Annotated in this window: 83 protein-coding genes and 3 pseudogenes (1 of these 86 only partly in view); 60 read left to right on the top strand and 26 right to left on the bottom strand. The window is 36.4% G+C overall.

All coding sequences use genetic code 11. The features are described from left to right. From ACLBWW_RS09650 to ACLBWW_RS09635, 4 genes are all read left to right on the top strand, one after another. Window positions 1-243, top strand: a 243-nt coding sequence (locus tag ACLBWW_RS09650) for a zinc ribbon domain-containing protein (RefSeq protein WP_447614013.1), incomplete at its 5' end; no start/stop codon positions are given. A 157-nt stretch (window positions 244-400) separates the two neighbouring features. Next, complete coding sequence (locus ACLBWW_RS09645) at window positions 401-697, top strand: hypothetical protein (protein WP_048545358.1); 297 nt, start codon at window positions 401-403, stop codon at window positions 695-697. 74 nt (window positions 698-771) lie between these two features. Further along, a complete protein-coding gene (locus ACLBWW_RS09640; protein ID WP_001182711.1) occupies window positions 772-1,248 on the top strand; it encodes a PH domain-containing protein in 477 nt (158 codons plus the stop codon). After that, on the top strand, window positions 1,241-2,659 hold the full coding sequence (locus tag ACLBWW_RS09635) for a PH domain-containing protein (RefSeq protein WP_098221527.1): 1,419 nt from the start codon (window positions 1,241-1,243) through the stop codon (window positions 2,657-2,659). Before ACLBWW_RS09640 ends, ACLBWW_RS09635 begins: the two co-directional genes overlap by 8 nt. 189 nt (window positions 2,660-2,848) lie before the next feature. On the opposite strand, the gene hmoB is transcribed toward ACLBWW_RS09635, so the two are convergent. Beyond that, window positions 2,849-3,352, bottom strand: a complete 504-nt coding sequence (hmoB, locus tag ACLBWW_RS09630; protein WP_048545330.1) for a heme-degrading monooxygenase HmoB — start codon at window positions 3,350-3,352, stop codon at window positions 2,849-2,851. Between the two features lie 127 nt (window positions 3,353-3,479). On the opposite strand from hmoB, the gene ACLBWW_RS09625 reads away from it, so the two are divergent. From ACLBWW_RS09625 to hemY, 4 genes are all read left to right on the top strand, one after another. Continuing rightward, window positions 3,480-5,597: a transglycosylase domain-containing protein gene (locus ACLBWW_RS09625; protein WP_098132597.1), complete on the top strand. Its 2,118-nt coding sequence runs from the start codon at window positions 3,480-3,482 to the stop codon at window positions 5,595-5,597. 189 nt (window positions 5,598-5,786) lie between these two features. Next, window positions 5,787-6,833, top strand: a complete 1,047-nt coding sequence (hemE, locus tag ACLBWW_RS09620) for a uroporphyrinogen decarboxylase (protein ID WP_048545327.1) — start codon at window positions 5,787-5,789, stop codon at window positions 6,831-6,833. A 14-nt stretch (window positions 6,834-6,847) separates the two neighbouring features. Next, on the top strand, window positions 6,848-7,783 hold the full coding sequence (gene hemH / locus ACLBWW_RS09615; protein ID WP_048545324.1) for a ferrochelatase: 936 nt from the start codon (window positions 6,848-6,850) through the stop codon (window positions 7,781-7,783). A gap of 19 nt (window positions 7,784-7,802) precedes the next feature. After that, entirely contained in the window at window positions 7,803-9,224 is a 1,422-nt protein-coding gene (gene hemY / locus ACLBWW_RS09610; RefSeq protein ID WP_048545322.1) for a protoporphyrinogen oxidase, read from the top strand. Window positions 9,225-9,280: 56 nt separating this feature from the next. On the opposite strand, the gene ACLBWW_RS09605 is transcribed toward hemY, so the two are convergent. Then, window positions 9,281-10,633 carry a DUF4026 domain-containing protein gene (locus ACLBWW_RS09605; protein ID WP_098080674.1) on the bottom strand — a complete coding sequence of 451 codons (1,353 nt, stop codon included), beginning with the start codon at window positions 10,631-10,633 and terminating at the stop codon, window positions 9,281-9,283. A gap of 241 nt (window positions 10,634-10,874) precedes the next feature. On the opposite strand from ACLBWW_RS09605, the gene ACLBWW_RS09600 reads away from it, so the two are divergent. Both ACLBWW_RS09600 and ACLBWW_RS09595 read left to right on the top strand, forming a co-directional pair. Beyond that, window positions 10,875-13,241 carry a DUF6359 domain-containing protein gene (locus ACLBWW_RS09600; protein ID WP_098080675.1) on the top strand — a complete coding sequence of 789 codons (2,367 nt, stop codon included), beginning with the start codon at window positions 10,875-10,877 and terminating at the stop codon, window positions 13,239-13,241. 104 nt (window positions 13,242-13,345) lie between these two features. Continuing rightward, the gene (locus ACLBWW_RS09595; RefSeq protein WP_048545317.1) at window positions 13,346-13,645 is read left to right on the top strand and encodes a hypothetical protein; all 300 of its coding nucleotides are present in this window, start codon (window positions 13,346-13,348) and stop codon (window positions 13,643-13,645) included. 96 nt (window positions 13,646-13,741) lie between these two features. Here the strand turns inward: ACLBWW_RS09595 and ACLBWW_RS09590 are convergent, their stop codons facing one another. After that, on the bottom strand, window positions 13,742-14,596 hold the full coding sequence (locus ACLBWW_RS09590; RefSeq protein ID WP_048545315.1) for a hypothetical protein: 855 nt from the start codon (window positions 14,594-14,596) through the stop codon (window positions 13,742-13,744). A gap of 326 nt (window positions 14,597-14,922) precedes the next feature. Here ACLBWW_RS09590 and ACLBWW_RS09585 point away from each other — a divergent pair, with 326 nt between their 5' ends. From ACLBWW_RS09585 to ACLBWW_RS09570, 4 genes are all read left to right on the top strand, one after another. Then, on the top strand, window positions 14,923-15,495 hold the full coding sequence (locus ACLBWW_RS09585) for a TetR/AcrR family transcriptional regulator (RefSeq protein WP_000963378.1): 573 nt from the start codon (window positions 14,923-14,925) through the stop codon (window positions 15,493-15,495). Window positions 15,496-15,711: 216 nt separating this feature from the next. Further along, window positions 15,712-18,525, top strand: coding sequence for a YhgE/Pip domain-containing protein (locus tag ACLBWW_RS09580; RefSeq protein ID WP_098642190.1), 2,814 nt, complete (start codon window positions 15,712-15,714; stop codon window positions 18,523-18,525). 101 nt (window positions 18,526-18,626) lie between these two features. Beyond that, window positions 18,627-18,842, top strand: a complete 216-nt coding sequence (locus ACLBWW_RS09575) for a hypothetical protein (RefSeq protein ID WP_048545311.1) — start codon at window positions 18,627-18,629, stop codon at window positions 18,840-18,842. A gap of 39 nt (window positions 18,843-18,881) precedes the next feature. Beyond that, complete coding sequence (locus ACLBWW_RS09570; protein ID WP_048545309.1) at window positions 18,882-19,187, top strand: DUF2087 domain-containing protein; 306 nt, start codon at window positions 18,882-18,884, stop codon at window positions 19,185-19,187. A 34-nt stretch (window positions 19,188-19,221) separates the two neighbouring features. On the opposite strand, the gene ACLBWW_RS09565 is transcribed toward ACLBWW_RS09570, so the two are convergent. Further along, window positions 19,222-19,575 (bottom strand): PH domain-containing protein, encoded by a 354-nt coding sequence (locus ACLBWW_RS09565; RefSeq protein WP_116442971.1) that lies wholly within the window; start codon window positions 19,573-19,575, stop codon window positions 19,222-19,224. A 124-nt stretch (window positions 19,576-19,699) separates the two neighbouring features. Here ACLBWW_RS09565 and ACLBWW_RS09560 point away from each other — a divergent pair, with 124 nt between their 5' ends. Beyond that, window positions 19,700-20,209 (top strand): GNAT family N-acetyltransferase, encoded by a 510-nt coding sequence (locus ACLBWW_RS09560; RefSeq protein WP_098642189.1) that lies wholly within the window; start codon window positions 19,700-19,702, stop codon window positions 20,207-20,209. Window positions 20,210-20,322: 113 nt separating this feature from the next. Here the strand turns inward: ACLBWW_RS09560 and ACLBWW_RS09555 are convergent, their stop codons facing one another. Further along, window positions 20,323-20,829 carry a DinB family protein gene (locus ACLBWW_RS09555; RefSeq protein WP_048545300.1) on the bottom strand — a complete coding sequence of 169 codons (507 nt, stop codon included), beginning with the start codon at window positions 20,827-20,829 and terminating at the stop codon, window positions 20,323-20,325. Between the two features lie 92 nt (window positions 20,830-20,921). Beyond that, on the bottom strand, window positions 20,922-21,863 hold the full coding sequence (locus ACLBWW_RS09550; RefSeq protein ID WP_048545298.1) for a helix-turn-helix transcriptional regulator: 942 nt from the start codon (window positions 21,861-21,863) through the stop codon (window positions 20,922-20,924). A gap of 197 nt (window positions 21,864-22,060) precedes the next feature. Between ACLBWW_RS09550 and ACLBWW_RS09545 the strand changes: the two genes are divergently transcribed. Continuing rightward, complete coding sequence (locus ACLBWW_RS09545) at window positions 22,061-23,077, top strand: LacI family DNA-binding transcriptional regulator (protein ID WP_447614011.1); 1,017 nt, start codon at window positions 22,061-22,063, stop codon at window positions 23,075-23,077. 39 nt (window positions 23,078-23,116) lie between these two features. Here ACLBWW_RS09545 and yhfH read toward each other — a convergent pair whose 3' ends face one another. Beyond that, the gene (gene yhfH / locus ACLBWW_RS09540) at window positions 23,117-23,245 is read right to left on the bottom strand and encodes a protein YhfH (RefSeq protein ID WP_000567010.1); all 129 of its coding nucleotides are present in this window, start codon (window positions 23,243-23,245) and stop codon (window positions 23,117-23,119) included. A 179-nt stretch (window positions 23,246-23,424) separates the two neighbouring features. Here yhfH and ACLBWW_RS09535 point away from each other — a divergent pair, with 179 nt between their 5' ends. From ACLBWW_RS09535 to ACLBWW_RS09465, 15 genes are all read left to right on the top strand, one after another. Further along, a complete protein-coding gene (locus tag ACLBWW_RS09535; protein ID WP_048545296.1) occupies window positions 23,425-24,159 on the top strand; it encodes an MBL fold metallo-hydrolase in 735 nt (244 codons plus the stop codon). Between the two features lie 9 nt (window positions 24,160-24,168). After that, entirely contained in the window at window positions 24,169-25,158 is a 990-nt protein-coding gene (locus tag ACLBWW_RS09530) for a lipoate--protein ligase (protein ID WP_048545294.1), read from the top strand. A gap of 296 nt (window positions 25,159-25,454) precedes the next feature. Beyond that, entirely contained in the window at window positions 25,455-25,883 is a 429-nt protein-coding gene (locus tag ACLBWW_RS09525; protein WP_098068671.1) for a hypothetical protein, read from the top strand. Window positions 25,884-26,044: 161 nt separating this feature from the next. Continuing rightward, window positions 26,045-27,577, top strand: a complete 1,533-nt coding sequence (locus ACLBWW_RS09520) for a fatty acid--CoA ligase family protein (protein WP_048545287.1) — start codon at window positions 26,045-26,047, stop codon at window positions 27,575-27,577. 110 nt (window positions 27,578-27,687) lie between these two features. Then, on the top strand, window positions 27,688-27,939 hold the full coding sequence (locus tag ACLBWW_RS09515; RefSeq protein ID WP_098049046.1) for a hypothetical protein: 252 nt from the start codon (window positions 27,688-27,690) through the stop codon (window positions 27,937-27,939). Window positions 27,940-28,257: 318 nt separating this feature from the next. Continuing rightward, on the top strand, window positions 28,258-29,313 hold the full coding sequence (locus tag ACLBWW_RS09510) for a sulfate ABC transporter substrate-binding protein (protein ID WP_098049048.1): 1,056 nt from the start codon (window positions 28,258-28,260) through the stop codon (window positions 29,311-29,313). Window positions 29,314-29,334: 21 nt separating this feature from the next. Next, complete coding sequence (gene cysT, locus ACLBWW_RS09505; RefSeq protein WP_098124290.1) at window positions 29,335-30,162, top strand: sulfate ABC transporter permease subunit CysT; 828 nt, start codon at window positions 29,335-29,337, stop codon at window positions 30,160-30,162. An 11-nt stretch (window positions 30,163-30,173) separates the two neighbouring features. Further along, a complete protein-coding gene (gene cysW / locus ACLBWW_RS09500) occupies window positions 30,174-31,031 on the top strand; it encodes a sulfate ABC transporter permease subunit CysW (protein ID WP_098068673.1) in 858 nt (285 codons plus the stop codon). A gap of 12 nt (window positions 31,032-31,043) precedes the next feature. Continuing rightward, window positions 31,044-32,117, top strand: coding sequence for a sulfate/molybdate ABC transporter ATP-binding protein (locus ACLBWW_RS09495; RefSeq protein ID WP_098049054.1), 1,074 nt, complete (start codon window positions 31,044-31,046; stop codon window positions 32,115-32,117). A gap of 485 nt (window positions 32,118-32,602) precedes the next feature. Further along, window positions 32,603-39,196, top strand: coding sequence for a DNRLRE domain-containing protein (locus ACLBWW_RS09490; RefSeq protein ID WP_447614010.1), 6,594 nt, complete (start codon window positions 32,603-32,605; stop codon window positions 39,194-39,196). 4 nt (window positions 39,197-39,200) lie between these two features. Further along, the gene (locus ACLBWW_RS09485) at window positions 39,201-39,668 is read left to right on the top strand and encodes a hypothetical protein (protein WP_098633784.1); all 468 of its coding nucleotides are present in this window, start codon (window positions 39,201-39,203) and stop codon (window positions 39,666-39,668) included. 370 nt (window positions 39,669-40,038) lie between these two features. Next, window positions 40,039-40,650: an Imm26 family immunity protein gene (locus ACLBWW_RS09480; RefSeq protein ID WP_223265739.1), complete on the top strand. Its 612-nt coding sequence runs from the start codon at window positions 40,039-40,041 to the stop codon at window positions 40,648-40,650. Window positions 40,651-40,776: 126 nt separating this feature from the next. After that, complete coding sequence (locus ACLBWW_RS09475) at window positions 40,777-41,301, top strand: hypothetical protein (RefSeq protein ID WP_098068676.1); 525 nt, start codon at window positions 40,777-40,779, stop codon at window positions 41,299-41,301. A 106-nt stretch (window positions 41,302-41,407) separates the two neighbouring features. Next, window positions 41,408-42,010, top strand: a complete 603-nt coding sequence (locus ACLBWW_RS09470; RefSeq protein WP_098068677.1) for a hypothetical protein — start codon at window positions 41,408-41,410, stop codon at window positions 42,008-42,010. Between the two features lie 108 nt (window positions 42,011-42,118). Next, window positions 42,119-42,967: a hypothetical protein gene (locus tag ACLBWW_RS09465; protein ID WP_447614009.1), complete on the top strand. Its 849-nt coding sequence runs from the start codon at window positions 42,119-42,121 to the stop codon at window positions 42,965-42,967. Between the two features lie 54 nt (window positions 42,968-43,021). Here ACLBWW_RS09465 and ACLBWW_RS09460 read toward each other — a convergent pair whose 3' ends face one another. Further along, on the bottom strand, window positions 43,022-43,567 hold the full coding sequence (locus ACLBWW_RS09460) for a TetR/AcrR family transcriptional regulator (RefSeq protein WP_098136734.1): 546 nt from the start codon (window positions 43,565-43,567) through the stop codon (window positions 43,022-43,024). Window positions 43,568-43,735: 168 nt separating this feature from the next. Here ACLBWW_RS09460 and ACLBWW_RS09455 point away from each other — a divergent pair, with 168 nt between their 5' ends. Further along, complete coding sequence (locus ACLBWW_RS09455; RefSeq protein WP_447614008.1) at window positions 43,736-44,653, top strand: alpha/beta hydrolase; 918 nt, start codon at window positions 43,736-43,738, stop codon at window positions 44,651-44,653. Window positions 44,654-44,799: 146 nt separating this feature from the next. Continuing rightward, window positions 44,800-45,906, top strand: coding sequence for a metallophosphoesterase (locus tag ACLBWW_RS09450; RefSeq protein ID WP_447614007.1), 1,107 nt, complete (start codon window positions 44,800-44,802; stop codon window positions 45,904-45,906). Window positions 45,907-45,939: 33 nt separating this feature from the next. Here the strand turns inward: ACLBWW_RS09450 and ACLBWW_RS09445 are convergent, their stop codons facing one another. Beyond that, window positions 45,940-46,308: a DUF5412 family protein gene (locus ACLBWW_RS09445; RefSeq protein ID WP_098124495.1), complete on the bottom strand. Its 369-nt coding sequence runs from the start codon at window positions 46,306-46,308 to the stop codon at window positions 45,940-45,942. Between the two features lie 325 nt (window positions 46,309-46,633). On the opposite strand from ACLBWW_RS09445, the gene ACLBWW_RS09440 reads away from it, so the two are divergent. Next, a complete protein-coding gene (locus ACLBWW_RS09440; RefSeq protein ID WP_098068682.1) occupies window positions 46,634-47,611 on the top strand; it encodes an HD domain-containing protein in 978 nt (325 codons plus the stop codon). Window positions 47,612-47,645: 34 nt separating this feature from the next. Here ACLBWW_RS09440 and ACLBWW_RS09435 read toward each other — a convergent pair whose 3' ends face one another. Both ACLBWW_RS09435 and ACLBWW_RS09430 read right to left on the bottom strand, forming a co-directional pair. Continuing rightward, the gene (locus tag ACLBWW_RS09435) at window positions 47,646-48,770 is read right to left on the bottom strand and encodes an anti-sigma factor (protein ID WP_098068683.1); all 1,125 of its coding nucleotides are present in this window, start codon (window positions 48,768-48,770) and stop codon (window positions 47,646-47,648) included. 5 nt (window positions 48,771-48,775) lie between these two features. Next, a pseudogene (locus ACLBWW_RS09430) lies at window positions 48,776-49,210 on the bottom strand (RNA polymerase sigma factor); the annotation flags it as partial. Between the two features lie 340 nt (window positions 49,211-49,550). Here ACLBWW_RS09430 and ACLBWW_RS09425 point away from each other — a divergent pair. Continuing rightward, window positions 49,551-50,453 (top strand): AraC family transcriptional regulator, encoded by a 903-nt coding sequence (locus tag ACLBWW_RS09425; RefSeq protein WP_048545262.1) that lies wholly within the window; start codon window positions 49,551-49,553, stop codon window positions 50,451-50,453. Window positions 50,454-50,655: 202 nt separating this feature from the next. On the opposite strand, the gene ACLBWW_RS09420 is transcribed toward ACLBWW_RS09425, so the two are convergent. Both ACLBWW_RS09420 and ACLBWW_RS09415 read right to left on the bottom strand, forming a co-directional pair. After that, entirely contained in the window at window positions 50,656-52,398 is a 1,743-nt protein-coding gene (locus tag ACLBWW_RS09420) for a sensor histidine kinase (RefSeq protein WP_447614006.1), read from the bottom strand. A 9-nt stretch (window positions 52,399-52,407) separates the two neighbouring features. Then, window positions 52,408-53,112: a response regulator transcription factor gene (locus ACLBWW_RS09415; protein WP_447614005.1), complete on the bottom strand. Its 705-nt coding sequence runs from the start codon at window positions 53,110-53,112 to the stop codon at window positions 52,408-52,410. A gap of 134 nt (window positions 53,113-53,246) precedes the next feature. Here ACLBWW_RS09415 and ACLBWW_RS09410 point away from each other — a divergent pair, with 134 nt between their 5' ends. The 11 genes and pseudogenes from ACLBWW_RS09410 (at window position 53,247) to aceA (ending at window position 63,481) form a co-directional block, all read left to right on the top strand. Then, window positions 53,247-54,101: a CPBP family intramembrane glutamic endopeptidase gene (locus ACLBWW_RS09410; RefSeq protein WP_098049084.1), complete on the top strand. Its 855-nt coding sequence runs from the start codon at window positions 53,247-53,249 to the stop codon at window positions 54,099-54,101. A 1-nt stretch (window position 54,102) separates the two neighbouring features. Then, complete coding sequence (locus ACLBWW_RS09405) at window positions 54,103-54,465, top strand: hypothetical protein (protein ID WP_141497524.1); 363 nt, start codon at window positions 54,103-54,105, stop codon at window positions 54,463-54,465. Between the two features lie 25 nt (window positions 54,466-54,490). Further along, on the top strand, window positions 54,491-54,790 hold the full coding sequence (locus ACLBWW_RS09400; RefSeq protein ID WP_048545250.1) for a DUF2101 family protein: 300 nt from the start codon (window positions 54,491-54,493) through the stop codon (window positions 54,788-54,790). A gap of 11 nt (window positions 54,791-54,801) precedes the next feature. Further along, a complete protein-coding gene (locus tag ACLBWW_RS09395) occupies window positions 54,802-54,990 on the top strand; it encodes a hypothetical protein (protein ID WP_000949418.1) in 189 nt (62 codons plus the stop codon). Between the two features lie 134 nt (window positions 54,991-55,124). After that, window positions 55,125-56,393: a M48 family metallopeptidase gene (locus ACLBWW_RS09390; RefSeq protein WP_447614004.1), complete on the top strand. Its 1,269-nt coding sequence runs from the start codon at window positions 55,125-55,127 to the stop codon at window positions 56,391-56,393. Between the two features lie 136 nt (window positions 56,394-56,529). After that, a pseudogene (locus ACLBWW_RS09385) lies at window positions 56,530-57,309 on the top strand (MCP four helix bundle domain-containing protein); the annotation flags it as partial. Continuing rightward, window positions 57,304-58,257: a methyl-accepting chemotaxis protein gene (locus ACLBWW_RS09380; protein WP_420913095.1), complete on the top strand. Its 954-nt coding sequence runs from the start codon at window positions 57,304-57,306 to the stop codon at window positions 58,255-58,257. The pseudogene ACLBWW_RS09385 and the gene ACLBWW_RS09380, both read left to right, overlap by 6 nt. A gap of 212 nt (window positions 58,258-58,469) precedes the next feature. Next, window positions 58,470-59,372, top strand: a complete 903-nt coding sequence (locus tag ACLBWW_RS09375) for a DMT family transporter (protein ID WP_074651410.1) — start codon at window positions 58,470-58,472, stop codon at window positions 59,370-59,372. Window positions 59,373-59,754: 382 nt separating this feature from the next. Further along, a pseudogene (locus tag ACLBWW_RS09370) lies at window positions 59,755-60,373 on the top strand (S-layer homology domain-containing protein). Between the two features lie 217 nt (window positions 60,374-60,590). Continuing rightward, window positions 60,591-62,180 (top strand): malate synthase A, encoded by a 1,590-nt coding sequence (gene aceB / locus ACLBWW_RS09365; RefSeq protein WP_098068685.1) that lies wholly within the window; start codon window positions 60,591-60,593, stop codon window positions 62,178-62,180. 23 nt (window positions 62,181-62,203) lie between these two features. Further along, window positions 62,204-63,481, top strand: coding sequence for an isocitrate lyase (aceA, locus tag ACLBWW_RS09360; protein WP_088110165.1), 1,278 nt, complete (start codon window positions 62,204-62,206; stop codon window positions 63,479-63,481). Between the two features lie 119 nt (window positions 63,482-63,600). Here aceA and ACLBWW_RS09355 read toward each other — a convergent pair whose 3' ends face one another. Then, window positions 63,601-64,392, bottom strand: a complete 792-nt coding sequence (locus ACLBWW_RS09355; RefSeq protein ID WP_098721288.1) for a phosphotransferase — start codon at window positions 64,390-64,392, stop codon at window positions 63,601-63,603. A gap of 373 nt (window positions 64,393-64,765) precedes the next feature. Between ACLBWW_RS09355 and cspA the strand changes: the two genes are divergently transcribed. Then, on the top strand, window positions 64,766-64,969 hold the full coding sequence (cspA, locus tag ACLBWW_RS09350; protein ID WP_000301521.1) for an RNA chaperone/antiterminator CspA: 204 nt from the start codon (window positions 64,766-64,768) through the stop codon (window positions 64,967-64,969). A 250-nt stretch (window positions 64,970-65,219) separates the two neighbouring features. Here cspA and ACLBWW_RS09345 read toward each other — a convergent pair whose 3' ends face one another. Continuing rightward, window positions 65,220-65,405 carry a hypothetical protein gene (locus tag ACLBWW_RS09345; protein ID WP_000391437.1) on the bottom strand — a complete coding sequence of 62 codons (186 nt, stop codon included), beginning with the start codon at window positions 65,403-65,405 and terminating at the stop codon, window positions 65,220-65,222. A gap of 284 nt (window positions 65,406-65,689) precedes the next feature. Between ACLBWW_RS09345 and ACLBWW_RS09340 the strand changes: the two genes are divergently transcribed. The 6 genes from ACLBWW_RS09340 (at window position 65,690) to ACLBWW_RS09315 (ending at window position 76,085) form a co-directional block, all read left to right on the top strand. Next, window positions 65,690-66,271: a competence protein ComK gene (locus ACLBWW_RS09340; RefSeq protein WP_048545237.1), complete on the top strand. Its 582-nt coding sequence runs from the start codon at window positions 65,690-65,692 to the stop codon at window positions 66,269-66,271. 946 nt (window positions 66,272-67,217) lie between these two features. Then, the gene (locus ACLBWW_RS09335) at window positions 67,218-67,811 is read left to right on the top strand and encodes a TVP38/TMEM64 family protein (protein ID WP_000347517.1); all 594 of its coding nucleotides are present in this window, start codon (window positions 67,218-67,220) and stop codon (window positions 67,809-67,811) included. A 56-nt stretch (window positions 67,812-67,867) separates the two neighbouring features. Next, window positions 67,868-68,431, top strand: coding sequence for a signal peptidase I (gene lepB, locus ACLBWW_RS09330; protein WP_048545235.1), 564 nt, complete (start codon window positions 67,868-67,870; stop codon window positions 68,429-68,431). Between the two features lie 116 nt (window positions 68,432-68,547). Beyond that, window positions 68,548-72,063: a helicase-exonuclease AddAB subunit AddB gene (addB, locus tag ACLBWW_RS09325; RefSeq protein ID WP_447614003.1), complete on the top strand. Its 3,516-nt coding sequence runs from the start codon at window positions 68,548-68,550 to the stop codon at window positions 72,061-72,063. Then, the gene (gene addA / locus ACLBWW_RS09320) at window positions 72,060-75,785 is read left to right on the top strand and encodes a helicase-exonuclease AddAB subunit AddA (RefSeq protein WP_098221533.1); all 3,726 of its coding nucleotides are present in this window, start codon (window positions 72,060-72,062) and stop codon (window positions 75,783-75,785) included. The genes addB and addA overlap by 4 nt, the downstream gene beginning before the upstream one ends. Window positions 75,786-75,797: 12 nt before the next feature. After that, a complete protein-coding gene (locus ACLBWW_RS09315) occupies window positions 75,798-76,085 on the top strand; it encodes an RNA polymerase alpha subunit C-terminal domain-containing protein (RefSeq protein WP_048545229.1) in 288 nt (95 codons plus the stop codon). 80 nt (window positions 76,086-76,165) lie between these two features. On the opposite strand, the gene gerPF is transcribed toward ACLBWW_RS09315, so the two are convergent. From gerPF to ACLBWW_RS09280, 7 genes are all read right to left on the bottom strand, one after another. Beyond that, entirely contained in the window at window positions 76,166-76,381 is a 216-nt protein-coding gene (gerPF, locus tag ACLBWW_RS09310) for a spore germination protein GerPF (RefSeq protein WP_001141566.1), read from the bottom strand. Between the two features lie 42 nt (window positions 76,382-76,423). Beyond that, the gene (locus ACLBWW_RS09305) at window positions 76,424-76,810 is read right to left on the bottom strand and encodes a spore germination protein GerPE (protein WP_048545228.1); all 387 of its coding nucleotides are present in this window, start codon (window positions 76,808-76,810) and stop codon (window positions 76,424-76,426) included. A gap of 15 nt (window positions 76,811-76,825) precedes the next feature. Then, complete coding sequence (gene gerPD, locus ACLBWW_RS09300; RefSeq protein ID WP_001052804.1) at window positions 76,826-77,020, bottom strand: spore germination protein GerPD; 195 nt, start codon at window positions 77,018-77,020, stop codon at window positions 76,826-76,828. Between the two features lie 6 nt (window positions 77,021-77,026). Next, window positions 77,027-77,641 carry a spore germination protein GerPC gene (gene gerPC / locus ACLBWW_RS09295; protein ID WP_001070746.1) on the bottom strand — a complete coding sequence of 205 codons (615 nt, stop codon included), beginning with the start codon at window positions 77,639-77,641 and terminating at the stop codon, window positions 77,027-77,029. 68 nt (window positions 77,642-77,709) lie between these two features. Next, window positions 77,710-77,916, bottom strand: a complete 207-nt coding sequence (gerPB, locus tag ACLBWW_RS09290; RefSeq protein ID WP_001012513.1) for a spore germination protein GerPB — start codon at window positions 77,914-77,916, stop codon at window positions 77,710-77,712. Window positions 77,917-77,930: 14 nt separating this feature from the next. After that, window positions 77,931-78,152 (bottom strand): spore germination protein GerPA, encoded by a 222-nt coding sequence (gerPA, locus tag ACLBWW_RS09285; protein WP_001111187.1) that lies wholly within the window; start codon window positions 78,150-78,152, stop codon window positions 77,931-77,933. Between the two features lie 94 nt (window positions 78,153-78,246). Further along, a complete protein-coding gene (locus tag ACLBWW_RS09280; protein ID WP_000462847.1) occupies window positions 78,247-78,426 on the bottom strand; it encodes an aspartyl-phosphate phosphatase Spo0E family protein in 180 nt (59 codons plus the stop codon). A 246-nt stretch (window positions 78,427-78,672) separates the two neighbouring features. Between ACLBWW_RS09280 and ACLBWW_RS09275 the strand changes: the two genes are divergently transcribed. Beyond that, window positions 78,673-79,572 (top strand): fumarylacetoacetate hydrolase family protein, encoded by a 900-nt coding sequence (locus ACLBWW_RS09275; RefSeq protein ID WP_048545226.1) that lies wholly within the window; start codon window positions 78,673-78,675, stop codon window positions 79,570-79,572. Between the two features lie 35 nt (window positions 79,573-79,607). Here ACLBWW_RS09275 and ACLBWW_RS09270 read toward each other — a convergent pair whose 3' ends face one another. Beyond that, complete coding sequence (locus ACLBWW_RS09270; RefSeq protein ID WP_447614002.1) at window positions 79,608-79,892, bottom strand: hypothetical protein; 285 nt, start codon at window positions 79,890-79,892, stop codon at window positions 79,608-79,610. Between the two features lie 104 nt (window positions 79,893-79,996). Further along, the gene (rocD, locus tag ACLBWW_RS09265) at window positions 79,997-81,187 is read right to left on the bottom strand and encodes an ornithine aminotransferase (RefSeq protein WP_000616651.1); all 1,191 of its coding nucleotides are present in this window, start codon (window positions 81,185-81,187) and stop codon (window positions 79,997-79,999) included. A gap of 150 nt (window positions 81,188-81,337) precedes the next feature. Here rocD and ACLBWW_RS09260 point away from each other — a divergent pair, with 150 nt between their 5' ends. Next, window positions 81,338-81,703 (top strand): YisL family protein, encoded by a 366-nt coding sequence (locus ACLBWW_RS09260; protein ID WP_048545222.1) that lies wholly within the window; start codon window positions 81,338-81,340, stop codon window positions 81,701-81,703. 59 nt (window positions 81,704-81,762) lie between these two features. Here the strand turns inward: ACLBWW_RS09260 and ACLBWW_RS09255 are convergent, their stop codons facing one another. Further along, the gene (locus tag ACLBWW_RS09255) at window positions 81,763-82,317 is read right to left on the bottom strand and encodes a DUF2777 domain-containing protein (protein ID WP_016088917.1); all 555 of its coding nucleotides are present in this window, start codon (window positions 82,315-82,317) and stop codon (window positions 81,763-81,765) included. 239 nt (window positions 82,318-82,556) lie between these two features. Between ACLBWW_RS09255 and asnB the strand changes: the two genes are divergently transcribed. The 4 genes from asnB (at window position 82,557) to ACLBWW_RS09235 (ending at window position 87,502) form a co-directional block, all read left to right on the top strand. Then, window positions 82,557-84,404, top strand: a complete 1,848-nt coding sequence (gene asnB / locus ACLBWW_RS09250; RefSeq protein ID WP_447614001.1) for an asparagine synthase (glutamine-hydrolyzing) — start codon at window positions 82,557-82,559, stop codon at window positions 84,402-84,404. Window positions 84,405-84,592: 188 nt separating this feature from the next. Further along, entirely contained in the window at window positions 84,593-85,552 is a 960-nt protein-coding gene (gene hemH, locus ACLBWW_RS09245) for a ferrochelatase (RefSeq protein WP_048545217.1), read from the top strand. A 58-nt stretch (window positions 85,553-85,610) separates the two neighbouring features. Next, complete coding sequence (katB, locus tag ACLBWW_RS09240; RefSeq protein ID WP_048545215.1) at window positions 85,611-87,077, top strand: catalase KatB; 1,467 nt, start codon at window positions 85,611-85,613, stop codon at window positions 87,075-87,077. A gap of 119 nt (window positions 87,078-87,196) precedes the next feature. Then, window positions 87,197-87,502: a hypothetical protein gene (locus tag ACLBWW_RS09235; protein WP_000382767.1), complete on the top strand. Its 306-nt coding sequence runs from the start codon at window positions 87,197-87,199 to the stop codon at window positions 87,500-87,502. A gap of 226 nt (window positions 87,503-87,728) precedes the next feature. Here the strand turns inward: ACLBWW_RS09235 and ACLBWW_RS09230 are convergent, their stop codons facing one another. Beyond that, on the bottom strand, window positions 87,729-88,961 hold the full coding sequence (locus ACLBWW_RS09230) for an ammonium transporter (RefSeq protein ID WP_048545213.1): 1,233 nt from the start codon (window positions 88,959-88,961) through the stop codon (window positions 87,729-87,731). A 212-nt stretch (window positions 88,962-89,173) separates the two neighbouring features. On the opposite strand from ACLBWW_RS09230, the gene ACLBWW_RS09225 reads away from it, so the two are divergent. Beyond that, window positions 89,174-90,071, top strand: partial view of an alpha-amylase family glycosyl hydrolase gene (locus ACLBWW_RS09225; RefSeq protein WP_447614000.1) — the 5' portion only. The gene runs 404 nt beyond the window's last position; the window shows 898 of its 1,302 coding nt (coding positions 1-898); it begins with the start codon at window positions 89,174-89,176; the stop codon falls past the right edge of the window.

Below are 90,071 nucleotides of genomic sequence, written 5' to 3'. Positions count from 1 at the left end.
AAGCAGTCTTTTTTTGCTTTTAAAACGTGGCTTTTGACGAAATGTGAGGAATATGGAATTGAATTACGTCAAGTAGACCGGTTTTATCCATCGTCAAAGCTATGCTCATGTTGCAGTCAAAAGAAAGCGGATTTAAAACTATCTGACCGAGTATATACATGTGAATGTGGCAATGTAATGGATAGAGATTTGAACGCAGCGATCAACCTTTTACAAGCAAAAAAATATACAATACTAACGTAAATAGATTGTATATATGTACGGTGGGCTACATCGGAATTTACGCCTGTGGAGTGTCATAGCAAACTGTAGTAGCAAGTGATTAGCGAGGCAGGGCACGTAGAAGCAGGAATACTCTAAGAATATACATTTGTCTATATTTTTAGTAGCAGCTGCGTATATGATTAATTTTAAACCAGAAAATTTAAACCAACTATTCAAGGTGATGTTAATTAGTGCGAATAAGTCTTATGATGCGATTAAAGATTATGAATTTACGGGAGAAGTGGTAGTATTCCGTGTAGACTTCGAATATATTGACGTTTCTCTAATGATTGTAGATATGTTAGGAAGATCTGCTTCTAAATTTAACATTTTGCCATATGCCTGTCCGAATACAAATGAAATAGATTACATTCAGTTTCAAGTGTATTCGATTAATGAAGGGAATTTTAAGGAAATGATTGATACGATGTAGAAAACTATAATTTTACAAATATGTATATACCAACTAATATATAATTAATACATTTATATAATTGGAGTGATGAGATGCAGCCGTTAGAAAGGGAGATTCATTCTAATATGCTGAAAGTGTGGCGAATCCACGCTTTAATTGGGGCGGCAGTTATACTAGCAGTCGTAATTGCGTATTTCTTTTTTATGATCAATTTTAACTGGTGGGGCTGGTTGTTTGGCTTATTAGTAACAGGCGCTATTACATTTATCCCGCTTGATTATTTCGTGTTTCCAAATTTACGTCAACGTTATTATAGTTACAGATTAAATGAAGAAGAGATTGAGATACAAAAGGGAATGTTCGTTGTAAAACGCGTACTTATTCCGATGATTCGTGTGCAGCACGTAACGATTGAACAAGGCCCGATTATGAGAAAGTATAATTTAGCAGAATTACATATTTCCACAGCAGCAACTTCTCATAGTATTCCAGGTTTAACGAAGGAAGAAGCAGAGCAGCTGAAAAGACAAATTGGAGAACTTGCGAAAGTGAGTGATGAGGATGTATAAGAGGCAACATCCGATCACGATATTATTAGGTATTCGAATTGCGGGTTTATTGCCTTTTATTTTTCTTGTTTTATTTCGATCAGATGGTCAAGTAGAACCCTGGTATTTCTTTCATCTTGTTCTTTTGGCCATATTATTTATTATGGCAATTTTCTCAGCTATAAAATGGTATTTCAAAGTGTACTGGATTGAGAATAATATTTTACATATTAAGCACGGTGTGTTCGTTAAGAAAGAAAGTTACTTAAATAAAGAACGTGTGCAAAATATTAGTACGTCTTCTAACATCATCTATCAAGTGCTTGGATTGACGAAATTAAATATTGAAGTAGCCGGCGGGGGTAGTGAGCCAGAAGTGATGTTAGCTGGCATTAGAGAAGAGGAAGCGAAGGAACTGATTGCTTTATTAAATAAAAAAAGAAGCGCTGCGAGTGAAGAAGTACCCATGGCAGAAGAAAGTAAGACGATTTATCAGTTAACGATGAAAGAGATTTTAGCAGCTTCCATTACGTCTGGTAGATTCGGATTAGTGTTTTCAGGATTACTTCTTATTTACACAGAGTTTAATCAATTTCTTCCAGAATGGCTCATAAATAAAGTGGAAGCGTATGTGATGGATAACGGTGTATATGAATTAATCGTTATGGCCGCGATTTTAATGGCAGTTTCGTGGGTCATTTCAACAGCTGGTTATGCGTTAAAATATGCGAACTTTAAAATAGAGCGAAACGGAAATGAAATTCGCATCGTACAAGGGTTATTTGATAAGAAAGAGTTTGTTTTAAAACTACACCGCATTCAAGCGATTACTGTGAAAGAAGGAATTCTCCGCCAGCCTTTCGGTTATTGCTCTGTCGAAGTGGAAGTCATTCAAAGTATAGAAGCAGCTGGAAATGAAGTTATGTTACATCCTTTTATGAAAAAGAAAGATGTCCAGCAGTTACTTACATATTTGCAGTTACCGTATGAAATGGAAGAGGAAATCGTTCATTTACCGAAGGCTGCATTACGTCGTTACGTAATAATGGGCTGGATTACAAGTGCTGTGCTCGCACTGCCGATCATCGGTACGAGTATATATTTCAAACAAAATATTGCGTTGTTCACTTTAATACCACTATTTATCATATTTACGTTGCTTGCATACGCTCGGTATAAAAGTGGCGGATATATGATACGAGACAATCAGTTAGTCATGGTATACCGTGGTCTTGCGAAATATACGGGGATCATGCGAAGAAGGCACGTTCAAGCGGTAGGATACAATCAGTCGCATTTTCAAAAGAATGACGAGTTATGTACAGCTGCCGTATCAGTAGCGGGACATAGGTATAATGTGAAGCATATGCGAAAAGAGGACGCGCTTCTCATATATAATTGGTATAAAGAAAAAGGAAACACCGGTGCGTAACGGTGTTTCCTTTTTTATGTCGTGATTTGTCGATAAGTCGATATATTTCAAAAATCGCTGATATATCTGAAAAATCGCTGATATATCTGAAAAATCGCTGATATATTTCGAGTTGCGCCGATATATTCGAAAAATCGCTCATATAATTTCATGTACCGTAGCCTTGGAGAAACCACAGTACAACAGTCCTTAAACTAACACATCAAAAGTAGTCACAAATGACGGACGAGAGAAAATACTTTTCTGCTGCTCTGCATGTGGATGCACCTGAGCCTGAGCTTGTCCTTCCGCTTGTGCAGGGCGTTTTTTATGAGCGTTTTCGAATGAACGTGATTCTGTCCAATCTTTAAAGTTTTGCTCTGTTTCCCACATCGTTAAGATGACATATGTATCGTTACTTAATGGGCGTAGAACGCGGATTGCTTGGAAACCGGGTTCGTTTTCAATAAGGCCTGCGCGGTTTTTAAAACGGTTTTCAAATACTGGGCGACCTTCGTCTGTTACAGAAATGTTGTTACAAACGATATAGCCAGGTTGTCCTTTAAATTCTCCAACAGCGTCTAGTACGTCATATTGAAGCGCTGATTCTACTGATTCTTCTGTATTTTCTTTATAAAACATATTTTTTTCATTATTTTTTGCAGTGAAATGTGCTTGTTCTAGAGGTGTTTCGTATGAAATAATAGCCTTCATTTTAATGCCCCCTTAATGGTTTGTTTCTATTATATCAACTCTCTTAAAAAACTTCGAAGATTATATACATAAAGATACTTCTTTTTCAAATAATAAATGTACCATCATTTGGAAAGAAGGCCGATGTATGAAGAAAGTAAAGTGGACTTTATTAGGTGGATTCGCAACGCTAGTATTAGCGATTGTACTTTATAAACTTATTGTGTTAGCTGGTGGCTATATGATGGATGAAAAGCAGCTCGTTTTCCACTCTTCATCACGTATCGTTGACCAGAAAGGGAAAGAGATTACGAAATTATATGTAGAAAATAGAGATCTCGTACCAGTCGAGCAAATTCCAAAGCATGTCCAGCAGGCGTTTATTGCGGTGGAAGATTCTCGTTTTTATGAGCATCAAGGAATTGATTATCCGTCTATATTCCGTGCTCTTTATAAAGATACATTAGCTGGAGAGAAGGTCGAAGGCGGTAGTACGATTACGCAGCAACTCGCTAAAAACGTTTTTTTAACTCGTGAAAAAACAGTTACGCGTAAATTGAAGGAAGTCGCAATTTCCCTTCAATTAGAGCAAAAATATACGAAGCAACAAATTCTTGAAATGTATATGAATCATATTTATTTTGGGCATGGGGCTTACGGTATTCAAGCAGCAGCAAAGTTGTATTTTAATAAAAATGTAGAAGATTTAACAGTAGAAGAAGGAGCGATGCTTGCAGGTCTTCCGAAGTCACCAAATGGATATTCACCGTATTTCTCTCCAGAGAAGAGTAAGGAGCGCCGTGATCTCGTATTGTCACTTATGCATAAACAAGGCTATTTGACTGCCGAAGATAGCGTACGTTATCAAGGAAAGACCATTGCTCTTTATAAAAACTTAGATGAGAATGAACTCGCATATATGCCGTATATTGATATGGTTATAGATGAAGCAGCTCGTTTATACGGATTGTCTCATCAAGAAGTACTGCGCGGAGGATATACGTTTGTCGTACCGATGGATGAAAAGATTCAAAAGGTAGCGTATAACCAGTTTCAAGATGCAAGGAATTTCCCTGGGAAAGAAGAGGGGACGCAAGGTGCTTTTTTATTAATGGATAATCGTACGGGCGGAATTAAAGCGGCGATTGGCGGAAGAAAGTACGTCCCGAGAGGCTTTAATCGTATTTTCGCAAAAAGACAGCCCGGTTCTGTGCTAAAACCACTTATCGTCTATGCACCAGCACTCGAAACGAAAAAGTATAATCCGTATTCTTTATTGACGAATGAAAGAAATTCATTTGAAGGCTATGAACCTCGAAATTATAACCATTCATATTCGAAAGAAATGACGATGTACGATGCGATTTTAGAGTCAGCAAATGTGCCGGCAGTTTCTTTATTAAATGAGTTAGGGGTAGAAGAAGGAAAGCAATATTTAGAGAAAGGAAATGTTCATATTGCAGACGCAGGGTTAAGTACAGCGCTTGGCGGATTGAAAAATGGTGTTTCACCATTTGATCTTGTAAAAATGTATCGTGCGTTTTTAGCAAATGGTGCTATTATTGAGCCGCACGTTATTGATAAAGTGTTAAATAGACACGGTGCAGTTATTGGAGAATCGCCAAAAGTAGAAACGAAAATATTCTCGAAACAAACGGCGTGGTATATGACGAAAATGTTAGAAGGAGTTGTAAAGGAAGGGACAGCGAAAGCCGGTGTATATAGCGGGGCGTTAGCTGGGAAAACAGGTACAACTTCCTTGCCAAATGACGAAAATGGAGCTAGAGATATGTGGTTCGTCGGCTATACACCAAATTTAGTAGGTGCTGTTTGGATTGGTTATGACCGCATAGATAAAGAGCATCAGTTGCAAGGAGAAAGTGCGTCAGCAACGAAATTGTTTAAGAAAATTTTAACGAAGGCAAATGTAGAACAGAAAGAGCAGTTTATGAAACCAGAAGGTGTGGAAACAATCGGTGCTCCGATTCGTTTGCGCAAGATTGAAGATGTGAAAATGAAATTAGCGTTTAGCCCTTTCGGTTTATTTAAAGCAAAATTAAGCTGGACACCACTTCCAGATGAAAGAATTATGTATCGTATTTATAGAGTGGAAAACGGAGTTCATACGCATGTAGGCACTGTAAATGGTGCCGGAGAATATGAGGAAAAGTTCGTTAACATCTTTTCAAAACCGAGTTTTTACGTTGTACCATATAACACACAAACGAAACGTGAAGGAGAAAAGTCAAAAGTAGCTAAACCATAGTTTTTCTCTGTGCTATAATAAGAATGTTGTGAAAATAGTAAGCGGTTTTACGAATGTTTGTGTCAATTTCATGAACAACGTACATAATGTTATGCATTTTGTTTTTACAAGCTGTATAGTAAAAAAAGATAAATATCGGAATAGAACGTATTTAGAGAAAAAGCATGGGCAAGGAAGGGAGCAAGGGTCTTGGTAAGAACTATAAATGAGACATTTTTAAAAGCATGTAGGGGGGAACGTACTGATTATGTACCAGCATGGTATATGCGTCAAGCAGGTCGTTCGCAGCCGGAATATAGAAAGATAAAAGAAAAGTATTCTTTATTTGAAATTACACACAATCCAGAGTTATGTGCTTACGTTACAAAGTTACCAGTGGATCAATATAACGTAGACGCAGCAATTCTGTATAAAGATATTATGTCACCACTACCTGCAATTGGTGTGGATGTAGAAATTAAATCAGGTATTGGCCCAGTTATTGATAATCCAATTCGTTCTTTACAAGACGTAGAAAAACTAGGGGAAATCAATCCAGAAGATGACGTACCGTACATATTAGATACGATTCGTTTATTAACGACAGAAATGTTAGACGTACCGTTAATCGGTTTTTCAGGAGCTCCATTTACATTAGCGAGCTATATGATTGAAGGCGGTCCATCTCGTAATTATCATAATACGAAAGCGTTCATGTATGCAGAGCCGAAAGCTTGGTTCGCTTTAATGGATAAGCTAGCAGATATGGTTATTACATATTTAAAAGCGCAAATTAACGCAGGAGCAAAAGCTGTTCAAATTTTCGATTCTTGGGTTGGAACAGTAAATGTAGCAGATTACCGCATATTTATTAAACCAGCAATGGAGCGTATTTTTGCAGAAGTTCGTACGATGGGTGTACCGATGATTATGCACGGCGTAGGAGCTGCGCATTTAGTAAATGAATGGCACGACTTACCGCTTGATGTAGTAGGTTTAGATTGGCGCTTACCGATCGAAGAGGCGCGTGCACGCGGCGTTCATAAGGCGGTACAAGGTAATATGGACCCTTCATTCTTACTTGCACCATGGTCTGTTATTGAAGAACATGTAAAAGGTATTTTAGATCAAGGGATGAAACAGCCTGGTTATATCTTTAACTTAGGACACGGTGTATTCCCAGAAGTAAATCCAGATACATTAAAACGTTTAACTACATTTATTCATGAATACTCTAAAGGGCAGTTAGCGAAGTAAAGGAGCATTGCTGTATGAAAAAGAAAATTGGTTTGCTTGTAATGGCATACGGAACGCCATATAAAGAAGAAGATATTGAACGTTACTATACACATATTCGTAGAGGAAGAAAGCCAAGTCCTGAAATGCTAGAGGATCTAACAGAGCGTTACCGTGCAATTGGTGGTATTTCTCCTTTAGCTACTATTACATTAGAGCAAGCTAAAAAGTTAGAACAGCGTTTAAATGAAGTACAAGATGAAGTAGAGTACCATATGTATCTTGGCTTAAAACATATCGAACCGTTCATTGAAGATGCAGTGAAAGATATGCATAACGACGGTATACAAGATGCAATCGCACTTGTTCTTGCGCCACACTATTCTACATTTAGCGTGAAATCGTATGTAGGACGAGCACAAGAAGAAGCTGAGAAACTTGGAAACTTAACAATTCACGGCATTGATAGCTGGTATAAAGAACCGAAATTCATCCAGTACTGGGTTGATGCAGTGAAAGGTATATATAACGGTATGTCAGAAGCAGAGCGTGAAAAAGCAGTATTAATCGTATCTGCACATAGCTTACCAGAAAAAATTATCGCGCTTGGCGATCCATATCCAGATCAATTAAATGAAACGGCGGATTATATCGCGCGCGGAGCGGAAGTAGCAAACTATGCAGTAGGTTGGCAAAGTGCAGGAAACACACCAGATCCTTGGATTGGTCCAGATGTACAAGATTTAACGAGAGAATTAAATGAAAAGTACAGTTATACTTCATTCGTATATGCACCAGTTGGATTTGTTGCGGAACATTTAGAAGTTTTATATGACAATGACTTTGAGTGTAAAGTTGTAACAGATGAAATTGGCGCAAAATATTATCGTCCAGAAATGCCAAATGCATCGGACGCATTTATTGATTGCTTAACAGATGTTGTATTAAAGAAAAAAGAATCTGTATTGTAAAAAGAAAGGGGGAGCATGCTTGAGGAAAAAAGTTGTAATCATCGGCGGTGGCATCACAGGATTAACAACAATGTATAACTTACAAAAAGATATTCATGACAAGAACTTGCCGATCGATACATTACTTATAGAAGCATCTGGTAAACTTGGTGGGAAAATTCAAACCGTTCGAAAAGATGGATTTACAATTGAACGCGGACCGGATTCTTTCTTAGCACGAAAAGAAAGTGCCTCTATACTGGCGCGAGAATTAGGTCTTGGTGATGAACTTGTAAATAATAAGGCCGGTCAATCATTTATCCTCGTAAACAATCGGTTACATAAAATGCCGAGCGGATCGATGATGGGAATTCCAACGCAAATTACGCCGTTTCTATTTTCCAGGCTGTTCTCCCCAATTGGTAAACTAAGAGCTGGTTTTGATCTGTTAATGCCCAGGTCAAAGCCAGTATCTGACCAATCACTCGGGCATTTTTTCAGACATCGCCTCGGCAACGAAGTGGTTGAAAATTTAATAGAACCATTACTATCGGGTATTTATGCAGGGGATATCGATGAAATGAGCTTAATGTCAACATTCCCGCAAATGTATCAAATTGAGCAGAAACATCGCAGTATTTCACTCGGTATGCGTACGCTTGCTCTGAAAAAAGAGAAATCTGAACCGAAAAAGGGAATCTTCCAAACAGTGAAAACAGGTTTAGAATCTATAGTAGAATCTCTCGAAGCGAAGATACATGAAGGTACGATAATAAAGGGAACTCGCATTGAAAAAGTTGCAAAACTTGGTGATGTTTACACGATTACTCTTAGTAACGGAAAAGAAATAGAAGCGGACGCGGTCGTAGTGGCAAGCTCACATAAAGTATTGCCATCTATGTTTGCACAGTACAAGCAGTTTCGTTTCTTCCGCAATATTCCGTCTACATCAGTTGCAAATGTGGCAATGGCTTTCCCGCAATCAGCCATTCAGCGCGATATTGACGGCACAGGGTTTGTCGTATCTCGAAATAGCGACTACACAATTACAGCATGTACGTGGACACATAAAAAATGGCCACATACAACACCAGAAGGAAAAACGCTTCTTAGGTGTTACGTTGGACGAGCTGGTGATGAAGCGGTTGTAGAACAAACAGAAGAGGAACTCGTTCAGCTTGTACTAGAAGACTTACGAAAGACGATGGATATTACAGAGGATCCTGAGTTTACAGTCGTAAGTCGCTGGAAAGAAGCGATGCCCCAATATACAGTAGGCCATAACGAGCGAATGAAGAAACTCACAACATTTATGGAAAAAGAGTTGCCAGGTATATACTTGGCAGGTAGTTCCTACGCTGGTTCTGGTCTTCCGGACTGTATTGATCAAGGTGAGAAAGCCGCAAAGCGTGTACTATCTCATTTGGAAAAAGTAATGGAGACGGAATTACTCGCACAATAAAATATAAGAAACGCCTTCAATCATATTGAAGGCGTTTCGTTTGTTATATAAAATACTTATTCGCCAATAAATATATATAAATTATTTGGCTTTATAACGGCATCTCCCGCATAAATAACCCATTCTGTTAAGTTTTCAAACTCTAACTGATAACTATTTCCCTCACTCATATTTTCTATAAAATATGGTTCATTAATGAGTATTCCTTGAATGAAGTCTTCCGTAATGTTTTGCATTTCAAACCACATATGTTCACTTTTTCCCTCTTCGTAGGAGACACCAAACTTAGCGAGGAAACGAAAATCTTCATTTGATTGTTCAATGTGAAAAATGTTGCTGAAATACCCGAAAGTATTCTTTGCATTATAAGCCATACGATCGGTTTCACTATTTGTTTTATAGAACATAAGCCCTGTAGCTTCCTCATGTTCTTTGAAAAAGCTTTCGATACATTCTTCTGAAGTATTAAATTGGAATAAGAGAACGGATGGAGATTGATGGTATTCATCTCGGTCATCCATGCCGCCTAAGAATATGTTTTGTGCATCTATTGGTTGTAGTTTCACTTCTTCATCCTCGATTGAAGACAATTGATCCATACTCGTTTTATGCCCAATATAAGATAATCCCTTTTCCCACGGAACAGCTACTGTATGGATAGAACCTTGCTGACTATGCGCGATCACGATAGGCTCATTCATAGGGACTTGTCCATTCTCAACGGCATTATTAGCAAATGTTTGAAAGAGATCACCAATGCCGTAGTAGGATGAAATGCGATTTGGAATAATTAATTCTATTTCTGTTACGCCTGCTCTTAAAAGGCCATGTGTATGAAACCAATATTGCGTAGGCTCACCTTCTTTATCGTCTTCATAAACAGAATGAATAACATACAAGTCAGGAATGTCAGGTAATAATTCATTTTCAACGTGATATTCAATATAGCTTCTAGATATTACTTTCATTGCTGCACTTGAATCGATTACAAATAACAAATCTGGAGCGAGGTTCCATAAAAACTGTAACTGCTGGAAAAAGCAGTCCAGCACATCGCCTACAAATAGCGTACGAGCGAAAATTTCAGTGCCATAAGCAGCATCTTCAAAATTACGATCTACGATTGTAGAATCTTGTCTATTGTACATTTTATATTCTTCTGGATCGCTCGTTTCATCAATATGCAGTTCATACGGTATGATTGTTTCATCCATATGTAACTCAACAATAAGGCTTGTCTCATCACTGTAAATAATTTTTAATTCATCCACTTTAGTAGAGATAGTCTCTAGCCGCTGTTTTAACTGTTCAATCGTAATTCTAGTTGGTATAACGGCAATCATATCTGAAAAATGACGTTCTAATGTGCCATTCATAGCTGCGCGGTATGTTTCTGTTTGCACTTCCATCCAATCACTCCTATTCAAATGAATCCATTTTACATGCCAATGAAATTTCGATATTTTCTGTTTTCTCTCTCTAACATTATAGAGCGCATTTGTAGAAGGTGTAAAATTATTATTTTGTATTATAGTTTGAAAGCTTGTAAATTAAATAAATTTTTTGTAAAACTTGTCGAAATACCATTCTATATAACGAATCATTTGATATGATAGAAATGCTGAGAAAATATGAAATAGGGAGAGGAAAATGGCTGTGAAGAAATTGTTAAGTGTCTTTTTATCATTCATACTATTGCTTTCATTTACTGGAACTTTAGTACAAGCAGAAGAAAATACTTCTATGTCAGTAGAAAAAGCAATTCAAGTATTTAAACAGCAAGGGAAAACGAAGGGGACAGTGGAAGGATACATCGTTGGATATACGCAAAGTCCTTCTAAATACACGAAAGATCCGGCTAAGTTTGATGATACAAACGTAGCAATTGCAGATTCGCCAAATGAGACGAATCCAGACAAAATCATGCCTGTTCAGTTGCCGAAAGGTGATGTGAGAGCGGCAGTAAACGTGAAAGATCATCCTGAAAATATCGGGAAGAAAGTTAGTTTAACAGGGACGCTTGAATTATATTTTAGTAGCCCAGGTTTAAAATCGGTAACGTCTCATAAGTTTCAAGGGGAAGGACAAAACCGTGTTAGCGATGTAGTATCTTCGCCTGGTAGCGGAGAAGTTGCGAAGGGCACAGCGGTAACATTAACAACGAATACAGAAGGAGCAACAATCTACTATACGTTAGATGGCTCTAACCCTACAAATAAGAGTGTTCGTTATAACGGACAAATTGTAGTGAATGAAAATAGTGTGATTAAAGCAATCGCAGAGAAAGAAGGGCTTACTTCTTCAGCGATTTCAACATTTTCATTTATTATCGTAAATAATGAACCAGTTCGTATTCATGATATTCAAGGAAAATCACATATTTCTCCTTACAAAGGGAAGAAAGTATACAATGTGGAAGGCGTTGTAACAGCACTTGATAAAAATGGTTTTTATATAGAAGATAACCAGCCGGATAATGATCCAGCTACGTCAGAAGGTATGTATGTATACAAAAAAGATGCGAATGTAGCGGTAGGAGATCTTATTCAAATTGATGGAGAAGTAGAAGAATATGTTGGACCTGGGTATGCAGAAAGGTTTGACACAGATTTAACGACGACGGAAATTAAAGCGAGCCGCGTTGCTGTAATCGCAAAAGATCAACCTTTACCAGCACCGATTGTACTTGGAGAAAACGGTGTGAAAATCCCTGATCAAATTATCGATAATGATGCATTCGGTTTATTTGATCCAAATGAAGATGCAATCGACTTTTATGAAAGTATAGAAGGTATGCGCGTTACGATGCCAACGCCAAAAATTATTGCACCTCAGAAAAACGGAAATTTATATGTAACAGTAGAAAATGGCGGAAATAAAGTCGTAACGAAATACGGCACACCTGTATTAGATGAAAATCAATTAAACCCAGAGCGTCTTTCTGTAAAAGTCCCTCGTGATTATGTAGCGAAAGTAGGAGATACTTTCACTGGAGATATAACAGGGGTAGTCGGATATGATTACGGTGCGTTCCGCATTGCACCAATAACGGAATTACCATCTGTAGTGGACGGTGGATTTAAGCAAGTAGGGGCGAATATTCAGCCTCGTCTTGATAAGTTAACAGTTGCTACATATAACATTGAAAACTTCTCGGCGAATAAAAAAGAAACAACAGACGAAAAGGTAAAAGCGTTAGCGTATTCTATTAAATACAACTTAAAAATGCCAGATATTATCGGTGTAGAGGAAATGCAAGATAATAACGGAACGATTAATGACGGTACAACAGATGCTTCGTTAAGCGCAAAACGTATCATTGATGCGGTTTTAGAAATTCGTGGACCGAAGTATGAGTATGTAGAAATTGCTCCGAACAATAATCTAGACGGGGGAGCACCAGGAGCGAATATTCGCGTCGGTTTCTTCTACAACCCATCACGCGTGAAATTAGCAGCAGTACCGAAGTTACTTGATAAAAATGTCGTTCGTATTGGAGACGAAAGTTCATTATTTGAAAGTACACGTAAACCGCTTGCAGCAGAATTTACATTCCAAGGACAAAACGTTGTTGTCGTTGCAAATCACTTAAACTCAAAAATAGGAGATGCAACGCCATTTGGAAAAGTGCAGCCGCTCGTATTAAAGAGTGAAGAAAAACGAATTCAGTTAGCGCAAGAAGTAAATCAATTCGTACAAGGAATTCAGAAAAAGAACACGAATGCACCAGTTGTTGTGTTAGGGGATATGAACGATTTTGAGTTCGCTAAACCACTAAAAGCACTAGAAGGAACAAACTTAAAAAATATGTTAAACACAGTGCCGAAAGAGAACCGCTACACGTACATTCATGAAGGAAATGCACAAGTGTTAGATCATATTTTAGTAACAAACAACATCGCACCACACACAATTGTAGACCCAGTACACTTAAACTCAAACATTATGAAAGAACATGGACGTGTAAGTGACCACGACCCAGTACTTGCTCAAATTGACTTGAAGAAAGCTTCTTAAATAGTCATGAAAGAACGCTTAGAGATATACTGAGCGTTCTTTTTCTGTAAAAATCATGTTAAAATTAATTGAAAATTCAGCTTTTTACAATGAGGAGGTTAAAGATGCAAGCGTGGTTAAATGGAAAATTAATAAATCAGCTTGCGATTTTTTTTAGTACAATCGTCATGCTCCAATTTGTAGCGGAGGTAACAGGACTTACTCAAAATTTGGATATTACATATAACTTAATACATACAGCATCGTCCTATGTAACGTTTAGTTTGGCAGTCATTTTTACTTTAATAGGTGCAAGAAGAGAATTAAGTACATATGCAATTATTTTATTATGTTCAGTTGTAGGTATTAAAGCGATTTATTTTGCGGCGGTCGTTATTTTATGGGGATTGGCAGGTACGCCGTAAAGGGGAGATGATTATAAGATTGATAAATGTAAATGAGAATAAGAGCGTAATTCCCTAAACTAACTTAGGGAATTACGCTCTTATTCATTCAATCATTTAGTCTGAAATTGCTTGAAACGCTTTTCTACACCGATCTCTTTTTTGCAGTCTTCTTCTATATTTTTTTCTATCCCGCTTTACTCCTTGTATATACATGAATAAGCTAACGAGAAGGAAGAAAGCACATTGCATCGTTAAAATGTACGGTGACATGCCTTGCAATGGTTGTTTCGGATCATATAAATGAATAGGTGCTCCGCCTATTGAAGGAAGTATTGTATTTAGCAGGACGTACGGAATGGAGGCAACTGCGAATGGAAAGAGAATTGCCATATAGTCCTTTTGTGACCATACAGATGCAGCAAGTCCTAAAAGGGCCATTAAACCTGCAAATAAGAAATTAATTCCGATATATACAGTAATGTAAGTGAGAGGTGCATCGAAATATAGGTTTGCGAACATTCCATCAGCATTTATGATGCCTGAACCAATCGTAGGTGTTCCGTCTGGAATGGTTAATTTGCAAAATAATAACGATAAGATGAATGGAAATGTATAAAGAAATCCTCCGCAAAAAAACGTAACGATATATTTCATTACTGAATAAGGAAATAAAGAAATCCCCTTACTCACAAACGGTTTAAAACCATCTGACTTATCCGAATTGTAACTTGTACTAAAGGGGAAACTCGCAATAACTGGCATTAATAATAAATAAACATCCATTTCATTGTCGCGAAATCCGATCCATTTTATATCTGTTGAAATAGGTCCACTCGCTGCGTCTCCTAAATAACGAATTACATAGTAATAGTGATAAATACAAATAAGAACGAATCCACTAAACATAATAATTAAAGAAATACGACTACAAAAAGCTTGCTTTATATTTAAACGAAGCGCACGCATCATGACTGAAAAAGCCTCCACTATTTTGATAAACTTGTCTATTTTCTATATTACTATTAAATGTAAACATTTTCTTGTTTTTTTATTTGATTATTTGAAAAAAGGGAAATTTGTTGTTGTTAAGTAAGGTTTAATTGTATATCTTAAGAACACCTTTTCCTTTTCTCTTTTCTTCTGATACACTATGGACAGTAATATATAACTTGACTGGAATTTTTTATGCTGGAAATAATAAAAAAGAGAACTTGTATACAATGTAAGCGTGTGGTAATATCAAAGATGTACTGATTGACTATATTATCCAATTGGTCATTTTTGGAGGTGACGATGTGGCGATAGATCGAAAACGTTCTATTATTGAAGCTGCAACAAAGTCTTTTTCAGCGTTCGGTTATAAAGCAACAACGATGGATCAAGTAGCGAAGTTAGCGAATGTAGGAAAAGGAACGATTTATACTTTTTTCAAAAATAAAGAAGAGCTATTTGGCGAAATTATTTCTAATTTAATTACAGAAATGAAGCAAGTTGCAGAAAATGCAATTCGTTCAGATGTTTCATTTTTTGAAAATGTACATAGAGCATTATATAGCATATTAGAATTCAGAAAAGAACATCAGCTCATGATTAAGTTAATTCAAGAAGAGCGTGATATGGGAACGAAAGAAGTACAAGAAGTGATGCAACAAGTAGATGTGGAAATCGTTTCTGTCATTCAATCGTATTTAAAGATTGCGATTGAAAAAGGTGAGATTAGCAAATGTGATCCAGAAATTACAGCATTTATTATGCTTCGCTTATACGTATCGCTTATTTTTGATTGGGAAAAAAATCATGAACCGCTAGAAAAAGAAAAAATTGCAGAATTATTTGAACTTTATTTATTAAAAGGATTGTCAAACTAAGATAATCCTTTTATTATTATAAAAAAGTGACCACTTGAACAAAATGGTCATATATTTATTTTAGGGAGGGATAATAGAAATATTCACTTCATATGAAGAAAAAGTTGCATAGTATAAATTCGGGGATAAGGCATATGTATGAATCAGTATAGCCTTTTTGTTTGGGTAAAAATGACCAATTGAACATTTTGGTCATTTTAAAAAGGGGGAGAAATGATGAAAGGAAATCAGTTACTTCGTAAAGAGTTCACACAAATTATAAAAAGTAAAAAAATATTAATTCCAATTATCGCTGTTTTATTCGTACCGATTTTATATGCGGGTATGTTTTTATGGGCCTTTTGGGATCCGTATAAACAGTTAGATGATTTACCAGTTGCGGTAGTCAATTTAGATAAAGGTGCAGTATTTGATGGGAAACCAATTGAGGTCGGAAAAGGGCTCGTTGATAATTTAAAAGACAATAAGAGTTTTAAATGGGAATTTGTAAGTGAAAAAGAAGCGAAAAAAGGAATGGAAGGCAGAAAGTATTACATGTTAGTACGCATTCCAGATAACTTCTCAAGTAACGCTACAACGTTATTAAAAGATGATCCAAAACCATTAAACTTAGAATACATTCCGAACGAAAGCTTAAATTTCTTATCTTCACAAATTGGCGGAACAGCCATTGAAAAAATTAAAGGTGAAGTATCAAGTACGTTAACGAAAACATATGCAGAGAAAATGTTTGATTCCATTCAAGACGTCTCAAAAGGATTAGCAGATGGGGAGGAAGGAGCAAACAAACTACACGACGGATCAAGTGAGCTGCATGATGGTTCAAGTAAAGTGACAGATGGCCTTCATACACTTCAAGGGAAGTCTGGAGAGATGAAGGATGGAGTTCAGAAATTAGCAGATGGATCTAATAAATTAGTAGATGGGTCAGGCAAAGTAACAAATGGTTTAAATACGCTAAATAGCAAAACAGGTGAAATGCAGATAGGTATCGGGAAATTATTAGACGGTTCCGGAAAAGTAACGAACGGTTTAAATACGTTAAATAGTAAAACAAGTGAGATGCAAACAGGTATCGGAAAATTAGTAGATGGCTCTGGAAAAGTAACAGACGGTTTAAATACGTTAAATAGTAAAACGGGTGAAATGCAAAAAGGAATTGGTGAATTACATGATGGATCTGAGAAAGTGACCGGTGGTTTGAACCAATTAGTAAGTAAATCCGGTGAATTAAAAACAGGAACAACTGATCTATCAAATGGTATGGGAAAACTTGCTGAAGGGCAAAGTCAATTAGAAAAATGGTCTCAAGAAATTCAAAAGGGATTGCAAGATTTAAATAGTAACGTACAAAAGTCTGCTGCAGTCTTAGAGGAAATGCAGTCGAAAGGCCCTTCTATATTGAATACAGTAAATGAGAAAATAGATGGAGCTGAGGCGAATGTAAATCAGTTAAATGAATTTACGCAATCAACAGCAGGAGATGCAAAAAATGCAGCGCAAGATGTAGCGAATTTACAAAAGCAAATTGAAAGTTTACCAAAAGAATATCAAGAGCAGTTACAACCATTCATAACAAGTGCTGTAAAAAATACAGCGACAGTTCAGCAAAAAGCTGCTGGAGTAGCGGGTGGAACAAATAAATTAAATGAAGAAGTAAAACAATTAAAAGGTGAAATAGATCAAAAAACAGGTGATGGGCAAAGCAAACTACCAAATCCAGCAGAATTAAAATCTTTAACTGTTGGTATTGATCAATTATCCAGTGCACAAAAAGGGTTTGTTGAAAAATTTCAAGGGTTTGGTGCGAAGTTAAATACTGCTAAAGAAGGCGCAAATAAATTTAAAAACGAATCCGGTCAATTAATTGATGCGATAAATCAATTAGCAGATGGCTCGGGTAAAGTAACAGGCGGCTTAGACACATTATCTGCAGGAGCAAATCAAATGGCAGGTGGGATAAATCAATTAGCAGATGGCTCAAGCCAAGTGACAGGCGGTTTAGGTACATTATCCGCAGGAGCAAACCAAATGGCGGGTGGAGTAAATCAATTAGCAGATGGCTCAAGCCAAGTAACAGGCGGTTTAGGTACATTATCTGTAGGAGCAAACCAAATGACAGGTGGAGTAAATCAATTAGCAGATGGCTCCGGTCAAGTAACAACTGGCTTAGGTACTCTAAATGGTGGTCTAAATAAAATGTCAACTGGCTCAGCCCAGCTAATCGACGGCGTAAATAAACTAGCAGACGGATCAGGGAAAGTAACGGATGGCCTCGTAAAGGTAAACGACGGTTCCGGTGAACTTGCTAAGAAACTTGGCGAAGGGGCAGAGAAAACTGGTGAAGTGAAAGGGACGGATAAAACGTATGATATGTTTGCAAGTCCTGTAAAAGTGAAGACGGAGAAAATGGCGGAAGTTCCAAACTACGGAACTGGATTTACACCATATTTCTTATCACTCGGTTTATTTGTTGGGGCATTACTATTATCTATCGTATATCCATTACGTGATACAGTTGGCGTTCCGAAATCAGGATTTAGTTGGTTTATTAGTAAGTTCGGCGTATTACTATCAGTCGGTATTATTCAAGCGGTAGTAGCGGATGTTATATTACTATTCGGATTAGGTGTAGAAGTACAAAGTATTCCGTATTTCATACTCTTTAGCATCGTTACAAGCTTAGCGTTTATCGCATTAATTCAATGTTTAGTAACAGCATTTGGTGATGCAGGACGTTTCATCGCCATCATTACATTAATTATTCAGCTTACAACAAGTGCCGGAACATTCCCGCTAGAATTGATTCCGAAGTTTTTACAACCATTCAATGCTTGGTTACCGATGACATACTCTGTATCAGGATTGAAAGCAGTCGTATCAAGTGGAGACTTTAACTTCATGTGGCAAAACGTAGGAATACTCATGATTTTCATCGTGGTATTATCACTTGGAACAATCGCATCCTTAACTTGGATGCACAAACGACAATTTAGAAATATTGCGGAAAACCAATCGGTTGAAGCATAGAAAAAAGCACCTTTTCGGTGCTTTTTTATTTTAATGTAGGGCTAAATAAAAGGACAGGAATTGCAACGATTTGAACAGAAGTATATTACATAGGAGTTGATATGATGAAAGGAAATCTTACTTATTATTTTATCGTAAATCCGCTAATCATCTTTCTTGTTTACGCCCTTTCACCTATCTTGTTTCATAAAGAAAAATATATAAATATAAAAGATGCACTAGGAATACTTTTAGTTTACTATGTGCTAATTAGCGGGTATTACCTTATGGATGTTATAAGTAAAAGAATGAAGAAGAAGAATAGTAAGGACAAATAATAAAGTTTCATGGCATAAAAACCGATGGAGGATAACAAAATGACCGAAAGTGAAATGAAATACAGAGATACGACGATTCGTAACTTTTTCGATAAAGAGGACCGTCTAAAATCGATTCCAGGTCAAAAGAAGAAAAAACTAGTATTGTTAGAGCATTTAATTAGCAAATTAAATGCTGAAAATCAATATACGGAAAAAGAAATTAATACATTTATAAAACAATATCACGATGATTTCTGTACGATTAGACGTGAGTTTATTGTGCACGGATTTATGGATCGAGAGGATAATATGTACCATATAAATGGGAGAGAGGTTTGGGCGAAGTGGGAGGAGTTAAAATAATGAATCAGCGGGGAAATCCCCACTGATTACGAGTTTAAGCTAGTTGTGCATTTTTTTTTAGTAAGTCTAAGAACTCTTCAATATTTAAACTTGTAATGTATCCCAACGTTATATATTCATCTTCATAGTAAAATATTATTTTTTTATCAAAGATTCTTTTCTTCGTTTCTATAGATACAATTTTTTTATACTCGAATTCGGCAATGAATGTATTTTTAGACCTTCCATAAAAGAGAAGCCTTCTATCAGTAGCCAGTAGCATGCCTGGATGCGGAACTTTATGCGTAATCATATAGCCAGTAAGTGAACAATTTAAAGTAGATATAATAACTTCGTCTTTATGTAATAGTTGTTTTGCAGCTGTTAAGATTGGATTCATTGTATACATTCCTTTTATCTTGATATACGAATATTGTATCAAGAGTAAAAAGATTCTCAATATGTAATATTGCATATTGAGCGTTTTATAGTTGTAATATTATTTTTAAAAAGAAAAAGTACGAGGTGATTCAATGATACGGTTAGCAAAAGAGGTTGATGCAGAATCAATTATAGATATTAGAAAAGAAATTATATTATCGGAAACTACTACAAAGTTTTTCATAGTATCTCCAAAGAAATTACCAAATGATATGAATGCAGAAAGAGAAAAGATACGGAAAATTAATGAAAAAGGTAATCTTTACATAGTTTATGAAGTAGATAAAAAAGTGGTTGGCTTTTTAATTTTCAATCGATATGAACTAGAACGCTTACGACATGCAGGTACAATGGGAATGGGGATTAGGGAGGCGTACTGTAATCAAGGCATTGGTACGAAACTAATTGAATTTCTTATTAGTTGGGCTAAAGAGCAGAAAGGTTTAGAGAAAATTTGTTTAGGCGTAGTTTCTGTTAATGATAGAGCGATTAAGGTGTACAAACGTATGGGATTTGTAGAAGAAGGAAGACAAAAAAAGCAAATTAAATATGAAGATGGATCGTATGGAGATGACGTATTGATGGGGCTTTATCTTGAATAAAATAAAGGAGTTTTCTATTGATAGTAAGTGAGACTTTATGAGTCATCATATAGACGTTGCATATTTTAGTGATAAGACTGCCAATATTGGCAGTCTCTTTTTAGTAGAAGTGCTTACATACAACAAACCTTAAGTTCTAATCGCTCTTTCTGGCGCAGATGATGTGCAAAATGCATAGAAATAAGCTGGAACCATTCTGCTGCATGTAAGTAACCAAGCCCGGGATGTTCGACTTTACAATTACTTGGGATAGAAGAAAGTGTTGGCTCTATGTTTTTTACAATTGTAATTAATTCTAGAAGCTGTTTCTGTACGTCTTCTTTATTAGCTGGGTTTTCAGGCGTATATCCAGGAAGATCTGGTAATTTGATTTTTATGTCTGGGAAAGCTCCCATCATATATACCTTTTCGCCCATATCCGTTTTTTTGTTAGTTGCAGAAGGCGCTTCAGTTCTGCATTTCACGATTGCATTTAACTGCATGCGTGTAGCTGAAATTAAGTGATTATACATTTGACCGAGAGACCATTCCTCATGAGAAGGCTTCATCCTAAATTGTTCTATAGAGTACTTTTCTAATTCCTCTATGTAGTACGTTGCTAACTCTTCAAATTTTTTCATATCACTAACTCCTTTTTATGAAAATGTATTTGTTACTTCCTACTATAAAGAAGTAATGCTGACAACATTATGTCAGTAGTGAAATGCAATAATTAAAGTTGTAACATTTTTTTTGCTTCGTCACGGATTTTCTCAGAAAGAATTTTTGGCTCAAGTACTTGCACTTGGCTTCCCCAACTTAATACCCATTGAAATACTTCGTCTATGTTTCTTGATTTCAAAAAGACGTGAAAACCATTTTCTCTATGCTCGTATGAATCTATAAAGAAGTATCGTGATTCAATAATTTTATGTGCAATATGGGCTGGGAATAATAAATGAATCATCACAGTACGGTTGCTTTCAGGCTGATATTTTTGCAAAGAAAAGTCTTCGGGTTTTGTAAAGAATTCTTGTTCTTGTTGTAGTCCATCCATTCGATCTAAACGGAAATTACGTATTTGTTTTCGAAGTAAACAATGGGCAACGATGTACCAAATCCCTGAAATATTGACTAAGCCGTAAGGATGAACGGTCCGTTTTATTTTTGTAGTTTCTCTCGGTTTCAGATAAGAAAAAGAGATAGCCTGTTCTTTTTGAATAGCTTCTTGCAATAAGAAAATTTGATTTTCCAGCTTCTCTTGTTCAGATTGCTGATGTGAAAATATAGGAGAAAGGAAACGAAAAGTTCCTCGTAATTCCTGGGCTTTCTTTTGTTGATCAGTAGGTAGGATAACCTCAAGTTTCTCTTTTGCTGATCGTGCATGTACAGAAAAAGAAGAAGTGAAAGTTTTCTCGATATAATCACCGCCTAATAAAAGAGTAACAGCCTCTTCAGGCGTAAGTTGAATGGGTGGTAGGAAATAACCATCCATTAATGAGTAGCCGTGGCCGGGCATGGCGAAAAGTGGGACGCCAGATTCACTAAGTGCATCCATGTCTCGATAAATCGTTCTTATACTTGTCTCAAATTTTTCTGCTAAGCTTTGTGCTGTAACAGTTTGTCTTCTTTGTAACTCAATTAATATAGCTAATAAACGATCCGTCCGATTCATGAAATATCTCCTTTTATCTTTAATAAATATGCCTCCTGTAAACTTCTAAAACTAATATAAATTTCCCTCCCATTAACATACTTTTCCCTATGTATAATATTAATATAGTAAAATCATAACAACCGATATTGCAGTTTCCAATAATATACTATATAATCAGTTTAAGAAAACGTTTTCATGCAAAGGGGGAGAATTTCGTGTCGACTATAGAGGACGTGGCGAAATTAGCGGGGTTATCAAGGACAACGGTTTCTAGGGTAATCAATAATCATCCATATGTTTCAGATGAGAAGAAAAAAAGGGTTCAATTAGCAATGAAGCATTTAGGTTTCGTTCCTAATTCTGCGGCGAGAAGGCTTCGTAAACAAAAGACGGAAACAATTGCGGTGCTAGTTCCAAGGATTACAAATCCTTTCTTCAGTCGATTTATTGAAGCAATCGAGATTGCTGCTTCTGAACATAAATATAAACTGATTATTTGTCAAACAAGATATTTACCGGAAAAAGAGATGGAGTATTTACAATTATTATCTACGAAACAAGTAGATGGGATTATTCTATGTTCACTAGAAAATCCGTGGGAAGATGTAGAGCCATACTTACAGCACGGTCCAATCGTGTTATGTAATGAATATATTGAGGAAGCAAATGTTCCGACAGTGAAGTTTGATCATGCACAAGGAGCATACATAGCTGCTAAGCATGTGTTAGAACAAGGATATCGTAATCTTATTTTTTGCCGTGGAAACGAAACCAAAGCGGTTAGCCAACAGCGAAAAATGGGCTTTTTACGTGCCATAACGGAGAAGAGCCGCCAAGTAGAAGCGATCGATTTTCTTGAAAACGCTTTCTCTTGGGATGATGGAAAGAGAATATTTCATGAAGTATTAAAGGACAAAAAAAATCCTACCGCGATTTTGGCAGGAGGCGACGAGGTTGCAGCTGGAATCATTTCAGAGGCAAAACGCCATGACTGGAGCATTCCAGATGATCTCGCTGTTATCGGTTTTGATAATCAAATATTATCACAGATTACAGAGCCAGGTATTACGACAATTGAACAGCCAATCGATGAGATGGCCCGAAAAGTTGTCGACCTCATGATGGATAAAATCCATACGAAAAATTATCGACAAAAAGAATTATATGAGTTTGAACTGGAGCTCTTGGTGAAAGGTTCAACGATGAAGAAGAATACGATGTTATTAGCCTAGTAGACTATGTCTGCTAGGTTTTTTTATGTTCATAAACTACTATTCTTCGTGAACGCAGTCATCACATTTGTTATGGTATGCTTCGTGCTGCTCATCAATTTCTTTCCCGCAATGTGCACAAGTTTTTGTTGGTAAATTTCTGAAAAACTCCATTGGTTGATCGATCATGTCAATCCCTCCATTTCCATTTCTTACTATCATTGTATTAGTACAAAAAATAAAAGTCAACAACTGTTTTATAACAAAATGAAAATTAATGAAAAAGTTTAGGAAATGGATTATAGTTAACAATGTAGGATGTAAGTGAAACATGCATTCCTACTCGGTTTTAGAAAGGATGGATACATATGAAAATGACTGTTGTCGGCTTTTGGGGCGGCTTTCCAGAAGCGGGAGAAGCAACGTCGGGGTATTTGTTTGAACACGATGGTTTTCGTTTACTTGTCGACTGTGGTAGTGGTGTACTAGCACAGCTTCAAAAATATATAACACCATCTGATATAGATGCAGTTGTACTTTCGCATTATCATCACGATCATGTTGCAGACATTGGGGTATTGCAATATGCGAGATTAATTACGAGTGCGACAAAGGGACAACTACCGGAATTACCAATATACGGTCATACGTTTGACGAGAATGGATTCCAGTCTTTAACGCATGAACCACATACGAAAGGAATCGCGTACAACCCAGAAGAAACACTTCAAGTTGGACCGTTCTCGATTTCATTCTTAAAAACTGTTCATCCTGTTACATGCTTTGCGATGCGTATTACAGCTGGTAGTGACGCTGTAGTATATAGCGCAGATTCCAGTTATATTCCTGAATTCATTCCATTCACAAAAGATGCTGATCTTTTCATTTGTGAGTGTAATATGTATGCACATCAAGAGGCTGCAAAAGCAGGGCATATGAATAGTACAGAAGTGGCAAGTATTGCAAAAGATGCAAATGTAAAAGAACTTTTATTAACGCACTTACCGCATACAGGCAACACATCTGATTTAGTAACAGAAGCAAAACAAATTTTCAGTGGCCATATTACGCTAGCGCATAGTGGCTACGTATGGAATTCATGAGGTGATACGATGTTATTTATTGATAATAAAGGGATTACAGATCCTAGAATAAACTTAGCAATTGAAGAATATTGTGTGAAGAATTTAGATATTAACGAAACATATTTACTGTTCTACATTAACGAACCTTCTATTATCATTGGTAAAAACCAAAACACAGTAGAAGAAATTAATGCTGATTACGTAAAAGAAAAAGGTATTCATGTCGTTCGTCGTCTATCAGGCGGAGGCGCAGTATATCACGATTTAGGAAACTTAAACTTCAGCTTTATTACGAAAGATGATGGAGACAGTTTCAGCAACTTCAAAAAATTCACAGAGCCTGTAACGAAAGCGCTTGGTAAATTAGGCGTAAATGCAGAACTAAGTGGTCGTAACGACATTTTAGCTGAAGGTAGAAAAATTTCAGGTAACGCGCAGTTCTCAACGAAAGGTCGTATGTTTAGTCACGGTACGTTACTATTTGACTCTGAAATCGATCACGTCGTATCAGCGTTAAAAGTAAAAATGGATAAAATTCAATCAAAAGGCATTAAATCAATCCGTAGCCGCGTTGCGAATATTACAGAGTTCCTAAACGAAGAAATGACGACAGAAGAGTTTAGACAACTTCTTCTAGAAACAATTTTTGAAGGGGAAACAGAAATTCCGACGTACGAATTAACAGAAAATGATTGGAAAGAGATCCATAAACTTTCTGAAGAACGTTACCAAAATTGGGATTGGAACTACGGAAAATCTCCGAAGTTCAACTTACAACATTCACACCGCTTCCCAGTTGGACAAGTTGACGTTCGTCTTGAAGTGAAAAAAGGAACAGTAACAGAATGTAAAATTTACGGTGACTTCTTCGGTTCATTAGATGTGCATGACATTGAAGAGCGTCTAACAGGTGTACAATTTGATAAAGATGCATTCACTGTAGCTTTAGAAGGCGTAGATATTAAACGCTACTTCGGTAATATTACAACAGAAGATTTCTTACATTTGTTCTTCTAAAAATAAGGGAGGCTGCCGTAACGGACAGCCTCTTTTTTTTTGCGTAGATTATCGCGTTTTGTCGGTAAGTCGATATATTTCAAAAATCGCTGATATATTTCGAGTTGCGGTCGATATATATGGAAAATCGCTGATATATTTTGAGTTGCAGTCGATATATATGGAAAATCGCTGATATATTTCGAGTTGTGGTCGATATATTCGGAAAATCGTTTATATAATTTCATTCACCATAAAATCACAGGACATTTTCCCCTTATAAAGGAATATATATATTCAAAAGGAGGCGAATTGAAATGAGAAGGGTAATGTACGTTGTATTATTACTCAGCTTCGTCATCGGAATGACAGCTTGTAACGATGAAACGTCCTCAAGTCGCACACTTTTATCGATTGGAAAGCCAGCGAAAGATAATGTTATATATTTTACGCATACAGATAACAGACGAAAGATACAGGAAATACAAGACATGTTTCAAAATAAGAAGTGGAAAAGAAATGAAACATTCAGCACTGTTAATAAGACACCAGATGTCGTTTTTTCAATAGATGAAGACAATACAGGGTTACCGACATTATATGTTACGTTGTATTTTCATGAAGATGGAGCGGACGCGATTAACTTGTTTGGAGAGCACACGACGTTAAATAAAGAGGAACTTACTAAACTTAGAGAAAAGATGAGTGCATATTATCCTGAAATGATTTTTGGCCTAGTTTCATAAATTACTTGCATACAAAATCCACTTATCCTTCCAAAGTAAACTAAGAGGAGGTGATCTGTTTATATGCAGTTAATGGAATATCACTTGCCACTTTAATTTTCTTTTAATATAATTAATTTAGAATTTTTAAATATTCTAAATTTTATAAAGGTGGGGTTTGTGTGAATCTCGTTCAATCTTTGGCTGAAACGGCGAAAAAGAAGGGGGATAAACCGGCTTATATATTTATGGATCAGTCGGTCTCGTATGACCAATTAAACAAAATGGTCACAAGGTTTTCTGGCAATTTAGCAGAAATGGGCATTGGAAAAGGGGACAATGTCGCATTAGTTGTTGGAAACTCACCACATTTTTTGGTCGGTTTATACGGAACAATGAAAGCTGGAGCAACTGTCATTCCAGTTAATCCAATTTATACAGCAGACGAAATGCATTATATTTTACAAAATGGAGATGTAAAAACAATCATCGTACTCGACGTCCTTCTACCTGTTATACAATCTCTTACAACAAGACTTCCTTCACTTGAAAACATCATCATATGCGAAACCTCATCAGATTTTAACTATACAGAAACCGAAAAAATGAAAACGTTTACGAGAATGATAGGGGCTGGAGATTTAACTTTTGAAGGCCCAGAATTAGATGAAGAAGATGTAGCGGTTATTCTATACACTTCAGGTACAACTGGAAAACCGAAAGGTGCGATGTTAACACATAAAAACTTATATAGTAATGCGAGCGATGTAGCGTCGTATTTACAATATACTGCTGATGATCGCGTCGTTGCGGCTTTGCCAATGTTCCATGTATTTTGCTTAACGGTGGCGGTCAATGCACCGATTGTGAACGGAGCAACTATTTTAATGTTACCGAAATTTAGTCCGAAAGAAGTATTCCGTATTTGTCGTACGTACGAGCCAACGATTTTTGCTGGTGTACCGACGATGTACAATTATTTATATTTATTCGAAGAAGCAAGCGCAGAAGATGTGAAGACGCTTCGTCTTTGTATTTCAGGTGGTGCGTCAATGCCAGTTGCTCTTCTGCAAAACTTTGAAAAACGTTTTGACGTAATCGTTTCAGAAGGATACGGTTTATCAGAAGCATCACCAGTTACTTGTTTTAACCCGCTAGATCGTCCGCGTAAACCTGGGTCAATCGGTACAAATATTTGGCATGTAGAAAATAAAATTGTGAACGAACTTGGGGAAGAAGTACCTGTCGGTGCAGTCGGTGAATTAATTGTTCGCGGACCTAACGTTATGAAAGGATACTATAACGCGCCAGAAGATACAGCAGCGACATTGAAAGATGGCTGGTTGTATACAGGAGACTTAGCGAAAATGGATGAAGAAGGTTACTTCTATATCGTTGATCGCAAAAAGGATATCGTCTTAGTTGGTGGTTACAACGTATATCCTCGTGAAGTAGAAGAAGTATTATACACACACGAATCTGTAGCAGAAGTTGTCGTAATTGGCGTTCCTGATGAAAACTTAGGAGAAGCAGTACGAGCTTACGTCGTTCTGAAACAAGCTCAAGTAACAGAAGAAGAACTGATGCATTATTGCACGTTACATTTAGCAAAATATAAAGTGCCAATGAGTATCGAATTTTTAACAGAATTGCCGAAGAATACGACGGGTAAATTGTTAAGAAGAGCTTTAAGAGAGAAAGCGATGCAAGTGTAATAAAAGAAAGATATCCCTCTAAATAGGGGGATATCTCTTTGTTTTTTAGAATTGACTAAGTTATAACTCCATATATTTAAGTAATATAACTAATATGGAGGGATATATGCATGGAGCAAAAAGAATTACGCTTACGGAACGTACAGTATTTGATTTGTGACATTATGGATGAAATGAATGTGGAGAGTGAAGAGAAGAACTTAGAAACATTGCAACAAGTAATTGATCATCTTTCAGGGGTAATCGGGGATTTGGTAGATCCATCCAGTACGTATTCAATCGATTATTTAGAGAGAAAAGTTCATACAGCGCACTATTTATTGTTTAAAAATGACCGGAAAGCGTACTTATGTAGAAAGTAAAAATAGATAGTTTTTTTATTTTCTTATTTATTGATAACAGTTATCATTTGTAAGTATGTTAATATATTTATTCGCTGCGGTAATAGAAGTACTTTTAACATATTAATGATGAAGTGAATTGTAGTGGATATTTGTATAAATCCCTTGATGAATAAAAATAAATTCCAAGTTGACACATGCGAATTACAGAATTAAAATGAAAAGAAATCAAACAGAATACAATAGAAGCTAATCAGAGAAACTGAAGGCGCACAACGTTCACTTTTGGAAATGAATTGTGTGCCTTTTTCTATTGTACAAACTAGGGGGGCTTTATATATGAAACAGTGGGGTAAGACAGCATTAATGAAAAGTACAGGTGTTTTATTATCAGCAGTTGTCCTTTTATCGGGGTGTGGATCGGCAACCTCAACTAACGATTCTGAAGGAAGTGCAAATAAAAAGACAGTCGAACTTTTAAATGTTTCATATGATCCAACACGTGAGTTATATCAAGATTTTAATAAAGATTTTGCGAAGTACTGGAAAGAGAAACATGGTCAAACAGTGAACGTAAAGCAATCACATGGGGGATCTGGAAGCCAGGCGCGCTCTGTTATTGACGGATTAGAAGCAGATGTTGTAACGCTAGCACTCGCTTATGATATTGACGCGATCAGTAAGAAAAAGCAGTTAGCGGAAGATTGGCAGAAGCGACTTGCGGATAACTCGACTCCATACACATCAACAATTGTATTTCTTGTGCGAAAAGGCAATCCGAAAGGCATTAAAGATTGGGATGATTTAACGAAAAAAGGTGTGTCTGTCATTACACCAAATCCGAAAACATCTGGAGGAGCACGTTGGAACTATTTAGGGGCATGGGGGTATGCGCTGAAAAAGTATGACAATAGTGAAGAGAAGGCGAAAGAGTTTGTCGGCCAAATCTATAAAAACGTAGAAGTACTAGATTCAGGGGCACGCGGAGCAACGACAACTTTCGTTGAAAAAGGAATTGGTGATGTGTTAATAGCTTGGGAAAACGAAGCGTTATTATCACAAAAAGAGCTTGGGAAAGATAAATTCGAAATTGTAACACCTCCAATTAGTATACTAGCAGAACCACCGGTAGCAGTTGTAGATAAAGTCGTTGATAAGAAAGGAACGAGAAAAGTAGCAGAAGGGTATCTTGAATACTTGTATTCAGACAAAGGGCAAGAAATTGCGGCGAAAAACTTTTATCGTCCTCGTAACGAAAAAGTAGCGGAAAAGTACGCATCAAAATTTCCGAAAGTTCAATTATTTACAGTAGATGAACTATTTGGTGGCTGGAAAAAAGCGCAGGAAAAACATTTTAATGATGGCGGCGTATTCGATCAAATTTATAAAAAATAAGGGGGGATGAGGTGAAAGAAGATGAGGAAGAAACGTGTTTTACCAGGGTTTGGATTATCTCTTGGATTTACAATGTTATATATGAGTTTATTCGTACTAATACCACTTTCTATCGTATTTATTCAAACTTCACAGCTAGGTTGGAAGAAGTTTGCTCAGGTTGTAACGAGCGAACGCGTGTTACATTCCTATCAAGTGAGTTTAACGACTTCACTTGCAGCAGCAATTGTAAATGCCGTTTTCGGCTTATTAATTGCTTGGGTACTCGTTCGTTACACATTTCCGGGGAAACGATTGTTAGACGGACTAATTGATTTACCATTCGCTCTTCCGACTGCTGTAGCTGGTATTACACTGACGACGCTATATGCGGAAAATGGCTGGGTTGGAAAAATATTTAGTGTGTTTCATATTAAGGTAGCGTTTACGCCACTCGGAATTATTGTTGCACTTACGTTTATTGGTTTACCGTTTGTCGTTCGAATGGTGCAACCGGTATTGCAAAATATTGATAAAGAAGTAGAAGAAGCAGCTTCTAGTTTAGGAGCATCTCGCTTCCAAATATTTGTGAAAATCATTTTACCAGAAATATTCCCGGCTTTACTTGCTGGTTTTTCACTCGCATTTGCAAGGGCTTTAGGGGAATATGGATCTGTCGTTTTTATAGCGGGTAATATGCCAATGAAAACAGAAATTGCGCCGCTTATGATCATGACGAAACTAGAACAATATGATTACGCAGGAGCAACAGCAGTAGCAGCTGTTATGCTTATCATTTCGCTCCTTTTCCTTCTTCTTATTAACATGATTCAAACTTGGAGTAGAAGGCATGAACTGAGAAATGAATAGGAGGGGCGAGAATGGAACCGGCATTATTAGAAAAGAAAATAGTAAAAAGCGTATCAGTTAAAAAAGAATCTAAACTTGTACCGAGCATATTAATTGCGATAACAGTTTTATTTTTATCTCTTTTTCTATTACTCCCGCTCGTAACAATTTTTTTGAAAGCCTTTGAAAAAGGGTTTGATGTATATATTGCTGCTATCACAGATCAAGAAGCATTCTCAGCAATCAGGTTAACACTTCTCGTTGCGTTAATCGTTGTGCCGCTTAATACGATATTTGGAATAGCGGCCGCATGGCTTATTACAAAGTTTCAGTTTAAAGGAAAGCAATTATTGTTATCTCTTATTGAACTGCCATTTGCTGTGTCACCAGTTATTGCGGGATTAGTGTTCGTTTTACTTTTTACACCGAGAGCGGCTTTGGGCGAGTGGTTATTGGAACATGGAGTAAAACTCATTTTCTCTGTTCCAGGTATTATTATCGCAACGATATTCGTAACGTTTCCATTTGTTGCCCGTGAATTAATTCCAATTATGCAAGCGCAAGGAAAAAGTGAAGAAGAGGCAGCTTTATCACTTGGTGCAGGTGGATGGAAAATGTTTTGGCACGTTACGCTTCCGAATATAAAATGGGGTCTTTTATACGGCATGATTTTATGTAATGCCCGTGCAATTGGTGAGTTCGGAGCAGTTTCCGTTGTATCTGGTCACGTACGCGGCATTACAAATACGATGCCGCTTCATATCGAAATTTTGTACAATGAATATCAATTTTCAGCTGCGTTTGCGGTTGCAACTTTAATGTCATTCATCGCAGTTCTCACGCTCGTTATAAAAAACTGGATTGAATGGCGAATGGAAAAACGACAATAAGGGGGGATTACGGTGAGTATTCAAATTCAAGATGTATCAAAACAATATGGCACATTTCAAGCACTGACAGACATTCATTTGGATATTCCAAAAGGTGAGCTTGTTGCCTTATTAGGTCCGTCAGGTTCTGGGAAAACGACTTTATTACGAATTATTGCAGGGCTAGAAGAAGCGGATGAAGGCTCTATTTCATTTGATGGAGAAGATTTAACAGACATTCACGTGAAAAATAGGCAAGTCGGTTTCGTTTTCCAGCACTATGCACTTTTTAAACATATGAACGTGTTTGAAAATGTCGCTTTCGGTTTAAAGGTAAGAAAGAAAAGTGTAAGGCCGTCAGCAGAAGTGATAGAAGAAAAAGTAACCGAACTATTAAAACTAGTAAAAATGGATGGCTTTGCAAAACGATATCCAGCGCAACTATCTGGCGGACAACGACAGCGTATCGCACTAGCCCGGGCACTCGCGGTCGAACCGAAAATTTTATTACTTGATGAACCGTTCGGTGCACTTGATGCGAAAGTACGAAAAGAATTACGAAGATGGCTCCGGAAATTACATGACGAATTTCAAATTACGAGTGTATTCGTAACGCATGACCAAGAAGAAGCGTTAGACGTTGCGGACCGCATTGTGGTAATGAATGAAGGACGCATTGAACAAATGGGAACACCGGAAGAAGTGTATGAAAATCCAGCAAGCCCGTTCGTATATGACTTTTTAGGAAATGTAAATTTATTTCACGGCCGCGTCCATAAAGGTAAGTTAAATGTGGGATCGTTGGAACTAGAAGCACCAGAACATAAGCACGTTTCAAACGTAGACGGAGTAGCCTACGTAAGGCCGCATCACTTATCCATCTCTCGTACGAAACAAAGTGTAGATGCAATCCCGGCGAAAGTAACATATTCTCACGCAGTTGGCCCTGTCGTATATGTGGAATTACAACGAGATGGAACAGATGAATATTTAGAAGCAGAAATTAGTAAAGAGCAGTTTAGACAGCTGAACATTCAAGCGGGTGAGTCTGTATATGTACATCCGAAAGAAGTGAAAGTGTTTATTCCGGAGGATTTTGTGATTTAGGAGAGGTAAAATTAATTTGGATTAACAGTGAAAAATGGCTATATTAGCAATTTATTAATAAGAGGAGAGCGTCTCAAAAAATATTTTTTGAGACGTCTTTTTTGTTTACTGTGATGGTTTATTTTTAGGTGAAATATATTGAGGACTTGTCATAGGTATAATGAAGAAAGGACATTTCAAATAATAGTTGTTAGAAAGAAGGGGTTATAATAGCTCCTCTTTTTTATGGATTAAAACCCGTATAAATTCATTATTCAGTTGTAATAAATTAGATAAATATTACATTTGGTAAATTATAATGTTTTATATAAAAATATTATAATTTACTTTTAATAATTATGGAATAGAAAATGAAGAATCGTCATTAAATAGTTGGAATTGACATTTTTCTTTAAAATTTTACCTTTTTTTAATTGAGTTTTATTCCAAAATTCATTAAATTCGTTATTGTACAAAATTAAACGATGCGAATCAGAGGTGAATGTATGGAGAAGAAGCAAGTGAAGAAGAATTGGTATAGGTACTTAATCCAACTTATCGTAGTTGCATTAATTGTTACTTCTATACCACTGAATGGATTGGCGGAAACAGCACGACCGTTTACACCATCTCCAAATTCAGAAAAAAATCCGCAAGAGAAAAAGAATGTGGGAAGTGAATCACCAACTCCACATCTAGATCAACTAGAGCAAGATAAGTCAAAGCCGACTGAGGTAGTGGAAGAACGGACAGAACATGAGAAAGTCTTTGATAATAAGGATGGGACGTATACAAAGAAAGTGTACACAGAGCCCATACATACAGAGAAGAATGGGAAATTAGAAGACATTCAACCAGAACTTGTCGCAAAGACACAAGAAACGATTGAATCAAAAACAACAAAGTTACAGCCAACCTTTCAAAAGAAACTAGAAGAGAAAGAATATGCAACGTTTGAAGTAGATGGTCATAAAGTAACGTATCAACTAATTGGAGCGAAAGGGGAAAAAGGAGAACTTCAACCATCCCCTACTACAGCTACGTATGACAAGAACGAGATTTGGTATAAAAGTATTTTCCCGCAAATTGATTTGCGTACTATTACCTTTAATGACAAGGTAAAAGAAGATGTTGTATTACATCAATATACAGGTCATCATAGTTTTAAGTTTCAGCTTCAAACAGATTTAACACCGAAGTTAGAACAAGATGGTTCTATCGTTATGATGGACGAACAACAAAAGCAGGTGTTTATATTACCAAAACCGTTCATGACAGATTCGAATGTACATCCAGAATCAAACGAGGCACCAAAATCTGAAGAAGTTCATTATACATTAGAAAAACAAGAAAATAATTCGTATCAAGTAACGGTTACGGCAGATCCGAAATGGTTACAAGATCCTGCTAGAAAGTATCCTGTCTATATTGATCCATCCATTGCGATGGGAAGTTTTCAGGAAGCGTATGTATCTAGTGCACAACCAAAAAGTAACTATTCAAGGTGGGTACTTTGGGATGAAGGACAGAAAGCACATACGCTGAAGTTTGGCTATTTTGATAATCAAACAGGTTATAACTTTATCTATACAAAGCCAGAGATTTCTAGTTTGAAAGGTGCAGTCGTTCATGATGCTAAGTTTCGCTTATATGCATCTTGGCACTATTATGGTAATAATCCGAATGAAGTCTGGTTAGATGAAGTAAAAGGTGATTGGGATTATATTTCGATGAACTGGGAGACGAAACCTTGGTCTCAAGAAATCGGAGTAACAAAAGTTGGTCGTCAGCAATGGGCAGAGTTTAATGTTACGAATACAGTAAAAGCTTGGGCAAGTGGCGAACGACCGAACTATGGATTTAAGCTACACCCGAATGGACAAGGCCAAACGCATTGGAAAAAATTCATTGCGGCATATCAAGGTGGGTATTATGCACCACATTTAGAAATTACGTATTCGTATCCGAAACCAAATAAACCACGTGTTACATCGCATTCTAATGGTATAGGTAGTGGAACAGGACATTTGAGTATCAATTGGGATACGGTTCCTGGTGCAACTGGGTATCGCGTAGGGATTTTTGACGGGGAAGATTATAATTACTATAAAGTTGGGAACATCACGTCATGGTCTACAAAAGATAAAAAAATATGGCCAAGTCGCGATGCTTTAAATCAGGGAAGAAATGAGCTTCATTTCGATGGACAAGGAGGAGAACTTCCGACAAGTCCTTTACAAATGTATCAAAATAATGGAGACAAAGAACAGGGTAATGATAAGCATGCTTATAAAATTAAGGTAGTTGCAGAGTATCCACATGATGAACTAAGCCCGGAGTCAGATGAAGAAAAAGTATTTCTACCATTAGAAACCTCGAAGCAACCACAATCTCATACGTTTACAAATGTAATGGGAAGTAAATCGGGTTATATCGAGCTGAATTGGGATCAGATTCCTGGTGCAACAGGATATCGTGTCATTTTTTATAACGGTAAGAGCCACGAAGTATTTGATGTAGGAAATACAACAAATTGGTCAACACAAGGAAAGAAAATATATCCAACGGCCGAGGAATTAAAACAAGGACGTTATCAATTCCATACAGATGGAAAAGGAGAAGAGCTAGCGTTAAATCCATCTCCGGTCTATCAAAATGCAGGTACATTTAGCAGTGATAAATATTGGGTTCACATCCAATCCTACAGCAATATTGGTCATAGAGATAGTGGATATTCGCCAGACTACGGCATTAAAATCGCAGAGCCAACAGACATTTTTGGTCTAAAGGATTATATTGCATCAGTAGATGTAATTGCCGGAAAAGTAAATGCGACAAATGGGAACTTTGTTGTCAATGAATCTGACTTTGTTTTGTCTGGTCGTGGTCCTGATTTACGTATTGATCGTGTTTATAATAGCAATAGCACAGAAAAAGGTGTATTAGGAACAGGATGGACGAGCTCTTTTGATGAAAACATACAAGAACAATCGAATGGGGATCTTCATTTAATTCATGAAGATCGTGCAGTCGATCGTTTTGAAAAAGAAGGAGATAATAAGTATAAGGCTCCGCCAGGTGTATTCTTAGAAATAAAGAAAACGAATGATGGCTATACGATTACCGATAAAGATCAGACAGTATCTGAATACAACAAACAAGGACGATTAACAAAAGTAAAAGATGAACATGGTAATACATTAACGTATCGTTATGAAAATAATCGATTATTGGAAATTATCAATGCTTCGAATCGTAAATTGGCATTAGAGTATAATACTGAAGGTTTTTTATCAAAAATTACTGGTCCTGAGAATCGTACTGTTACGTATGAATATAAAGATGGTCAATTAATTGGTGTCACAACACCTCGAGGAAAGAAATATCGATATGGTTATGAAAATGGAAAGCTACGTTATACGTACGATCCGAAACATACGGAGCAAAAGCCATATAAGACAACGTATACGTATGAGAATAATAGATTTGTAAGTGTGACGGATCCATTAGGAAAAGCGACAAAACTTGCTTATAAGCCTGAAACAAGAGAAGTAATCGTGACAGATCCGAAACAAGTAAAAGATGTGTATCAACATAACTTTGCGGGAAATCCAGAAAAAACGATTGTAGATGCTGATGGCTTAAAATTAACGACGACCTATGAATATGAAGGGAATAAGTTAATTAAAAAAACAGATCCGAAAGATCAAGGGAAACGGGCATCAGAAAGTTACACGTATGATAGCAAAGGGAATGTCACATCAGCAACAGACGCAATTGGTACTGAGAAATATGAATATAATCAAAATAATGATGTAACAAAAGAGATTGATACAGAGAATAAAGAAATAGTTGTTACCTATAATGGAACGAATGCGGTATCTGAAACAGATACGCAAGCAAAGACGTCATCTGTAACGCAGTATGACAAGTATGGAAATTCGATTCGTGGAAGTATGGAACTGGCCACAGGAGGAAATCTAATCCGAAACCCTGGGTTTGAAGAGGGCGGAAAGCATTGGACACTACGTGGTTGGAACGATGACGGTAAAAATGAGATCGATCGTACCACGCGAGTACCACAATTAGGACAAACATCAGCTTTACGAATGGATACGAAAGCAATTAATAATGATTGGGGCGCAACAATTGCAAGTCAGAAAGTCGCAGTTGAGCCAAACAAAACGTATACACTGAGTGGATGGGTGAAAACGAATAGTCTGGTAAAATCGGGTGCGTACTTCCATGTCATTCAGAGAGATGAAAAAGGAAATCACTTGAAGGTAAACTCGAATTACCATAGTAAGGTGAATGGCACAACAGATTGGACGAAGAGGCAAATACTAATTGAGACATCTGATAAAACACGCGAGTTAGAAATCGAAGCGTTTACCGACCATGGTAATAATGAAGGAAAAGGAACCGCATGGTTTGATAATTTCCAATTAGAAGAAGGATCTGTATCTTCTACGTTCAATCCAGTACCAAATCCAAGTTTTGAGTATCATGGTGATAAATTAGAAGGATGGCATACGTGGCATAATTTCCCGAAAGATCATTTAGAAGATGGTTTTGGTGGCGATACAGCACTTGTCATTGAGAGAAAAAGTAGCATAGAACCAAACGTACACTATCGTCAAGAAATAGAGATTCAGCAAGTAATTCCGAAAGATTTAACCATCACAGCGATGTCAAAAGCACAAAATGTGGTGAGTACCACCGGGGCAGAACCAAATAACTCGTATGCGATTTGGGTACGTGCACAGTACGCAAATGGTGAGTGGCGTGAGTACCATGCGAAATTTCCTCTCGGTACAAAAGATTGGAATCGAAGTGCAGTAGTTGTTCCAACGGGACAATTAGGAGCAATCCAAAAATTACAGATTCACACTGTCTTTGATCATGTGAATGCAGGAAAAGTATGGTTTGATGATGTTCGTGTCATGGAAGGAAATCATTTAACAAAAACAGAATATGATGCGGATGGAAACTTTGTAACCGCAACATATGATGAAGAGAATCGAAAAAATACCTTTACGTATGATACGTATGGGAATCAAACAAGCGCGACAGATGAAAAAGGGAATAAGAAAACAAATGCATATAATGCGGATAATCAATTAACAAAAACAACGCTTGCAAACGGTACATCTGTTTCTTACAGCTATGATGATAACGGAAATACAACCGAGAAACTTGTCACAGCTGGTGGGAAAACACAAAAGAATATCTTTGAGTATGATGTAGATAACAAGCTTACTATATTCGAAGATGCACTACAGCGTAAAATTACACATCAATATGATGTGAATGCAAGTAAAATAAAAACGCTGTTGCCAACGAATGGCGTGTTAGAATGGGAATATGATGCAGCAAACCGTATAACAAAAGCGAAGCGCAATGGAAAAGATGCCTTTTCATTTGGATATGATGAGAATGGAAATGAAACAAAAGTAACCGATCATATCAATGGCGGAACACGTGATAAAGCATATGACGAGGGGAATCGTATCGTCAGCGTGTCAGACCGCGGTGGGAATGTAAAATGGTCCTATCATCCAAAGTCTTACAAATTAAAAGATACAGTGATACAACATGGTTCCTATAATAATACAACAAGTTATGTGTATGACGCTTTAAATCAAAATACAAAAGTAACAGATGGCGGAAGAGACTACCACTTTGAATATGATGAATTTGGAAATACGACTCGTTATCAAGCAGGGAATGATACAGCGGCACAGTTTACGTACGACAATACGAAAAAACTGACAAACTTACAAATTGGCACAAAAGATTCAGATCGAATTTTAGAAGAATCGTATACGTATGATGCAACAAGTAATCGTACCGCAATAGAGAGAAAGATTGGAAATAATGTAGAAAAGACAAGCTATGCTTACGATCCAATTCATCAATTACTACAAGAGACACTACCAAACGGAACAACTAAATCATACACATATGATGGATTTGGAAACCGTACAAGTGTGAAAGTTGTAGAGAATGGAAAAGAAACAAAGTCTATAGCGGCAACATTTAATGAAGGAAATCAACTTGTAAAATTCGGAAACGAATCGTTAACGTATGATGCGAATGGAAATCGTACGTCTGATGGAAAGTACAAGTATACATGGAATGAAACTGACCAACTTGTAGCTATCACAAAACAAGGTGAAAGCAATGCATTCGCAACGTATAAGTATGATGATGATAATCGTCGTATTGAAAAGAGTATAAATGGAAAAGTAACACGTTATTTCTATGATGGAGATAGTATTAACCCATTGTATGAAACAGATGGAAGTGGAACTGTACTGCGCCAATATGTATACTCTATGGATGGCGCCCGTTTGGCAATGAAAGCACAAGGTCAAACGCTATACTATCACTACAACCCACGTGGTGATGTAGTCGCGATGACAGATCAAAATAGAGAAGTTGTAGCAACGTATGAATATGATGCATGGGGTAACGTATTAAAGAGTGATACGAAAGGTATCGCAGCAGACAATCCATTTGGATATGCGGGATACATGTATGATAAAGAGATTGGTATGTATTATCTGATTGCGAGATACTATAATCCAGATCATGGTGTGTTCTTATCGGTGGATCCTGATCCGGGTGATGAAGATGATCCAGTTACGATGAATGGGTATACTTATGCGGATAATAATCCGGTGATGAAGATTGATCCGGATGGTCATTTAGCGTGGTTTATTCCAGTCGCTGTACATGGGGCGAGAATTGCTGCTCCGCATGTAGGTCGTTTTGTTGGTAAACAATTGGCTAAGCGTGCTGTAAAGCGAACGGTGAAATATAAAGGGGAAATTGGGATACCGAAGAGAAAGGTAGTATTTGATCAAAGAAATTTACCGACACAAGGAGCAAGGAAAAATAGTATAACGTATCATATTAAACGTGGAAAACTATATCAAAAGCGGTATTATGATCATAAAGGGAAAGCATGGAAAGATATAGATTATACTGATCATGATAATCCTAAAGCACACCCTGTAGTTCCTCATAAACATTATTGGAATTGGAAAAAGAAAAAACCACATAGTGCGTGGTATCCATTAAAAAAGAAATGGTGATACTATGAGATTGTATTTAGCAGAAGATATAGGATATATAAACGAAATGCTTTCATTTATATTTGAGGATATGAGCAAGTATGATTGGATATTTGCAGATATGGTGCCGCATGTATTTAAAGGTGAATCTGAAGTGATGGATACCATATTTGAGCAAGAAAAATTTTATATTTCAGGTGAAGATCTTTATAGCTTTTTGAAAGAGTATGAAGTGTTACTTATATTTGGAGTAGTGATTGCTGTGGAGAAAGGAAATGAAAAATGCCTTGGAAATATTCCAGAAACTCCAATTATCACAGAAAACAGAGAGTATTGGAAAGATGAGTACAATTTAACGTTGCCAGGATCAGTAATGGAGTTTGGTTTTTTTGATACGTCAATTTTAATGTTTGCAAGTGATGATAACTATAGCATAGAGAGATTTAAAAGCAGTTTTCAAAATGCGGAATTTTATGTAGAAGATGAATTATAAAAGCGTTAGTGAAATTTGAAAGGAAATCCTTTTGGATTGAAAGAAATGTATATAATAACTATTATCTTCATGAGCTGGGTACTTCGTATCGATGTAGAAGCAGTCGAGGAGGAAGGAGAGCTGGTACCGGCTCTTCTTTCTTTATATATAAATTGAATTTTGGGGTGCATTTTTTTTACAACCTTTATGTGTAGAATCAATAAGAGGGTTTTATTATTGGAAGAAAATGGTTTAAATGAAAAACAGTTAGAGTGTTATAGGAGAGAATAAATGGAATCAGTATAATTTAATAAATTAAATTATACGTTACAGGTCGGGAAAATTCGTATGTTTATACCGGATTTTAGATTTAGAGACAAATTATGATGCAATGGTTTTTATACGAAATCAAGTTAAAGAAGCGGGAATAAAAGGTAAAGTCCGTTTTGATTCAGAGAGCGATTGTGTAGAAATATATTCAACTAATGGGAAGACGTTGTTACAAGTTGCGATTTTAGTGAATGAACTTATAGACGAAGAATTTACATTTACGAATCAAAGAGAGTATGAGCAGTTCATAGGATCTTGGAAACGACCTAAAAAACAAAAATGGAAAGTTGGGGATGTATCTTCTATCCCTTTACCAAATGAAACATATTTCTTTGGACAAATTGTTGAATTGATGGAAGACGTGTTTCCTTTATGTTTTATATTTGATTTGCATTTGAAAACAGTGCCTACTAAAGAGGATATCGATAATGCTAACATTTTAACAGCTTTGATGCTTAATGGAATGGTATTTGACGATTATACTCTTAAGGTTATTTTTGAAATGGAAATAATGGGAGAAATAACCGAAAACACTAGGAGAAATCCAGTTCGAAATGTGACTTGGTCTACTTCTCATTTAGTAGATTTCTGCATGGAATACAAGTTAGAAGAGAAACAAAAGTTTGTAGAAGAGATATCCGCTAATAGAAATTTTGTAATCGAGTATAAATGAGGATAGCAATTTTTATCCATACTATAAAGTAATATGTATTTTCTCCAGCTGAGAGTATTGATCTTTATTATGAAAATCGCGAAATAAATTTGTATGGCGAATTTGTACATGTAGGGGAACGATAAGATGAACTTTGAATTCAAAAGAGTTCAGTGTATTGAAGATAGTAATATATATCGGGTGGATAATTTTACTGATATATATGAAACGGATTTAAATAGTAATGATGATTTTAATATTGATAATTTGAATTTGATTTTTCAACAGAGGATTCATCAATTCATTATACATGTAGGTAAATCAGAAGTATTACATTTTAAAGAGGAAGTCGATTCTAAAAATATTTTCTATAAGATTTTAGATTTTGGAAAGAATAATATTTTCTTTGTTTTTGAGTCTATACGAAAGAAAGAAGTACTTTATATTATCAATTTATTTTATAGTGTAACTATAGAAAACACGTTAGCTATAATTTGTTTTGGAGAAAAGGTTCATATTGAATTTGAAAAAATAGCTCAAAATAGGGTTATAGAGTATGTAATGGGGAAGTGTTTTGTTCCTAAAATCACATTAGTCCCATCATCAGCGTGTGCTTTTATTCAATATGATGGTGCATTATTAACAATTGTTAGTAACAATTTAGAAATATAGAGACAGAGTAAGGAAAGATAAAGTTGTTAGAGAGAAGGGTGAGTATAAGCTCTTCTCTCTTTATATATGTCATGGTGATGTGAAAAATTATCTTTAAGGAGAAAACATGGACACATACATTGAAATACACAAACCTGCAACGGAAAATAACGGATATTTTCTAGTGTTAGATGAACATGATAATTTTGAAAATGATAACATCTTGAATCTGTTATCAACAATTAATAGATATATAGTTGATGTTGATACAAGGATGGAACAATTTATGGAGACAATGATGTCGAAATTTCATTTGTATCTTTTAGTGAATTGTGACGGGACTCAAGAAGAATTAACAAAGGTGCAAAATTACATTTGGGAAAAAGAATTAAAAGAGCTAAACTGGAAAAAATCGACCGTGAAGAGCACAATTTTAATTAATCATTATGATCCTGCAACTGATATTTTCGATGTGATTTCCCCAGTATGTATGGAGGGGAGCCTCATGTTTCTTTTCTCTGAAAAAGAAATAAACGAAAATGAGTTAGAGAGTATTATAAAACATATAAAATTTGATCGATCAAGAGTATATTTTAATAAAGAAACAATTGAACTGGCGGGGGAAAAGGGGTATATAGTAGGGCATTTTGAAGATGAGTATTATATAGTATCTTTACGTTCGGAAAAGCAAGTATTTGTTTGTTATGCGGAAGAATGGATTATGGATTAAAATAAAAGCTACAGAAGTTTTTACGTTGAGAATGAAAATGCACTCGAACTTTCGGGTGCATTTTTTACAACTTTTATATTTAGAATCAATGAGAGGATTTTCATCTATATGAAAGATATCGTATGTAAAGAGTTAAAAAGTTTTAAGTCCATTGTTGAAGCGTATCAGTTTAAAAAAATGAGTTTGGATTATAAACAAAAGGTAATGTTACTCGTACAAAATGATACGGATCAGCCTTGTATAATTTATCTGGATAAAAATAATTTACATATAAAAAGTTTCAATTTAAATTTGGATATTGATGTTGAATCTGTTCAATGTATGCAACGAATCGGAGAGAGGTGGTTGCTTATATTTAATTATGAAGGTGATAATGCAGTTATTGATAATGCAGATGGAAGTGAATATTGTAAGTTTTATGCCGGAGAAGGGATTCAAGATTGTCAGGTTGATGTGAATGAAGATATATGGGTTAGTTATTGTGATGAAGGGGGTTTCGGAGAGTACCCAATTGGAGTAAATGGTATAGTTGCTTTTGATTCTCAAGGGAACATAGTATTTAATGATTATGATTTATTTGTTGATAAGTACGATATTCCGCCTATAGATGATTGTTATGCAATGAACGTTATAGATGGAGACGTTTGGCTCTATTATTATTCAGAATTTCCTTTAGTTCAAATGAAAGATAAAAAAATTCATATGTCTTGGAATGAAATAACTGTAATTAAGGAAATACGGTCGGAAAGTTTTGCAGTTGCTCAAGATAAAGTAGTATTCATTACGCAAGATAAAAAGTTAGTAGTGTATGATTTAAATAATAATTATGTGCATGATATGAATCTTCGTAATGAACGTGGAGAACCGATTCAATTTGTTACTTATTATAGCCGCGGATCTGTTATATATTTTCAGACGGACGATACGCTGTATTATATTGATGCAATTAATATGTGAGGTGATAAATATAAAAAGTGCACCCAACAATCTGGGTGCACTTTTTCATAACCTTTATATATTTCTCTTCATCAATTCCCCAACCTGCGTTGCAACATACTCAACATCATTATCAATCTCATCCAACACGTAAGATTCCAAAATGCCCATTACAGCCGTTCCTAAAAACTTTAAAATGATGTTTTTATCGATGTTTTTATTTATTGATGTGTTTGTGTTTAACTTTTTCTCTATTTCGCCCATGATGAAAGTTAATAATTTTTTTTGAAATGATAATGTGCTGTTACTTTTAAATAACGCCGCGAAAAATGGTTTATGTTCTTTGAAGTATTCAAACCATATGACAGTTCCTTCTATATAGCCTTTTGTTTGTTTTATATCGCATATTTCTCTTAATAGATTTAAATGATCGTCTACAATTTTGTCTAATAAATTGTATTTATCTAGGTAGTGTAGGTAGAAAGTTTTTCTTCCGATGTTTGCTTTTTCTGTAATGTTTTTTACTGTAATTTCATCAAAGCCATCTTCAATTAACATTTCGATAAATGCGGATTGAATGGCGTTTTGTGATTTTATAATTCTTCTATCGATTTTCTCCATATGGTGTTCCTCCGTTATTGATACACATATTTCATTATGTGTGTATTATCACCCAAATGCGTAAATGTGGTCATTGAAACAAGTAGTTGTTCGCTTTATTATAAATATACACGTGAGTATTAACTCTCACAAGTGTAAATTAAAAATAAAGTAAGGGTGGTTTTATATATGGCAGTTACGAAGAGAAATGTACGTTTTTATGCAAGAGGATTACAAGTTGCAGGTATTTTAAATATTCCTGTAGGTGCTGAGGAAAAGAAACAAAATGCAGCGATTGTTTGTGTTCATCCAGGTAGTAGCTGTAAAGATCAAACAGCAGGATTATATGCAGAGAAATTAGCAGAACAAGGTTATGTAACGCTTGCGTTTGATGCATCGTATCAAGGTGAAAGTGAAGGTGCACCGAGATATATGGAAGAACCGGCTGTGCGCATTGAAGATATTCGCTCAGCGGTAGATTATGTAACTACTCTTCCTTATGTAGATGAAGAACGTATCGGTGTGTTAGGTGTTTGTGCAGGAGGAGGTTATGCGGTAAATGCTGCGATGACGGAGCGCCGCATTAAAGCAGTTGGCACAGTTGTTGGTGCAAATATTGGCCGATTAAACCGTGAAGCGGATCCGATTGGGGTGTTAGAGGCGATTGGTAAACAACGTACTGCTGAAGCGCGCGGAGCAGAGGCAATGATTACAAACTGGATTCCTAAAAATGAGGAGGAATTAAAGACAGCAGGTATGACGGATATAGATATTGTAGAAGCAGTTGAGTACTATACAACACCGCGAGGGCAAAGTGTTAACTCTCCAAATAAGTTAAACTTTACGAGCATGGGATCGGTAATTGGCTTTGATGCGTTCCATTTAGCAGATACATTATTAACACAGCCGTTACAAATTATTGTCGGCAGTAAGCAAGGTGCATTCGGTTCTTATAAAGATGGTCATGAGCTGTATGAGAAAGCAGCTTCAGAGAAAAAAGATTTACTTGTTGTGGAAGGTGCGAGTCATTACGATTTATATGACCAACCAGAACCAGTAAAAATTGCAGTTGAAAAATTAACAAGTTTCTATAATGAAAATCTGTAAAAGTAATTTTGTTTTGAATTGCACCTCTAATTGTTAGGTTTGCATCTAGCAGTTAGAGGTTTTTATTGTGAAGATTGCTGTGCTTAATATTTACGTTAAAAGTGCATAACAAGATATAATAGAAGAAATCAATAAGGAGGCTAGTTGTGAAGAATCTTCGTTATCTCAATATATTTACGATATTAATTATATACACACTACTTATGTTTTACATTGGCTGGAACGGCTGGGTTTGGCTTCATGCCGTATTCGGCTGGGAGTCTTGGGGATATTACGCTTTCGTAGTCGGATTTATTTCATATGCGTACATTCTCGTGCAAGTGTTTAAGTTCCTTCCATTCCTACGAACAGTCGGTTCAATTTGGTTTGCGGTCATACAATACGCGCTTATGTTATTGCCACTTGCTGATATTACAGTTTTCCTTCTACAGTTTGGGGTGGAGAAAGAGACGGCAATTATTTGGACAGGAACGGCCGTGTTACTTGCGTTCATCTTTATTTTTGCGTATGGAGTATTCAACGCATATAGCCCAGTAGTTAGAAAATATGAGGTGCACATACCGAAAAAAGTAGAGAGACGTAAAAGGTTACGCATTGCGATGGCTTCAGATATGCATTTCGGTAAATTATCTGGCGTTTCGCATTTAAAAAGACTTGTCCGTCATGTAAATGAGATGGAGCCTGATATTATTTTACTGCCAGGTGATATTATCGATGACCATCCAGGTGTGTTCATTCAAAAAAATATGGGACCAATTATGAAACAAATGAAAGCTCCATTAGGCGTATATGGTGTGTTAGGAAACCACGAATATTATGGACGAGCAGTTCCTGAATTTTTACAAGAGATGGATAAGATTGATATTCGTATTCTGTTAGATGAAGTGATTACAATTGAAGATCAATTTTACCTCGTCGGAAGAAGAGATAAAACAGAGCGAGATCGTCAAAGCTTTGAAAATCTAATGAGTACGGTAGATAAAACGATGCCAGTTATCGCAATGGATCATCAACCATTCGAGTTGAAACAAGCAGCGGAGGCTGGCGTCGATTTACTACTATCCGGCCACACGCACCGCGGACAAATGGCGCCGAATCATATTGTAACGAGAAGAATGTACGAACTAGACTGGGGATACGCACAAAAAGGTGCATTCCACGCGATTGTTTCTTCTGGTTTCGGATTCTGGGGACCACCATTAAGACTGGGAAGTAGATCTGAGATTGTGCAGGTGGAAGTTACGTTTGAATAGTGGGATAAAGAGAAAAGGGCTGACTGATAAATGTCAGTCCTTTTCTCTTTCATTTTTTCTAAAATCATACGTGTCCGTCTCTACATGTAATTTATGATTATTAATCATTACTGTATGATCGTCTAACCATTGTACAGTTGCATCTTCTTCACGATAATTCCAGTATATATTTTTCTTGTTCATAAATTTTTTATTATTTGCTACAAGCTCTCCTCTTATAGCAAAGTTAGTCGTTGCGCCGCCATTATGCCTGTATATATGCAAAGTATATGTTTTATCTGGTGAGTGTATGGATTGAATCTTTTCACCGCCTGAAAGCCCAGATAAAGTGAAGAATTTCCAATATCCTAAACTAATGAATACAATCATGATGAATAGAATGGTGAAGAAAATCTTTTTCATGTTTCCCCTCTTTCCCTTAATGGCTATATATGTATTAAAGCAAAAAGGAATAAAACTGGCAATGTTCTCCTTTTCCTCACCGGAATATGTCCGTTTCTATTTCTAGCGTCCTGTTCACGATTTGGGATGAAAGTCCACAAATTTTTCAATGAAAAAAGGCTCCACATAAGGAGCGCTCAATAAAAACAAATGAATTAAAAGAAATAACAGACATGTATAAATGACATTTATACTTTGATATCAATATATTTATAATTTATATTGATATCGATTTTATAAAAAAGGTACGATTAAAAGACGCTGCTGAAATAAAGGGGGATTATAAGTGATCATATCAGATGTACTATACGGTGAATTTAAAGTGGATAAAGTAGTAGAAGAATTAATTTTAAGTAGGCCTGTACAAAGGCTGAAAGGTATTCATCAAGCCGGTGCAAGTTATTTAATGAACGAGAAATGGAATGTAACGCGCTTTGATCATTCTGTTGGCGTTATGTTATTAGTGAAAAAACTAGGTGGTTCAGTAGAAGAACAAATTGCAGGTTTACTGCATGACGTATCACATACTTCGTTTTCCCACGTGATTGATTACGTTTTTGATAATAGAAATGAAAGTTATCATGAAGAGATATTTAGTTCTGTTGTGAAAAACTCAGAAATTCCAGCGATTCTTTCAAAGTATGGTTATAACTATGAAGACATGTTGTTAGATGATTCGAAATGGACGTTACTGGAAAGGTCAGCACCAGAATTATGTGCAGACCGAGTGGATTATACGTTACGAGATATGTATACATATGGGTATGTTTCTTTAGAAGAAGTTCACAGTTTTTTAGAGGATGTCATTGCTGTAGATGGGAAAATGGTTCTTCAAAGTGTCGAAATGGCAGAATGGTTTACAGAAACGTATTACAAAGAAGTAATTGATTTCTTTATGAAGCCAATGAATATTTACGGAAACGACATGTTAGCGAAAACGCTAAAGTTAGCTCTTCATAAAAGGATTATTCATGCAGATGACTTTCTTCTTGAAGATGATGAGCTTATTTCGAAATTGCAGCAGTGTAATGATTCAGAAGTACATGCTTTATTAAGAAAAATTCATTCGAATGTAAACGTAAAAGAAGATAGAAACGATTATGATCTGTATCAGAAAAATAAAGTCCGACTCATTGATCCGCCGTTACTTCGTGAAGGTGAAGTTGTTTTATCGTCTGTCGTATCAGAAAACATAAGACAGATGAGTGAGGTCGCTTATGAAAAAGCGGTGAGAGGGATGTATGTGAAAGTGATTTCGGATTAAAAAGGAGAGTATATCTTTGCTCTCCTTTTCCTCATTAATAATCAAACCAATTCCAAACCTCAATATCTCCAAGAGTCGCATAACGCACATTCGGTGAGTTTTGTAATTTTAATAACTCTTTCGACGGGCCAGTAATGACCATGCCGTATACTTTAACGCCGTTATCTTTTACATACTGATAGCGCTTATCTAATTTTAGTTCTTTCTCAGGAATTATAGCTATTTTACTTACTGTTTCTGTATGTGTAGAAAGAATACGTATCATTTCAATAACTGTATCTTCGGGCGTTTTCTGATTCTCTGTGTCACTATCTAGGAATCTTATATGTTCTGGAAATCCTATAGCTTCTCCGCCATGTAGGATGTGGTCTTCTACATTTGTTTTTTCTTGTCCCGTATCTAAAGCGTACCATAAAGGAGTTGGAGGGAGTTCTTGTGCTTCAAATACGTTATATAAAAGTGGTTCTAGCTCCTTTAAAGTGTAAGCTTTGTCAAAAGAAATTGCGATTTCTGCAACGGTCCCTTCATGTACTTTTGCAAGTGTATCCCATACCTTTTTTGAAGATTCCTTTAAATAATCACCCTGTTCTGTTTTTGGGTGAACAAAGAAGAGCTTTGGCTGATAGAATGTATTCATCCAAGAGTTATTTAGGACATTTACAGATGATAAGAAGCTACTCGTTTCTAATGTACCGAGTGGTATTTCTTTTTTACCGACCGTTTTTACTACATTAAAGTGGCTGTTCGTACGGAAAAAGGCTTCTACATTCGTTCCGCCCCCCATAACGCGGCTATTTGGGATAGTTGCTTCAAGTGCAAGAGAGGGAACACTTCGTATTTCTTCTAACCTTTTATCGTTATTAGATTGAAAATAAAAGGCAGATAATATTCCACCGATTATATATATAACGATACAAATGGATAGGATGAAACCAAGCGTCTGTAAGCGATGTTTCCACTTTATTCTCCAAAACGGGACTTTCAAATTTTGTGGCGGTAACCTTTTCTTTATTGGTTCACTTTTCGAAAGCAACGCATCTAAGTAAACTTCACATTCTTCACATGTCTCAATATGACTTTCTAACTGCTCTTGTTCATCATGCGTGAGCGTTCCGTTTTCGTACTTTTCCCACAGTTTTTTAAACTCTGTACAACCCATCCTGATCACTCCTTTATGCTTTTCGTTTCTTTTCGTCCCCTGTGTAATTCAATTTTCACTTTCGCAAGTGTGAGACCAGTCATCTCTGCTATTTCCTTATACGAGAATCCGTAGTAATCTCGTAGTAGTAGGACATTTCGTCTTTCAAGGGGAAGCGAAGATAAACTGTCTAACCAACTAGCAATCTCATGTTTTACGAAATAAGAGTGCTCTGTACTTGGTACGTTTGGTAAATGGAATTCTGCAATTGTCGTTGTTTTATATCTTTTTTCTTTTCGATACCAATCGATAAAGGCGTTGTAGGCAATCGTAAATAACCACGGTCTAATTTCTTCTCCTTTATAATAGTCAATATGGGCGAGCATTCGGTAAAACGTTTCTTGCATGAGATCTTCCGCATAGTGGGAATCTCCGGTAAGGGAGAGAAGATAGCGAAATAAAGTGAAACTTTAATCAGTGGGGGTTTTCTTCATCCCCCACTGATTATTAGTTGAACCAATCGGACTTTTATGGGCAGTTGATCCCCCACCTAAATTCTTTGCTTTCGCTGCATTTTGAGGTGGGGGTCTTACTGCCCATTAAAGTGGGATAAGTCGTGCATATGCTCGGAGTAAATGTCTTCTAATGATTGTTTGCGTTTCACTACATTTCCCTCCCTTCATACATAACAACGAAATACATATAAAAAAGTTACATTTGTTTTTAAAAATATAGTAAAAAACGTCAAGAATTGGATAGGATTCTCTTTTATCATAATACATATAAGGCGGGTGAGCAGAGATGGAAAGCTATGAAACACAAATTCAAAGGTCAATTGATTATATTGAGGAAGATGTAATGGAAAAACAGACGCTGCGTAATTTAGCACGCATTGCAGGTTTTTCTGAGTCGCATTTTCATCGTGTATTTCAGGCGTTAGTAGGTGATACAGTAATGGAGTATGTTCGAAAGAGGAGGTTAGCCCGGGCAGCTTATCAACTTTCTCATACGGATGAAAAAGTTATTGATATCGCATTTGAGCATGGCTTTCAATCTCACGAAACGTTCACGAGAGCCTTTAAAAAAATATTTCAAATGACACCGAGTGAATATCGAAAACAAGAAATTGAAACACCGATGTATTACAGCGTGAATGTAAAACAAAGAAAATTAAATCCGTATTTAGGAGGCATACAAATGGAATATCGTATTGTAAATAAACCAGAATTTTTAATGGCGGGTTATGAACTGAAGACGACAAGTAAAGAAGGGAAAAACCATCAAGACATCCCAGCATTTTGGCAAGAATATTTACAGAAAGATCTTGGAACAACGATTCCGAATCGTAAAGATACGAACCAATGGGTAGAGCTTGGATTATGTACTGATTTTAATTTAGAAACAGGCGACTTCACTTATATTATCGGCATGGAAGTTACAGGCTTTGAAAATGTACCAAATGAAGTTGCGAAGCGTACTTTCCCAGCAGCGACATATGCTGTATTTACAACGCCGAAAGTTCCTCATGAAGAAATGGTATCGTCTATTCATCAAACGTGGAATGCAGTGTTCTCAGAATGGTTCCCGCATTCAGGATATGAACATTGTGGCGTTAATGAGTTTGAACTATACGATGAACGTTGCCACGAAGATAAGAGTGAGTTCGCTCAAGTAGAACTTTGGATACCGGTGAAGAAGAAGTAATAGAAAGAAAAGCGAGCCACTGAGTGGTTCGCTTTTTTAATATAGGTTGCTATATTTGTCGATTTTTGTCGGTAAGTCGATATATCTAGAAAATCGCTGATATAATTCGAGTTGCGCTGATATATTCAGAAAATCGCCGATATAATTTCATTTACCGCTGAACTCTCCCAGAAAAGAAAAAAGACGCCACATAGCGCCTTTTCTACGAATGAAACGGGAACACAAGTGTAATCGTCGTTCCTTTTCTGAGTTCGCTGTCAATAGAAATTGTTCCGTTATGAGCATGAACGAGCTGTTTCGTAATAGCGAGGCCAAGTCCAGTTCCGATGTTACTTTCTTCTGTATTTGTTCCTCTGTAATATCGCTCAAATAGAAGCTCTTTCGTTTTATCATCCATTCCTTTTCCATTATCTGAAATAGATAGTGTAAATGAAGTAGCGTTTTGTGAAAGTTTTACGATGACGTTTGTCGTTTCATTATTATGTTTTACAGCGTTTACGAGTAAGTTTTCGATAATACGCTGGAACCATTTTTCTTCAATGAAATATTGAATTTTATTTGAGCTTGGTACGAATTCAATATTTTGATTTTGAAGTGTTGGATTATTAATGAATTGTAATAATACTTTTTGGACGAATTGATTCATTTCAATGTTTACGTGCTGCGCAGGAAGACTGTTATTTTTTAATTGATACGTTAAGCTTAAGTCATCAATTAATGTCGTCATATATTGCGATTTCTCTTTCATAACGCTGCCGAATTGTTGAATGTCACGATCAGTCCAGTTGTACTGCTTTGATTCTAGTAATAATGCGTATCCATATATAGAGCTAAGTGGTGTTTTTAAATCATGTGTAAGCCCAGTAATCCATTCCTCACGTGTTTGCTGCAATATTTGCCTCATCCCATCATTTTTTTTGAGTGTAATAGAAAGGTGCTCTAGTGAATTTGTTACATCACTAAATAAGCGAAATGACCATTTTTCTTTACCAGATCGCCGAAACCTGACAGGTTTCCCTTTTTTACTAACAGGCTCTTCATACTTTCCGCCAGCTATGTTTTTAAGCCAGCGCATCGCATGTAATAACGGTTTTCCAAATTTATTACCGTACCAAATAGAAAGAATGACTAAATAAACAAATACGATAAGAAGGATTAATCCGCATCCGATTAGAAACTTTTTAGCAAATACATCGTCTATTTCATCATCTGGGTAGTAGTACTCATTTTTGGCAGTTACAACGAGAAGATGATTGCTATTTGTGTCGTAAAAGCTAGACGTGTTTTCTTTATGATTCCACGGTTCCTTTTCGCTAAGAGCAGCTTGTATGACAGAAAACGGTTTTTTCTTTCCATCTGGATAGGAGAATACTTCTTCGCCGCCACTATTAAAGATTTGAAGAGTAGCCTTTTCTTTAGAAAGTAACTGTTTTTCTTCTTCTGTTAATGCGAATGAATCTGTAGATACAGAAGGGTGCTCTTTCTGTATCGTTTTCAGTAATACATTGCTTTTTAACATACCACCGTAAATAACAAGTACGTTTTTTTCTTCTAATTCAATTTCCCAATATGTAAATGTATAAGGACTTTCTATGTGATTCTGTATATACGAGAATAAAGATGTTTTCGTATAAGATGTCGGTACGTCATTTGGCGTATTAAAGTGATAGAGAACTTTTCCGTTTTCCTCTACAACTTGAATCCAATCATTTTTCTCTTTAATTAAGTCTTTTACTTCAGCTTTTAACGAAATATCGCCATCTTTTGAAGAAATGTATCTTGCAATCATAAAATTTTCAGCATCTGGAATGTTCGGTTCGTATGAAGTACTCGTAACAAGAAAAATTAAATACGTGAAAGCCGCTACTACAGCAATCAGTAATGTAACTAAAACAAATACGTGTTGCATGATAAACTGGATAATAAGTCGTTTATTAAAGTTCATATCGTCACCCTACTTTGTAATGAACTTATAGCCAAGCCCGCGAACGGTTTTTATATATTCTGGTTTACTTGGGTCTTGTTCAATTTTTTCACGTAGTTTTCGAATGTGGACCATAACGGTATTATCATCGCCATTATAGGCAGGTGCTCCCCAAACTTTCTCGTATATTTCTTCTTTCGAAAATACGTAATTTGGATTCTCGCAAAAGAAGAGTAATAGCTGAAATAGCTGGGCGGAACATTCGACAACATGTCCATTTACTGTAAGCTCTGCGGAATATCGATCAATTTCAAATCTACCAAAGGAACTGGATTGTGCTTTTTGTGCGTGTGGTACTGCTTGTTTCATATGTCTTCGGAGTTGTGCTTTCATACGAGCTACTACTTCAAGTGGATTAAATGGCTTCGTAATATAATCATCTGCACCGTGTGAAAATCCAGATATTTTATCTAAATCAGATGTTTTAGCTGTGAGGAAGAAGATAGGGCAATCTGTTTTTTGGCGAATGACCGGACAAATATCAAATCCAGATTGTCCAGGAAGCATGACATCTAAAATAATTAAATCGTAATCGTTTTGCTGAGTAAGAGATAAAGCCATTTCAGCTGATGTTGCAGTTGTAATATGAGAAAAACCTTCTTTTTCAAGAATGGTAGTTAGTAATTGTAAAATTGCTGTTTCATCATCAACGAGCAAAATATTTGCTTCATACATAAAAATCCCTCCTAATTTCCTCGAATATCATATCATCTTTCGGTAACTTATGGAATTTTTAAGGAAATTTTAAGGTTTTCTTTCTCAAAAAATTAAGAATCAAATGATATGATAAAAGTAACATAGGGGAGGAGATGAGTGTGAATCCGTTTCAAACGATGCGAGCTAGATATTTTTTAATTGTATTTGCACTATTAACTTTAGTTGCAAGAGCCAGTAATGAATTGATAGAAAATACATTTCATATGCAAAATTCTACTTTTATAAATATTCTTATATTCTATATTCTGCCGATTATGTGGATCTTTTTTGAATATAGAAAACACCGTGTTTCATTTTCATTATTTATTAATAGAAATGAAACATTTAACCTGGTTCAAGTTTTATACATTACGATTATGTTATGCGTGTTTAGTTATGGATATCTTATTTTGTACATGTATAGTTTTGCATGGATTACACCGGCATTTATTATGAACGCGTTACGTGAACCGATTATAGATAGTACAGGGGGATATGTATATCAATTTATTATGGTCGTATTCATTGCGCCAATTATTGGTGAATTTGTTTTTCGTGGATTTTTACTGCAACGCTTTGCAGCAAAATGGGGAACGAGTATAGCGATTATTGTAGTAGCGATGTTGTTTGCGTTGTTACATGTTGATTTCCTAGGCGCAGTTGTATTTAGCGTTGTACTATCAATCGTATATATTCGTACGAATAGCTTACTCATGCCAATTGCTATTCACATGTTAAACAATGCATTTGTAATTGGCCTTTCTTTTCTAATAAATAAAGAAGAGATAATGAGTTTTGCAGATTTCTCAAATTATACGACGTTCTTTCCAGGACTTATTATTTTTATAACAGGATTAAACTTAGTACTTATCTTTTTATTTGTTAACCGCAAATATTGGAATAAAGAAATGCCAGCTATATATGTAGAGCAAGAAAAGAGCTTTTCAGATGTAGTGGGGAGTAAATGAGATGAAGAAGACGATTGAAAAAATATTGAAAGACATTATAGATGCTACGTCTATTACAGATATGTGTGATAAAAGCGTTTGTCATTGGTTTCAACCTGTAGTAGATACGATTGTGTTTCCGGAGTATTACTTATTTTCTAGTACTCATGTAAAAGAAAATATTATTTCTCTTCTTATTGTGTTAGGGGTTTTACTAATATTTGGTCTAATTGTAGAAGAAATGATGAAGCGCATCTTCAGAAAAAATGAAGAGAAGTATATGTGGGTTCATAAAGTATTCGAGAAAGTAATAGTGGCTTTCCTTTTGTTTTATAGTATGAAAACAATCATTTACTTTATAGCTTTGAAACATCATTCATTCTAAATTTGAAAGGGATGTATAAAATTATATGAATGAAACAATATCGTCAAATAAGTTTCTTTATTTGATTTTGCTTAGTATTGTGCTGATCACGACAGTCAATGTTATTCTTCGCTGGGAGGAAGCTTATTTCTTTATGTATTTAGCACTCCATTTGCTAGGAATATTATGTATAAGTGGCGGAGTAGTTGCTGAAAAAAAGAGTGAAGAAAGCATTAATTATATGTGTGTGACCGGTCTTATTTTACTATTAGCTGTGCAAGGTATTATGAAATATAGTTCTTTTTCTTTACAAGATTTTAGTTTATTAGTGGATGTACTTCCTTAAGGAGGAACGTTATGTTATCTAAGAAGCAAATAGGATACGTACTAGTTTTAATTGGATTTTTTACGCTTATTGTAACGACGTTATTTTTTCAAGACTATGAATATATACGCTATATAAAAGGCGCTGGTTTCATATGTTGGGTTGTAAGTATATTTCTTATCCCAGAGTATGAACCGAAGAAAGTGTCTAAAGGTAGGTAAAACTCTTCTATTTGTAGAAGAGTTTTTTTATGTAAATAAAAGGCTCGCGAGCAATTCGCGTAATAAGCTTGTTCTAATTTAGCATGTATGAACTTACAATAATAATAGACAGGCAGCATAGAGGAGGGAATAGCGTGAGGAAGGTTATTGGGTGGTCACTTTTTTTGTACGTTGGGTTTGCGTTATTTATATATTGGTATTTATTTGGATGGAATCATGAACTTATTCCAGATATGTATAAAGGAACGAGTGCAGATCCAGAAACGTTTATGAATGCGAGAGAGCTTACGCTAAGCCAAGATTATTCGCGCGTGAAAAATTTATTGTACTTTTTAGCGACGCCTCTTGAATGGATTATTTTATTATTTGTACTTGTGCTCGGTGTTTCAAGGAAGTTTGAGAAATGGTCGAAGGAAACGACGAAAATAAGTGTCCTGCAAGTTGCGATTTATTTCTTTTATTTATCACTACTCACAACAGTTCTTGCCCTGCCGGTGCAATGGATTAGCCGAAAAGTGTCCGTTGATTACGGCATTTCAACGCAAAGTACACAAAGCTGGATAAAAGATCATGTTATCGGTTTTTGGGAAAGTTATGCGACTATGTTAATCGTAGTTACTGTTCTGTTATGGCTTATCCGTAAATTCCCGAAGAGATGGTGGCTAGCGGGATGGGCACTCTCTGTTCCATTTACAATCTTTTTAACATTTATACAGCCGGTCGTTATTGATCCGCTATATAACGACTTCTCGACGCTAAAAAATAAAGAGTTAGAAACGAAAATTTTAGCGATAGCAGAAAAAGCTGATATTCCAGCTAAACATGTATATGAAGTAAATATGTCGGAAAAAACGAATGCATTAAATGCATATGTAACAGGAATTGGCCCTAACGCTCGTATTGTAATGTGGGATACAACACTTAAGCAATTAAAAGATAAAGAGATTTTATTTATAATGGCCCATGAAATAGGGCATTATGTTATGAAACATATATATTGGGGCGTTGCGAGTTATGTGTTGCTATCGTTTATAGGGATGTACCTCATTAGTCGTATGATCAATATATGTATTCGAAAATGGGGGAATACGCTGCAAATTTCAAAAGTAGCATGTTTTTCAATTTTACCTTTATTTTTCTTAATTTCCTCTGTTCTCTCTTTTGCATCGCAGCCAGCAACAAACTATGTTTCTCGTATAGAAGAACGAGCGGCAGATCAATATGCTTTAGACATGACAAAGGACGGGAAATCTGGTGTAAAAACGTTTCAATATTTATCAAAAACGAGTTTAAGCCAAGTGAATCCACCTGCGTTAGTGAAGTTTTTCCTATACACACATCCACCAATTTTCGAAAGAATTCATACGTTTGAACAATATGAGAAACAAAGCAAAAAGAAGTAGCGATTATGCTACTTCTTTCTTTATAGAGATATAAGTTTGATATTGGGAATATTTATCATTGCTTTTTATTGTGATTTTGTAAATAATAAGCTATAAAATTCTAAAAATCTATATATAAAGGAATAAAGGTGGAAAAATGTATTTTTTACAAAATTTAAAAGTGAAATATAAATTATTATCGCTTATTTCATTAGCAGTTTTAGGTATGGTAATTATGAGCTGTGTAGCAATTAATTCTATTAACAAGATTAAGCACGATACAGAGGTTGTAGTAGATGATTATCAACATTCTGTAGTTTTATTAGAAGGAATGCTTCGTACACAAAATTCACTAGAGTATAACTTACTAGAATTAATTACAGCGTCACCAAATGAGGGGACAAATAAAGAGGGGATTATTGGTAATATTGAAAAGGATCTTGAAAAATATGATTCTTTATTAAAAGAATATGATGATGGCTTCAATTTAAGTAAGCAAGAGGATGAGCTGTTTCAGAAGATGAAGGAATCTTTGCCAAGTTATATGGAGACATATAAGAAGTTGTTTGATAAAGCGAAGGTAACAAATGAATCTCAAATGGTAAACGAATTTCATAAGGAATTAAAACTGAAGGGAGTAGAGTTAGCTAGTTATGCTGTAGATCTAGAAGCGTATGTTTCAAATTTAGCTGACCAAGTATTTAAAGATTCTCAAAAAATGATAGATCGGTCCGTTATTACTTTTATCATTCTTGTAGTAGTTACTACAGTCATTATATGTATAGTAAGCTATATTATTAGCAAGCTTATAGTTGCTCCTTTACAAACGGTTAGTCGTATGATGGAAAGAGCAAAAGAAGGAGATTTAACTGTACATGGTGAGTATAATGCTAAGGATGAATTAGGTGTATTAGTAAGTGATTTTAACGAAATGATTGCAGGGCTAAGAACAAATATGCAAGAAGTAGAGAATAATATTCAGCTTTTATTCCAACATGCAGACGGAGTAGTATCTGCATCGGAAGTATCTAGTGGTGCAGCGAAGAAAATCACGATAGATATTGAAGAAGTTGCAAATGGCGCAGAGGGCCAAATGCAGGCAATGGAGCAAACTGCGGGTGCGATGGAAGAGTTGACACAAGGAATGCAGAGTATAGTGAATACATCATCCTCTGTAAATGAATTGTCTGCTCAATCAGCATTAGATGCAGAGAGTGGTAACAAATTAATGAAACAAATGATTCAACAGATGGATACAATCCAAAATTCAGTACATAACGGTGTGAAACAAGTAGAGACTATGAAAGAACAATCAGAAGAAATTGTTAAAATCATTGATGTTATGCAAGGTATTACCTCTCAAATTAACTTATTAGCATTAAACGCCGCAATTGAGGCTGCTCGTGCTGGGGAAAGTGGTAGAGGATTTGCAATTGTGGCAGATGAAGTAAGAAAATTAGCAGAACAATCTAGTGATTCTGCAAAACAAATTGAGAAGCTTATTACTCAAGTTATGGGAACAACGAACCATACGGTACATATGATGGGGAAAGTAGATAAGGAGGTACAGGCAGGTACACAAGTAGTAATGCATACAGAAAAAGTATTTGGAAAAATTACAGAAAAAGTACAGCAAGTATCTGAGCAAATTCAAACGGTATCTATGTCTACAGATGAAATTGCAGCGAGTAGTGAGGAGATTTCGGCTTCTGCAGAAGACATGGCTCAAATATCCCAAAGATCATCTGACCGCACTGATAGGGTAAAAGAGTCTATTCAACAGCAAGAAAAATCTGTTCAAGAGATCTCGGTTTCAATTGAACAGATGCATAATGCAGCAGGAGGATTAAAACAAATAGTTGCCCAATTTACTCTTCAAAAGTAGTAGTATATTTAAGTTTTAATATAGAAAAATTCCACTCAATAAATAAAAAAATCATCCTATATAACAAAGGATGATTTTTTTATGGGAATTTTGTGCAGCTGTCACTTAATATATTCTATTTTTTTACAATTTTCCGATTGTAATATATAATAATACGTAATGTTTTGGAGATTTTTCATTTGTAAAAGATAGTTTATAGGAGGAGAGAAAGGGTGTTCAATAAAAAATCAATGCCGGCTATAAAAATGATCCTTTCGATGTCTATTTTCGGATCAATTGGATTTTTTTCTACTCAAACAGGTTTACCGTCTTTTGAATTAGTATTCGTTCGTTGCATTTGTGCAACTATATTTTTAGCATTGTGTTGGCTCGTAACAGGACAGTATAAAAGTGAGAAATGGAATAAAAAAGAAGTAATGCAAATATTAGCATGCGGCGTATTTCTCGTTTTTAACTGGGTATTTTTATTTAAAGCGTTTGAAGTTATGTCGATTACAATTGCGATTTCAGTGTACCATCTTGCCCCCATTATCGTATTAATGATTGGTAGTATTGTATTTAAAGAGAGACTTACAGTATTTGCGGTTATGTCCATTGTCATTTGTTTTATCGGTACCGTTTTAGTAGCTGGAGTAGACGGTAGTATGTCGTTAGAGAAATTAATGTCATCTGGAATGGTATGGGCACTTCTTGCAGCGTTATTTTATGCTTTTACCACTTTATTAGGAAAAGGAATTCAGCATACGAGCGCATATGCGATGACATTTTTACAAACGTTTTTAGGTATATTTTTATTGCTACCATTCGTAGATTTTGGCAAGTTTCAAGGGTTAACAGAGATGAACTGGATGATGATTACAGCAACAGGACTTATACATACGGGATTTGTATATTACTTATTTTTTGACAGTTTAAGAGGTTTATCGACGAGATTAATTTCTGTATTAGTGTTTTTAGATCCTGCGGTTGCAATATTATTAGATACAGTCTTTACCGGGTTTAGACCGACTAGTATGCAAGTAGTAGGGATTGTTCTTATATTTGTAGGAATGGCATTTACTTTTCGCAAGGGAACAGAGAAGGATTTATCGATGAAGGAAAGTGCTACTTTGTAATTTGAATAAAATGATATTGAAAAGACGCATATATATACTATTTGCGTCTTTTTGTGTCAATAAAGTGAAATTTAAAAATGTAAAGGAGTTCACAAAGAGATTGTAGAATTTTTAATATATAGTACCTTAGATGTGAAAGCTTCCTTTTTGAAATAAGAAAGAAGGGGGTATAAAGCAGAGAGGTAGTCGAAATGGTTCTTCTAGAAGATTTGCATTTTATCTTACATTCACCAACAAATTAATACTCCTGAAATAATGAAGTTCATTTTATTTGAAAATACTTCATATGTAGTATGGATAACTTCGTATTATCTATTATTTTTCTATTTAACATAAAATAGAAATAGGGAGAGAGGACAATGAAGAAAAAATATTGGGTGTAATGATGATTGCGACAATGGTAGGCGGTATATTTGCAGGGACGAATGTGGCCCCTGTAAAAGCGGAAGAATATCCGGAAATGATCGTATTTGAGTATGTTCCATACGGATTTTGGGCATATGATGCTATTTTAGATTTAGCTTATAATAAAATTATAGTTGGATACGGAAATGGAAAGTATGGTGTTGGAGACCTTACAACACGTGAGCAAGTGGCAGCTTTAATTTATCGTGTATTTGATATAGAAGAACAAGGGGAATATGAAAACCCATATGGGGATATCGATGAAAACTCAACAAACTTTATTGAAGAGATATTAGCTTTAACGGAACTAGAAATTTTTATGGGAGACGAGCATGGAAACTTTAGACCGAAAGCAACGTTAACTCGTTCGGAAATGGCGCAAGTACTTACGAATGCTTTTGATTTACAGGCGAAGGGATCTCATACGCTTAATGATGTTTCAGCAAATTCATGGGCAAAGAATGCAATTAGTGCAATACAAACAAATGGTATTACAGCGGGAATCGGAGATAATAACCATGAAAGTAAAAAGAGAGCAATACGCACAGTTTTTATACAAAGCAATTTTGCATGATATGGAACAAGGACAGCAATAAGGTTTAACCAGTAAAGTAATATTTGAAAAATAATACAAAAAGGTCATTGTTGTATAACAGTGGCCTTTTTTGTATGGGATAAAGCGCGAAAGAAAGGTATTTTGAAAAAAAAACGAAATGAATTTTCAAAAAAAACTTCCTTTTCTGAAGATTTGTTATATAATATAAAACATAAAATCAAATCTGTTATAAAACAGTTTAAGAAGGGGATGCTAATATGTCGACGCAAACTTCACGGGTTACATTGCCCGGAGAAATGTTACCAGCGTACAACGAAATATTGACACCTGAGGCGCTTAGTTTTTTAAAGGAACTACATGAAAATTTTAATAAGCGCCGCATAGAACTTTTACAAAAGCGTGCGGAGAAACAAAAGAGAATTGATGCAGGAGAGTTTCCGAAATTTTTAGAGGAAACAAAGCACATACGTGAAGCGGATTGGACAATTGCTCAATTGCCAAAAGATTTAGAGGATCGCCGCGTAGAGATTACTGGACCAGTGGATAGAAAGATGGTTATTAACGCTTTAAATTCAGGAGCGCATCTTTTTATGGCAGATTTCGAAGATTCGAATTCACCAACTTGGGAAAATGCAATTGAAGGTCAAATAAATTTACGAGATGCAGTGCAGGGAACGATTTCACATAAAAATGAAAACGGAAAAGAATATCGTTTAAATAGTAAAACAGCAGTATTAATTGTGCGTCCAAGAGGATGGCATTTAGAAGAAAAACATATGCAAGTTGATGGGAAGAATATGTCTGGTAGCTTAGTAGATTTCGGACTTTATTTTTTCCATAATGCAAAGGCTCTTTTAGCAAAAGGAAGCGGTCCATACTTTTACTTACCGAAAATGGAAAGCCATTTAGAAGCAAGGTTATGGAATGATGTTTTCGTATTTGCTCAAAAATATATCGGTATTCCAAACGGAACGATTAAAGCGACGGTGTTACTGGAAACGATTCACGCTTCGTTTGAAATGGATGAAATTTTGTATGAGCTTAAAGATCATTCTGCTGGGTTAAATTGCGGAAGATGGGATTATATTTTCAGCTTTCTAAAGAGCTTTCGTAAACATAATAAATTTTTACTTCCAGATAGAGCGCAAGTCACGATGACGGCGCCATTTATGCGCGCGTATTCTTTGAAAGTCATTCAAACGTGTCACCGTCGTAATGCACCAGCTATTGGAGGAATGGCGGCACAAATTCCGATTAAAAACAATCCAGAAGCAAATGAAGCAGCTTTTGAAAAAGTACGTGCGGATAAGGAGCGCGAAGCTTTAGACGGTCATGACGGGACTTGGGTTGCCCACCCGGGACTTGTGCCAGTCGCGATGGAAGTATTTAATCACATTATGAAAACACCGAATCAAATTTTTAGAAAACGTGAAGAAATACATGTTACAGAAAAGGATTTATTAGAAGTACCAGTGGGAACGATTACAGAAGAGGGGCTTCGCCTAAATATTAGCGTAGGCATTCAATATATAGCATCTTGGTTAAGCGGACGGGGAGCAGCGCCAATTTATAACTTAATGGAAGATGCGGCAACAGCGGAAATTTCTAGGGCACAAGTATGGCAATGGATTCGCCATGAAGGTGGAAAATTAAATGATGGCCGTAACATTACACTTGAATTAATGGAAGAGCTAAAAGAAGAAGAACTAGCAAAAATAGAAAGAGAGATTGGTAAGGAAGCCTTTAAGAAAGGGAGATTCCACGAGGCGACAACGTTGTTTACAAATCTCGTTCGGAATGATGAATTCGTACCATTTTTAACATTACCGGGTTATGAAATTTTATAAAAAATGAAAAGGGGATGGAACAAATGAAAAACGAAAGAATCGAGAATTTACAAGAGAGTTGGGAACTAGATACGCGCTGGAAAGGGATTACACGCCCATATTCGGCAGAAGATGTAATTCGCCTGCGCGGGTCAATCGATATTGAACATACGTTAGCGCGCCGCGGTGCTGAAAAGCTTTGGGCATCGCTTCATACGGAAGATTACATTAATGCACTTGGCGCATTAACAGGAAACCAAGCGATGCAACAAGTAAAAGCTGGGTTAAAAGCAATTTATTTAAGTGGATGGCAAGTAGCAGCAGATGCGAACCTTTCTGGCCATATGTATCCAGACCAAAGTTTATATCCAGCGAACAGCGTACCTGCTGTAGTAAAACGAATTAATCAAACACTTCAACGTGCGGATCAAATTCAGCATATGGAAGGAAGCGGTGATACAGATTATTTCGTACCGATTGTAGCAGATGCAGAAGCTGGATTTGGCGGACAATTAAATGTATTTGAGCTGATGAAAGGTATGATTGAAGCAGGTGCATCTGGCGTGCACTTTGAAGATCAATTATCTTCAGAGAAGAAATGCGGTCATTTAGGCGGAAAAGTATTACTACCAACGCAAACAGCGGTGCGTAATTTAATTTCTGCACGCCTTGCTGCAGACGTAATGGGAGTACCGACAATTATCGTTGCAAGAACAGATGCGGATGCAGCAGATTTAATTACGAGCGATATCGATCCGGTTGATAAAGCATTTATTACAGGTGAAAGAACTCCAGAAGGATTTTACCGTACGAAAGCAGGTCTTGATCAAGCAATTGCACGTGGTTTAGCATACGCTCCTTATGCAGATCTCGTTTGGTGCGAAACATCTGAACCAAATTTAGAAGATGCAAAACGATTTGCGGATGCAATTCATAAAGAGCATCCAGGGAAATTGCTTGCATATAACTGTTCACCTTCATTTAACTGGAAACAAAAATTAGATGAAAAAACAATTGCAAGCTTCCAAAAAGAAATCGCATCTTACGGTTATAAGTTCCAGTTCGTAACACTAGCGGGATTCCACTCATTAAACTACGGCATGTTTGAATTAGCACGTGGCTATAAAGAGCGCGGCATGGCAGCGTACTCTGAACTGCAACAAGCAGAATTCGCAGCAGAAAAACACGGCTACTCTGCAACTCGTCATCAACGCGAAGTAGGAACAGGTTACTTTGATGAAGTAGCACAAGTTATTACAGGCGGTACTTCATCAACGACAGCGTTAAAAGGTTCTACAGAGGAAGCACAGTTTACGAAATAAAAGGAAGGGGCACCTTTTTAAAGGGTGCCCTTGTTATTTTCGGAACGATTCGAGAGTAAATGGAAATACATCAACGGTTTTTCAAATATATCGACTTACCGACAAAAAAGACGATATTATCAAATCCACTCAGCTCTATGATCGCGAATAAACTGCATATCTTTCTCATAATGCTCTAAATGTCCTTCATCAATCATTCTTTGGAAATTCAAGTCGCCTTCTTGTGCTTTTCTTTTCATATATGTACATAATGCTTCTAATCGTAGTAACACTATTCCTAAGTAATCTTCGTCCATACTTTTACCGTAGGACTGGACAAACAATTTCACTCTTTCTTTCATACGGCTAGCATGTTGTGCCGATTCATAATGAACTGCCTCACCCGATTCTGTATAATACACTCTACTTAAAGGTACACAAGTGTAAAGCGTATAAGCGATATCCCAAATTCTCGGACCAGGAGCAGCAACATCGAAATCAATAATACCTACTGGTTTCTCGTCATGAAAAATAATGTTATATATAGCAAAATCGTTATGGCAAATAACCTCAATGTTATTTGGAGTAAGATTCATCGGTTGCCATTCATCTGATAAGGGAAAGTCACTTACCGCATCATGATAAAGGCGGAGCATCTTTGCTATTTCCTTTAAAACATCATTAGATCGCATATATTCTTTTAACGGATAATTCCCAGCGTCTCCTTCAATAAAGGATAAAATCTCTCTATCTTTTTCATCTACACCTAAAAACTTTGGAGCATGATGAAACCCTTTGTTTTCTAAGTGTTGTAATAATGTATGAATTTTTGCACTACCTGGCTTTAATTCTCGCCGAACAGTATTTTCAGAACGATACACATTTGATACATTTCCCCCTGTAAGCTTTTCTTCGTTGGTGTAGTTTGACATATAATCCCCTCCAATATAACGACTGTACGATTATATTGTAACACTTCAGAACAAGGGATGTAATCGTATTCAAATGATGTTTGTGTTCACTTCATAGTGAAATCCGCACATACTAAAATCAATTATTTACGAATGTACAATCAATTTAATTTGTCAGTTATTTTCAAAAAAGATTGTACATTTCATTTTAAGTATGCTATGATGAAGTCAGTTGAATAGTTAAATTAAGCAATCCATATATTATCAAGTGCCGAAAAACGAACGAGAAAAAGTATGTGAGAACTAGTTTATGTTTCGTGTTTGATAATGTGTGGATTCTTTTTTTATACAGGAAGACTAAAATAAATTGTGTTTTCTTTAGGAGGAAATAATTATGGCAGTAACAGGACAAGTAAAATGGTTTAACAACGAAAAAGGATTCGGTTTCATCGAAGTTCCAGGCGAAAACGATGTATTCGTACATTTCTCTGCAATCGAAACTGAAGGTTTCAAATCTCTAGAAGAAGGTCAAAAAGTTAGCTTCGAAATCGAAGATGGTAACCGTGGACCTCAAGCTAAAAACGTAATCAAACTATAATTTTATAGTTCATTATGGAAAAAAGGATGGCAGCTGCCATCCTTTTTTTGTTGTAATATACGAGCATAAAGATTATATTTGGGGGAAAAGTATACAAATGAAGTCATACTCGATGTTCGTAGCGGGAATAAAGAAGATCTACACAATACGATTGAAGAAATCTCATTCGCTCGTTTTAGATCAATAAGAAAAAATAGTCGTTTTTTTGAGGACGAAGAAGAGTAAAAGGCTTTCCAAAATGGAAGGCCTTTTACTCTTCTTTTTCAGCTTTTCTCTTCGCTCGTTTCTTACATTCAGGGCATTTTGATTTTCGGAAAGGCTTTGCGAAGAATAGTAGAATGAAAAATAGCCCGAATATAATGCTAGCTGAGTTTTTCACGATTACAATGCTGCTATTTTTCATTTGAATCGTTGGTTGCATTTCTTTTTCTTCCATAGCGGACCTCCATTTATTGGATTTTCCTTTTAATTATAGCAAAGTTAATTGTCGTAATGATACGAAATGAGGAAGCAGTTGTAAATATTTATCGGTAGTATAAATACATTTTATATAGGTTTTTTATTATAAAATCACTATATTATTAATTTGTAATTTAAAGGATGTTTGATAAATGATAAATTATTGTAAAAAAGCGGAATCTGTAAGCCATTTCCTTTTCATAGATGCTAAAATTATATATGCAGCTGCTAATATAAATGGAAAAAAGGAGACAGTAGAATATGGAAAGTAAAGTAGAACGCTATGTCGAAAACTATGTGGTAAATAAAAATACAATGGCCTTACTTCCTGTTATTCTAAGTGAGAAGAAAATTGTTACACGAGTTGTTGAGAGGGAAGATTCTTTTTTCGTATTTCAAAAGCCCCTAGATATTATAGAAAGAAGTTGCCGCAAGCATGGCTCTAGTTTCTTAGGCAGAAAAGAAGGAACGAAAGAGTTAACTCATATTACACATAAAGCACCGATTGCGATTAGTCCGGCAGATCAACTTTATTTTTTCCCTACTTATTCTTACTCTAGAAAAGAATGCTCTTGGTTGTCTCAGTTTTATATTGAAAGTAATAAAGAGTTAAAAGATGGAAATGTTATTGTTAGATTTATAAATGGCTTTGCTGTGAAATTAGAAATATCAAAAAGTAGTTTTGAAAATCAACAAAATCGTACAGCGAAATTGCGTACTGAATATGAAGATCGTAGAAAAAAACAAGGAAACCCTTGTTTTAAAGAGATTGATCAAAGGGATGAATCGACATTAAGACCGGCTTATGAGAGAGTGTATGTTGTTAGAGAAGAGGATGTGTAAAAAAGGATTTTAGAAGTAGTTTAAAAAATAGTATTGAGTCTTTTAATATATGCGTCTTTCCGAAAAATACATTTCGGAAAGACGCATATATTTTTCGGGAGAATATATATATTTTTATAATATAATATTAAAAGAGATTATAACGATTTCAAATTATAGAATTAAAAAATAGAAAGTGGGTATTAAATATGAAAAAAGCAGCAAGTGCAGCGGGACCAGAAGCTAAACAAGCGTTGCTAGATTTCTTTGCTTTAGGAAGTATTTATTCTGCTTGTTTTGAATAATGATATAGGAGTGAAATATGACTATCATTAGTACGATTTTCTTCTTTAGTTTTTCAGTGTTTTTTGTAATTCGTTATTTAAAATTAAAAAAGATATACGATTTATTAATGATATTTGTAGGTTTGTATGCAGGGCTTATAAATATGAAATTAATGAGTTTAAGTACAACGGTATCATATGTTTTAGATGCCATAGTTATTGTTCTAGTAATTATTTCTGTAATTCTTTTTCTTAAGGATAAAAAGAATAATTAAACGTTATTTATTAAAATTATAATTTTGAAGTAGTCCTTTTTATTATTTTTGCTTACTAAATTATAAAACTACTAGTTCTTTAATAATTGGAGAGAATACAAAATTAAAGTGTAAGGTTTGTTTTTCATATTATTTTAATTAATAAAAAGGTAGGTGTATTGTTGATATAAAAACCTCATTATGCACAACAAAGTTGCTTTTGAAAAATATTGAGTACCACTATATAGTATTTCTTTCTAAATATTGTCGAATATTGATAGATTATCATAGCATAATAATGAAGGAATTCTAATGAAAGATATGGAAACTTAATAATTACATCTCCATATGTCGTATCTACCATTTCCTCTTTCATATAAGCGATGATACAGTAGAGGTAGTACTTAGAGTAAAGGGGTAAAGTGTAGAATGGATTTTCAGACAATCAAAGAGTATTTTTCACCAGAAAATATGGATCATATTGTTGAAAGCTATAAAGCGTTCGGACCACTTCTTGGTATTGGTTTACCGATGATAGAAGCGTTGATTCCGGCATTGCCACTCATCGTATTTGTACTGGCGAATGCTGTTGCATTTGGATTTTGGCTCGGTTTTCTTTATTCTTGGCTTGGATCAGTAATGGGCGCCTTACTTGTCTTTTTCATTATCCGCCATTTTGGCCGAAGTCGTTTCTTTTCTTTTGTAAATAAGCATGAGAGAGTACGAAAGGCAATGGGGTGGATTGAAAGGAAAGGGTTTGCGCCAATTTTCGTCATATTTTGTTTTCCGTTTACACCGTCTGCGCTTATAAATGTTGTCGCTGGTTTATCTCGCATTAGTGTAAAGCAGTTTGGACTTGCGCTCGCGTTCGGAAAGCTTGTGATGATTTTTATTTTAACGTATATCGGTCATGATTTAATGTCATTTATTCATAATCCGGTGAAATCAGTCATTGTAGCAATTGGTATTTTTATTTTATGGTATGTCGGTAAGAAAATCGAAGTAAAGTTAGAACTACATTAAGAATAGTCTTCTTTGTAAAGGAAAGCTTCATTATTAAAGGATAAGGGGAGAAGCTGATGAAGAAAACTTTGAAAAAAGAAGGCATAGAGTGGATACGAACAATTTTAATTGGTGTATTATTAGCTGTATTTTTTCGAACGTTTTTCTTTTCAACGTACGTTGTAGAGGGGAAGTCAATGATGCCGACATTACAAGATGGCAATATGCTCGTTGTAAATAAGGTGAGTTATCAAGTAGGGGACTTGAACAGGTTTGATGTTGTTGTGTTTCATGCGAATAAAAAAGAGGACTACGTAAAACGAATTATCGGTCTACCTGGGGATCAAATTGAATATAAGCATGATAAACTGTATATAAACGGACAATTCGTGGATGAACCTTATTTAGAGACGTATAAGAAAGAGACAAATGGACGACAACTAACGGGTGATTTTAAACTAGAAGAGTTGACGAAAGAAAAATCGGTGCCACCTGGATATATTTTTGTAGTAGGTGATAATCGCCTCGGGAGCTGGGATAGTAGACACTTTGGGTTTGTAAAAGCTGATACAGTTGTCGGTAAAGTTGATTTACGATATTGGCCAATTCAAGAGGTGCAAACGAATTTTTCAAAAGGTTGATATAATAGATAGAAGTATAGAAAAAGGCAAACTACTCTGTTTGTCTTTTTTCGTGTACTATAATACAATTATAGTAGCAAACTAACGTTCGTTATGTAAGTGAAAGGTGGGGTTACATGTCACTTCGATTTGTAATTGGTAGAGCGGGAAGTGGAAAAAGTACACTTTGTTTACACGAAGTGCAGGAAGAGTTAAAGCAACGCCCAAGAGGGAAAACAATATTATATCTTGTGCCAGAACAGATGACATTCCAAACGCAGCAGGCGTTAATCGGGAATCAGGATGTAAGAGGTTCTATTCGGGCACAAGTTTTTAGTTTTTCACGATTAGCGTGGAAGGTACTGCAAGAAGTTGGTGGAGCGAGTCGTCTTCACATTGATGAAGCGGGCGTACATATGTTACTTCGTAAAATTGTAGAGTCTCGTAAAGATGGATTATCGGTGTTCCAAAAAGCAGCGGAGCAAAACGGTTTCTTTGAACATCTTGGTAGTATGATTGCGGAGTTTAAACGTTACAACGTGACGCCATCGAACGTATATGAAATGTGGCAACAATTAGATGCGCATAGTAGCAGTGCAGAACAAAAGCTATTAGCGAATAAAGTGTATGATTTACAACTATTATATGATGATTTTGAACGTGCTTTAATCGGAAAATATTTGGATTCAGAAGACTACCTACAATTGCTAGTCGAAAAGCTTCCACAGTCTGAATATGTAAATGGGGCTGAAATTTATATAGATGGATTTCATTCATTTTCACCGCAAGAACTAGAAATTGTAAGACAGCTTATGATTTGCGGTGCGCGAGTTACAATCACGTTAACGATAGATGAAAAAACGTTAGCACAGCCAGTAAATGAACTAGATTTATTTTATGAAACGACGTTAACGTATGAAAAAATAAAACAAGTAGCTCGTGAAGAGAAGATAGAAATTGAAAAAACAATTCCACTTATGGAACAGCCACGTTTTCATTCGCAATCATTAGCGCATTTAGAAGCGCACTACGAAGCACGACCAAATGAAAAGTTTCACGGAGAAGCAAGTGTAACGATTAGTACAGCCGCGAATTTACGAGCTGAAGTAGAAGGTGTTGCCCGTGAAATTCGTAGACTTGTGGCAGATGAAGACTATCGTTACCGAGATATTGCAGTCCTTCTTCGTAACGGAGAAAGTTATTACGATGTGATGCGAACGCTATTTACAGATTATAATATCCCGCATTTCATCGATGAAAAACGCCCGATGTCACATCATCCGCTAGTAGAATGCATTCGTTCTGCACTCGAGATTATTAGCGGAAATTGGCGTTATGATGCAGTGTTCCGCTGCGTGAAAACAGAGCTTTTATATCCATTAGACGTAAGAAAAGAAACGATGCGTGAAGAGATGGATGAGTTTGAAAACTACTGTTTAGCCTACGGTGTACAAGGGAAGAGATGGACTTCTGAGGATCCGTGGATGTATCGCCGCTATCGTTCTCTTGACGATACGGACGAGATGATTACAGACAGTGAACGTGAAATGGAAGAGAGAATAAATCGACTGCGCGACGTTGTAAGAACGCCTGTTATTCGTATGCAAAAAAGATTAAAACGTGCGGGAACAGTGATGCAAATGTGCGAAGCTGTTTATTTATTTTTAGAAGAGCTAGACGTTCCGAAAAAACTAGAAGCATTACGCATTCGTGCAGAAGAGAGCGGAGATTTCTTATTTGCGACAGATCATGAGCAAGTATGGGAAGAAGTAATGAGTCTTCTTGATACGTTCGTTGAGATGCTTGGCGAAGAGAAAATGTCACTTTCTATGTTCACAGATGTTATGTCGACAGGTCTTGAAGCGCTTCAATTCGCAAACATTCCGCCGTCATTAGACCAAGTGTTAATTGCTAATATTGATCGTTCAAGATTATCAAATGTGAAAGCAACATTTGTCATTGGCGTGAATGAAGGAGTTATTCCGGCAGCACCGATGGATGAAGGGATGCTTTCTGATGAGGAAAGAGAAGTTCTTAGCGTTGCAGGTATCGAATTAGCACCAACGACGAGACAAACCTTATTAGAAGAACAGTTCGTTATGTACCAAATGGTAACGAGAGCAACTGAGAAATTATATATTTCATGCCCGCTTGCAGATGAGGAAGGGAAGACGTTACTTGCGTCTAGCTTTATTAAGAAAATAAAAAGAATGTTCCCTGATGTGAAAGATACATTTATTACAAATGACGTAAATGATTTATCACGTTTAGAACAAATTGCATACGTAGCAACGCCAGAAGTAACGTTGTCATATGTTATGCAGCAACTTCAAACGTGGAAGCGATATGGATTTGAAGGGAATTTAGATTTTTGGTGGGATGTATATAACTTCTACGTAACTTCAGATGAATGGAAACAAAAAAGTAGCCGCGTATTATCAAGTTTATTCTACCGAAATCGTGCGCAAAAGCTAAGTACGGTTGTAAGTAGAGATTTATATGGAGATAAAATAAAAGGAAGCGTATCTCGTATGGAACTATTTAACCGTTGCGCATATGCTCATTTCGCGCAGCACGGTTTATCGTTAAGAGAGCGTGACATTTTCAAATTGGATGCGCCAGATATCGGGGAACTATTCCATGCAGCGCTGAAGAGAATTGCAGACAGGCTATTACGTGAAAACCGTACTTGGGCGGATTTATCAATAAAAGAGTGTGAGCATCTTTCGGCTGTAGTAATAGAAGAGATTGCACCGTTATTACAAAGACAAATTTTATTAAGTTCAAATCGTCATTTCTATTTAAAACAAAAACTACAACAAATCATTTTCCGTACATCGATCATTCTTCGTGAACATGCGAAGTCAAGCGGTTTCGTACCAGTTGATTTAGAAGTGCCATTCGGTATGGGCGGTACAGGATCGCTTCCGCCGATGGAATTCTCATTACCAAATGGTGTGAAGATGGAAGTAGTTGGTCGTATTGACCGTGTTGATAAGGCAGAAGACGAAAACGGTACATTCCTACGTATTATTGACTATAAATCAAGTTCAAAAGCGTTAGACTTAACGGAAGTGTATTACGGATTAGCACTTCAAATGTTAACGTATTTAGATGTTGTTACTTCGAATGCACATACGTGGATGAAAAAGGGAGGTACTGCATCACCGGCTGGTGTACTGTACTTCCATATTCATAACCCGATCGTTGAGATGAAGGGTGACGCATCTGAAGCAGAAATTGAGAAAGAAATTTTAAAGAAATTTAAAATGAAAGGACTTGTACTAGGAGATGCTGATGTTGTTCGTTTAATGGATAACAAACTTTCAACAGGCAGCTCTGATATTATTTCTGCTGGTTTGAAAAAAGATGGCAGTTTTAGTGCGCGTTCGAGTATTGCAAGTGAACAAGAGTTTAACGTACTTCAAAAATACGTACACCATACGTTTGAAAATATCGGAAAAGACATTACAGAAGGCGTTATTGATATTGCTCCTTATAAGAAGGGGAATAAAGCGGCGTGTACGTTCTGTAACTTCAAATCTGTTTGTCAGTTCGATGAATCACTCGAAGATAACCAGTTCCGTACGCTAAAAGATATGAAAGATAACGAAGCGATGGAGAAAATTAGAGAGGAGGTTGGCGGAGAATGATTGAAAATTGGCCTAAAAAACCAGAAGGTAGTCAGTGGACGGATGACCAGTGGAAAGCGGTTGTAGCGAACGGACGTGATATATTAGTCGCGGCAGCAGCTGGATCAGGGAAAACAGCAGTATTAGTTGAACGTATTATTAAAAAGATTATAAATGAAGAAAACCCAGTCGATGTCGACCGCCTGCTCGTTGTAACATTTACGAATGCAGCGGCGCAAGAGATGAAAAACAGAATTGGGGAAGCGTTAGAAAAGGTATTAATTGATGAGCCAGGATCGCAGCACGTAAGAAAGCAGCTTAGCTTATTAAATAAAGCCTCTATTTCAACGATCCATTCATTTTGTTTACAAGTAATTAGAGGATATTATTACATGCTTGATGTTGATCCTCGTTTCCGCATTGCGAATCAAACAGAAAACGAATTATTAAAAGAAGAAGTGTTAGATGACATATTAGAAGAAGAGTATGGAATCGAAGATAATAGTATTTTCTTTGAACTCGTTGACCGTTATACGAGTGACCGTAGTGATGATGACTTACAGCGTATGATTTTAGCGCTTCATACAGAATCAAGAGCACATCCAAATCCGGAAAAATGGCTCGATAAATTAGTAGAAGCATACGACGTGGAAGGAAAGACAATTGAAGATCTAGTGTACGCTTCTTACTTATTAGAAGATGTGAAATTCCAGCTTGAAACAGCAGAGACACATATTCGTAAAGCGACTGAACTTGCAATGCTTCCTGACGGTCCGACGCCCCGCGTTGAAACACTGCAAGCTGATGCAGTTTTACTTGGAACGTTATCATCAGCTGCTCGTGAATCATGGACAAGTGTGTATGAAGCGATGCAAAATGTATCGTGGCAAACGTTAAAGCGTATTAAGAAAAGTGATTACAACGAGGATGTTGTAAAACAAGTAGACTCTCTTCGTAATAAAGCGAAAGATGAAGTGAAGAAATTACAAGAAGAGTTATTTAGCCGTAGACCTGAAAGTTTCTTACGAGATTTTCAAGATATGCATCCTGTATTAGAAAAACTCGTACAGCTTGTAAAAGTATTTACAGAGCGTTTCCAAGCGATGAAGCGGGATAAAGGAATGGTCGATTTCACAGATTTAGAGCATTTCTGCTTACAAATTTTAAGTGAACAAAGTGAAAGTGGTGAAATGAAGCCATCAGCAGTAGCGCTTCAATATCGTAATAAATTTGCTGAAGTACTAGTCGATGAATATCAAGATACGAACTTTGTGCAGGAATCCATTATTAAATTCGTAACGAAAGATTCTGAGAGTGAAGGGAACTTGTTCATGGTAGGTGACGTGAAGCAGTCGATCTATCGTTTCCGACTAGCAGAACCAGGCCTGTTCCTAGGAAAGTATAAACGCTTTACGCAAGAAGGATTAGACGGCGGAATGAAAATCGATTTAGCGAAAAACTTCCGTAGCCGTCATGAAGTGTTAGCAGGTACGAACTTTATTTTCAAACAAATTATGGGCGAAGAAGTCGGAGAAATCGACTATGATGCTGACGCTGAATTAAAGTTAGGTGCTAGCTATCCAGAAGGTGAAGATGTAGCAGCTGAACTACTATGTATTCAGCAAACGGAAGAAGAAGTGCAAGACGGAGAAGAAGGTGCGGAAGTAGAAAAAGCGCAACTTGAAGCTCGCCTTATGGCGCAGCGTATTAAAGCGATGGTTGATTCAGGCTATGAAGTGTATGATCGTAAAATGGATAGTATGCGCCCTGTACAATACCGCGACTTCGTTATTTTACTTCGCTCTATGCCATGGGCGCCGCAAATTATGGAAGAGTTAAAGCTGCAAGGAATTCCAGTATACGCTGATCTTGCGACTGGTTACTTTGAAGCGACAGAAGTAAATATTATGATGAACGTCTTCCGCGTGATCGATAATCCGATGCAAGATATTCCGCTTGCCGCCGTACTTCGTTCACCAATCGTTGGGTTAAATGATGGGGAACTTGCGACGCTTCGTGCTCACGGGAAGAAAGGTTCGTTTTATGAAGTAATGAGCACATTCTTAAAAGGGGCACCACTTGAAGAAGAGCAAGAACTACATGATAAATTAGAGTGGTTCTATAACTTACTGCAAGGATGGCGTGAATTTGCGCGTCAACAGTCACTTTCTGATTTAATTTGGAAAGTGTACGGTGAGACAGGTTATTACGACTTTGTTGGCGGTTTACCAGCTGGAAAGCAAAGGCAAGCAAACCTGCGTGTACTTTATGACCGTGCAAGACAATATGAAGCAACATCGTTTAGAGGATTATTCCGCTTCTTACGCTTTATTGAGCGTATTTTAGAACGCGGTGATGATATGGGAACTGCGAGAGCTTTAGGTGAACAAGAAGATGTCGTTCGTATTATGACGATTCATAAAAGTAAAGGACTTGAGTTCCCAGTCGTATTTGTAGCGGGACTAGGTCGTCGTTTTAATACACAAGATTTAATGAAACGTTTCTTACTGCATAAAGACTTCGGTTTCGGTTCACAATTTATCGATCCTCGTAAACGAATTAAATATACGACATTATCGCAACTAGCAATTAAGCGTAAAATGAAAATGGAATTAATCGCGGAAGAAATGCGCGTGTTATACGTAGCGTTAACGCGTGCGAAAGAGAAGTTAATTTTACTTGGAACGGTTAAAGATGCCAATAAAGAAATGGAAAAATGGCTCGATGCAAGGGAGCATAGTGAATGGTTATTACCAGACCATATACGTGCCGGAGCGTCTTGTTATTTAGACTGGATTGCACCTTCATTATATAGACATCGTGATAGTGAAATGCTTCTTGAATTAGGACAAGGAAGCATTCCGGGTGAAATCTATGGATATGACACGAGCTGGAAAGTAGAAGTTGTTGACGGCAAAACGTTACTTGCACCGGAACCGGTTCAAGAAGAGAAACAAGAATTGTTAGAAGCACTTCGTGAGAAAAAAGCTGTTCCCTTGCAAAGTGAACGGAAAGAAGAAGTGTACGACAGATTAATGTGGAAGTACGGATATGAGGAAGCAACATCTCACCGTGCGAAACAGTCTGTTACAGAAATAAAAAGAAACTACCAATCAGAAGAAGGTAGCGATAATGCCTTTATTAAAAAACTACGTGCGCCAATTAAAACACGTCCTCGTTTTATGGAGAAAAAAGGATTAACGTATGCTGAAAGAGGTACGGCAGTTCACGCTGTTATGCAGCATGTTGATTTGAAGAAGCCGATTACAGAAGAAGTGATTCGGGAGCAAATTAGTGGCATGGTTAATAAAGAGCTATTAACATTCGAGCAAGCAGAGGAAATAGCGATTGAAAAAGTCATTTCATTCTTTGACAGTGACCTAGGTAAAAGGGTATTAGAGGCGGAAAGTGTTGAGCGTGAAGTACCATTTACGATGATGCTTGCAGCAGAAGAGGCATATCAAGATTGGCAAGGTAAGAGTGACGAAACAATTCTTGTCCAAGGGGTTATCGACTGCATGATTGAAGAGGAAGATGGTATCACTTTAATCGACTTCAAAACGGATACGATTGAAGGGAAGTTCCCAGGCGGATTCGATCAAGCGAAACCAATTTTAGAAGATCGATATAAAGTACAGCTTTCGTTATATGCAAAGGCGCTTGAAAAAAGCTTGCAACATCCTGTGAAAGAGAAATGCTTATATTTCTTTGATGGCAATCATGTTGTCAAAGTTGAGGAATAGAGGGACTTGAAAATGGCAATGGAAAAAACGTTAAGAACTTGTGAACAGGGACATGAGTATTATAAAAGTAGCGATTGTCCAACTTGCCCAGATTGTGAGAAAGAAAAGAAACCTAAAACAGGATTTCTTTCCCTTCTTTCATCACCAGCACGAAATGCGCTAGAGCACCATGGAATTCACACGATAGAAGAACTCTCAAAGTATAGTGAAAAAGAGATTTTAAAACTACATGGTATGGGTCCAGCATCCTTGCCGAAGCTTAGAAATGCTTTGGAGGAGAAGGGGTTATCATTTAAATAAAATGAAACAGTAAACAGTGGAGTTTTTGATAATATTGAATGAGGTAAAAGAAAAAAGTAGGAGATATTCTCCTACTTTTTTTACGCTGTTCCAATTTGATCTTGATCAGCCACATCAGAATCAAACGTATTTGTTGCGCTAACACCGTTAAACGTATTCACGACAAATCCAACATTGGAAGCTCCGGAACCATTATAAGCTTTCGTATTTTCTTTCGGAGACACGTTATAAAAATCCCCTAAATTAAAAGAACCATTACTGTTTTGAACGACGAGATTTCCAACAACAGAAGGCATACCATCCACCTACTTTACTAAGCTTTTTAATTACTATATGAATTATTGTGCGGAAGGTTCATCCGTAATATATTGGCGGATTTGCATAATACGAGAGTTATTAAAAACATAATCAACATTTCCAATTTGAAAGCAACCAGAATTTAAAAGTGTTCGCAATTCAACATTGTTTACTTCAATAAAAGGGCATTCATTTACAATGTTTAATTTTACATCTGTCGTTCGTTTTGGGATTGTGATGTGTTCATCTGTAAAGATTTCAAATGCGTCTAAGCGGCCTTCGTCTTTTATATAACAAGGAATTTCCCTATGGACGGCAAGAGCTCTACTTTTTAATTCTACTTGATTGGCATCTCCAACTTGAAATACGGCACTAATCCCTAAAGAAATAATAGAAACATTTTGGACAACAGACACATGATGTAACATAGTTTCTCAGTCTCCTTAACCTGGAGTAGGAGGGACATCTGTGACTAATGGTACAAATGGACCCTCTGTAACAGTTTCAAATGGTGTATCAAGAATAGAAGATAGTATGAGGAAATTTGCATCCCCAATTAAAAAGAGTGCGGACGACGATACACCGTTCATTTTAATTTGGCCTACTTTTAATTCGCGATTTACAACGTTAAGATTCATACATACTTACTCCTTTCGGAAATTGCCCGGTATGTGTTGAATAAAAGAGAGGAAAGCTTTGTCGATATCATGCTTCATTGCTTGAATAATGATATCCCGTAAATAATCTGGATCTGTTGAAATCCCTTCATAGGATTGTGTTTGTGATAAATAATAAGGAAGTCTATGCTCCATCTGTTTTTTTATGTCATCAACCATCATTTGTCGATACATTTCATCGAGCGGCGTTCTCTCTTCTTGCTCAAAATGGAGAATTCGATTATATGCTTCTTCATCTAAGTAACGATGCATTTCTTGAAGGATGCCTTGGTAAAAATCTGGGTTTGTATCTGTTTCAGGATTTACTTTTAATGTTTCTGTATCCACTTGGAAATCTTCAATTTGCTGTCCTTTTGCTGAAAACGGATTTAAACCGATATTTAAAGTACCATTTAAATTTTCTACTTTTAATTGATCGAATTTGTATTCCACTTTTCCTACAGAAGAGGAGGGGCGATTTTTTAATTCGTTAAGCTCTTCTTGGAGTTGGCGAACTTGATCTTCTAGGTTAAGGATGGTTGCTTGTTGTGCTTGAAGAGCTTGTTGAAGTTGGTGTAAGTAAGTATATATATCTTGATTCATTTTGTGAAACCTCCTTTTCAGTAGGGAGGGGAAAAATATTCCTGCTATATATTTATGACAAGGATGTCTTAAGAAGAACTAGTTGATGGTTTGATAGAAATAATTTGTCCTTTCGCCTGCAATGGGCGAAGAGGCTCTGTAAATCCACCGCTATTTGAGAATTTAGATAGAGCTTTAATACTTCCTGCAGTACCAATTTGGAATACAGAAGAGGTTGTAATGCTATCAATTCTAATGCTATTAATGATGATGCTTTGGTTTACATAAAAATTCAATGCAATCGCCTCCTCTAAGTTGAACCAATTATCGCTTGATCAATTACATCTGAATCATTGACAGTCGTTGCGCTTTGATAATTGTAGACAGAAACGTTATCTCCAACATTAAAAGAGCCGGCCCCAGCAAAAGCGCGTGAATAACTAATAGGCCTAATCGCAAATACATCTCCAATATGAAAAATACCACTTGATCCAATATTGACGATACGAATATGTCCGACCATAGCTGGCATACAAAACACCTTTCGTTTTTAAAATTTTCTTTTCTACTATTGTATGGGCGTTTTCAATAAAATGTGTTTTTTTTTTATAAAAGAAACACACACGTTATTGCGTGTGTGTATTGAGTGTTTGATTAGGGTGAAAATCCGTATGTACATGCCAAATTACATTTAAGAGCCTGTCCAGTTCTTGGCTACAATCCACTGTTTTTTGAGAAGTCATTCCGTAGCGTTCAGCAAAATAAATCATTTTTTCACGTTTTTTTTCAATCGCTTGCTCAAACATTGAAATCGGCTCCATCTCTAAATGAAATTTTTAGTATATATGTAGTACATATTATACAAAAAACCAATAAAAAAGAAACACCTTCGCTAAAAAAAGTAAAATTTCTACATTTTATGCCAAATATAAAGGAGTAACGAATAGAATATGAGAAGAATATTGTAAAAATTAGCGTGCATGAGAAGGTTTTTTTCTAACGGATGCGAATACAATTAAAGGTCATGAGTTTTAGGATGGAGAGTGGAAATATTGCGTTTGGTAACGGCGAAAAAAGATGAAAAGGTATTTGTAGGTATTGTGGATGAAGAGGAAGAAAAGGTATTGCATGTAAGAGAAGCGCAAAGACAAAAAGGGGAAAAGGTTACGATTCCGATTACAATGTTAGAGTGTATTGAAAGAGGAACCGAATGCTTTGAAAAAATATGTGATATTGTAAATTGGGCAAAGGAAAATGAAGGGGCGGCGTATTATCCGTTAACTGAGGTGAAAATATTAGCACCAATTCCAAGGCCAAGGAAGAATATTCTTTGCGTTGGAAAGAACTATCGTGAGCATGTGATAGAAATGGGCGGAGTAGAGTCAATTCCAGAAAATATAATGATCTTTACGAAAGCGCCAACGACAGTTATTGGAATGAATGAAAAAATTAATAGTCATCCCCACGCAACGAATGAACTAGACTATGAAGGAGAACTAGCTATCATCATTGGTAAGCGAGGGAAACAAATAAAAAAAGAAAAAGCGCTTGAGCATGTTTTTGGTTACACCATTATAAATGATATAACTGCTCGCGACATTCAAAGGAAACATAAACAATTTTTTCTTGGAAAAAGTTTCGATACATTTTGTCCGATGGGACCGTATCTAATTCATAAATCAATGGTTGAAACGCCAAATGCGTTACACATTGAAACAATAGTAAATGGGGAAGTAAGACAAACTTCAAATACAAATAAAATGATTTTTTCAATAGAAGAAATCATTTCAACGATAAGTAAAGGAATGACGTTAGAGCCAGGCGATATTATCGCAACAGGAACGCCGGCTGGTGTCGGAAAAGGTTTCACACCACCGAAGTTTTTGCATGCGGGTGATGAAGTGGTCATTACAGTAGAAGGAATTGGTACTTTGCGAAATGTAGTGAAATGAAGAAAAGGGCTATCTTATTAATAGATAGCTCTTTTTTATGGCCATGGGTTATTGAAAAAATCTAAAATAGCAAAAATATATAATCCGATGAGTAGTAACGTACAAATCCCGATTAGCATAACGGCAAGAGAACTTCTTTCGCGGCCAAAACCGATAGCTGTAAGGAAAACAGCAGCCAAAAATGAGATTTTAAGTAGCATGAATGTATGAGGTGTTGAGTAGTACCTGAGTAACGTTATAGATAATAGGAATCCGATGAATGTAATGGAAATGAGAATAGTAGCTAAATAGTTAATATGTTTGCCGTATTTCAAAAGCATACAATTACCCCTTGTAAAATAAACCGAATATTCAATCTAACTTTACAGTAAACTACTAAAAAAATAAAGAGGTTGCCCCAACATGTAGGACAACCTCTTTATTATTATGATAATACCGCTTTAATTTTTTGGAACGCCCACTCTAAATCTTCTTCAGAGATTACTAGCGGTGGTGCGATACGAATTACATTTTCGTGTGTTTCTTTACATAATAGACCAGCTGCTTTTAATTGTTCGCAGTAAGGACGAGCTGGCTCGTTTAATTCGATACCGATGAATAAGCCTTTACCACGAATGTCAGTAATCATTGGGTTATCAATTTCTTTTAATTGTCCAACTAATTTTTCGCCTAATTGAAGAGAACGCTCTGTTAATTTTTCTTCTTCTAACACTTCAAGAGCCGCGATAGAAACAGCACATGCAAGTGGGTTACCACCGAATGTAGAACCGTGAGAACCTGGCTCGAATACGCCTAAAATGTCGCGGTTTGCTGCTACGCAAGAGATTGGGAATACGCCGCCGCCAAGTGCTTTACCAAGTATGTACATGTCAGGAGTTACATTGTCCCAATCACAAGCAAATACTTTACCAGTACGGCCTAAACCTGTTTGGATTTCATCTGCTACAAATAAAACGTTTTCTTTTTTACATACTTCAAGAGCTTCTTTTAAGAAACCAGCTGGTGGGATGTTAATTCCTGCCTCACCTTGGATAGGCTCTAAAATGAATGCAGCTGTGTTTGGTGTAATAGCAGCTTTTAACGCTTCTAAATCACCGTAAGGAATTACGATAATACCAGGAAGCATTGGACCGAATCCACGCTTGTACTCTTCGTTTGAAGACATAGAAACAGCACCCATTGTACGTCCGTGGAAGTTATCTTCACAAACGATAATTTCAGCACGGTTTGCTTCTACTTTCTTCACATCATAAGCCCAGCGGCGAGCTGTTTTAATTGCAGTTTCAACAGCTTCTGCACCTGTATTCATTGGAAGTACCATTTCTTTATTAGTTAGTTTCGCAACTTTTTCGTACCAAGGACCTAATTGATCGCTATGGAAAGCACGAGAAGTTAACGTAACACGATTAGCTTGGTCAATTAAAGCGTTAATAATTTTTGGGTGACGATGACCTTGGTTTACTGCAGAATATGCACTTAATAAGTCCATATAGCGATTTCCTTCAGGATCTTCTACCCAAACGCCTTCTGCTTTAGAGATAACGATCGGAAGTGGGTGATAGTTATTTGCTCCGTATGTGTCTGTAAGTTCGATAATATCCTTAGTTTGAATCATGATTGTTCCCCCTTTTGTTATTACAAGAAGTTTGTAAATACTCTAAATATTATATCATTTAAATGTAAAAAAGCGAAACATTTCCTGAAAATAAATGAACATGTTATCATATAGAGTGAAAAAGTGTGAAAAGAGGAGGTAGGGGATACGATGGTACATATGCATATTACAGCATGGGCGTTAGGTTTAATTTTATTCTTCGTTGCGTATTCACTTTATTCAGCAGGAAGAAAAGGTAAAGGTGTACATATGGGGCTTCGCCTAATGTATATCTTCATTATTGTGACAGGATTCATGTTGTACATGAGTATTGTGAAGACAGCAACAGGTAGCATGCACATGTGGTACGGCATGAAAATGTTAGCCGGTATTTTAGTTATCGGTGGAATGGAAATGGTTCTTGTAAAAATGAGCAAGAACAAAGCAACAGGGGCAGTTTGGGGACTATTTATTGTTGCGTTAGTAGCAGTATTTTACCTTGGACTGAAATTACCGATTGGCTGGCAAGTATTTTAATTAAAAATAAAACCACCTTATAATCTCAAATATTTGGGAGATAAGGTGGTTTTTTTACTTTATGTCGCATCGATATGCAACTCTTCTCCGTTTACTTTCGTAAAACGAAACATGTTTTTATTTGACGTAGGGTGACGAACGAAATGGTGCTGCAATGTACAAATCATCTCTTCGTTATCGAACAAAAGAATATTTACTCCTTCGCACGTTTCCTCTTTCGGTAAGAAAGATAAATAATTATGACAATACATGCAATCATATAAAGAGTAATGAAGGGATTGCAATGATTCCGTTAATAATGTAAAGACAGAGTCAGGTAATTCCTCAAGCCATTCCGTATAGCTAAGAAGTAATTTTTTTCGAATTCGTATCATTTCTCCGTTTTGCAAATGGTGCTGTTCGTTGGCGATTTGTAATACATCTTGTTCATAGAAACGAGCTGGTAGCCAGTTGTTGTTATATAAAATCTCAAAGCCATCTTCGGCAATATCTTCTAATAAAAATGCTTCATCATTTTCATCATCAAAGAATACCCATTCATTGTTTATATATTCTACATTACCGACTGTATGAGCGCGTGGCTGGTTATATAAAATATGGTTACGTTGTATCATACACGATTTCTCCTTTATAAAAAGTAGTTATTTCTGTTATAGACAGTTCGTGCATTCTTTATAACTAGACACATCTAGACATAGGTGGGCATACAATAAAACACGTTTTACTGAGTGAAACTGCTATTCCGTATGTGGATAGTAGATTATCGTCAAGTTTGTCATTTTTTTGATCCGCACCTCTAAGGTGTGGATTACTGCTTGTTTAGGAAAAGAAATAAGATGGAAGGATGATTCGTATGTGCGGGATTACAGGATGGGTGGATTATAAACGCTCATTAGAAGGAGAACGGGACGTCGTTACGAAGATGGCTGAGACGTTAGCGAAGCGTGGCCCAGATGATAATAAAGTTTGGATTAAAGGCAATGTCGCATTTGGGCATAAACGGTTAATCGTTGTTGATCCTGAGGGTGGTAAACAGCCGATGACTTGTTTAAAGGACGAAGCGAATTATGCAATTTGTTATAACGGGGAACTGTATAACACAGAAGATATTCGAAAGGAACTATTAAGAAGAGGATATACGTTCAAAGGTCATTCTGATACGGAGGTGCTATTAGCGTCGTATATTGAGTGGAAAGAAGAATGTGTCGATCATTTAAACGGTATATATGCGTTTGCCGTATGGGATGAACAGAAAGAACAAGTATTTATTGCAAGAGATCGATTAGGTGTAAAACCGCTATTTTATAAATATGATAGTGGGCGATTACTATTTGGTTCAGAGTTAAAAGCGATACTGGCTCATCCAGATGTGAAGGCAGAAGTAACGTTAGAAGGGTTATCCGAAATATTCGGCCTTGGACCATCTAGAACGCCTGGTCACGGCATTTATGCTGGTATAAAAGAATTACGTCCAGGTCATGCGATGACATTTTCAAAGAACGGTTTATGCATATGGAGATATTGGAATGTAGAAAGCGAAAAACATGAAGACTCCTTTGAAGAAACAGTAGAGAAAACACGCTTTTTATTACAAGATGCGATTACAAGGCAGCTCGTTTCTGATGTACCACTATGTACTTTTCTATCAGGTGGTGTAGATTCGAGCGCCATTACAGCGATTGCTGCGAAAGAATACGCAAGGTCAGGAAAAGGGCAATTACACACATACTCTGTTGATTATGAAGATAATGACAAATACTTTAAAGCGAATGCGTTTCAGCCGAATTCAGATGCGCCATTTATTCATTTGATGACTGAGACGTTTCAAACAATCCATCATCGCTGCGTCATTTCAAATGAACAATTAGCGCAGTATTTAACAGAAGCGGTACTCGTTCGTGATTTGCCTGGTATGGCAGATATCGATTCGTCATTATTATGGTTTTGCCGTGAAATTAAACAAGATTTTGTCGTCGGTTTATCTGGGGAATGTGCAGACGAAATATTTGGTGGTTATCCGTGGTTTTATAGAGAAGATGATTTGCAATCGAGTGCATTTCCGTGGATGCGCTCTACAGAAGCACGTGAACAACTGCTAAAGAAAGAATGGAGAAATAAATTAAATTTACAACAATATGTACAGCAGCGTTATGAAGAATCCATTCAAGAAGTTCCTGTTTTAGAGGGAGAAAGCCCGCTAGAAGCAAAAAGAAGACAATTATTTTATTTAAACATGGTATGGTTTATGACAACATTATTAGACAGAAAAGACCGTATGAGTATGGGCGCAAGCTTAGAAGTACGCGTTCCATTTGCGGATCACCGACTTGTCGAATATGCGTGGAATATTCCTTGGGAAATGAAAATGTATAAAAACCGCGAAAAAGGTCTATTGCGTAAAGCGTTAGAAGGATTACTTCCAAATGACATCTTATATAGAAAGAAGAGCCCCTATCCGAAAACACATAATCCGCATTATACAAAAGCGGTAACAGTATGGCTACAAGATTTATTAACAGATAAAGGCTCAATTTTGCACGAACTATTTGATAAAGAACAGCTGAGTGGATTAATTGAGTCAGGTGGCAGTGCATTTCAATCCCCTTGGTTCGGTCAATTAATGACTGGTCCGCAGCTTTTAGCTCATTTAGCGCAAATTCATGTTTGGTTTAAAGAGTATGGGGTAAATATTAAAGAATAGAAGAAAAGCGACTTGCATAAAAGTAAGTCGCTTTTCTATTAAATAAATTGTCATATAGAATTCAAAATCATATTATAAATAATACTTAATTAGAATGATTATTTTGACGTACTTATTATTATTTGTTATAATTGGAAACAAACGTTCTTGAAAAAGATTCTCATTTATAAAATTGAGGTGTTATATAGATGACAAAGGAAAAAATAGGTTTACTCGTAATGGCGTATGGAACGCCAGAATCATTAGATGATGTAGAAGCGTACTATACACATATTCGCCACGGGCATAAACCTTCAGAAGAAGCACTCCAAGACTTAATCAGACGCTATAAAGCGATTGGCGGAATTTCACCACTTGCAAAAATTACGAAAGAGCAAGCGCATAAATTAACAGATTCAATGAATAAAATATTTACAGAGTATGAATTTACTTGTTACTTAGGATTAAAACATATAGCTCCATTTATAGAAGATGCAGTAGAAGAGATGAAGAAAGATGGAATTGAGCAGGCGATTAGTATCGCATTAGCACCGCATTATTCTACATTTAGCATTAAAGCATATAATGACCGTGCTATTCGTCTTTCGGAAGAAATTGGTGGGCCTATTATTGAACCGATTGAACAATGGTACGATGAACCGAAATTTATTTCGTATTGGACAGAGCAACTAAAAGAAACATTTACAAAGATTGAAGATAAAGAGAAAGCTGTCGTGATTTTTTCAGCACATAGTTTACCAGAGAAAATTATTGCAGCGGGTGACCCTTATGTGGAGCAATTACAGCATACAGCGGATTTAATCGCAGCAGCTGCGAACATTCAAAACTATACAATTGGTTGGCAAAGTGCCGGAAATACACCTGATCCATGGATTGGACCGGATGTGCAAGATTTAACGAGAGATTTATTTGAAAAGCATGGCTATGAATCTTTCGTATACTGTCCGGTTGGGTTTGTAGCAGAGCATTTAGAAGTTTTATATGACAATGATTACGAATGTAAAGTTGTAACTGATGAATTAAACGTGGCATATTTTAGACCAAATATGCCGAATTCACAATCTGTATTCATCGATTGCTTAGCTGAAATTGTTTCCAAAAAAATGAAGGAAATGGTTGACAAGAATTTAGTTTTGAATAATAATTAGTTTATAATAATTTTAAATAAACAATTATTACTAAGAAAGAAAGAGGAGGATCCCCTAGATGAATCCAAATAATCGCTTAACAACAAACCAAGGTGCTCCGGTTGGAGATAACCAAAATTCTCGTACAGCTGGTCGCCGTGGACCGGTATTATTAGAAGACTATCATTTAGTAGAAAAACTAGCTCACTTTGATCGTGAACGTATTCCAGAGCGTGTTGTGCATGCACGTGGTGCAGGTGCTCACGGTGTATTCGTAACGAAAAACAGCATGAAGCAATATACGAAGGCAGCATTTTTACAAAATGAAGGAACTGAAACGCCTGTATTTGTTCGTTTCTCAACGGTTATTCATGGTCAAGGTTCTCCGGAAACAGCTCGTGACCCACGTGGGTTCGCTGTTAAATTTTATACAGAAGAAGGAAATTACGATATCGTAGGTAACCACTTACCTGTCTTCTTCATTCGCGATGCAATTAAATTCCCTGATATGGTGCATTCTTTAAAACCAGCACCTGATACAAATGTTCAAACACCAGATCGTTATTGGGATTTCATGACGTTAAGCCCGGAATCTACACATATGATGACGTGGGTATTTTCTGATTACGGTACACCGGCAAGTTATCGTGAAATGGAAGGTTTCGGTGTTCACTCATTTAAATGGATTAATGCAGAAGGTAAAATTGTCTACATTAAATATCACTGGAAACCACAGCAAAGTGTACGTAACTTAAGTGCAAAAGAGGTGCAAGAAGTACAAGGAAAAGACTTCAACCATGCAACTCGTGACTTGTTCGATGCAATCGAAAAAGGAAATTATCCGAAGTGGGATTTACACGTACAAGTGATGCAACTAGATGAAACGGATTCTTTAGATTTCGATCCATTAGATCCGACGAAAGTATGGCCAGAAGATCGCTTCCCATTAATTGAAGTGGGGACGATGACGTTAAATCGTAATCCGAAAAATTTCTTTGCGGAAGTAGAGCAAGTGGCGTTCTCTCCAAGTGCAACTGTAAATGGTATTGAACCATCTGAAGATAAATTATTACAAGGTCGTTTATTCTCTTATCCAGATACACAGCGTTACCGTCTTGGCGCAAACTACTTACAAATTCCTGTAAACTGCCCGTACGCAGCTGTTCACAACCAACAACGTGATGGTGCAATGCAAATCAATCAAAACCCATCTACAATTAACTACGAACCGAGCCGTCATGCGGAAAATCCAGTTGAAGATCCAACTTACCGCGATTCAACTATGAAAGTAGAAGGCTACGTATCTCGTGAAAAAATTGACAAACCAAATGATTTTAAACAAGCAGGTGAGCGTTACCGTTCATTCTCTAAAGAAGAGCAAGACAATTTAATTGCAAACTTAACAAATGACTTAAAAGACGTAAATGAGCGCACGAAATTACTAGCTATTTGTAACTTCTTCCGTGCAGATCACGATTACGGAATGCGTTTAGCGCAAGCTTTAAATGTTGATATTACGCAATATGTGGGAAATGCTCCGAAATAAGTAGGAAAAGACGACTGTTAAACGGTCGTCTTTTTTTATGTGTAAAAGATATTTTACATGAGTGGTAAAAGATGTTATACTCTTGTCAAATAAGTTTTACATATGCGAGGTGTATTTTGATGGATGTTTTGATTTTTATTATTGCGTTAAGTGTCTTTTTATTTGTAGTGTTTGCGATTATAAAAATGTTTATTGCAATTGGGAAACAAGGCGATGAGCGTGCTACGTTTATAAAAAATAAAGCGATGGCTGAGACGTTTAAAATAGCGATGGGGCTAATGGTGCTTGAGATGATCCCGTTTATTTATCATCGTTTTAATGAAACGGTAGGGACGCCGTTTAATCCGGTTCGTTTTTTGGCTGTAATAGCAATTGCGTTTCTTATTATATTAAGCTTGAATAAAAGTAAGTATGGTGATTCGTAAGTTATACTGGGGTATTCTTCAGATTCGTTATGTCGAAATTTATTGGTAAATCGATATATCGTGTCGAAACGTCGATATATTGAAATAATCGCCGATATAGTTTAAAAATCGTCGATATATCCGAATAATCGCTGATATATCTGCCGTAATACCAACTGGGGTATGCAACGCTAATAACTACAATAAAAAGAGATGCAATCTATTACCAATAGATTGCATCTCTTTTTTAGTTCACCCGCTCAGTATACTCATAAGCTTTCTCCCCGTGCATCGAAATATCAAGTCCCATATGTTCTTCGTGTTCATCTACCCGAACAGGGAGGAAGAAGTTAATCGCTTTAATAATGGCGTACGTCATGATGATCGTGAATGCATATGTTGCGCCGATTGCTACCAGTTGTTTAAACAGTAAAGCAGCGTTTCCGTAAAATAATCCGTTAGCGCCATCAGCATTTACAGTAGTAGTTGCAAAGAGTCCTGTTGCAATACCGCCCCAAGTCCCGCCGATACCGTGGCATCCGAATGCATCGAGTGTATCGTCGTATCCGAATTTTGTTTTTAAGAAAAAGACTGCTCCGAAGCATAATACGCCGCCAATTGCTCCGATAAGAAGAGCGGAGAAAGGTGTAACGAACCCGCAAGCTGGTGTAATAGCGACTAAACCGGAAACTACACCGCAAGCAGCTCCCATCGCAGTCGGTTTTGATTGGAAGAACCATTCTGAAAGCATCCAAGTTAATGCGGATGCAGCTGCTGCTATATTTGTATTAATAAATGCGGTTAAAGCTACGTCGTTTAAAGATAATGCACTTCCGACGTTAAAACCGAACCAGCCGAACCATAGTAAGCCTGCGCCTAACATTGTAAATGGTAAATGGTGAGGAGAAGTACCGTTTATGTTTTTTCGTTTTCCGAGGAAAATAGCTAATACAAGGCCGGCGACCCCAGATGTAATATGAACGACGTTACCACCAGCGAAGTCTAATGCGCCGAGTTCTCTTAGCCATCCGCCAACGCCCCATACCCAATGAGCGACAGGATTGTAAACGATTGTTGTCCATAGAAGGATGAAAATAAGGAAAGCAGAAAATCGCATTCTTTCGGCGAATGCACCTGAAATTAAAGCGGGAGTTAAAATGGCGAACATGAGTTGGAACATCATAAATAAATTGTGAGGAATAGTAGATGAGTAGTCTGGATTTGGTGCGTAGGTAACTCCGTTTAAACCGAACCAATCGAGTGTACCGATAAGTCCGTGCCAATCTGGTCCGAATGATAAAGAATAGCCGATCACAATCCACTGAATCGAAACGATAGCCATTGCACTATAACTATGCATTGTCGTACTGAGTACGTTTTTACTGCGAACCATGCCCCCATAAAAAAGTGCCAATCCTGGTGTCATTAACATGACCATTACTGTCGTTACAAACATAAAAACCGTATCTTCTGTATTCATTCTCTCTCCTCCTATGATGTTAGAAAAAATAACATCGGTTTGTTATGTTTCATATCATATTCGAAATGAAATGAAAAATCAACTAAAAATTCAGAAAACTTTATATTTCATGTTAGAAAATCTGACATGAAATATTTTGAGGGAATGAAATCAACGTATGTGATTCGTTCTGAAAATTGGTATAATATTCTTACAATTAAAAAACATGGGGGATGCGTGTGAGGAAAATACGGACTAGGAAACTATTTATTTGTTTTTGTTTAGCTGTCGTTTTGTTTGTGCCAATACATACGTTTGCAGATGAAAAAAGAGAGTGGCGAGACGAAGTCGTATATTCCATTATGATTGATCGCTTCAATAATGGAGAACCGAAAAATGACAAACAGTTAGAAGTTGGCAATTTAGAAGGATATCAGGGTGGAGATATAAGAGGGATTATAAAAAGACTGGATTACATAAAAGAAATGGGTTTTACGACTGTTATGCTTTCACCGTTTTTTGAAAGTAGAAAGTACGATGGGTTAGATGTGCAAAATTTTCAAAAGGTAAATGAACATTTCGGAACAGAAAATGATGTGAAAGAACTTGTACAAGAAGCGCATGCAAAAGGGATGAAAGTTATATTACAATTTCCGCTTGGAGAAAACGAACAACAAGTTATCGACGCGATGAAATGGTGGATCAAAGAAGTCGATTTAGATGGAAGTTATGTGATACATGGTGAAAAAAAGTCGCGTTCTTTCTGGGATGACGTGCAAAAAGATATGCAAGTGATAAAGAAAGATTTTCGTATTATGACAAAGGAAGATAGTGGATATAACGAAAAAATAGTAGAATCGTTTTCTAAAGTGGATGTATCGGTGAAACCTTTATATGATGTGAGTAAAAAAGAAGGGGAATCCTTTACATTTTTAGATAATCAAGATACAAAAAGGTTTGCCCGTATTGCAAAAGAGAATATGAATTATCCACCATCTCGTTTGAAACTAGCCCTTACATATTTATTAACATCACCAGGTATTCCGAATTTTTATTACGGGACTGAAATTGCATTAGATGGAGGGGATACCCCGGATAATAGACGATTAATGGATTTCAAATCAGATGAAA

Source organism: Bacillus sp. M5A3_1b, from assembly GCF_053345335.1.
The sequence above is the reverse complement of the archived record's forward strand: the minus strand, read 5'-3'. Positions and strand labels throughout refer to the sequence as shown.

What these genes read in the sequence shown, in the direction of transcription:
- ACLBWW_RS09395 (WP_000949418.1), top strand. Translation starts at nt 54,802, where the DNA reads ATGTTATCTAAGAAGCAAATAGGATACGTACTAGTTTTAATTGGATTT.
- ACLBWW_RS09460 (WP_098136734.1), bottom strand. Translation starts at nt 43,567, where the DNA reads ATGGAGAAAATCGATAGAAGAATTATAAAATCACAAAACGCCATTCAA.
- ACLBWW_RS09280 (WP_000462847.1), bottom strand. Translation starts at nt 78,426, where the DNA reads ATGTTTGAGCAAGCGATTGAAAAAAAACGTGAAAAAATGATTTATTTT.
- yhfH (WP_000567010.1), bottom strand. Translation starts at nt 23,245, where the DNA reads ATGATCGATCAACCAATGGAGTTTTTCAGAAATTTACCAACAAAAACT.
- ACLBWW_RS09510 (WP_098049048.1), top strand. Translation starts at nt 28,258, where the DNA reads ATGAAACAGTGGGGTAAGACAGCATTAATGAAAAGTACAGGTGTTTTA.
- ACLBWW_RS09570 (WP_048545309.1), top strand. Translation starts at nt 18,882, where the DNA reads ATGACCGAAAGTGAAATGAAATACAGAGATACGACGATTCGTAACTTT.
- cspA (WP_000301521.1), top strand. Translation starts at nt 64,766, where the DNA reads ATGGCAGTAACAGGACAAGTAAAATGGTTTAACAACGAAAAAGGATTC.
- ACLBWW_RS09645 (WP_048545358.1), top strand. Translation starts at nt 401, where the DNA reads ATGATTAATTTTAAACCAGAAAATTTAAACCAACTATTCAAGGTGATG.
- ACLBWW_RS09230 (WP_048545213.1), bottom strand. Translation starts at nt 88,961, where the DNA reads ATGAATACAGAAGATACGGTTTTTATGTTTGTAACGACAGTAATGGTC.
- ACLBWW_RS09525 (WP_098068671.1), top strand. Translation starts at nt 25,455, where the DNA reads ATGAGAAGGGTAATGTACGTTGTATTATTACTCAGCTTCGTCATCGGA.
- ACLBWW_RS09255 (WP_016088917.1), bottom strand. Translation starts at nt 82,317, where the DNA reads ATGATACAACGTAACCATATTTTATATAACCAGCCACGCGCTCATACA.
- ACLBWW_RS09560 (WP_098642189.1), top strand. Translation starts at nt 19,700, where the DNA reads ATGATACGGTTAGCAAAAGAGGTTGATGCAGAATCAATTATAGATATT.
- ACLBWW_RS09550 (WP_048545298.1), bottom strand. Translation starts at nt 21,863, where the DNA reads ATGAATCGGACGGATCGTTTATTAGCTATATTAATTGAGTTACAAAGA.
- ACLBWW_RS09575 (WP_048545311.1), top strand. Translation starts at nt 18,627, where the DNA reads ATGATGAAAGGAAATCTTACTTATTATTTTATCGTAAATCCGCTAATC.
- ACLBWW_RS09410 (WP_098049084.1), top strand. Translation starts at nt 53,247, where the DNA reads ATGAGTGTGAATCCGTTTCAAACGATGCGAGCTAGATATTTTTTAATT.
- aceB (WP_098068685.1), top strand. Translation starts at nt 60,591, where the DNA reads ATGTCGACGCAAACTTCACGGGTTACATTGCCCGGAGAAATGTTACCA.
- aceA (WP_088110165.1), top strand. Translation starts at nt 62,204, where the DNA reads ATGAAAAACGAAAGAATCGAGAATTTACAAGAGAGTTGGGAACTAGAT.
- ACLBWW_RS09555 (WP_048545300.1), bottom strand. Translation starts at nt 20,829, where the DNA reads ATGAAAAAATTTGAAGAGTTAGCAACGTACTACATAGAGGAATTAGAA.
- ACLBWW_RS09625 (WP_098132597.1), top strand. Translation starts at nt 3,480, where the DNA reads ATGAAGAAAGTAAAGTGGACTTTATTAGGTGGATTCGCAACGCTAGTA.
- ACLBWW_RS09455 (WP_447614008.1), top strand. Translation starts at nt 43,736, where the DNA reads ATGGCAGTTACGAAGAGAAATGTACGTTTTTATGCAAGAGGATTACAA.
- ACLBWW_RS09345 (WP_000391437.1), bottom strand. Translation starts at nt 65,405, where the DNA reads ATGGAAGAAAAAGAAATGCAACCAACGATTCAAATGAAAAATAGCAGC.
- ACLBWW_RS09565 (WP_116442971.1), bottom strand. Translation starts at nt 19,575, where the DNA reads ATGTATACAATGAATCCAATCTTAACAGCTGCAAAACAACTATTACAT.
- ACLBWW_RS09405 (WP_141497524.1), top strand. Translation starts at nt 54,103, where the DNA reads ATGAAGAAGACGATTGAAAAAATATTGAAAGACATTATAGATGCTACG.
- ACLBWW_RS09335 (WP_000347517.1), top strand. Translation starts at nt 67,218, where the DNA reads ATGGATTTTCAGACAATCAAAGAGTATTTTTCACCAGAAAATATGGAT.
- ACLBWW_RS09470 (WP_098068677.1), top strand. Translation starts at nt 41,408, where the DNA reads ATGGACACATACATTGAAATACACAAACCTGCAACGGAAAATAACGGA.
- ACLBWW_RS09600 (WP_098080675.1), top strand. Translation starts at nt 10,875, where the DNA reads ATGGCTGTGAAGAAATTGTTAAGTGTCTTTTTATCATTCATACTATTG.
- gerPA (WP_001111187.1), bottom strand. Translation starts at nt 78,152, where the DNA reads ATGCCAGCTATGGTCGGACATATTCGTATCGTCAATATTGGATCAAGT.
- cysT (WP_098124290.1), top strand. Translation starts at nt 29,335, where the DNA reads ATGAGGAAGAAACGTGTTTTACCAGGGTTTGGATTATCTCTTGGATTT.
- ACLBWW_RS09590 (WP_048545315.1), bottom strand. Translation starts at nt 14,596, where the DNA reads ATGATGCGTGCGCTTCGTTTAAATATAAAGCAAGCTTTTTGTAGTCGT.
- hmoB (WP_048545330.1), bottom strand. Translation starts at nt 3,352, where the DNA reads ATGAAGGCTATTATTTCATACGAAACACCTCTAGAACAAGCACATTTC.
- ACLBWW_RS09435 (WP_098068683.1), bottom strand. Translation starts at nt 48,770, where the DNA reads ATGGGTTGTACAGAGTTTAAAAAACTGTGGGAAAAGTACGAAAACGGA.
- gerPD (WP_001052804.1), bottom strand. Translation starts at nt 77,020, where the DNA reads ATGAATCTTAACGTTGTAAATCGCGAATTAAAAGTAGGCCAAATTAAA.
- ACLBWW_RS09640 (WP_001182711.1), top strand. Translation starts at nt 772, where the DNA reads ATGCAGCCGTTAGAAAGGGAGATTCATTCTAATATGCTGAAAGTGTGG.
- gerPC (WP_001070746.1), bottom strand. Translation starts at nt 77,641, where the DNA reads ATGAATCAAGATATATATACTTACTTACACCAACTTCAACAAGCTCTT.
- ACLBWW_RS09515 (WP_098049046.1), top strand. Translation starts at nt 27,688, where the DNA reads ATGGAGCAAAAAGAATTACGCTTACGGAACGTACAGTATTTGATTTGT.
- ACLBWW_RS09425 (WP_048545262.1), top strand. Translation starts at nt 49,551, where the DNA reads ATGGAAAGCTATGAAACACAAATTCAAAGGTCAATTGATTATATTGAG.
- ACLBWW_RS09380 (WP_420913095.1), top strand. Translation starts at nt 57,304, where the DNA reads ATGATTGCAGGGCTAAGAACAAATATGCAAGAAGTAGAGAATAATATT.
- cysW (WP_098068673.1), top strand. Translation starts at nt 30,174, where the DNA reads ATGGAACCGGCATTATTAGAAAAGAAAATAGTAAAAAGCGTATCAGTT.
- ACLBWW_RS09340 (WP_048545237.1), top strand. Translation starts at nt 65,690, where the DNA reads ATGGAAAGTAAAGTAGAACGCTATGTCGAAAACTATGTGGTAAATAAA.
- ACLBWW_RS09635 (WP_098221527.1), top strand. Translation starts at nt 1,241, where the DNA reads ATGTATAAGAGGCAACATCCGATCACGATATTATTAGGTATTCGAATT.
- addA (WP_098221533.1), top strand. Translation starts at nt 72,060, where the DNA reads ATGATTGAAAATTGGCCTAAAAAACCAGAAGGTAGTCAGTGGACGGAT.
- katB (WP_048545215.1), top strand. Translation starts at nt 85,611, where the DNA reads ATGAATCCAAATAATCGCTTAACAACAAACCAAGGTGCTCCGGTTGGA.
- ACLBWW_RS09465 (WP_447614009.1), top strand. Translation starts at nt 42,119, where the DNA reads ATGAAAGATATCGTATGTAAAGAGTTAAAAAGTTTTAAGTCCATTGTT.
- ACLBWW_RS09260 (WP_048545222.1), top strand. Translation starts at nt 81,338, where the DNA reads ATGGTACATATGCATATTACAGCATGGGCGTTAGGTTTAATTTTATTC.
- ACLBWW_RS09580 (WP_098642190.1), top strand. Translation starts at nt 15,712, where the DNA reads ATGAAAGGAAATCAGTTACTTCGTAAAGAGTTCACACAAATTATAAAA.
- asnB (WP_447614001.1), top strand. Translation starts at nt 82,557, where the DNA reads ATGTGCGGGATTACAGGATGGGTGGATTATAAACGCTCATTAGAAGGA.
- addB (WP_447614003.1), top strand. Translation starts at nt 68,548, where the DNA reads ATGTCACTTCGATTTGTAATTGGTAGAGCGGGAAGTGGAAAAAGTACA.
- ACLBWW_RS09530 (WP_048545294.1), top strand. Translation starts at nt 24,169, where the DNA reads ATGTTATTTATTGATAATAAAGGGATTACAGATCCTAGAATAAACTTA.
- ACLBWW_RS09355 (WP_098721288.1), bottom strand. Translation starts at nt 64,392, where the DNA reads ATGTCAAACTACACCAACGAAGAAAAGCTTACAGGGGGAAATGTATCA.
- ACLBWW_RS09400 (WP_048545250.1), top strand. Translation starts at nt 54,491, where the DNA reads ATGAATGAAACAATATCGTCAAATAAGTTTCTTTATTTGATTTTGCTT.
- lepB (WP_048545235.1), top strand. Translation starts at nt 67,868, where the DNA reads ATGAAGAAAACTTTGAAAAAAGAAGGCATAGAGTGGATACGAACAATT.
- ACLBWW_RS09235 (WP_000382767.1), top strand. Translation starts at nt 87,197, where the DNA reads ATGGATGTTTTGATTTTTATTATTGCGTTAAGTGTCTTTTTATTTGTA.
- ACLBWW_RS09475 (WP_098068676.1), top strand. Translation starts at nt 40,777, where the DNA reads ATGAACTTTGAATTCAAAAGAGTTCAGTGTATTGAAGATAGTAATATA.
- ACLBWW_RS09315 (WP_048545229.1), top strand. Translation starts at nt 75,798, where the DNA reads ATGGCAATGGAAAAAACGTTAAGAACTTGTGAACAGGGACATGAGTAT.
- ACLBWW_RS09305 (WP_048545228.1), bottom strand. Translation starts at nt 76,810, where the DNA reads ATGTTACATCATGTGTCTGTTGTCCAAAATGTTTCTATTATTTCTTTA.
- ACLBWW_RS09445 (WP_098124495.1), bottom strand. Translation starts at nt 46,308, where the DNA reads ATGAAAAAGATTTTCTTCACCATTCTATTCATCATGATTGTATTCATT.
- ACLBWW_RS09415 (WP_447614005.1), bottom strand. Translation starts at nt 53,112, where the DNA reads ATGTATGAAGCAAATATTTTGCTCGTTGATGATGAAACAGCAATTTTA.
- ACLBWW_RS09535 (WP_048545296.1), top strand. Translation starts at nt 23,425, where the DNA reads ATGAAAATGACTGTTGTCGGCTTTTGGGGCGGCTTTCCAGAAGCGGGA.
- ACLBWW_RS09480 (WP_223265739.1), top strand. Translation starts at nt 40,039, where the DNA reads ATGGTTTTTATACGAAATCAAGTTAAAGAAGCGGGAATAAAAGGTAAA.
- hemH (WP_048545217.1), top strand. Translation starts at nt 84,593, where the DNA reads ATGACAAAGGAAAAAATAGGTTTACTCGTAATGGCGTATGGAACGCCA.
- ACLBWW_RS09595 (WP_048545317.1), top strand. Translation starts at nt 13,346, where the DNA reads ATGCAAGCGTGGTTAAATGGAAAATTAATAAATCAGCTTGCGATTTTT.
- ACLBWW_RS09420 (WP_447614006.1), bottom strand. Translation starts at nt 52,398, where the DNA reads ATGAACTTTAATAAACGACTTATTATCCAGTTTATCATGCAACACGTA.
- gerPF (WP_001141566.1), bottom strand. Translation starts at nt 76,381, where the DNA reads ATGCCTTCTGTTGTTGGAAATCTCGTCGTTCAAAACAGTAATGGTTCT.
- ACLBWW_RS09490 (WP_447614010.1), top strand. Translation starts at nt 32,603, where the DNA reads ATGGAGAAGAAGCAAGTGAAGAAGAATTGGTATAGGTACTTAATCCAA.
- ACLBWW_RS09270 (WP_447614002.1), bottom strand. Translation starts at nt 79,892, where the DNA reads ATGCTTTTGAAATACGGCAAACATATTAACTATTTAGCTACTATTCTC.
- ACLBWW_RS09485 (WP_098633784.1), top strand. Translation starts at nt 39,201, where the DNA reads ATGAGATTGTATTTAGCAGAAGATATAGGATATATAAACGAAATGCTT.
- hemH (WP_048545324.1), top strand. Translation starts at nt 6,848, where the DNA reads ATGAAAAAGAAAATTGGTTTGCTTGTAATGGCATACGGAACGCCATAT.
- ACLBWW_RS09605 (WP_098080674.1), bottom strand. Translation starts at nt 10,633, where the DNA reads ATGGAAGTGCAAACAGAAACATACCGCGCAGCTATGAATGGCACATTA.
- rocD (WP_000616651.1), bottom strand. Translation starts at nt 81,187, where the DNA reads ATGATTCAAACTAAGGATATTATCGAACTTACAGACACATACGGAGCA.